The organism is Gemmobacter sp. 24YEA27 (assembly GCF_030052995.1).
GTDB lineage: Bacteria > Pseudomonadota > Alphaproteobacteria > Rhodobacterales > Rhodobacteraceae > Pseudogemmobacter.
Map to the genome: position 1 here is coordinate 2,106,238 of NZ_JASJPW010000001.1, position 114,810 is coordinate 2,221,047.

Below are 114,810 nucleotides of genomic sequence, written 5' to 3' on the forward strand. Positions count from 1 at the left end.
ACCTCCGGAAGGGCCTGTTGTGCCCCTGGGGGAACTGGCGGGTGAACTTTCGGTAGCGGATTTATCCGTTCTGCCGATGGAGCCTGCACGTGTAAAATGGTTCGATAAGGCCAAAGGATTTGGCTTCGCCAATGCTTTCGGGCGGGCGGAAGACATATTCATCCATATCGAGGTCTTGCGGGTCTCTGGTTTTGCGGATCTGATGTCAGGCGAGGCGGTGGCGCTCAAGGTAATTGAGGGCCGGCGCGGCAGAATGGCAGTGCAGGTGCTGAGTTGGGAACGTGCAATCGTCGCCCAGGCGGGCGAAGCCGGATGACGGCGGGGGCGGTGGCGGTGCTGCCGCCCTGCTGGACAGTCTTGTCGCAATCCACGAATATCCCCCTGAAAAATTCGGACAACAATCTGGCTGCAGCGCCGGGGTGCGACGCGTCTGGTCACAGGCGTCGCTGGATCTCCCGTACTGTGCTTTCGGCCATCCTGGCCGGGGTGATTTTGAGCGGTCTGGCTGTGCCTGGCCTGCCTTTTGCCGGCGCAGCCCAGGCGGCGCAGAGCTGTTCCCTGTCGCGCATCGACCTGCGCCCGCCTGCGAAAGAAGGGCAGGGGGAACGCCAGAGTTTTTCCGTTGAAATCGCCGACACGGCCGCCAGCCGCGCTCAGGGTCTGATGTATCGCGAAAGCCTCGCGCCCGAGGCCGGGATGCTCTTCATCTATGAGACACCGCGTCGCGCCGAGTTCTGGATGAAGAACACGCTGATCCCGCTGGACATCATTTTCGCAGATGCTCAGGGGCGGGTGACGGTGGTGCATGAAAACGCCGTCCCGGGCGATGAGACGCCGATTCCGGGCGGTGACAATGTTCTCTATGTGCTCGAGATCAATGGTGGTCTGGCAAAGAAGGCCGGAATCGTTCCGGGCAGCGAGATGCGCCATCCGCTGATCCGCGCCGGTGCCTGGCCCTGCCGCTGACCGTGTCGCAGCCTCAGACCCGTCTTTCCCGCGCGCCCCGTCTTTCCCGCACGCACCGTCTTTCCCGCACGCGTAGCAGAGTTATCTGCGAGGCCTGCCTTAAAATCTGAGTGACGTTGCCGGCTTGCATGCGGCATCAGACCGATCCGGGCGGCGGTGTATTGAAGATCCTGATCCGCCCCGAGCCGCCTGCGGCGGGCGCGTCGAAGCGGAGGCGATGAGGGCGCTGTTCTGTCAGTGCCGTGTAGCCGCGACCGGCGCGGGCTTTTCGCAGCGGATCTGAAAAGCGAAGGCGCCTTCTGTTCGGGTCCGGTGGCGAAGGCAATTGTCAGACCGCAGCGAAATCCTGCGCCCGACGCGGCCAAAGGGGGCGGCATGGTTGATCAGGATGTGTTCCACCTGGCCGTGAGCTGTCACTGCCTTGCCAGCCCTTGCCCTTCCAAACCTCATTTCCATGGGCGCCAGAGGCGTACGCCAGTCGCCATGCAGCTCGACGGTCCGGACCACTTCGCGCAGGCTGAACCGATAGGCCGGGTAAGCCGCGATCCACTGCCAGGGCCCCGGCGGAACCGTGTTCTCGCCCGAAACGGACAGCTCGTCCCACCTTTGCACTTCGACATAGCGCCCGACCAAGCAATCCGCGCCGCTCCGATCCTCAGGGCGGGGCTTGCACGGAAACGTGCCCAGAGCAGGCCTGCCCGTTTCAGGCCAGTGCATTGCCGCCTCCAATGGACCGGCGGCCCCAGATCCACCCCAGGGATGCAGGGGCCAAGGTGCTCGTGCAGAGTGTCGGGCGTGACCTTGGCACTCGTCAGTTCGCCGGCGGTATGCACCACCGAACTGTTCTCCATGCTCATCCGGCGCAAGGGCTACGCCCTCTCCCTCAGGCACAGCAAACGGATCGTAAAGGCTTTCGGCAAGGCAAAAGCCATTGCAGGTGCTGCTCAACTGCCTTTCTCGGCGTCTAATGCGCAAGAGCTCGCATCTGCATGCCGCTGGCCGCAGGAAATATGGCCAGACTGCAGCAACTGCTCGCAGCATAAACGGAAGGTAGCGTTTCGTGCAGGCCAAACCCGGCAGCCGGGGCACATGAGCGGTCGGAGGTTCTGATACAGTATAAAACAACCTGCTCAGCGCCGGACTGAAACAGCTGCCTGTCAGGTCGCCTGTAACATGAAGAAGACCCCACGCGGAGGATATTATATCATATATTCAGTGCCTTATATGTCTATCTCGTCTGGTGGCGCGGGAAACCGAGGTTTACGCTTATTGCTGTATGAACAGGCTTCCAACCGGTGCATGCAGAGCTTCCTGTGCGCATTGTTTCGGCTAAAGAGGTGCGGCCGTCAGCCTTCCTGTGCCATGACTTGCGCCACAGATCCGAAGCTGATGGTGCAAAACGCATTTTTATCGCAATCGGGGCTTTCCCTGCCGGTGGGAAACCGCTATCTGACTGCCAGTTCGGGGCGTAGCGCAGTCTGGTAGCGCGACGGTTTTGGGTACCGTAGGTCGGGAGTTCGAATCTCTCCGCCCCGACCAGCATTCAACGGATTTCAGGATAGTCCGTTTTGCAGTTCATTTTGCAAAACTGTTCTCTATCTTTTCCATGCGGCCCCCGGCTACTTCTCGATTGCGTCTGCATTTCGGGCAATAGAGCTGCATATCTGGCGATGACTTCGGCCGCTTGCTTGATAGAGCCGCGAGGTATTCTGGCGGCCCCTCTGAATAAACCATTCGGTCATTCCAGAACGGGGTAGCGCCGCGCCCTCTCGAAGCAGAGTGGTATTCGCGAACCTTCCCGTCTGCCAGCTTGGCTCGGGTTCGGTTAATGCCTTTCAACGTGATTTTGGAGATTTTCGCCGAACCAGTCATCTACTGCGGTTTCTGCTGGTACAATGTGGGTGATCAAGGCGGGAGCGACAAACGCAATTACGATGTGGGTCTGTACCGCTATCTTGCCATGCTTATCCGCCAGCTTCACACTGCGTGGCAGTTGCGCTTCCGTGAAGGTTCTTAGTTTCCCCACGGTGACGGGCTGGGGTGCCGATGTGCCCGGCGCTGCCCGCGCGCAAGCCCTGATCGCGGTCTGGCAGCCGCCGGAAGACCCGGAAACCATCCTGATATCCTTTTCTGGACCAGACCGCATCGATGCGGTGATCGAAGATGATCCACGGGCCGCACCCTCGGTGCCTGGGCTGACCCTCGCCCCCCCCTGACGCGCAGGAGGCGCCTTTGACTGATCTACCCCCTCCCGATCGCGGCCTGATCGCCACCATTTACCAGCTCATGGGCGGGGCGGCGACTGCGCTTCTGGCGCCATGTTCGAGCCGGGGCATGCACCATGCCTGTTTGGGAAGGATGCCTCGCTGACCAAGGCCGATGCGATCTGGCCGCCGACCAGGCCGAGTGGGTCATTAACGTCGATGTCATGCACGAGCCGGCGCTGGTCGCGCGCGCGCCATCGCTGTCTCCCCGGCCCATCCCCGGATGTCCGGGCCGGGGGCAGACGTCCTGAGACCACGGTCTCAGAAGTCCCAGTCTTCGTCTTCGGTCGCAACCGCCTTGCCGATCACATAGCTCGAACCAGAGCCCGAGAAGAAGTCATGGTTTTCACTGTCAGGCGACAGCGCCGCAAGGATCGCCGGATTGACCTCGCAGACCGAGGGCGGGAACAAGGCCTCATAGCCAAGGTTCTGCAGCGCTTTATTGGCGTTGTAATGCAGGAAGGCCTTCACGTCCTCGGTCAGACCGATGCCGTCATAAAGCTCTTCGGTATAACGTTGCTCGATCTCGTAAAGGTCGAACATCAGGGCAAAGGCGAAATCCTTCAGCTCTTCGCGCTTGGCCTCGGTCAGCTTCTCCAGACCGCGCTGATACTTATAGCCAATGTAATAGCCATGCACCGCCTCGTCGCGGATGATCAGGCGGATGAGATCGGCAGTATTCGTGAGCTTTGCACGGCTCGACCAGTACATCGGCAGATAAAAGCCGGAATAGAACAGGAAGCTCTCGAGAAAGACGCTCGCGATCTTGCGCTTCAGCGGATCTTCCCCGGCCTTGTATTTCTCAAGGATAATACGCGCCTTGGCCTGGAGATGCGGGTTCTCCTCCGACCAGCGGAAGGCATCGTCAATCTCCTTTGTCGAGCACAAGGTCGAAAAGATCGAGGAATAGGACCGCGCATGGACCGATTCCATAAACGCGATATTGGTCAGGCAGGCCTCTTCATGCTGCGTCACCACATCGGGCATCAGCGAGATCGCCCCTACTGACGACTGCACCGTATCCAGCAGCGTCAGCCCGGTGAACACCCGGATCGTCAGCTCGCGCTCTTCGGGGCGCAGAGTCGACCAGGACTGTATATCATTCGACAGCGGCACCTTCTCTGGCAGCCAGAAATTCACCGTCAGACGGTTCCAGACCTCCAGGTCCTTCTCATCCTGCAACCGGTTCCAGTTGATCGCTTTCAAAATGGTCTTCGGCATCACATGATCCTTCATCGCGGAAGAACCTTTCATCTGTCTGAAAATATCCCGGGGGTCCGGGGGCAGGGCCCCCGGGCAGCTCAACCAGTCCTTACAGTGTGCAGGAAACGCAGCCCTGCACTTCGGTCCCTTCCAGCGCGGTCTGGCGCAGCCGGATGTAATAGATCGTCTTGATGCCCTTCTTCCAGGCATAGATCTGCGCTTTGTTGATATCGCGCGTGGTGGCTTCAGATGGGAAGAACAGCGTCAGCGACAGGCCCTGATCGACATGTTCGGTCGCCGCCGCATAGGTGTCGATGATCGCTTCCGGCCCGATCTCATAGGCATCGCGGTAATATTCCAGGTTCTCATTCGACATGAAGGCGGCAGGGTAATAGACGCGCCCGATCTTGCCTTCCTTGCGGATCTCGATCTTCGCCACGATCGGGTGGATCGAGCTGGTCGAGTTGTTGATATAGGAAATCGACCCGGTCGGCGGCACGGCCTGGAGGTTGCGGTTGTAAAGCCCGCCCGCCATGACATCGGCTTTCAGCGCTTCCCAATCCGCGCGGGTCGGCAGCGTCACACCCTCAAACAGCGCGGTGACCTTCTCCGAAACCGGCAGCCAGTCGCGCCCGGTATATTTGTCAAAGAACGAGCCATCGGCATATTTCGACTTGTCGAAGTCTTTGAAACTCTGCCCATGCTCACGCGCCAGCAGGTTCGAGGTGCGGATCGCGTGATAGGCGACAGCAGCGAAATAGACGCTGGTGAATTCGACACCTTCGGGCGAGCCGTAATGCACATGCTCGCGCGCCAGATAGCCATGCAGGTTCATCTGGCCCAGCCCGATGGCATGGCTTTCATCATTGCCGCGGCGGATCGACGGGACCGAGTCAATCGCCGACATTTCCGACACGGCGGTCAGGGCGCGCACGGCCGCTTCGACGGTCTTGCCCAGGTCCGGGCCGTCCATCGCCGCCGCGATGTTCAGCGAGCCGAGGTTGCAGGAAATATCCGTGCCAAGATGGTCGTAGCTCAGATCCTCGTGGAAGGTCGACGCCTCGTTGACCTGCAGGATTTCCGAGCAGAGGTTCGACATGGTGATGCGCCCGTGGATCGGGTTCGCCTTGTTCACCGTGTCTTCGAACATGATGTAAGGGTAGCCGCTCTCGAACTGGATCTCGGCGATGGTCTGGAAGAATTCCCGCGCGTTGATCTTCTTCTTCTTGATCCGCTTATCGTCGACCATCTCGTCATATTTTTCGGTGACCGAGATTTCCGAGAAGGGGACGCCGTAAACCTTCTGCACGTCATGCGGCGAGAAGAGATACATATCTTCGTTGTTCTTCGCGAGTTCGAATGTCACATCCGGGATCACCACGCCAAGAGACAGCGTCTTGATGCGGATCTTCTCATCGGCATTCTCGCGCTTGGTATCAAGGAAGCGCAGAATATCGGGGTGGTGGGCGTTGAGGTAAACCGCGCCGGCCCCCTGACGTGCGCCAAGCTGGTTCGCGTAGGAGAAGCTGTCTTCCAGAAGTTTCATCACCGGGATGACGCCGGAGGACTGGTTTTCGATCCCTTTGATCGGGGCGCCGGCCTCACGCAGGTTCGTCAGCATCAGCGCCACGCCACCGCCGCGTTTCGACAGCTGCAGCGCCGAATTGATCGACCGCCCGATCGATTCCATATTGTCTTCAAGCCGCAGCAGGAAGCACGAGATCAGCTCGCCGCGCGACATTTTTCCTGCGTTCAGGAAGGTCGGCGTCGCGGGCTGGAAGCGGCCCGAAAGGATCTCGTCCATGAAGGACATCGCCAGCGCCTCATCGCCACGCGCGAGCGCGAGCGCGACCATGACCACGCGGTCCTCGTAACGCTCAAGGAAGCGCTGACCGTCGCGGGTCTTCAGCGTGTAGCTGGTGTAATATTTGAACGCGCCAAGGAAGGTCGGGAAGCGGAACTTCTTCTCATAGGCGGCATCCCAGATCTGGCGCTGGAAGTTGCGCGAATACTGATCCAGCACATCGGGCTCGTAATAGCCTTCATCAACCAGATAGCGCAGCTTCTCATCCAGATTGTGGAAGAAAACCGTGTTCTGGTTCACATGTTGCAGGAAATATTGCTTCGCCGCCATGCGGTCGGCGTCGAAGCGGATTTTGCCTTCTCCGTCATAGAGGTTCAGCATCGCGTTCAGCGCATGGTAGTCCAGCGCCGGCTTCACGCCATTGTCGAGCATTCCATCCCCCAGAATAGATCAAGCCCGCGCCGGACGCGGGCGATGTCGGTTTCCGTGCCGGCCAGCTCGAAGCTGTAGAGAACCGGCACACTGCATTTACTGGCGATAACCCGGCCCGCAAGAGCGTAGGTCTGGCCGAAATTTCGGTTGCCCCCGGCGATCACACCGCGCAGACCGGCGCGCCGGTCGGGGTCATTGAGAAAGCGGATCACCTGTTTCGGGACCGCGCCGCGCCCCTCGCCATCGGCGAATGTCGGGCAGATCAGAACGAAATCCCCGCCCGGATCCGGCATAGGATCCTGCGGGGATATTGGGATACGCAGCGCCGTGCCATAGCGGCCGGCGCTGATCTCTTCTAAGCGCATGACGAAACGCAGGGTATTGCCCGAGGCAGATGAGAAAAAGACGAGCCCGGGCACGGACAAACCCCTCAGCTGGCGAGGCGGCCGATCATATCGGGACGAAAGCCCGCCCAATGCGCGTCACCGGCGATGACGACAGGGGCCTGGCGATAGCCGAGCGCCACAACGCGGTTCATCGCATCGGCATCTTCGGTCAGATCGATAATGGAATAGGACAAGCCTTTGGCATCGAGCGCACGGGTGGTTGCGGTGCACTGAACGCATGCGGGTTTGGAGTAAACGGTGATGGTCATTGCCTGATCCTTCTACTGTCCCATGTGGCTGCGGTTCGCTGAGAAACGGCCAGCGGAAAGCCTCCGCCGGGTGATGTCCTCGCGCCCGTCGCACGGTTTTGTTGCCTTCACTTTGCCCTGGGATCCTGCCGCGGCTATGGTCTTCCCGGAGGTTTCCCCCCGGAGTTTCCCCTGGCCGTTCCTGCCGCTGGCTGCGCCCGGAAATGCCCGGTTTTCCCCGGATTTCGGACGCGTCGCAGGCTGCAGGTTTGCTCCCGGAACATCTGCATATTGATCCCTGATTTGCTCTGCTGTCAACATCTTGTGTTATTGAAATGCTACCCGTGACGGGAACGACTCAGAGTTGAAAAGCCGCTGAAATCAGAGGAAATCGTTGCTTTGCCGGGCGCGCGGGGGGAAATGTGTGCCTCTAAACCCACAGACTCGGGCTGCACAAAATTTCGCCTTGCACAATATCCAGGAGCAGGGGCGGCCCCTGATCGTGCCGCGTCGTGGACAGAATGGTGCACATCTCTGGGGATAAGCCGGTTGACCCAGGGGAAGGCAATGCAGGCGCCGGTCGCGCCCGCCGGGTCGTCACCAGATTGATTCGAAGGCGGCAGGGCCGGGGGCAGGAGCCGGGGGGCAGTTCCTGGTTCGCGGTGTTTCAGGCAGCCGGAGCGGCCGGGGGTGCGGACGCGGGGGCGGGCGGGATGGAATAGGTCATATTCGCCCGCGCCACCGGATCCTCGACCCCGTCCGAGAAGATCAGCGCATCCGCCACCGCCAGCACGCGCCCAAGTTTCAAAAGCCGCACATCGCAGTAAAGCCCGCGCCCGGCGGCCGGCTTGCGCATGAAATCGATGGAACATCCCGTGGTGACCGCCAGCGCCACCGGCCCGATCCTCGACAGGATGGCAAGGTAGACCGCCACATCGGCAAGAGCGAACATCGTGGGGCCGGATACAGTGCCACCCGGGCGCAGATGGCGCTCGGCCACTTGCAGCCGCAACCGGATGCCCTGATCGGTTACGGCATCGACGGTGAAATCCGCTGCCACCTGGCCGAAATCGCGGGTGACAAAGTCGTTCAGCGCGGCTCTGTCCATCAGGATCGGTTTCGCCATCGGTGTTCTCCCATATCTGCGCGCGGTGACCGGCGGGGAGAGTACCCGTCTCAGACGCACCGGCAAGGCTGCCGATGCGTTATTTTCTGTGAGGCCGCGCGGCTCTCAGACCTCGACCGAGATCCTGCCCATCGGGTTCGAGCAACAGGCGAGGATCCAGCCCTCGGCAATCTCGTCATCCGAAATGCCGCCATTATGGACCATATGCACATCGCCTGCGGTCTTTTTCACCTTGCAGGTGCCGCAAAGGCCGAAGGTACAGCCCGAGGGGATGTTCAGCCCGGCGCGTTTCGCCACCGCGAGCACGGTATCGGTCTCGGAACAGGGCGCGGTCACGTTTGAGGCGGCGAAGGTGATCTGCGCACCGGCCTCGGAATCGGGGATCACATCGTCGATCACCGGGGCGTCGGCTTCCGTCGACACCGGCGCGCCGAAGCTTTCCTGATGGTAATGTTCCATATCGAAGCCGAGCGAGACCAGCATGTCGCGCACCGCCTGCATGAACGGCTCCGGCCCGCAGCAAAACACCTCGCGCTCCAGATAATCCGGCGCCATCAGCCCAAGCATGATCTGGCTCAGCCGGCCCTGATAGCCGGTCCAGGTCTGGAACGGGTCGCTTTCCTCGACGGTAAAGCGCAGCTTCAGCCCCGGCACACGGTCTGCAAACCCTTCGAGCCGCTTGCGCAACAGGATTTCGGATGGCCGCTTTGCCGCATGGACGAAGACGATATCGGGCATCTCGCCCGAATCCCAGGCCCAGGTGGTCATCGACATCATCGGCGTGATGCCCGATCCGGCCGAGATAAAGAGATGCTTCTTTGCCGGATGCCGGTGCGAGCTGAAGATCCCCGCCGGGCCATAAGCCTTGATCTTCATCCCCGGCTTCAGGTGATCAAGCATCCAGCGCGTGCCGACAGACGTCGCCTGGGCTTTCACCGTGACCGAGATCGACAGTGGCCGCGATGGCGAAGACGAGATCGTATAGGTGCGCTGGACATTGCCCCTGGCGCCTTTTTTCGGATCAACCGGCAGGTCGAGCGTCACGAACTGGCCCGGCTGATAGTCGAACCAGGCCCCCGAGGGCGCGCGGAAGGTGAAGGTGGCGGTATCCGGCGTCTCGGGCACGACCATGGCGCATTCAAGATGCTCTGCATCATCCCAGGGCTTCACAGACCAGTTAAGTTGTTGCTTTCCCATTTTTATTCCGCCGCCAGTGCCGGGCCGGTGCCGGAAACGGGGCCAAGGCGTTCCGTCATGATGCCGGCATACCAGTCGATGAATTGCATCACCCCTTCTTCCTGGATCGGGGAATAGGGCCCGGGCTCATAGGCGGGAGAGAGAATGCCCTTCTGGTTTTCCTCGACCACCTGGCGGTCTTCGTCATTGGTGTTGAGCCAGACGCGGGTGAGGGTTTCGAGATCATAGTCGACGCCCTCGACCGCATCCTTATGGACCAGCCAGTTCGTGGTCACTTGCGTCTCGGTCGGGCTGATCGGCAGGATGCGGAAGACGATGGCGTGATCGCCGAGGAAATGGTTCCAGCTGTTCGGGTAGTGGAAGAACAGAAGGCTGCCGGCATCGTTGAAGGGCATGGTGCCCATGCGTTTCGCCACCGCCGCCTTAGTCGACATCGTATAGCTTTCGGCGCCGTTCAGCAGGGGGATGCGGGCGAGCCGCCATTGCATCTGCGGGTGGTTGGTGAAGCGCGAGGGCAGGCCGGCCGCCTCGCAGCGCTTCCAGTGTTCGATAATGTCGGGCGAGGCCGAATCAGGCCCCTCCATCGCCGTCATACGCGGGTTGTCGGAATAGGTCCGGCACAAAGACGGGTGCGCGCCGCCGCAATGATAACATTCGCGGTTGTTCTCGATCACCAGTTTCCAGTTGCCGTTTTCGACGATGGTCGAGCTGAAAGCGACCTTTGCATCGGCAAGGCCCGAGGGGGCCAGATACGACATCAGCTTCGGCGCGAGGTCGGAAATGGGAGGGGGCACTTCGGCGAGACAGATGAAAACCATGCCGCCAAGATCGACACAGTGCACCTTCTTCAGCCCGAACTTCGAAGGGTCGAAATCCTCGCCCATATCGCGGGCGAAAATAAGCTTGCCCTCGAGGTCATAGGTCCATTGGTGATAGGGGCAGACAAGGTTCGTCGTCGCGCCATTGGTCTTCGCGCAAAGCCGCTGACCGCGATGGCGGCAGACATTGTGGAACGCGCGGATGCGATTGTCTTTGCCCTTGATGATCACCACCGGATAGGCGCCGATCTGCAGCGTGGCAAAGGCGCCGGGTTTCTCCAGCTCGCAGCCCGGAATGGCAAAGAGCCATTCACGATACAAAATATGTTGAAGATCGGCCTCCAACACCCCGGGATCACAATATAAATCGCGCTCTAAGGCATAGCCGCTCCGGCGTGCCAGCAGGCGGGAAAGGGTTTCGGACTGGCTCAGCATTTGCTGTCCTTCGCGTTAGCCCGGGCGGGTCGCACGGGCAGGTTTGACGTGCGATGGACAACAGGCGGCGAAGGGCCCGCGCGGGGATGGACCCGCGAGCCGGTTGCCGCTTCGCCGCCCACCGCGGCTCGACATCTCGTGCAAGGCTGGTTTCCGGGCTTGGCGAGCGGTCTTTTCAACCCTGGTCGCGACACCTTCCCGGGCTCCTCCGCCCAGTGGTCCTTGTCGCGCCTCTCAGCCTCTACCGTTGCGGGGGCAGCGCCGGCTTTGGCCCCTTGCGGGACCGCACCGGCTTCCCAATTCTCCGCTGTCGCCAGCGGCACCTTGCGAGGCTGAATTGATCACAGTGCGGCGGGCGGGATTGTCTGTTTGCGACATGTCGCAAAGCGGAACAGACAGCGGCCCCGTAAGCAGCCTCATTCGCGCAGAAAGCGGGATTTTGCCGGTTGCCAAACGAAAATGCTCCGCTTAACGATTGGGCAACTTACTCGTTGGGGTGTCCCGGGAAACCGGGGCTGAGAGGCCGCAAGGCTAACCCATCGAACCTGATCCGGTTCATACCGGCGGAGGGAACGGGTGGTCTGATCGTGTCTCTGGCGGCCCGTTGTGGCCTGCCCGGGCATCAGTGTCCCCAAATCTTTTCGCCGGTCATTGGGGGCATGATGACGGCGATAGCTTTGACCATAGCGGGGTCCGATTCCGGCGGCGGCGCGGGGATTCAGGCCGATCTTAAAAGTTTCGCGGCAATGCGCGTCTATGGCGCCAGCGTGATCACTGCGATCACGGCCCAGAACACAAGGGCGGTGACCGCGGTGATGGCCCTGCCGGCGCGGCTGGTTCGGGCGCAGCTGGAGGCGGTGTTCGATGATCTTGCCGTGGGTGCGGTGAAGATCGGGATGCTGGGCGATCCGGAACTGGTCGCGACCGTGGCGGCGGCGCTGAAAGGGCGCGATCTGGCCCTGGTGGTTGATCCGGTGATGGTGGCGAAATCCGGTGACCGGTTGCTCGCGGCCGAGGCTGTCGCAGCACTGCGCGAGGCGCTTTTGCCGCTCGCGACGGTTTTGACCCCGAACCTGCCCGAAGCGGCAGATCTACTGGGCGAGGCCCCGGCCAGCAGCCATGAGGCGCAGGAAGCGCAGGGGCGCGCGCTCCTGTCGCTCGGGCCGGCCTGGGTGTTGATGAAAGGCGGTCATGCCGGGGGGGAAGAGTGTCGCGATCTGCTGATCGGCCCTGTATCCCATGTGTTCACGGCAGAACGCCAGCAGACCAAAAATACGCATGGCACAGGATGCAGCTATGCCGCAGCGATTGCGGCCGGGCTGGCGCAGGGGATGGCTGTCCCCGATGCGGTGGCGCGGGCGCATCGCTGGCTCCAGGGGGCGATCCGGGCGGCGGATGCGCTGCAAATCGGTTCCGGCCATGGGCCGGTGCATCATTTCCACGCGCTCTGGCCGCAATCATGAGCCGCGTCCATATTCTCGGGGCCGGTGTCATGGGCCTTGTGATGGCCAGCGAACTTACGGCGCGCGGTCATGAGGTCACGATTTCTGACCCGGCCGGCGGCCCCGGGCCGCAGGCCTGTTCCTGGTGGGCCGGTGGTATGCTGGCGCCATATTGCGAGGCGGAATCGGCAGAGGAGCCGGTTGAACGGCTTGGGGCCGGCGCGGCCGCCTGGTGGCAATCCCATACCGGGCTGGTTACCGGGGCCGGGACGCTGGTTCTGGCCGATCCGCGTGACCGGGGCGATCTGGCGCGTTTTGCGCGGCTGACCAAAGGGCACCAGGCCATTGGCGGGGACGGGATCGCGCAGCTTGAGTCCGATCTGGGAGGCCGTTTCCGCGAGGGGCTCTTCTTCAGAACCGAAGCGCATCTGGCCCCGCGCGCGGCGCTTGGCGAACTGGCCCGCCGGCTCGCGGCCCGGGGGATCATGGTAACACCCGAGCCGGCAGAGGCGCCGCTGACCATCGACTGCCGGGGGCTCGCGGCGCGCGACAGTCTCAGCGATCTGCGCGGTGTGCGCGGTGAGATGCTGCTGATCCGCTGCGAGGGCGTGAGCCTCTCGCGCCCGGTCCGCCTGCTGCATCCGCGTATCCCGCTTTACATCGTGCCGCGCGGCGACGGGCATTTCATGCTTGGCGCCACGATGATCGAAAGCGGATGGCGCGGGCCGGTCACGCTGCGGTCGATGATGGAGCTGATGGCGGCGGCCTGGACGATCCATCCCGGTTTTGGCGAGGCCGAGCTGATCGCGACCGGTTCTGACGCGCGCCCCGCTTTCCCCGACAATCTGCCCAGGATCCGGCGCCGGGGGGATATGATCTTTGCCAATGGTCTCTACCGCCACGGATTCCTGCTCTCGCCCGCCTGCGCGCGGATGGTAGCGGAACATCTCGAGACCGGCGCGCAGCCCGAGTTCATGGATGAGGTGAGGATATGAGAGTTTTCGTGAATGGAGAGGCAAGGCGGACCGGGGCGACAACCCTGGCCGCTTTGCTTGAGGAACAGGGCTTTGGCCCGGCCGTGGCGACTGCGGTGAATGAGGTCTTCATCGCCAAAGCCGCGCGGCTGGAAACAGAAATACAAGAGGGCGACCGGGTCGAGGTTCTCGCCGCCATGCAGGGGGGCTGAGATGCCGGTATTCTACGGGACTGCTGTTGAAAGCTCGCTGATGCTGGGCACGGCGCAATATCCATCGCCGAAGATCCTGGAAGAGGCGTTTCGCAGCTCTGAGGCCGGGATCGCTACGGTCTCATTGCGCCGCGAGCAGGGAGGTGGCGGTGACTTCCGCGCGCTTGTGGCAGATCTTGGCGCGAAGATCCTGCCCAATACCGCCGGCTGCCATACGGTGAAGGAGGCCGTGACCACGGCCCATATGGCGCGCGAGCTGTTTGCGACAGACTGGATCAAGCTCGAGGTGATCGGCCATACCGATACGCTGCAGCCTGATGTCTTCGGCCTTGTTGAAGCCGCCCGCATCCTGATTGCCGACGGGTTCAAGGTCTTTCCATATACGACCGAGGATATTGGCGTCTGTGCGCGCCTGGTCGAGGCCGGTTGTGAGGTGCTGATGCCCTGGGGGGCGCCGATCGGCTCGGGGCGGGGGCTGATGAACGAATATGGGCTGCGCGTGCTGCGGGCAGAGTTTCCCGATCAGGTTCTGGTGGTCGATGCCGGGATCGGGCTGCCCTCCCATGCGGCGCGGGCGATGGAGCTGGGTTTTGATGCGGTGCTCCTGAATACGGCGGTGGCGAAGGCCGGCGATTCGGCGCGGATGGCCGGGGCCATGGCCGGGGCGATCCGGGCGGGCAGGATGGCCTATCTCGCGCAGCCGATGGAGCCACGCGATATGGCCGCGCCCTCGACACCCGTGCTGGGGAGGGCGTTTCTCGCATGACCCTGCCGCGTTTCTATCCGATTTTCGACTCTGCTGCCTGGGTGGGGCGGATGCTGCCGCTTGGGGTTCGGCTGGTGCAGCTGCGGGTCAAGGATCGCAGCGAGGACGAGACGCGTCTTGAGATCCGCGCAGCGCAGGCTTTGTGCCGCGCGCATCAGGCGATCCTTGTGGTCAATGATCACTGGCAGCTCGCAATCGAGGAAGGCTGTGACTGGATCCATCTCGGACAGGAGGATCTTGATGCCGCCGATCTTGAAGCGATCCGGCGCGGCGGGCTGCGGCTCGGTATCTCGACCCATGATGAAGAAGAACTGGCGCGCGCGCTGGCGCTGGGCCCGGATTACATCGCGCTGGGTCCGGTCTGGCCGACGATCCTGAAACAGATGAAATGGCATCAGCAGGGGGTGGAAAAGCTCGCCGTCTGGAAAGCGCGGATCGGGGATATCCCGCTGGTGGCGATCGGCGGGATGACGCCTGCGCGCGCGGCAGAGGCCTTTGCCGCCGGGGCGGATCTGGTTTCGGTGGTGACCGATATCACGCTGAACCCCGACCCTGAGGCACAGGTGCGGCACTGGCTTGAGGTGACGGCATGAGCCGCTATGCGCGCCAGACCCTGCTGCCCGGGATCGGGGCCGGGGGGCAGGCGGCTTTCGCCCAGGCGCATCTGCTGGTCGTGGGGGCCGGGGGCTGGGCGTGCCGGCGCTGCAATATCTGGCCGGCGCCGGAATCGGGCGTATCACCGTGATCGACCCGGACCGCGCCGAGGAAAGCAACCTGCACCGCCAGCCGCTTTATGCAGGCGGGATCGGCGCGCCGAAGGCCGCACTTGTCGCAAATGCACTGCGGCTGCTGAACCCTGACTGTCAGGTGACGGCGCTGGTCGCGCGTTGCGATCCTGAAAATGCGCCCGACCTGGTGGCAGAGGCCAATCTGATCCTCGATTGCGCTGACAGTTTCGCCGCGAGCTATCTGCTCTCCGACCTGTGCCACCGCGCCGGGAAGCCGCTGGTATCGGCCTCGGCGCTGGGGTTTTCGGGCTATGTCGGAGGGTTTTGCGGCGGTGCGCCTTCGCTCAGGGCGGTGTTCCCCGACCTGCCGGAAACCCTTGCGACCTGCGCCAGTGCCGGCGTGCTTGGTCCGGTGGTGGGGATGCTCGGCACGCTCATGGCGCAGATGGCGCTGGCGCATCTGGCGGGGATCACGCCATCGCCGCTTGGCCAGCTGATCCGCTTTGACATGGCGGGCTGGCGGTTCAGCAGCTTTCGCTTTGACACCGCACCCGAGCCGGAGACGGCTTTCCCTTTCATCGCCAGGTCTGCGATCCGCCCCGGCGATTACGTGATCGAGCTGCGCGACCGCGCCGAGGCACCGCTTGGCGTCACCCCGGATGCCCATCGCTTCGCGCCTGACCAGATCACGGGGGCCACGCCCGCGCCACATGAGCGCATCGTTCTGGGCTGCCGCTCCGGCCTCCGGGCCTGGCGCGCGGCGGCGCAGCTCCACCCGATTTTCCCAAATGAGATCGCGCTGATCGCCGATCCGCCCCTGACGGAGACCGAGATATGACCCGTTTCGCCCTGGCCCTGCTGGCCGCTGTCGCGCTGACCGGACCCGCAATTACCGGCCCCGCCCGGGCAGAGGACCGTATGACCCTGATCCTTGACTGGTATGTGAACCCGGACCATGGGCCGGTGATCATTGCCCGGGAAAAGGGTTTTTTCAAAGAGCAGGGTCTTGAGGTCGAGATCATCGCGCCTGCCGACCCGACGGAGCCTCCGAAACTGGTCGCGGCGGGCCAGGCCGATCTGGCGGTCTCCTATCAGCCGCAGCTGCATCTCCAGGTCCATGAAGGGCTGCCGCTGGTTCGTGTCGGCACTCTGATTGCCACCCCGCTCAATTGCCTGATGGTGGCGGCAGACGGGCCAGTGCAGAGCCTTGGCGATCTGAAGGGAAAGCGAATCGGCTATTCGGTTTCGGGCGTCGAATCGGCTTTGCTGTCGGGGATGCTGGCCAGCGCCGGGCTGACGGCGGGGGATGTCGAACTGGTCAATGTGAACTGGTCGCTGACGCCCGCGCTTCTGACCGGCCAGGTTGATGCGGTCATCGGGGCGTTTCGCAATTTCGAACTGACGCAGATGCGGCTGGCGGGCGGCGACGGGCGCTGTTTCTACCCCGAAGAGGCCGGGATCCCCGCTTATGATGAGCTGATCTTTGTGGCCCGTACCGGGTTTGACCAGGATCGCGTGACCCGCTTCCTGACCGCGATCGAGCGCGCGACGGCCTATATGATCAACCACCCCGAGGCCGCATTCGAGGCTTTTGCCGCCACCGCGCCGGATCTGTCCGACCCGCTCAACACCAAAGCTTGGGCCGACACATTGCCGCGTTTCGCCCATTCACCGGCGGCGCTGGATCATGGGCGCTATGCGAGATTCGAAGCGTTTTTGCAGCAATCGGGTCTGACAGACAGCATCCTGCCGGTCTCGCGCCTGGCGATTGACCCGGGGGCAGCAGAATGAGCCTTCCTGATTACGGATCCGGATTTGCCGCCCTGCGTGCCGCCTGTCCCGAGGACTGGAACGCCTATACGCGGCACGCCTTTCTCGACGCGCTGCAGGATGGCTCGCTGCCACGCGCGGATTTTCTCAGCTATATGCGCCAGGACTATGTTTTCCTGATCCATTTCGCCCGTGCCTGGTCGCTTGCCGTGGTCAAGGCCGGCAATCTGGCCGAGATGCAGGCGGCCAGCGCGACGGTCCACGGCCTTCTTCATCACGAGATGGCGCTGCATATCCGGCTCTGCGCGGCAGCCGGGATATCGGCGGCAGATCTTGCCGCCACCGAAGAGGCGACCGGCAATCTGGCCTATACCCGCTATGTGCTGGATGCCGGGCTGAGCGGCGATTTCCTCGATCTGCTGGCCGCGCTGCTGCCCTGCGTGCTGGGCTATGGCGAGATCGGCGCGCGGCTGATCGCAACCGCTGGTGAAACGCCCTATCGCGACTGGATCGGGACCTATGGCGGCGAGACCTATCAGCAGATCTGCCGCGAGGCGGGGGCGCTTTTTGACATGGCCCTCCGCGACCGGCTGGGCGAGGCCGCGCAGACCCTGCCGCGCTGGCGCCAGCTAGAGCGTCATTTCCGTGTTGCGACGCGGCTTGAGGCGGGGTTCTGGCGCGCGGGCCTTACGTGATGCGGCTTTCGGGCGAGGCCTGGATCGGCCGCGAGCGCCTTTTCCCGCCCTTACGGCTGGAACTTGTGGCGGGCGAATGGCTGGTGCTGCTCGGCCCGTCGGGCGTGGGCAAGACCACGCTTATGCGGCTGATCGGCGGGCTGCCGGTCGCGGCGGAGTTCCGTGGTCAGATCACCGGTCATATGCCGGTCGCGCTGATGGCGCAGGATCCGGGGCTGATGCCCTGGGCCACGGTGGCGGCGAATATCACGCTGGGCGCAACACTGCGCCGCGAGACGCCGGATCGCGCGCGGCTCGCTTCGGTGCTGGAACAGACCGGCCTTGCCCCCCATGCGGCAAAGCGCCCGGCCGAGCTCTCGGGCGGGCAGCGGCAGCGGGTGGCACTGGCACGGGTTTTGATGGAGGACCGGCCGCTGGTGTTGCTGGATGAGCCGTTTTCGGCGCTGGATATCGGGCTGAGGCTCCGGATGCAGGATCTTGCGGCGCGCCTGTTGCGCGACCGGACCGTGATGATGATCAGCCATGATCCGATCGAGGCCGCGCGGCTCGCGGACCGGATCCTGCTGATGACGCCGGCGGGTCTTGAGGAAATCACAGCCCCCGCCGGCAAGGCACCGCGCGCTGGCGACGCGCCAGAGGTACCGAATGCCGCTGCTGCGATCACGCGGCGGCTGGTGGCGCTGGCATGATACGGATTTCTGTTACCGTTCTGGTTCTGCTGGCGCTCTGGCAGGGGGTGATCCTTGCCACCGGCCTGCCGCCCTTTCTGCTGCCGTCGCCGGGGGAGGTGGCGAAGGCGCTCTGGACCCATCAGGGGGTGCTTGCGACAGCTTTCCTGAAGACCCTGACCGAGACGGTTGCGGGTTTCGCTCTGGGCGCGGTCATCGGGTGCGGGCTCGCGCTGCAAATGGCGGCCTCGGCGCGACTGCGGCGCTGGCTTGGCCCGGTGGTGGTGGTGTCGCAGACCATCCCGATTTTCGCGCTGGCGCCGATCCTGACGCTCTGGCTGGGATATGGCATGGCGCCGAAACTGGCGGTGGTGGCACTGGTGACATTTTTCCCGGTCGCAAGCGCCTTTCATGACGGGCTGACCCGCGTGCCCCAGGCGCGGCTGGATCTGGCGCGGGTGATGGGGGCGGGGCGATGGGCGATGCTGATCCGGATCCGGATGCCGTCGGCGCTGCCGGACCTGGCCACGGGGCTGCGGCTTGCCGCTGTGCTGGCGCCGGTGGGGGCGGTGATCGGCGAATGGGTCGGCGGATCAGAGGGGCTGGGCGCGGTCATGCTGCACGCGAATGGACGGATGCGGATCGACCTTGTCTTTGCAAGCCTCGCGCTGGTCGTCGCCTTGTCGCTGGGCTTCCAGCGCCTGGTCGCCGGGCAGCTTGCCGCCCGGCTGGAGCGCTATGCCGGCTGAATGCTCCGGCGCTTACTCGACCGTCACCGATTTCGCGAGGTTCCTCGGCTGGTCCACATCGGTGCCTTTCGCAATCGCGGTATGATAGGCCAGCAGCTGTGCCGGCACCGCATAGAGGATCGGCGCCCAGACCGGGTCGACTTCGGGCAGCGTCAGCTGCGCCCAGGTGCCCTGTCCGGCATGGGCAATGCCCGCCGCATCCGACAGCAAAAGCACCTTGCCATGCCGCGCCATCACCTCTTGCATATTCGACACCGTCTTGTCGAAGAGCGGGTCCGAGGGCGCCATCACGATCACCGGCACATTGGCATCAATCAGTGCGATGGGGCCGTGTTTCAGTTCGCCTGACGCATAACCTTCGGCGTGTATATAGCTGATTTCTTTCAGTTTAAGCGCACCTTCCAGTGCCATCGGATACATCGGCCCGCGCCCGAGGAAGAGAATGTCGCGGGCCTCTGCCAGCTCGTTCGACACTGTCGCGATCTGGTCTGACAGCGCCAGTGCCGCATTCAGCAGCCCCGGCAGATTGCGCAGGCTGACGATGCGCGCGGTCAGCTCCTCGCCCGTGATCCTGCCCCGGTCAGAGGCGGCCTTCAGCGCCATCAGCGCCAGCACCATCAGCTGGCAGGAAAACGCTTTCGTCGAGGCGACGCCGATCTCGGCGCCCGCAAGGATCGGCAGCACCAGATCGCTTTCGCGCGCGATGGACGAGGTCGGCACATTCACGACCGAGACCACCTGCGCCACCTTTTCCTTCACATAGCGCAAGGCGGCCAGGGTATCGGCGGTCTCGCCCGACTGGCTGACAAACAGCGCCATCGAGCGGTCGGAAAGCACCGGCTCGCGGTAGCGGAATTCAGACGCCACGTCGATTTCCGCCGGGATGCCGGCGATCTGCTCAAACCAGTATTTCGCGACATGGGTGGCGTAGCTTGCCGTGCCACAGGCCACCATCACCACCCGGTCGATATTGGTGAAATCGAGGCCCTCGGGCAGGTTCAGCGCCGGGCTGGCACTTGATCCGGTGTAATGGCGCAAAGCATCGGCCAGCACGACCGGCTGTTCGGCGATTTCCTTGGCCATGAAATGCTTGTAGCCGCCCTTTTCCACGCGCGTGGCGCCCAGCTGGATGCGGGTTTCCGCCCGGTTGGCACGCCGGCCTGCGGAGTCGAAAATCTCGGCACCTTTGCGGGTCAGCACCGCCCAGTCGCCCTCTTCGAGATAGGTGATGCGGTCGGTCATCGGCGCCAGCGCTATCGCATCTGATCCGACAAACATCTCGCCCTCGCCGCGCCCGATGGCGAGCGGGCTGCCCTTGCGGGCGCAGATGATCAGATCATCCTCGCCCTCAAACAGCATACAAAGCGCGAAGGCGCCCTCCAGCCGGGGCAGGGTCTCACGCGCGGCCTCGACGGGGGTTGCGCCCTTGTCCATGCTGCGTTTCAGCAGCAGCGCAACCGTCTCGGTATCGGTCTCGGATTCCTGGACATAGCTATCCGCCGCCAGCTCGCTGCGCAGCGCACGGAAATTCTCGATAATGCCGTTATGGACCACCGCCACACCGCCCGCACGGTGGGGATGCGCATTCACCACCGTCGCGGCGCCATGCGTCGCCCAGCGGGTATGGCCGATGCCGGATTTCCCCGCCAGCGGCTCATGCACCAGCAGATCCGAAAGATTGACCAGCTTGCCCACCGCGCGGCGGCGGTCCAGCCGCCCGCTGTTCACCGTGGCGATCCCGGCGGAATCGTAGCCGCGATATTCCAGCCGCTTCAGCCCCTCGACCAGCAGCGGCGCCACTTCGTTATTGCCCAGAACACCAACAATGCCACACATGGGATTATCCTCTGCTCTTCGCGGCTTTGATCGCGCGAAGTTTTTCCATCAGTTTCAGGCGAGACCGGGCTTGCTGACCTGTTTCGCGCGGCCCAGAGCCACGGCGCCGGCGGGCACATCTTCGGTGATCACCGAGCCCGATCCCGTCAGCGCGTCATCGCCCACCGTAACCGGTGCGACCAGCATCGTGTCTGATCCGATAAAGGCGCGTTTGCCGATCCGGGTGCGATGTTTCATCACGCCATCATAATTGCAGGTGACGGTGCCCGCACCGATATTGGTGAACTCGCCCACATCGGCATCGCCGATATAGGTCAGGTGGCCTACCTTGACGCCTTCATCGAGGATGGCGTTTTTGATCTCGACGAAATTGCCAACATGAACATCTTCCGCCAGCTCCGCACCCGGGCGCAGGCGCGCAAACGGCCCGACATCGGCCCCGCGCGAGACATGGCAGCCCTCGAGATGGCAAAAGCCTTTGATTTCCGCGCCGGATTCGATGGTGACACCGGGGCCGAACAGAACATTCGGGCCGATGATCGCGTCGCGGCCAATGATGGTGTCCAGCGCGAAGAACACGGTCTCGGGCGCGGTGAGCGTAACGCCGGTCTCCAGCGCCTCTGCCCTTGCACGGGCCTGGAAGGCGGCTTCGGCTGCGGCCAGTTGCGCGCGGGTATTGACGCCCAGCGTCTCGGCCTCGTCACAGACAACCACGGTGGCGGTGAGGCCTTTCGAGCGCGCGATCCCCACCACATCGGTGAGGTAATATTCGCCGCTGGCATTCGCATTGCCGATTTCCGCGATCAGCGCGAAGAGGTCTTTCGCCGAGGCGCAGATCACGCCCGAATTGCACAGGGTGACCGCGCGTTCGGCCTCGTTCGCGTCCTTATATTCGACGATGCGCTCGAGGCTGTCGCCTTCGGTGATCAGGCGGCCATAGCGGCCGGGATCTGCGGCCTGGAAGCCGAGCACCACCACGGCATTCCTTGCCCGCGCCTCAAGCATCGCCGCGAGCGTCTCCGCGCGGATGAAGGGGGTGTCGCCGTAAAGCACGATCACATCGCCCGGCTGGCCTTCAAGTGCTGCCCGGGCCTGGTCGACCGCATGGCCGGTGCCGTTCTGTTCCTCCTGGCGGGTGATCACCACATCAGGGTCGAATTTCAGTGCCGATGCCGCGACCTCATCGCCGCCATGTCCCACCACAACGATGGTCGCGACCGGAGACAGCGTGGCCCCGGCGGCCATCGCATGATGCAAAAGAGGTGCCGCCGCGACCTTATGCAGGACCTTCGGAAGATCCGAATTCATGCGCGAGCCCTGGCCTGCCGCCAGGATGATGAGCGAGACCTGCATTCTGCCCCTTCCTTTTGTTTAAGGGCCGTTCTACCGAAGCCGGGCAGGCCCGCCAAGGGGGGCGGCGGTCACAGAGGATTGCGGCATGTTGCAAGATCGGCTTTCACTCGGGAAAGCGCCGGAAGGCGCCCGCCGGCATGGAACGCGTGACGATGGCGCCTGCGTGGTCTTTGACCTGGACGGAACCCTCGCCGATACCAGCGCCGATCTGCTGGCAGCGGCCAATGCCTGTTTCACCGAAATGGGGGAAGGTGCGCCGCTGACATCAGCCGACAGTCTGACCGCGTTTCATGGCGGGCGGGCGATGCTGCGGCTTGGGTTCGGGCGGCTGGGGCGGGAGGTGCCGGAAGACGCGGCGATGGAGCGGCTCTATCCCGAGCTCTTGCGCCATTACCGTGCCGCGATTGCGGTGCAGACGCGGATGTATCCCGGCGCGGTCGAGACGGTGGAGGCGTTGCGCATGGCCGGCTATAAGGTTTCGGTTTGCACCAACAAGCCCTTCGCGCTGGCAGAAGAACTTTTGCGCCAGCTTGGAGTGCGCGATCTGTTCGGCGCGCTGGTGGGGGCGGATACACTCCCGGTGCGAAAGCCCGATCCGGCACCTTATCATCTGGCGGTGGAACAGGCGGGCGGGGTGGTGGCGCGCTCGCTTTTGATCGGGGATACCGAGACCGATCTGAGAACCTCGCGCGCGGTGGGGGTGCCTTCGGTTCTGGTGACATTCGGACCTGAGGGCGCGGGGATCGCGCGGCTGGCACCGGATGCGCTGCTTGATCGCTATGAGGATCTGCCGGGGATCGTGGCGCGGCTGATCGGGTAGAGGGGGCCAGCCCCCTCGCGGCTTTGCCGCTCACCCCCGGGATATTTAGGGACAGATGAAAGGCGGGAGGCGGGGCCGGCTTTTATGTTGCCGGAATGGGGGCGGGCTGTGGAAGATTGCCGACGAGCGCAGTCTTTTGGCAGGGGCGATCCTGGAGGGCTGCGTTTCAGGCAGAAAAAAGCCCGGCGCGGGGGCCGGGCCTTTGCTCAGTGCAAGGCCAGAGGTCAGGCGGGGATCGCCATGCCTTTGCCGCGGGCGAGATCGCGCATTTTCGCCTGCAGTTTCTCGAAGGCGCGGACCTCGATCTGGCGGATGCGTTCGCGCGAGACGCCGTAGCTTTCCGACAATTCCTCAAGCGTGACCGGCTCATCGGCGAGGCGGCGCTGCATCAGGATGTCTTTCTCGCGGTCATTCAGAACCGACATTGCCTCAGACAGCATCTCGCGGCGGGTGTCGAGCTCATCCTTTTCGGCATAGTCGCCGGCCTGATCGCTGTCTTCATCCTCGAGCCAGTCCTGCCACTGCGTGGCACCTTCGCCATCGCCGCCGATCTGAGCATTCAGCGAGGCGTCCGACCCCGAGAGGCGGCGGTTCATCTGAACCACTTCATCTTCGCTGACAGAGAGATCCTTTGCGATCTGGGCGAGGTTTTCGGGGCGCAGATCGCCTTCTTCCAGCGCGCCGACCTTGGCCTTGGCCTTGCGCAGGTTGAAGAACAGTTTTTTCTGTGCCGAGGTGGTGCCCATTTTCACAAGGCTCCAGGACCGCAGGATATATTCCTGGATCGAGGCGCGGATCCACCACATTGCATAGGTTGCCAGCCGGAAGCCTTTTTCCGGGTCGAACCGTTTGACCGCCTGCATCAGGCCGACATTGGCCTCGGAGATCACTTCGGCCTGCGGCAGGCCATAGCCGCGATAGCCCATGGCGATCTTGGCGGCGAGCCGCAGATGCGAGGTCACCAGCTGATGCGCCGATTTGCTGTCCTGGCGTTCCGTCCAGGCCTTGGCCAGCATATATTCCTGCTCGGGTTCGAGGAGCGGGAATTTGCGGATTTCCTGGAGATAGCGGTTCAGACCCTGTTCCGGGCTCGGTGCGGGAAGGTTGGTATAGGTGCTCATGCATTTGCCCCCTGTTTTCTCTTCCGGTGCCATCAGCCCCCGGAGGATGATTTGACTTATGATCCAGGGACCCTCCTTACAAGGGAGCGATCTGTGGAAGATGAACGTGAGATGGGGCGTTTGGATCCCGATAAAAAGAATTGTGTCGATCGGTTCACGGGAATGTCAGGGTGCGGGCGGGGGATGGTGTCGCGCGGCGCGCCGGGCCAGAACCAGGGTCAGAAAATCCCGGCAAAAGAGGAGGAGCCGTCAGAGTGGAAAAACCGCGCATGTCAAAGGTGATGCTGCCGGCAGGCGAGCCGGGGGTGGCGCTGGAGGTCGTTGTGGCACGGCCAACGCGGCCAGGGCCGTATCCGGTGATGGTGTTCAACCATGGCTCGACCGGCAGCGGGCAGAGCCCGGTCCTGTTCAGGCGCACGGTCAGCCCGGCGGTGATCAGCGGCTATTTCACCGCCCGGGGCTGGATGGTGGCCTTCCCACAGCGGCGCGGCCGTGGGAAATCGGGAGGGTGCTACGCGGAGGGGCTTGCCGCCGATGGCTCGGGCTATTCCTGTGAGGCAGAGGTTGCGCTAGCCGGGTTTGAGCGGGCGGTGGAGGACCTTGATGCGGTGATGCGCGGGCTGTCACAGTGGCCGGATATCGACCCCGGGCGGATGGTGACGGGCGGCGTATCGCGCGGCGGTATCCTCGCGATTGCATTTGCCGGGATGCGGCCAGGCCTGTTTCGTGGTGCGGTCAATTTCAATGGCGGCTGGCTGGGGCGGGCCTGTCCGGCGCTGGAACAGGTCAACCCGATGCTGTTCGCGCGCGGGGCCGGCGGGGCGCATGAGACGCTCTGGCTGCATGGCACTCAGGACCAGTATTACCGCATCACCCATTGCCGCAGCAATTTCGAGGCCTTTCGCGCCGCAGGCGGGCAGGGGCGGTTTTTCGCCCTGAAGGCCGGACATGCGGCTCTGTTCAAACCCGCGCTGTGGCAGCCGCATATGGATCACTATCTTGAGACGGTGGTGCCGGAGTGATCCTCTCGCCGCGTCTGACCACCATATGGCGCCGGTCAGGGGGCGGGCGTGACCTCGATCTCCTGGCGCAGGCTGCCATCCTGGTTGAAGATCAGGATGCGGCCCGCGCCTGTGACAACGCCGATCCAGTCCGGGCCGGGCACCACCGAGGCCGCGACCTCGCCCGCAGGCAGCTGCAAGGCGGCGGGCAGGGGCGCTGTTACCGCAGGCGTATCGGATAAAGGCGCGCGCAGGCGCGTGACAAGCAGCAGGGTCACGGTTATGACACCCGCGATCATGCTCAGCATCAGCACGATCACCAGCGCCTTCAGGAAACGCAGCGAGGGCGGCAGCGCAATTTCTTCCGCATTCTCCTTCGGGGCCTGAGCCATGACTGAACCTTTCACACCTGAATCTTTCCTCGACGACGACGATCATGCCGGTATGGCCCCGGAAGGCCCGGCTCAGGGCGGGCTGATTACCGTCACCCTCGGCCCGGATGCCGCGCCGCGCCTTGATAAGGCGCTCAGCGCCGCTGTGCCAGAGGAAGCGGCATTGTCGCGCTCAAGGCTCTCGCGTCTGATCGAGGCCGGCGCGGTGAGCCGCGCCGGGGTGGTGGTCACCGATCAGAAGGCGAAGACGGCATCAGGCGAGATCTGGGAGATCCGTATCGGCCCGGCCGAGCCCGTGGAAACCCTTGCCGAAGCGATTCCGCTGACGGTGATCTGGGAAGATGACGATCTGATCGTGATCGACAAGCCGGCAGGGATGGTGGTGCATCCGGCGCCGGGCACGCCCTCGGGCACCCTGGTCAATGCGCTTTTGCATTATTGCGGCGACCGCATTTCGGGGATCGGCGGCGAACGCCGCCCCGGCATCGTGCACCGGATCGACAAAGAAACCTCGGGGCTGATTGTCGCGGCGAAATCCGACCGGGCGCATCACGGGCTCGCGGCGCAGTTCGAGGCTCATACGGTCACGCGCCATTACCTCGCGATCTGCAACGGCGTACCGGAAGGGTCGGATCCGCGGCTGCGCGGCACGCGCGGTGTCAGTTTTGAACCCGGCGGCGTGATCCGGATCGCGACGAACCTCGCCCGACACCGCACCGACCGTCAGAAACAGGCGGTGACCTGGCCGCCCGAGGGCCGCCATGCCGTGACGCGCGCAAGGGTGGTCGAGGGGTTTTCAGGCCAGGCGGCCCTTGTCGAATGCTGGCTGGAGACCGGGCGCACGCATCAGATCCGCGTGCATCTGACCTGGGCGGGCCATGGGCTGATCGGCGATCCGACCTATGGCGGGCGGCGTAAACTGTCGGAGAAACTGCTGGGCGAGGCCGCGCAGGCCGCCGCCGCCTTTCCGCGCCAGGCGCTGCATGCGGCAAGCCTTGGCTTCAGCCATCCAGTGACGGGCGAGCGGCTGGAGTTCCGGTCAGAGCTGCCCGAAGATATGTCGGCATTGCTCGGGGCGCTGCGTGTGGCGGGCGCGCGCGGCTGAGGGCGGCTCCACGCCCCGAAAAAACCGGCGGTGGGGGGCGATGCTATTCCTCTTTCCAATCAGGTTTGCGACGATTAGAAAAAGGAAATTCCGGTTTCTTTCAGGTTTTGCGCCTGAGGCCTTCTCCCGGCCAGAGACTGACGCTTTGGCGCAGCATATGCGGCAAGAGCAGACTGACCGGGGCAAGTGGAACGCGGATCGAACTTCTGCGGCCGGACCCGTTCCTGTCATCAGATCACCGGCGGGACGCCCCCGCAAACGCGAGGACAGATGCGCACCATTACCACGACCGAAGAGCTTGCGTCATTTTGCGCAGCGGCCAAATCAGCCCCCTATGTCACCATCGACACAGAATTCCTGCGCGAGCGTACCTATTGGTCAAAGCTCTGCCTGATTCAGATGGCGCTACCGGGCAAGGACGGAGACGCGGTCCTCGTTGACCCGATCATCGGCGAAGAGATGTCGATGGAGCCGCTTTATGACCTCTTCCGCCATGAGGCGACGGTGAAGGTCTTCCATGCGGCGCGCCAGGATCTGGAGATCTTTTTCGTCGAAGGCGGTGTCTTCCCGGTGCCGCTGTTCGATACGCAAATCGCTGCCATGGTCTGCGGTTTCGGCGAGCAGGTCGGCTATGAAACGCTGGTCAGGAAAATCGCGCGGGCCAATCTCGACAAGACCTCGCGGTTCACCGACTGGTCGCGCCGGCCTTTGTCCGAGGCACAGAAGGAATATGCCCTGGCCGATGTCACCCATCTGAGGGTGATTTATGAATGGCTGGCGGCACAATTGCAAAAAAACGGCCGCGCCCCCTGGGTCGAGGAAGAGCTGGCTGTGCTGACCGATCCGGCCACCTATACGGTGCATCCGGATGAGGCCTGGAAGCGGATCAAGACCCGCACCTCATCCGGGCGGTTCCTGGCCATTGTGCGCGAACTGGCGAAATTCCGCGAGAGCTGGTCGCAGGGCCAGAACGTGCCGCGCTCGCGGGTGATGAAGGATGATGCGCTGCTGGAACTCGCCTCGACCCGTCCGACTTCGATGGAGGAACTCGGTCGCTCGCGGCTCCTGCTGCGCGAGGGCAGAAAGCCTGAGATTGCCGAGGGAATCCTCGCAGCGATCCAGGCCGGGATGGAAGCGCGGACCGAAGATCTGCCCAGGGTGGTGCAGCAACCCGATCAGCCGCAGACCAACGGCGCGCTGGCTGATCTGTTGCGGGTGCTGCTGAAAGCGAAATCCGAACAGCTGGGGGTAGCGCCCCGGCTTATCGCGGCCGCGTCGGATCTGGATGCAATTGCCGCAGGCAAGCGCGATGTCGAAGCGCTGAAAGGCTGGCGCGGCGAGGTTTTCGGTGACGAGGCACTGCGCCTGTGCAAAGGCGAGATCGCCCTGACCGCCAGAGGCACGGAAATCCGTACGATCCGGATCTGAGCAATCTTCTTCAAGCTTTGTTAGCTGGCTGACGAAGAAGGGGGGCTGTCTGCCCCCCGGTCCGCTGCGCGGCCCTCCCCCCGAGGATATTTAAGGACAGAAAATCAATGCTCTCTTCGCGGGAGGGGGCTATTTTCTGTCTCTAAATATCCCCGGGGGAGGCCGAAGGCCGTGGGGGCAGGCAGCCCCCATCCTCCATTCAGCGACCAGCGGAACGGGCGTCATTCGCGCCCTGGACAACGATCTTACGCACATTGGCAAGTTTGATATTCGACAGATGCAGCGCGACCGTCACCTCGCGCGAGCGTTGCGTATTGGCGGGCTGCGCCTTGAACGGGGGCGAGATGCGGAAATCCAGCACCAGGACACCTTCCGGCGTTACCGGTTGCGGCACCAGCGACGCCTCCCACCAGCCCTGGGTCGGCGTCAGCCCGGTCGCCCGGACGATTGCGCCCGAAGAGACCTGCTCGATTTTCATATCAAGCACCGTCTGGACCCGTTCGCGCTGGTCCTGAGGCGTCTCTTCGATCACCACCTTTTCCGCAGGCTCTGATGTCCCGAACCAGTTAAACGGGTTCAGCCGGCTGTCTCTCATTCCGCCACAGGCGGCTAGCGTCAGCAAAAGGCAAACAGCGGTCGCTTTGCGGATCATCCGTCACTCTCCATCATCCATCCCTTCGGTATCGCGAAAGTCGCGCTTTGAAAAGCCGCCGCAGCAGAACCTTGCCCGCATCGTTGTCCAATGAGCGCTCTGGACCTTGCCCGCGCACGCGGCTAGGCCAGTCGGGCAGAAGGAGAACCGCCATGGCCACGCCCGCATTCGAGGAAATTGCCGAGACCCTGGAATTCCTGGACGACTGGGAAGAGCGCTATCGCCATGTCATTGAGCTGGGCAAGGCGATGCCGGCACTGGATGCCAGTTTCCACGTTCCCGCCTATAAGGTCGAGGGCTGCGCGAGCCAGGTCTGGCTGCGCCCGCAGATCACCCCGGAGCGGTTCGATTTCCAGGGCGACTCGGATGCGATGATCGTCCGCGGGCTGATCGCCATCCTGCACGCGCTTTACGCGGGCCTCACGCCGGCCGAGGTGCTCAAAGTCGATGCGCTCGCGGAATTCGCGCGGATCGGGCTGAAGGAAAACCTCTCGGCGCAGCGCTCTAACGGGCTGCGCGCCATGGTGGAACGGATCCGCCTGCTTGCCGGCAGCTGATCAGCGCCGCGTATCAGAGCGGCGCACAGGCGGCTTTGAGCCATTCGCGGGTCGGTTCGGTGACGCGCGGCCCGATCAGCGCCAGCACCCTTGCGTGATAGTGGTCGAGCCAGGCGCGCTCCTCTGCTGACATCTGTGCCGCATGGATCAGCCTCCGGTCAAAGGGCGCCCAGGTCAGCGTGTCGAAACAAAGCTGGTCACGGTTGTCGCCAAGGGCAGGGGCCTCTGTCACCACGATCAGGTTTTCAAGCCGGATGCCGAAAGCCCCCTCGCGGTAATAGCCCGGCTCGTTCGAGAGGATCATCCCCGGCTCGAGCGGAACTTCCGAGATCCGCGAGATCCGCTGCGGCCCCTCATGCACCGAAAGAAACGCGCCGACCCCATGCCCGGTGCCGTGATTGTAATCGAGACCGCGCGTCCAGAGGAATTGCCGCGCCAGCGGGTCGAGGTCGCGTCCCGAAAGCCCGCGCGGCCAGCGCGCGGTCGAGACCGCGATCATGCCGCGCAGCACTGCTGTATAGCAATTGCGCGCCTCATTACCCGGATCGCCAATCGCGATGGTGCGGGTGATATCGGTGGTGCCATCCTTGTACTGCGCGCCGGAATCCACCAGCAGCAACTCGCCATGGCTCAAAGCGCGGTCGGTATCTTCCGTCACCCGGTAATGGATGATCGCGCCATCGGGGCCGGCGCCGCAGATCGTATCAAAACTGATATCATGCAGAAGATTGGTCGCACGGCGAAAGCTTTCCAGCGCTCCGACCACCGAGATCTCGGTAAGATCGCCGGGGGCATTGGCATCGAGCCAGCACAGAAACTCGCAAACCGCCGCACCGTCGCGCAGATGCGCTTCGGCGGTGGCCGCAATTTCGATCGCGTTCTTGCGCGCCTTCGGCAGAAGACAGGGGTCGGGACCTGCGCTGACCGCAATGCCAGCCTCCTCCAGCTCAGACCAGACCGCCAGCGGTGCAGATCCCGGATCAAGCCGCACCGGGCCGGAAAGCAGGCGCAGCGCCGGCGCGAAAGCGGCGGGTGGGCGCAACGTGACCTCTGGGCCCAGAATCGCCCGCAGCTCCGGATCAAACTTCGCGGGTTCCGCAAAGAGGCTGAGGCGGCCATCGGCAAAGATCACGGCGAAAGCCTGCACCACCGGATTGCGCGGCACATCGCCGCCCCGGATGTTCAGAAGCCAACAGATCGAATCGGGCAGGGTGATCACAGCCGCCGCCTCACCGCGCGCGGCCAGCGCCGCCCCGATCCGGTGGCGCTTGTCGGCGGCGCTTTCGCCGGCAAGCGCTTCAGGATGCGCGAAGGCTGCCACGCAGGGCGCGCCCGGCCGGTCGGCCCAGATCCGGTCGATCAGATTGTCACAGGGCCTGAGCGTCACAGCGCTGCCCTCAAGCGCGCGTTTCAGCCGGTGGATCTCATCGCGCGTATGCAGCCAGGGGTCAAAGCCAATCACGCCAGCAACAGCGGCGCCCCGGATCCACTCCCCGGCCTGGATTTCCGGCCAGGGAACCGGCGTGAAATGCCCCTGATCGACCTGATCCTTCACCTGGGTCCGATACCGCCCGTCGATGAAGACCCCGGCCCGATCCGTCAGCGCCACACAGAACCCGGCCGATCCGGTGAACCCCGTCAGCCAGGCCAGCCGCGCATCGCAATCGGCGACATATTCCCCCTGATGCGCATCGGCGCGCGGCACGATGAAGCCCGAAAGCCCCTCCGCCACCATCGCTTTGCGCAAAGCCGCCAGCCGCCCCGGCCCCTCTTCCGGCGAGGCCGGATTGTCGAAGCTCTGAAACATCGCGGAAGCCCTTTTCATCTGTCTCTAAATATCCCGGGGGAGTCCCGGAACGGGACGGGGGCAGCGCCCCCTTACCCGGTTTTCCGCATCCCCGCCCGTTTGGCAGCGCGCGGATCCTTGTCAAACAGCCCCGCCAGCTGCTCGGTCATCGCGCCCGCCAGCTGCTCGACATCGGTGATGGTGACCGCGCGCTGATAATAGCGCGTCACATCATGGCCGATCCCGATCGCGATCAGCTCCACCGCACGGCGTTTTTCCACCATCGCGATCACATCGCGCAGATGTTTCTCGAGGAAACTCGCCGGGTTCACCGACAGGGTCGAATCGTCAACCGGCGCGCCATCCGAGATCACCATCAGGATCCGCCGTGCCTCGGGCCGCGCCAGCATCCGGCGATGCGCCCATTCCAGCGCCTCGCCGTCGATGTTTTCCTTAAGCAAGCCCTCTTTCATCATCAGGCCGAGGTTCGGGCGTACCCGACGCCAGGGCGCATCGGCACTTTTATAGATGATATGGCGCAAATCATTAAGCCGGCCCGGCTGCTGCGGACGACCCTCGGCGAGCCATTTCTCACGGCTCTGGCCACCTTTCCAGGCGCGGGTGGTGAAACCGAGGATCTCGGTCTTGACCTGGCAGCGCTCCAGCGTGCGGGCAAGAACATCGGCGCAGATCGCCGCGATCGAGATCGGCCGGCCGCGCATCGATCCCGAATTGTCGATCAGCAGCGTCACCACCGTGTCGCGGAACTCGGTATCTTTTTCCCATTTGAACGAAAGCGGCGTGGTCGGGTTCGCGACAACCCGTGCAAGCCGCCCGGCATCCAGCACGCCTTCTTCGAGATCAAAGAGCCAGGAGCGGTTCTGCTGCGCCTGCAGACGCCGCTGCAATTTGTTCGCCAGCCGCCCCACCGCGCCTTTCAGCGGGTCAAGCTGCTGATCGAGATAGGCCCGGAGGCGCTCCAGCTCTGCTGGTTCCGCCAGTTCTTCGGCGCGGATCTCTTCGTCAAACTGGGTCGTGTAGACGGTGTAATTCGGATCGGCATCGGAATGAGGGGCGGGAAGCGGCGGCTCCAGCGGCGCCTCGCCCTCGGGCATCTCGGTCTCATCGCCAAGCTCCATCTCGGCATTGTCGTCCATCTGGACCTGAGCCTGAGATTCGTCCTGCTGTTCTTCCTGGGACCGCTCGGGCGAGGCCTCTGCCTCTTCACCCTGCTCCTCTTCACCGTCCTGTTGATCGGGGCTGTCCTGATCCTCTTCGGCCTCGTCGCCGGCCTCGTCGTCATCGGGGCGATCCGGGTCATCGCCCAGCTGATCGCCATAGCCGAGATCCTGGATCACCTGGCGCGCCAGCCGCGCGAAGGCCGACTGATCCGAGAGCACCTCATCGAGGCTCCCCAGCGTACCGCCGGCCTGTTCCTCGATAAAGCCGCGCCAGAGATTCATCACGTTATCGGCGCCGCCCGGCAATTTCCGCCCGGTGGCAAGCGCGCGGACCAGGTAGCCCGCCGCGACCGGCAAAGGTGCATCCTGGGCCGAAGCGATCTGCGAATAGCCCTTGCGATCCGCTTCCTGACCGATCTTCGCATCGATATTGGTGGCCGTGCCCGGCATCACCCGGGCGCCCATCGCCTCGCAGCGCGCTGTCTCCATCGCCTCGTAAATATCGCGGGCCAGCTGTCCGACCGGCGCATATTTCGACGCGGTCTTCTCATCATGAAACTTGCGCCGCATCGCGAAAGCATCCGCCGTGCCACGGGCGAGCATTACCTCATCCCGCGTCATACGCCGCGAAACCTGCGGCAGCCGGACGCCATCGCGGTTCATGCCGGGCGGGTCGACCGAATAAGAGACGGTCATCTCCGGATCGTCGGCCAGCACTTTCGTGGCCTCGGCAAGGGCTTTTTTAAACGGATCGGCGGGATTATCGGCGGGTTTGCTCATGGATGGACCCTGTCACCGGCGCGGGTGGAGATGCAAGGAAAATACCGCAGACCGGGGAGGGGGGCTGTCTGCCCCCCGGTCCGCTGCACGGCCCTCCCCCGAGGATATTTAAGGACAGATGAAAGAGGCTTTCTTTTCACTTGTCTTGAAATATCCCCGGGGGAGGCCGAAGGCCGCGGGGGCAGGCAGCCCCCCGTCTTTTCTTACTTCATCGCCATAGAGGCAGCGGATTCCGGCAGCTCTTCATTGAAGCAGCGCTGGTAGAATTCGGCAACGGTCTGGCGCTCCAGCTCATCGCATTTGTTCAGGAAGGAAAGCCGGAATGCATAGCCCACATTGCGGAAGATCTGCGCGTTCTGGGCCCAGTTCAGCACGGTACGCGGCGACATCACGGTCGAGAGATCACCGTTCATGAAGGCAGTACGGGTGAGGTCGGCCACTGTCACCATCTGGCTCATGGTTTTACGGCCCTCGGCCGTGTTGTAATGCGGGTTTTTCGCCAGGACGATGGCGGTTTCCGCATCATGTGACAGGTAATTCAGCGTGGCGACCAGCGACCAGCGGTCCATCTGGGCCTGGTTGATCTGCTGCACCCCGTGATAGAGGCCGGTGGTATCGCCAAGGCCCACCGTATTCGCGGTTGCGAACAGGCGGAAGGACGGATGCGGCGTGATGATCTCATTCTGATCGAGCAGCGTCAGCTTGCCGTCATGCTCCAAAACACGCTGGATCACGAACATCACATCGGCGCGGCCGGCATCATATTCGTCGAACACAATCGCCACCGGGTTGCGCAGGGCCCAGGGCAGGATGCCCTCCTGGAATTTCGTGACCTGACGTCCGTCTTCCAGCTTGATCGCATCCTTACCGATCAGGTCGATCCGGCTGATATGGCTGTCGAGGTTGACGCGCACACAGGGCCAGTTCAGCCGCGCGGCGACCTGTTCGATATGGGTCGATTTCCCGGTGCCGTGATAGCCTTGGATCATCACCCGGCGATTATAGGCAAAGCCTGCCAGAATCGCGAGCGTGGTATCGGGGTCGAATTTATAGGTGCTGTCGATCTCGGGCACGCGATCTGTACGATCGGCGAAGCCTTTGACCCGCATATCGGTATCGATGCCGAACACCTCGCGGACAGAGATTTCTTCGGTCGGCTTGATCGCATTCTCGGGCATGGTTACGTCCAGATTTCGGGCAAATTTCAGGCGGTCCCGAGTTCATGGAACATTACGCACAGACGTGCAAGAGCGGCTTTGGTCGGGAGACTTGTAACCGGCATTGGGGCAAGCGTCAGCGGTGATGGCCCAGGCGTCAGCTCTGCAAACCCCGCCAGCGGAGGATGGAAGATGGGCGCCGGCCTTTTCTCAGCCTGGCGTAGCGCGGTTTCTGTCTGCCGGGCACCACTCACAGATCGCAACGGCGGCAATCAGCACGAGCAGCGACAGGCTTTCATAGTACAGGAGCGACGCCGCCGCCTTCGGCAACGCAATCAGCAGTTCAATCATGGCGGTGGGCAGCGATGGCGCAAGTTTCGCGCCAATCTGGCCCATCCCGCTCAGCGGCGCGGTAAGATGATCGAAGCTCAGCCCCGCGATCATGGCGCTGACGCCGTAAACCGGGACAATGAGCGTCGAAGCGATCTTCGGCCACCAGCCGGACCGCCGCCAGAGTGGGGTGAAAAGCGCCGCGGCAACTGCCGCGAAGCCAATCAGAAACCAGGGCGTCGAGGTGAGGCCAAGCAAGTGCATAGTCCGCGCTGGTTCTTCCGAAAAGGCGACGCCAATCGCCAGCGCAAGCAAGGTCGCCAGCGCCATGACCGCAGCATTCTGCTTTCGGCTCATTCTGTCTGCCCGTCCTTGTTTGGCTTGCGGCCGCAAAAGCCTGTGGCGATGGCTTTCAACTCTGCCTCAGTCGCGGAAATGCCGGCTGTCCTTGATCTGATCCCAGGCCCAGACCACCTCTTGCAGCATCTCTTCCTGGCTGCGGTCTCCGCCATTCATATCCGGGTGAAGAACCTTGATCAGGCCTTTGTATTGCTTGCGGATTTCCGTTTTGGTCATGGTGTCGCGGCTGTCGAGGATCTCCAGTGCCTTCCTCTCGGTCGGCGGCAATTTGCGCGTGGCGCCGGTCGAGGCGGTCGAGGGCGCCGAACGGGTGCCCTTCTCGCCAAGGATCTCCAGCGGGTCATTCACCCCCATCCGGGCCCAGGCATTGCCGTCATCCTTTTTGGAAAACGGTTTGGTCTCACGTTCCCAGAGCCGGTCTTTCTCGACGATGCGTCTGAATTCCTCATCCGAGGTGCCGTCAAAGAAATTCCACTTCAGGTTGTATTCGCGAATATGGTCCTTACAGAACCAGAAAAATTCGTCGAGCTGCTCACGCGATTTCGGGGCACGGAACTCGCCGCCTCTGTCGCAATCAGGGTAGTCACAGCGATGCGTCGAGGTTGCAGCCGCAGAGACACCGGCGCGGCGACCGGCGGATTTACGCTTCTTATCCGTGGAAACACGGAGATCGAATTCGAATGGGTTCTTACTGACCATTGGATAGAGGGCCTTATGCTGCCTTTCCGACTCGGGCGGCCAAGTTTAGGTGATTTAGCGGCGGATTGAAGAGGGGGTGGGCGAAAATGCCTGTGATTGACGAAATCGAGTCAAAGCTGCGCGCGGCTTTCGCGCCGGATGAGCTGGAGGTGCTGAATGAAAGCCATCGCCATGCCGGGCATTCCGGCGATGATGGCACCGGCGAGACGCATTTCGCGGTGCGCATCCGCGCCGGTGTTTTCGCGCCGATGAGCCGGATCGCCAGGCATCGCGCGGTGCTGGCGGCGCTTGACGATATTCCGGGGCGTATCCACGCGCTGGCGCTGGATATCGGCTGAAACCGGCTTACCGGCCGGGGACCACTGCTGCCCCGGCTGCGAATATGCGAGGCTTTTTCCACACAGATTTGCAGGGAGGATACCATGCAGTTCAATCCCGGGACCGATCTGCGGATCGAGCGCCGCTTTCAGGCCGCGCCCGACCGCATCTGGCGCTGTCTGACCGAGCCCGCCCTGATCGAGGCCTGGTTCGCCCCACGCCCCGTTGTCACCCGCGATGTCAGCCTGGATCTGCGGCCGGGCGGTTCTTTCCGTTCGGTGATGGATGTGCCGGGGCAGGGCGAGATGCCGGGTCATGGCTGCGTGCTTGAGGTGGTTCCCGGACGACGTCTCGTCTGGACCGATCTGATGCGCGGCGGCTGGCATCCGAATGATGGCAGCTTTGGCTTTACCGCAGTGATGGAGGTGCTGCCCGACGGTGCGGGCTCGCTTTACCGCGCCAATGCGCTGCACCGCACAGCGGCGCAAAAGGCAGAGCATGAGAAAATGGGCTTTCACGACGGCTGGGGCGCGGCCGCCGATCAGCTGGGAGCGCTTGCGCTGACGCTTTGATCCCCGGCGGTGACAGCCCGGGGATGACAGGGAGACAACAGGGGCTGGCCGCGTCTGACCTGACGTCTGGCATGGCGCGCGGGGCGCGGATCGCCACAAGCACCGCATCCCCTGCCGCCACAGCGCCGCAGCCTTATCGGCTGCCATCATAACGTTCGTTACAACGGCCCGCGTCAGCAGATCGCGGTATCGCGGTTTTCGCGCGGCTCTGCCATGGACTTCCCCCCTGATTCTGCCGCCATTCTGCCAGGCCGGGCAGCGTCTGGCAGGGGTGCAGCTGAAGGAGCGTTTCACCATGACCCGGATCCAGCCTCCCGCTTCAACCCCGCGCCTGGCCGCGCTGGCCGTGGTGGTGCATGAGGGCAGGGTGCTGCTGGTGCGGCGCCGGAACCCGCCTGACCAGGGGCTCTGGGGCTATCCCGGCGGCAAGGTGGAGTTCGGCGAGCGCGTCTGCGACGCGGCCCTGCGCGAGCTGGCCGAGGAAACCGGGATCATCGCGGCGGTCACCCGCCAGCTGCCCGGGCTTGATATCATCGGGCCGGTCCGCGCGGGCGCAGAGGCGCCGGTGCCCGCGCGCGCAGAGGCGGCAGAGGACGCCGCATGGCATTATTTCCTCGTCCCGGTGATCTGCCGCTACCTCTCGGGCGAGGTGCTGGCGGCGGATGATGCCGAAGAGGCCGCCTGGTTCCCCTGTGATACCGTGCTCGCCCGCGCCCTTCCGATGAGCGCTGATGTCGATGCGGTTCTGCGGGCAGCGCTTCACAAGGCAGAGATCGTCGCCCCCTGAGCCGCTGCCAGAGCGGAACCCTGGCCTGAACTCCGCGCCGCCCCCTTGTAACCGCCGGGGCGCGGGTCCAGGTATTCATCTATAAGGAAAGGGAAATCGCCATGACCGCCGATCATTCCAGCCCCGACGAAGCCCCCGTCGCCGGGACCTCCCCGCAGGTGCCGTTTCGGGCAGGGCCCATGACCCGCGCACCGTCTGGCTGGCCGATTACCGCCCCTTCAGCCATCTGATCGACCGGGTCGGGCTGACCTTCCAGCTTGCGCCGAAATCCACGAAAGTTGCAGCAAAGCTGCATCTGCGCCCCAATCCCGAGGCGAAGGGCCGCCATGTGCTGCGGCTTGACGGCGAAGATCTGCGGCTGATCTCGCTGCGCCTTGACGGCGCGCTGCTGGATCTGACCCCGGACGAGACCGGGCTGACCATTCCCGCCGACCTTCTGCCCGATGGCCCTTCACGCTGGAAACGCTGGTCGAGATCGATCCGGCCTCGAATACCGCGCTTGAGGGGCTTTACATGTCGAACGGCATGTATTGCACGCAATGCGAGGCCCAGGGCTTTCGCAAGATCACCTTCTACCCCGACCGTCCCGATGTGATGGCGCGGTTCCATGTCCGCATCGAAAGCGATCTGCCGGTGCTTTTGTCCAACGGCAATCCGGCGGGGCGCGGCGGGTCCTGGGCGGAGTGGGATGACCCCTGGCCCAAACCCGCCTATCTTTTTGCGCTGGTGGCCGGTGATCTCGTGGCGCATCACGACAGCTTCACAACGCGGTCAGGCCGCGCCATCGATCTGGAGATCTGGGTCCGTCCGGGCGATGAAAATCGCTGTGCCTGGGCGATGGACAGCCTGATCCGGTCGATGAAATGGGACGAAGAGGTTTACCGGCGCGAATATGATCTCGACGTTTTCAACATCGTTGCCGTCGATGATTTCAACATGGGCGCGATGGAAAATAAGGGGCTGAACATCTTCAACTCCAAATTCGTGCTGGCCAGCCCGAGACCGCCACCGATGACGATTTCGCCCGGATCGAGGCGATCATTGCGCATGAATATTTCCACAACTGGACCGGCAATCGTATCACCTGCCGCGACTGGTTCCAGCTTTGCCTGAAAGAGGGGCTGACGGTTTTCCGCGATCAGCAATTCTCGGGTGATATGCGGTCTCATGCGGTGAAACGGATCGAGGATGTGGCGCTGCTCCGCGCCCGGCAGTTCCGCGAGGATCAGGGGCCGCTGGCGCATCCGGTGCGGCCCGAAAGCTTTGTCGAGATCAACAATTTCTACACTGCCACCGTCTATGAAAAAGGCGCCGAGCTGATCGGAATGCTGAAAACCCTGGTCGGCGATGCCGCCTGGGATCAGGCGCTTGATCTTTATTTCACCCGCCATGACGGCGATGCCGCGACGATCGAGGATTGGCTGAAGGTTTTTGAGGATGTGACCGGCCGCGATCTGAGCCAGTTCGCCCGCTGGTATCACGAGGCGGGCACGCCACGCCTGAACCTCTGCGAAAGCTTTGAGAACGGGCGCTATACGCTGACCTTCCGCCAGCAAACTCCGGCGACGCCCGGCCAGGCACAGAAGACGTCAAAGGTGATCCGATTGCGGTCGGGCTCCTCGCGCCGGACGGGTCCGAGGTGGTGCCGACCCGGGTGCTCGAGATGACAGATGCCGGGCAATCCTTCACATTCGACGGGCTTGCGGCGCGCCCGGTGGCCTCTGTGTTGCGCGGGTTCTCGGCGCCCGTGGTTCTGGAGCGCGAGACCACTGCGTCCGAGCGCGCCTTCCTGCTCGCGCATGACAGTGACCTCTTCAACCGCTACGAGGCGGGCCGCTCGCTCGCACGCGAGATGCTGACTGATATGGTGCGCGGCAAAGATGATCTGCTGGCCGGCTGGATCCAGGCTCTGGTGCCGCTGATCCGCGATCAGGGGCTGGATCCTGCCTTCCGCGCGCTTTTGCTGCGCCTGCCGGGCGAGGATGATCTGGCCCAGGCGCTGCATGATCAGGGTATCGACCCCGATCCCGACGCGATCCGGGCCGCCCGCCGCGACGCCGTGAAGGCGCTGGCCGTGGCCCTCAAAGCTGACCTGCCCGGGCTGATCCGGGGGCTCGCCGATACCGGCCCCTTCATCCCCGACGCCGCCGGCGCGGGGCGGCGGGCGCTGACCAATGCGTTGCTTGCGTTTTTGTCGCGTATAGAGGACGGAGCGGCCGCGAGGTCGGCCTTTGCCGCCGCCAGCAATATGACCGCAAGCATCGGCGCGCTGGCGGCGCTTCTGGACATTGGCGCGGGCCAGGCGGAACTGGCGGCCTTCGCGACCCGCTGGTCCGACGACCGCAATGTCATGGACAAATGGTTCTCGCTGCAGATCAGCTGCGCCGCACCGGAGCGGGTGGCGGCGCTGGTTGATGAGCTGACACAGCGACCGGATTTCGACCTGAAGAACCCCAATCGCTTCCGCGCGGTGTTCGGCGCCTTTGCGGCCAATCACGCGGGCTTCCACCGCGCCGATGGCGCGGGCTACCGGCTACTGGCGGACTGGCTTTTGCAGCTGGACCCGCTGAACCCGCAGACGGCGGCCCGCATGTCGACCGCTTTCGAGACCTGGCCGCGCTATGACGCGACGCGCCAGGGCCTGATCCGCGCTGCGCTGAGCCGCATCCTCGCCACGCCCGGCCTCAGCCGCGATCTGTCGGAAATGGCCGGTCGGATGCTTGCTGCCGGGTAAGGGCTGGCGTTCAGAGTGCTGATACGCAAAACGGCAAGGGGCCGCTTTCATTTCCGCGCCAGCACGGCCCGGGTTTCAGCGCCAGCACGGCCCGGGTCAGAGTTTCGCCGACCCCGAGCACCAGGGCTGAGCCGAGGTCCAGGCAGCCATCTCGGCGCGTTTTTCGGATTTGCGGAACGGGCCCCAGTCGCGGCCAATGCCCTGATTGCCTGCACCGGCAACAACCCCGTCCCGCGCCACGGCTTTCGAGAAGATCTCGACCGCACAGCTCAGGTTCTCGCCACCATCTTTAAGCGCCGAAACCGATTGCGCGTCACAGCCATGCGAGGCGGCCGTGCGCGGCGAGATCTGCATCAGCCCGATATAGCGCCCGCCACCGCCCGAAGCTTTCGGGTTCCAGGTGCTTTCATGTTTCGCAACCGCATGCATCAGCCCGACCCAGAAGGCGCGGCGTTGTTCGACCGATGCCGATTTATAGGCCGGGCACCAGGTTGCGATATCAGAGGGCACGCGCGCCGAAAGCTCGGAATCCTTCTGGGACACGGCCGCCAGGGCCTCATAGGTCCATTCCTTTGATCCGGAATAGCGCTCCCAGCCCATTTGCGAGGTGGCGATGAAACTCTCGGAGGGAACTGCTTTGGTTCTGCCACCGGCCTGAACGCAGGCGCTCAGAGACAGGGCAACCGTTACTGCCGCAAGGGCACGCAGACCCAGCCTGGAGATTTTCATACTTCTTGCCTTTTATGGCCTCGGGACAATGCCGAAAGGGCGAGCCGGATAACAGGCAAACCGCAGGAATCGACGGTGCGGCAATAAGCGGCTAAGCCCGGAAACGCAAAGTTCTGTGCGAAAAACCGGCGGGATCCCGCCACTCCGCCTGGCGGGATCCCGCCCGAAGCCGCGTTCTGCTGCCCTTTTTCCCCTCATTTGGCCCGGGATCTCAGCCTGGCTTTGCTGCGCGAGAGCCGATCCGCTCGGGGCCAGCCGGGTCTTGCCCCCGGCCCGCGCGCGCCCTAAACACCATCGGGACCGCTCAACGGGGTGCTTTCCGGCCTCCCGCAGCGCGTGATTCTGTCAACTGACCCGATCCCGACCTGCCGCAGAGGTGGACTATGCTCGATCTGACCTATACGCCCCCCGTTCCGAAAGTCATCGCCGGTGCGAAACATGACTGGGAACTGGTGATCGGGATGGAGATCCATGCCCAGGTCGCCTCGAATTCCAAGCTGTTCTCGGGCGCCTCAACCACTTTCGGTGCCGAGCCGAACACCAATGTCAGCTTTGTTGACTGCGCGATGCCGGGCATGCTGCCGGTGATCAATGAATTCTGCGTCGAACAGGCGGTCCGCACCGGGCTGGGCCTCAAGGCCGAAATCAACCTGCGCTCGGCCTTTGACCGCAAGAACTACTTCTACCCCGACCTGCCGCAGGGCTATCAGATCAGCCAGCTCTATCATCCGATCGTGGGCGAGGGCGAAGTTCTGGTCGAAATGGGCCCGGGCGTGGCCCGCCTGGTGCGGATTGAACGCATCCATCTTGAACAGGATGCCGGCAAGTCGATCCATGACATCGACCCGAACCTGAGCTTTGTCGATTTCAACCGCACCGGTGTCGCGCTGATGGAGATCGTCTCGCGCCCGGATATCCGCGGGCCGGAGGAAGCCGCAGCCTATGTCGCAAAGATGCGCCAGATCCTGCGCTATCTCGGCACCTGTGACGGCAATATGCAAAACGGCAATCTGCGGGCCGATGTCAACGTCTCGGTCTGCCGCCCCGGCCAGTATGAGAAATACCAGGCGAGCCAGGATTTCAGCCATCTCGGCACGCGCTGCGAGCTGAAGAACATGAACTCCATGCGCTTCATCCAGGCTGCGATTGATTTCGAGGCCCGCCGCCAGATCGCCATTCTCGAGGATGGTGGCGAGGTGGTGCAGGAAACCCGGCTCTACGATCCGGACAAGAACGAGACCCGCTCGATGCGCTCGAAAGAAGAGGCGCATGATTACCGCTATTTCCCATGCCCCGACCTTCTGCCGCTGGAGATCGAACAGGCCTGGGTCGACGGGATCGCGGAATCGATGCCGGAACTTCCCGATGCCAAAAAGGCGCGGTTCATGTCGGATTACGGGCTGACCGATTACGACGCGAGCGTCCTGACGGCGGAGCTGGAAAATGCCAGCTATTTCGACGCGGTCGCCAAGGGCAGGGATGGCAAGCTCTCGGCCAATTGGGTGATCAATGAGCTGTTTGGCCGGCTGAAAAAGGAAGGCCAGGAGATCGGCGAAAGCCCGGTCTCGGCGGCGCAGCTTGGCGGTATTGTCGATCTGATTTCCGCGAATGTGATTTCGGGCAAGATCGCCAAGGATCTGTTCGAGATCGTCTGGACCGAGGGCGGCGACCCGGCGGTTCTGGTCGAGGACCGCGGCATGAAGCAGGTGACGGACACCGGCGCTATCGAGGCGGCGGTCGATCAGATCATCGCTGAAAACCCCGCCCAGGTTGAAAAAGCCAAACAGAACCCGAAACTTGCGGGCTGGTTCGTAGGCCAGGTTATGAAGGCCACCGGCGGCAAGGCGGCCCCCGGTGCGGTCAACGATCTGGTGATGAAAAAGCTCGGCCTCTGAGGCACGGCCAAAGGGTGGTTGCCTTCGGGCAACAGAAAACAGACAGGCTCCGGCATGGCTTGACCGCCCCGGGGCCTGTGTTAATTTTCAGCCCAGGGGTGTGAAACCGTCGCTCCGATGGCATGGGGACGACCCCGTTGCCTCAGGTTCTGCCCGGGACGGCCCGGCTCTTCTGGAGGCATGGCCGTAATGGCATGGATTTTTCTGATTGTTGCCGGGGTGCTCGAGGTTCTCTGGGCCTATAGCATGAAGCTCTCGGATGGGTTTACGAAGCTTTGGCCCAGCGTCATCACGCTGGTGGCGATGGTGTTCAGCTTCGGGCTTTTGTCACTGGCGATGCGGGTGCTGCCTCTGGGCACCGCCTATACGATCTGGACCGGGATCGGTGCGGTCGGGGCTTTTGTGGTCGGGATCATATTCCTGCACGAGCCGGCGACGGCGCTGCGTATTCTTGCCGCCTGTATGATCGTTGGGGGGCTGGTCCTGATGAAGCTGTCCTCCTGACCCCGGCAACGAGTTGACATTCTACCATCACCTGGGGGGCGCTGATGCGCGCCCCACAACATAGGCTGCCTGATGCGGTATTGGGGCAGGTTGCGGAAAAAACGTTTTGTGATTTGGACTTACCAGGGAAGATTCACTAAACTGCCTGCAAGAAACCAAAGCCGGAGAGCAGGATGCAACGGTTCGAATATAAGGTGGTTCCGGCGCCCCGCAGGGGTGAGAAGGCGCGTGGCGTAAAATCCACGGAGGAGCGTTTCGCGCTGGCCCTGAGCATCGTGATGAATGAACTGGGCGCCGAGGGCTGGGATTACGTGCGCGCCGACAGCCTGCCTTGTGATGAGCGTTCGGGTCTGACCGGCACGAAAACCAGCTTTCAGAACATGCTGGTCTTCCGGCGTGAAATTCTTGCCGAGGCGCCGCGCGCTCCGGTGTTCACGCGGGCTGCGGTGGCGCCTGCGGCATCGCCGGCAGAGCCTGCGCCCGCCATGCCTGTGGCCGCCGCGCCCTTTGCAGCACCCGAGGCTGCAGCCATCGTGGCTCCGGTCCTGCATGCCCAGCCCCGTGAGGTGAATTCTGCGCCTTCGCTTGGCCCGGCACGGCCGGAAGTGGCCGCGGAATAGGCCCTCAGGTTATGCCCCCTGCGCGGCGCGCAGGGCTTCGGGCAGGACTTCGGCGACCAGATCCATCATCGGCTCTGGCCCGAGGCTGATCCGGATACAGCGATCCAGAGGCGCTACACCAGGCATGCGGATGAACAACCCGCGTGCTTCGCATTCTGCCAGAACACGGCGCGAATAATCGCCATCGCGACCGCAATCCATCGTGACGAAATTGGTGGCCGAGGGCAGGGGCTCCAGCCCGTTTTCGCGGGCGATTGCGCCCATCCGGTCGCGGGCCGCGCTGATGCGGGCGCGGATGGTCGGGATCCAGTCCGGGTCCTGCAGCGAGGCCAGCGCGCCCGCGAGGCTGATCCGCCCCATGCCGAAATGATCGCGGATCCGGTCGAAACTTCCGGCAAGATCGGGCGCGGCAATCGCATAGCCGACCCGCGCCCCCGCCAGGCCCCAGGCCTTTGAAAAGCTTCGCAACCGGATCACCTGCGGATGGTCGGCGGGGATATCTGGGATGGCTTCATCCGGGGCGAGCTCTGCATAGGCCTCGTCCAGCACGAGGAGCGTTTCCGGCGGCAGCGCATCGGCAAGTGCGCGGATCGTGGTGCCGGGATGATGGCTGCCCATCGGATTGTCAGGATTGGCGAGATAGAGGAGCCTTGCGCGATGCGTCTTTGCCGCCGCCAGCAGCGCCTCGGGGTCTTCATGCGCGCCAAGATAGGGCACCCGGACCAGGTCGGCGCCGGCGCCCGCGACGTGGAAATTGAAGGTCGGATAGGCGCCAAGGCTTGTCACCACCGTCTCGCCGGGTTGCAGCACCATCCGGCACAAAAGACCCAAGAGCGTATCCACCCCCGCCGCAACAGTGATATGGCCGGGCGTGCAGCCGTGGCGGGCTGCAAGTGCCTGCTTCAGATCGTAATTCTCGGGGTCGGCATACATCCATGCCTCGGATGTCGCTTCCTGCATCGCGGCCAGCGCGCGGGGCGAGGGGCCAAAGCCGCTTTCATTGGCGCCCAGCCGGGCGCGGAAGGGGCGGCCGTTGCGGCGCTCCAGCGTCTCGGGGCCGGTAAAGGGCACGGTGGCGGGAAGGGCGGCAATGCGGGGCGTAAGGAAGCGGCTCATGATGGCGCGACAATGGCCGCTTCACCACGCCCCGGCAAGAGGCGGGATGCGCCTCTGCGGGGGGTATATGGCCCGGGTCGCGCGTCTCAGCCGCGCAGCAGGCCTGCGAGCTGGTTAAAGATCTGGTCATTGGCCGCGATGACCGACCCGCTGTCGAGCGGATCCTGGTTTTCGCGGATGCCTTCCACCAAACCGCCGGCCTCTTTGACCAGCAAAAGGCCCGCCGCCATATCCCAGGCCTTCAGTTCGCGCTGGAAACAGCCCTCATAGCGCCCGGCGGCGACCCAGGCGAGATCAAGCGCCGACGACCCGGACGAGCGCACACCGGCCGTGCCGGGGCTGACCAGCGAGAGGTCTTTCATCGTCGCGGGCAGTGTTTTTTGCGCGCCATGCGGGATGCCGGTGACAAACAGCGATTCATGCAGGCTGCGCCGCCCCGAGACCCGCAGGCGGCGATTGTCGTTCAGCCAGCAGCCCGACCCTTTTTCAGCGTAGAACATCTCGTCCTTCGGCGCGTCATAGACCACGGCCGAGACGATTTCGCCCTTATATTCCAGCGCGATGGAGATCGACCAGTGCGGGATCCCGTGCAGGAAGTTATTGGTTCCGTCCAGCGGATCGACGATCCAGCGCCGCGTCGGGTCCTGGCCCTCGGTGCCGCCGGTTTCCTCGCCCAGCCAGCCGTAAGACGGGCGCGCGCCCATCAGGTCTTCCTTGATGATCCGTTCGGCCTCGCGATCGGCCTTCGAGACGAAATCTCCCGGACCCTTGGCGGAAACCTGGAGGTTCTCGACCTCGCGGAAGTCCTTGACCAGCGAGCGCGCAGCCTTGCGGGCGGCCTTGATCATAAGGTTCAGGTTGGCGCTTCCCTGCATGGGCGGACTCCGGGTCAGGCATTGGCTGGAACGGATGGGCCTTACAGGGAAAGACGCGGGAAGGAAAGGGCCGGAAGCAGCGTGAAACTGCGGGTGGGGCCGGGAATTGCGACCTTTTGGGCCATGGCGATGTGGCTCTGTTGGCCCCAGAATGGGTCAGCGCCTGACGGCAGGGGAAAAGATGCAGCCAGAAATCGTGACACTTGCCGGGCGGGACAGGCTTTGGTTTTACGATTGCGCGCGGGCAGAACTGCCGGTGGCTCTGGGGGCGCTGGAGGCCTGGAACCTGATCATGTCTGAGCCGCAGCCGCTGATGCAGCTGGCGTTCCGGATCCGCGATGCGATTTCCGCGCGGTTCGGTGTGCGGCGGATCGGCGGTTTTTCCGGCACCCGCCATGCCAGGGTCGAGGTCGGGGATCGGCTGGATTTTTTCCTGGTGGAGCGCGCCGGGCCGCATCTGCTGGTCCTGACCGAACGCGACCGCCATCTCGATGTGATGACCTGCATTTCGACCGCGGGGAAGGAGGTGGCGATCACCTCATCGGTGATCACCCACAATCTCTATGGCAGGATCTATATGCTGGCGGTCGGCCCTGCGCATCGGCTTATCGTGCGCAATATGTTGCGGCGGTTGCGACGCCGGCTGATGCGGCGCTGAGCCCGCCGACTGTCCGGCGAGGGCGCGGCGGGGACACTGCGTGGACGCCGCGCCTGTGATCAGTCGAGGATCTCGACTTTCATCTTCGACTTGCCCTCTTGCCGCACCATCGCGAAGAGGATCTTCGCATTGGCGCGGCTGAGGCGTACGCAGCCCGCCGAGGCCGGGCGGCCAAGTTTTGATTCCTGATCGGTGCCATGGATCGCATAATTGCCGCTGTAGAAAATCGAATAGGGCATCGGCGCGTTGTTATAGAGCGAGGATTTATGGTTCTTCGACAGCCATTGCGGCTTGAAGCTGCCCTTGGGCGTCACCTTGCCCTTCCGCGCGGTCGAGACCGGCCATTCATGAAGGATCTCGCCGTTATACCGAACCTCCATCATCTGTCGTGAGATCGAGACGCGAACCTCAATGGTCTCGCGCTTGAGCTCTTCGACAATTGCCACCGCCCGGGTCACGCCGGAGGTCGCCGCCGACAGAAGGACATCTTCCGGTATGGCGGGGTCTTGCGGCAGGGAGGTCGTTGCAAACGGCTCTGACGCCAGGGGCTCAAGGGTCCCGGTCCAGGTCGTGCCGGTCACATCTGTTCCGGCTTCTGGCGTGAGAGTGCCGGGCGTTGGCGATATGCTCTGCCGTGCGGCGCTTTCCGGGGGCTCCGAAACCGGGGTTGCGTCATCGCCGGTATCGAGCGTCGCGGCGGAAAGAATTTCTTCTGCGAGGGTACCCGCCTGTTGCACCGGTTCCTCAGCGCCCGGATCCTGAGTGATGATTTCGGGCTTTATGAATTTGGCGCCGGGTGCCGTGGCGGCGCTGGCGGCGGCCGGCGTGCCGGTCGGCGTGCCAGTCTGGGTTTCCGCGCGCAGCGGAGCCGCAGCCAGGGCCAGGATAAGCGCCAGAGCGGGCAAAAAATCTGCGCGCATACTACTCTCCGTCAGCGTCAAATCGGCAAACAGGTGGTCGTGGCTCAGCTTTTGACGGGGCCGGAAAATAGTCAACGACGATTCGGTCAATGCCAGGTTATGAAAACCCGCCTTTTGCAGCGAAAAGCCGCTTAGAACAGCAAAGTTGCAGGTCAGCCACGCTGCAGCCGCACCGCCTCGATCCGCGCAAGCCGCAGGAAATGCGCCATATAGGGGCGGGTGCTGTCTTCTTCGCGCGTGGCGGCATACATGCGTTTCAGGACCGGTTCCGGCCCGAGCGGGCGGGTGACGTAGTCGCTGGAACTGCGCACTTCGCGCATCACCCAGTCGGGCAGCACTGCCACACCCCGGTTCGATCCGACCAGCATCAGGATCACCGCCGTCAGCTCGGCCGTGCGATGGCCACGGGGTTCCACCTTGGCAGGGGTCAGCACCTCGGAGAACAGATCCAGCCGGTCGCGGCTGACCGGATAGGTGATCACCACCTGGTCGCGGAAATCCTCGGCCTGGATGAACTCTTTCGCCGCAAGCGGGTTTTGTGACGAGGCCACAAAGGTCGGATGGTAGTCGAAGAGCGGGTTGAAGGTGACACCGTTCTGGCTGCCCGGATCGGAGGTGATCACCAGATCGATCTCTTCACGATTGAGCGCCGGCATGGCATCAAAGGCGAGGCCCGCACGGATATCAACATCCACCTCGGGCCAGGCGCGGCGGAACATTTCCAGCACCGGAAACAGCCAGTCATAACAGGCATGGCATTCCAGCGTGATATGCAGCCGTCCCGATTTCCCCGATCTCAGGGCAATGAATTCTTCTTCCAGCGCGTCGATCTCGGGCAGGATCCTTTCGGCGAGCTTCAGCATCCGGAACCCTGCCGCCGAAAGCCGCATCGGTTTCGAGCGCCGGACAAAGAGCTCCATCCCCGCCTGATCCTCCAGCCCCGCCACCTGATGCGACAGCGCCGACTGGGTCATGTTCATCATCTCGGCGGCGCGGGCGAGGCCGCCTGCGGTATGGATCGCGCGGATGGTGCGCAGGTGGCGGATCTCGATATACATGTGTCGTTTTCATAAAGATGCTGAGGATTATGAATTTGTCTCACATTAGAGAATCTGCGACAAGGGGCATGTTCACGGAGACCTGATCATGACGAAAACGCCGCGCATCTCGTTTGAGTTTTTCCCGCCGCAGGGGCTCGATGCCTCGTTCCGGCTTTGGGATACGGTGCAGGCCCTGGCGCCGATGCAGCCGGAATTCGTCTCGGTCACCTATGGGGCGGGCGGCACCACGCGCAAGCTGACCCATGAGGCGGTGGGGATCATCCATCGCAATTACGGGCTGAATGTCGCCGCGCATCTGACCTGTGTCGATGCATCGAAAGCCGAGACGATGGAGATTGTCGAGAGCTATTACGAGGCCGGCGTGCGCGAGATCGTGGCGCTGCGCGGTGATGCGCCGAAAGGCGCGGCCGCCTGGGAAAAGCATCCTGACGGTTTTGCGTCTTCGGTCGAGCTGGTCGAGGCGATTGCAAAGACGGGCAAGTTCAAAGTGCGGGTCGGCGCCTATCCGGAGCCGCATCCCGACAGCGCCTCGACGCAGGCAGATGTCGATTTCCTCAAGCGCAAGATCGATGCCGGTGCGACCTCGGCCATGACCCAGTTCTTCTTTGAGGCGGATACGTTTTTCCGCTTCCGCGATGCCTGTGTGAAGGCGGGGATCACGGCGCCGGTCATTCCGGGGATCCTGCCGGTCATTTCCTGGGAGGGGGCGAAGAAATTCGCGAAACGCTGCGGGACGGATGTGCCGGCCAGGCTCGATGAGGCGTTTACCCGCGCCGCACGCGACGGGCGTGAAGAGCTTTATGCCCTGGCGCAATGCACCCAGCTCTGCGACCGCCTGATCGAAGGCGGTGTCGAGGATCTGCATTTCTACACGCTGAACCGCCCGGAGCTGACCCGCGAAGTGGTGCGCGCGCTTGGCATCCAGCCTCAGCTGGTTCTGGAAAACGTCGCCTGAGGGCGACCGGAGGCAGTGCTGCACCCGGCCTCAGGCCACTTGCAGGCTGAAGCCATCTCCCTGGCGGTTCCGTTCTTTCGCTGCGGCGCGGAGGACGGGGCCGCATTTTTTATTGTCGCGAGGGGGGTGCCCCGGCTGCCCGGGCTCGGCTATCCTCATGCGGTGAGCGGGGCCTGAAGGGCCGATGACGGGGAAATGAGATGGCAAAACAGGTCATGCTTCTGAACGGGCCGAACCTGAACCTGCTGGGCAAGCGCCAGCCGGAGATCTACGGGCACGAGACACTCGCCGATATCGAGGCGATGGTGGCCCGGCTGGCGGAGGAGTTCGGGTTCGGGCTGGTGGCGCATCAGTCGAACCATGAGGGCGTGCTGGTGGATCATATCCATGAGGCGCGGGGCAGCTCGGCTGCGATTATCATCAATCCCGGTGCCTATTCGCATACTTCGGTGGCCATCCTTGATGCGCTGAACGCCTTCGAGGGGGTGGTCATCGAGGTGCATATCTCGAATATCCACAAACGCGAGGCCTTCCGCCATCATTCCTATGTCTCGTCGCGCGCCGATGGAGTCATCGCCGGCTGCGGCACCGAGGGCTATGCTTTCGCACTGCGCCGTATTGCGACGCTGATCGGCTGAAGCCGCACCGTCCGGCGCCGCGTTTCCTTTCCAAGGAAACGTGCCGATTTCTTGCAAGAAATCGTCTGCCTCTGGTCAGGCGCGTGACGGCAGTGACGCGGGGCGCGATTTGGCCAGCGAGGCCATGATCAGGCCCGCAAGCCCCGCTTCGACGAGGGTCTCCCGGCGGGAACACGACGCAATACAAAACCGCCTGCGCCAGCGAGATATGCGGCATCCAGGCCATGACCTGAGCAGCGAACAGGTAAAGCACCCAGATAACCCGATCAACTGGGTCGCACAGGGAAAACCAGCAATCCTGCAAATTCAAGCATCGGACAAACCAGTACCGCAAGTAAGCCATTGCATGCGCGAGGACCGTGCTGCAGGGCAGGATCTGTGCAAGCGGGCGCGTGAGCTGCTCAAACACAGCGAGCAGTTAGGAAAACCGCGTGGTCATCGTCACCTGATTCCCCGACGCCAGCCTGGGCAGCATCCGCAAAGCGATCAGCGGGCCATGGCCGGGCCGCCGGAGCCACCATCCGAACACCAGCAAAGCCGCGTGTTTCGCACGCGCCGGCTGCCAGTGCGAGGGCGTGTAAAAAGGCCCGGTCAGCGCCTCCATCCACATGCAGGCCTCGCGGCGTTTGATCTCTTGCCGGGGACGCGCGAAGGCCAGCTCTTCGGCGACGATTGGGAAGAGGATCCGATGGCCCGGGTTCAGAAAAAGGATGCCGATCGCCGAAAGTGCGGCGCGGCGGTTCTTAAACACTTCCTCGCCGTTGACGCTGACCGAACCGCTTTCTGCCGCGATCAGACCGACAATAGCCGCATGAAGCTGGTCTTGCCCGATCCGTCGCCGCCGATTCGGGCAATCAGAGCGGGCTGGGACGGCCGCGCTTTTGTGGCCGGTCTGGACGGCGGGCCCGCAGCTGCCGGGCCCAATGTCACGCCCGCGCAGCCTCTGCGGCGTGTCGATGCGTGCTGTTCAGACAGAAACGCCCCGGGGCCAGGTGGCTCCGGGGCGGTGCGGAAATACGGTGTCCGGCTTACCGAACCGCATCCGACGGGCGAATGCGGCATCGAAACCGGCAAATGCGCCTTGTGGTCAGCAGGCCTCAGGGTCAGCAGGCTGCGACGTAGCGCTGGCCGGCCGAGTTGCGGTAATAGCACTGACCCTTGGTCGAGGTCTGGCCGAGATAGGTGCCTGCGGCTGCTCCAAGAGCCGCGCCGATCAGCGCGCCTTTGCCCATATCGTCGCCCGAGGACAGAGCGGCGCCCGCTGCTGCGCCGGCAACGCCGCCGAGCACGGTGTTCTGGGTAGGCGTGGTTTCGACACAGGCGGAAAGCGCCAGGCCGGAGAGCGAGAGAGCAAGGACGATCGCTTTCATGACAACCTCATATGGTTCGCTCCGCAGAGCTTTGGAGAGCTTTGGTTTTGGGCCGCGTGGTAAACGCGGCCCGATGCCATAAGGTTCCCTGACTGCAAAGCCTCAGTCAATTATCGCTTTCTGACAGGGATCAACCCTGGCGGGCTGCCGCTACCGAGGCTTCTAGAATCCCGAGCGCTTCGGTGAAATGCGCCTCGGCGATGGTCAGCGGCGCAAGGAAACGCACCACATTGCCATAGACGCCACAGCTGAGCAGGATCAGCCCGCGCTTCAGCGCCTCGGCGATGACGCGTTTCACGATATCGCCATCGGGGTCGGTGGTGCCGGGCTTGCCGAATTCGGCCGCGATCATGAAACCGGGGCCGCGGATGTCGATGATCTCGGGCGTGGTGGCGCGGATCTCTTCCAGCTTCTGCTTCAGACGCGAGCCGAGCTCGGTTGCGCGGGCATTCAGGCCCTCTTCCTCAACCACATCGAGAACCGCATTGGCCGCTGCCACCGAAAGCGGATTGCCGGCATAGGTGCCGCCAAGGCCGCCGGGCTGGCTTGCATCCATCAGATCGGCACGTCCCGTTACAGCCGAGATCGGGAAACCGCCGCCAAGGCCCTTGGCCATGGTGGTCAGGTCTGCCGCCACGCCATGTGCTTCCATCGCAAACAGCGCGCCGGTGCGGCCGATGCCGGTCTGCACCTCATCGGCGATCAGCACGATGCCATGCTGGTCGCAAAGGGCACGCAGGGCTTTGATCAGATCGGTCGGCAGCGGGTAGAAGCCGCCTTCGCCCTGGACAGGTTCAAAGATGATGGCGGCGACGCGCTCGGGGTCGACATCGTTCTTGAAGAGCTTGGTGATGCCGTCCAGCGTGTCTTTGGTGGTGATGCCATGGATCTCCTGCGGGCAGGGAACATGGAAGACATCGGGCATCATCGCGCCGAAGCCCTTCTTATAGGGCTCGACCTTACCGGTCAGGGTCATGCCCATGAAGGTCCGGCCATGGAAGGCGCCACCAAGGGCGATCACCGCATTACGGCCGGTGGCACGGCGCGCAATCTTGATTGCGTTTTCAACGGCTTCGGCGCCGGTGGTGACGAAGATGGTTTTCTTCTTGAAATCACCCGGAACGGCCTCGTTCAGACGCTCGGCCAGACGGATGTAATTCTCATAGGGCAGGACCTGGTGGCAGGTATGGGTGAAACGGTCGAGCTGCGCCTTGACGGCCTCGATCACTTTCGGGTGGCGGTGCCCGGTATTGACGACCGCGATCCCGGCGGCAAAGTCGATATAGCGGTTGCCCTCGATATCCCAGACCTCGGCGTTTTCGGCGCGGTCGGCATAGATCTGCGTCGACATGCCGACGCCTCTGGAAATTGCATCTTCGCGGCGTTTGGCGACTTCGGCGTTTTTCATGGCAGGCTCCTCTGGGCACCGGGCGGCGCGCGCGCGGCAATGGCAGCGGCGGCTATACGCCCGCCGCTTTCTTGCGCGCATTCGACCAGATCGCCGGGCGCGGATCAATGAAAGCCATGAGGCCAGATCGGCGCATTCCTTCGCGCCAGTATGACCAGATCGGGGAGGGCGCCCGTGGTTGCAGCGCATTTTACGGCTTCTCTGCGAAAACGCCGGAAATTCGCGTTGGCGGGGGTAAATCTTCAGCTTTCGTTAACCAGGTGCCGCCAATGTCGGATCTGCGAATGAGGCGAGGTGACATGGCGGACGGTCAGCTTTCGAACCCCACACACCCCACCCCACCCGTACGGAGGAGGAACGTCTCAATGTTCTTCGTCTCATTCGTTCCCGCAGGGTCGGCGCGGTCACCTTTCACCGGCTGGTCCTGGAACATGGCTCCGCCGCCGCTGCACTGGCCGCTTTGCCGGCGATTGCCCGGTCCGCCGGGGTCCAGGACTATGAAAGCTGTTCCGAAAGCGTTGCCAGCGCAGAACTCGTGGCCGGACGCAGGATCGGGGCGCGACTGCTTTTCCATGGCGATCCGGATTACCCCGACATGCTGGCCGCGACCGAAGACGCGCCGCCCGTCCTCTGGTTGCAGGGCGATTCCACCCTGTTGCGGCGGCCGCTGGTGGCGATCATCGGCGCGCGCAATGCGTCTTCTCTGGGCGTCCGCATGGCGCGCAGACTGGCCAGGGACCTTGGCGAGGCAGGGTTCTGCACTGTCTCGGGCCTTGCGCGCGGCATTGATGCCGAAGCGCATCTCGCAACGCTTGCGACAGGCACCATCGCGGTGCAGGCCGGAGGTGTCGATATCATATACCCCCAGGAAAATGCCGGTCTCGCGGCGGATATCGCCCGCCAGGGGCTGCGGATCTCGGAACAGCCGCCGGGGCTGCAGCCGCATGCCCGGCATTTCCCGCTCCGAAACCGCATCGTGGCAGGGATGGCCCGGGCGGTGCTGGTGGTCGAGGCGGCGGCGCGGTCCGGCTCGCTGATCACGGCCCGGATGGCGCTTGATCTCGGGCGCGAGGTACTGGCGGTGCCCGGCCACCCGTTTGATGCGCGCTCCTCCGGCTGCAATCATCTGATCCGGGATGGTGCGGCTTTGCTGCGGGATGCGGGGGATGTGTTCGAGGCGCTTGGGACCGGCCGCGACAGGCTTGACCAGATCCGTAAACCTGCAGAACCTCTGGCCCGGATACCTGCAGCCAGGCCAGCCGTGTGCGCCCCGCAGACCGGGGCACCCACGCCCGAAAAACCGGCACGCGCCCCTGCTCTGAGCGAGACCGTGCGGCTGCATGGCATGATCCTCGACCGGCTCGGACCCAGCCCACTGGCCGAGGATCAGCTGATGCGCGATCTTTCGCTGTCCAGCGCGGCGCTGGTGCCGGAATTGCTGACACTCGAGCTTGAGGGGCGGATCCAGCGGCAGCCCGGCGGGCTTTTGTCGCGGCGCTGAACCGATGCAACAGTCCGGTACCCGTCAGACGATTGTCAGCGTCACAGTTGACAATTGCCCCTGTTACACCACATCTGGGACCGCCCATATTGCCTGTGTAGAATACGTTCCGGAAAGGGATTCATGCCTGTCGTCGTAGTAGAATCTCCTGCCAAGGCCAAGACAATCAACAAATATCTTGGGCCGGACTATATCGTTCTCGCCTCTTATGGTCATGTTCGCGACCTGCCGCCCAAAGATGGTTCGGTCGATACCGAACACGATTTCGCGATGAAATGGGAGGTGGCGCCCGAGAGCAAGAAGCATGTCCGGGCCATTGCCGAGGCGCTGAAAACCGATGATGCACTGATTCTCGCCACCGACCCTGATCGTGAGGGTGAGGCGATTTCCTGGCATCTGAAAGAGGCGCTCGCCTCTTCGCTGAAAAAGGGCAAGACCGTCAGCCGCGTGACCTTTAACGCCATCACCAAGGATGCGGTGACCAAGGCGATGAAGGAGCCGCGCGAGGTCGATGAGCCGCTGGTCCATGCCTATCTGGCGCGGCGCGCGCTGGATTATCTGGTTGGCTTCACCCTCTCGCCGGTACTGTGGCGCAAGCTTCCGGGCGCGAAATCGGCGGGCCGTGTGCAATCGGTCTGTCTGCGCCTCATCGTCGAGCGCGAGATGGAGATCGAGGCCTTCAAGGCGCGGGAATACTGGTCGGTCAAGGCGATCCTGACCACGCCGCGTGGCCAGGAATTCGAGGCAAATCTTGTCACGCTCGGCGGGGCAAAGCTGCAAAAATTCGACATCCCGACGCTGGCTGCGGCCGAAATGGCGGTGCATGCCGTCACCTCGCGCCAGTTCACCGTCGCGGGTGTCGAGAGCAAACCCGCGAGCCGCAATCCCTGGCCGCCCTTCATGACCTCGACCCTGCAGCAAGAGGCCAGCCGCAAATTCGGCATGGGCGCGAAGCAGTGCATGAACGCGGCGCAGCGCCTCTATGAGGCGGGCTATATTACCTATATGCGGACCGACGGCATCGATATGGCGCCCGAGGCGGTGATGGCCACGCGCGCCGAGATCGGAAGGCGGTTTGGTGACGCTTATGTCCCGAAAAGCCCGCGCATGTATAAGAACAAGGCGAAAAACGCCCAGGAGGCGCATGAATGTATCCGCCCGACCGATATGTCGGCGGATCCATCAAAGCTGCGTGTCGAGGAAGACCAGCGCCGCCTTTATGACCTGATCTGGAAGCGCACCATCGCGAGCCAGATGGAAGCCGCTCGGATGGAGCGGACCGTGGTCGAGATCACCTCGCCCGATGGCCAGGTGGGGCTGCGCGCCAATGGTCAGGTCGTGTTGTTCGACGGCTTTCTCAAGGTCTATGATCAGGGTCGTGACGAGGAAGAGGATGATGAGGGCCGCCTGCCGCAGATCATGCAGGGCGAGGCGGTCAAACCGGCGCCCGGCGCGCTGAAAGAGGCGTTTTCCAAAGCTGCCGCGCGGTCGGCGGGCGACCAGGAAGAGCGCATCGCCTCGGCGGTTCTGGGCGAGGGCGGCGCGGTTCTGGCCTCGCAAAGCTTCACCCAGCCGCCCGCCCGCTATACCGAGGCGACGCTGGTCAAGCGGATGGAGGAGCTCGGGATCGGGCGCCCCTCGACCTATGCCTCGATCCTGACGACGATTGTGGACCGCGAATATGTCCGCAAGGACAAGAACCGGTTGATCCCCGAGGATAAGGGGCGGCTGGTCACGGCCTTCCTGTCGAATTTCTTCCACCGCTATGTCGAATATGATTTCACCGCAGCGCTGGAAGGTGAGCTGGATGACGTCTCGGCGGGCGAGCGCGACTATAAGGATGTGCTGGCGCGATTCTGGCGCGATTTCTCGGCGGCGGTGGCGGAAACGGCTGATCTTCGGATCGGCGAGGTTCTGGATAAGCTTGATGAATTCCTTGCACCGCATCTCTACCCGCCGCGCGCAGACGGATCTGATCCGCGTATCTGCCCGACCTGCGGCACTGGCCGACTGCATCTGAAAACCGCGCGTTCGGGCGGGGCGTTTATTGGCTGCGGCAATTATCCGGAATGCCGTTACACGCGACCCATCGCGGGTGATGCGGAATCGGCGGCCTCGGATGGGCGGATCCTCGGCCAGGACGATCAGGGCAATGAGATTTCCCTGCGGGCAGGGCGCTTTGGCCCCTATGTCCAGCGCGGTGAGGCGACCGAGGCGCAGCCGAAACCCGACCGCTCCAGCCTGCCCAAGGGCTGGACGCCGGACAGCCTGACGCTGGAACGCGCGTTGCAGCTTCTGTCGCTGCCACGCCAGATCGGGGCGCATCCCGAAGATGGCGAGGCGGTGGAAACCAATCTCGGCCGGTTCGGGCCCTATGTGAAACACGGCAAGACCTATGCAAATCTCGCCGATGCGGAAGAGGTGTTCAGCCTTGGCATGAACCGCGCGGTGGAACTGCTGGCGCAGAAGAAACTGCGCGGGCCGGGCGCGCGGGGGGCTGCGGCGCAGCCGCTGAAATCGCTGGGCGAGCATCCCGATGGCGGCGAGATCCAGGTGATGCCGGGGCGCTACGGGCCTTATATCAAATGGGAAAAGGTCAATGCGACCCTGCCGAAAGACATCGCGCCTGAGGCGGTGACGCTGGAAGAGGCGCTGGCTCTGGTCGCGGAAAAGGCCGGGAAATCTCCGGCGAAGAAGGCGAAAAAGGCCCCGGCAAAACCGGCGGCGGCCAAACCTGCGGCAAAGAAAGCGCCCGCGAAAAAGGCTCCGGCAAAGAAAGCTGCGGCTGAGGGAGTGGCGGCACCTGCGGTTAAGAAAGCCGCGGCGAAAAAGCCAGCGGTGAAGAAGGCGGCTGCATCAGAGGCCTGACCGGCTCTCTATGCGGTTCCCGGCCCGACTGGCCGATCAAAATGGGCGGGGGATTTCCTCCGCCTTTTTCTTTGCGTGATCGGGTGGCGGGAGGCGGGGAGGAAACCGGAGGAACAAAGAAAAAGGGGCGGCCCGTAAGGCCGCCCCTTTTGTCATTCTGATTTGCTTTGCCAGTCGGTTCTGGCCGCTCAGAGCAGCGCTTTGACCTTTGCCACAGTTGCTTCGGCGGTGATGCCGAATTCTTTGTAAAGACGGTCATAGGGGGCCGAGGCGCCGAAGGAGGACATGCCGACGAAATCGGCCTTGGTTTCCTTGCCGCGCTCGCCGAGCAGCCAGCGATCCCAGCCCTGGCGCACGCCCGCCTCGATGGCCACGCGCACCGGGCCTGCCGGCAGCACCTTTTTGCGCCAGGCTTCGTCCTGCTGCGCGAAAAGCTCCATCGAGGGCATAGAGACCACGCGGGTGCCGATGCCTTCGGCCTGCAACAGGTCGCGGGCCTTCATCGCAATCTCGACCTCGGAGCCGGTGGCGATCAGGATGGCCTGACGCTTGCCCTCGGCTTCGGCCAGAATATAGCCGCCCTTGGCGGTCATATTCTGGTTGGTATGGGTCTTGCGCACGGCGATCAGGTTCTGCCGCGACAGCGCCATGACCGAAGGTGTGGTTTTCTGGGTGAAAGCGATTTCCCAGGCCTCGGCCACTTCGGTCAGATCAGCAGGGCGGAACACCAGGGTGTTCGGGGTCGAACGCGAGATCGCCAGATGCTCGACCGGCTGGTGGGTCGGGCCGTCTTCGCCAAGACCGATCGAATCGTGGGTCATGACATAAACGACCGGCAGGCCCATCAGCGCCGACAGGCGCATCGCGGGGCGGGCATAGTCGGTAAAGGCCATGAAGGTGCCCGAATAGGGCCGGACGCCGCCATGCAGCGCCATGCCGTTCATCGCCGAGGACATGCCGTGCTCGCGGATGCCCCAATACATGTAACGGCCCTTGCGGCTGTCGATGTCAAAGACGCCCAGATCGGCGGTTTTGGTATTGTTCGAACCGGTCAGGTCAGCCGAACCGCCGAAGGTCTCGGTCAGGATCGGGTTGATGACGTTCAGAACCTGCTCCGACGCCGAACGGGTCGCGAGCTTCGGCTGGGTCTCTGCGGCCTGTTTCTTAAGCGCACGGATGGCGCCTGCGAGTTTCGCCGGAGCATCCAGCGCGAAGCTGCGCTCGAATTCGGCTTTTTTGCCGGTGGGAAGGGCCGCAAGACGGGTTTCCCATTCTGCGCGGGCGCTCGCACCCGGCTTGCCCAGCGATTCCCACCAGGATTTGATCTCGGCCGGGATGGTGAAGGGGGCAGCGGTCCAGCCGTAACCGGCTTTTGCGGCTTCCAGCTGCGCCTTATCGGTCAGCGCACCATGGCCTTTCGAGGTGTCCTGCGCAGCATGTCCAAGCGCGATATGCGTTTTGCAGTCGATCAGCGCCGGGCCTGGGCTGGCTTTGGCTGCGGTAATCGCGCGGTCGATATCTTCCGGGTCATGGCCGTCGCAATGGAACACATCCCAGCCGCTTGCGGCAAAGCGCGCGCGCTGGTCGGTCACATCCGAGAGCGACACTTTGCCGTCGATGGTGATGTCGTTATTGTCCCAGAGCACGATCAGGCGCGACAGTTTCTGGCGGCCGGCAATGCCGATGGCCTCCTGGCTGACACCCTCCATCAGGCAGCCGTCGCCGGCGATGACATAGGTGAAATGGTCCTGGATTTTCGCGCCGTATTTGGCCCGCAGGTGCTCCTCGGCCATGGCGAAGCCGACCGAGTTCGCGATGCCCTGACCCAGCGGGCCGGTGGTGGTTTCGACGCCCGAGACATGGCCATATTCCGGGTGACCGGCGGTGATGGCGCCCCATTGGCGGAAGTTTTTGATCTGATCCAGCGTCACATCGGCATAGCCGGTGAGGTAAAGCAGCGAATAGATCAGCATCGAGCCGTGACCGGCCGACAGGATAAAGCGGTCGCGGTCGGCCCAGCGGGGCGCGGTCGGATCGAATTTCAGATGCTTTGAGAAGAGCACGGTTGCGACATCGGCCATGCCGATCGGCATGCCGGAATGGCCTGAATTGGCGGCTGCCACCGCGTCGAGCGTCAGCGTGCGGATGGCGGCGGCGCGCATCCAGTGATCGGGGTGACGGGCGCGAAGGGCTGCGATGTCCACTTGGGTGATCCTCTGCGATGATAGCGGAAACAGGAAGCGGCATAGTCCCGCCCAGGCCCAAGATCAAGCGGCGAGGCAGCTCTGATGGCAAGCCGCTGGCCGGAAAGGGGAAATAAGCGCGGCGATGCAACGCCCAAAACGCGCTAAACTGAGGCGAAGGGGTTTCGCCTGCGATTCGTGCAGGCTATCCTTAGGGCAAGACCAAAAGCCGATGAGGGCGGGTATGCAGGAAATTGTCGAGTTCGAGCGTCGTATTTCGTCGGCCTTGCGGCGGATAGAGGCCGGGTTTTCCGCCATCGACGCCGTGCGGGCAAACGGGGCGGAACAGCTGGCGCTGGCCGAAGAACGGATCAGAGAGGGCGAAGCAGCGCGGCTCCGGGCCGAAGCGGCACGCGACGCCCAGACGGCGCGGGCCGCCGGGGCGGTCGAGGCTGCGGAACGCGCCCGGCATCAGGCCGCGGATGAGATTCGCGCCGCCAGAGCCGAGGCACGGGCTGAATTCGAGGCCCAGGGCGGGCGCGAGGAGCCCACCCTTGTCAGGATGCGCGAGCGCCTCGCCGAGGCGCGTGAACGCGAGGCCGCGCTCAGGGCCGCTTATGAAGAGCAGCTGGCCGCGCTTACCGAACAGCTTGATGCCCAGGGCTTGGAGCTGGCGCGAATGACGCGCAGCGCGGCGACGCTGCGCGAGGAGCTGCGCCGGATCACCGAAGCCTCGGCAGCGGGGCTGGTGGATGCGGCGGCGGTGAACCGGGCGATGCTGACGGAGCTTGATGCGCTGCGGGCGAGCCGGCTGGCCGAGATGGCCGAACTTGACGGGATCGCCACCGCATTGAGCTTGCAGATCGGGGAGGCGGAACATGCCTGATATCGAGGTGATGATCGGCGGGCGCGGTTTTATGGTGTCCTGCCAGCCGGGAGAGGAACATTTCCTGCGCTCGGCTGCGGCGCAGCTGGATGTGGAGGCACAGCCGCTGGTGGCGTCTATGGGGCGGTTGCCGGAGACCAAGATGTTGCTGATGGCGGGGCTGATGCTCGCTGACCGGACGGCGGCGCAGGAAGAGGAAATGCGCGAGCTGCGGGCGAAGCTTTCGATGCTGGAGGACCGGCCGGAGCCGGAGGCCAGACGAATCGAGGTGCCGGTGATCCCCCCACAGGTACCGCTGACTTTCGCCGAGCTTGCGGCCCGGGCCGAAGCCCTGGCCGAGCGGATCGGTGAGAAAGCCACAGAGCTGCAGCGCAGCGCCGGCACCGGGGCAGGGCAGAGCGTGCAGAAAAAGGTGCCGGCCAAAGCGGGCGCAGTGCTGCTCGCAGATGATGCCCGCGCGAAGGCGATCCGGTCAGTGCCGGGGGCGAGGGTACCGACATGGCGTCTGTGCCGGACTATGACCCGGAAGGCCACCTTCCGGAAGACATTGCCCAGCCGGAAGCCGATCCGCATGAGTTTGCGCCCGGCGACCTGTCAGGGCCGTCAGATGACACCCCCTATGGCACGCCCCGGAGGACGGAAGAATGAAAAACGGATCTGTCGCAGCTGCGGCTGTTTTTGCCACGATCCTCACTGTCGGTATGGCTCGGGCCGAGGCGCAGGACAGCAGTTTCCAGACCACCCGCTACCTCTGTGAGCGCGGCGTGGAAGTGCCGGTCACCTATGTGAATGCGCCGGATCTGTCGCTGGCTGTGCTGAATGTCGAAGGGACGCAGATTACGCTGGAGATCGAAACCTCTGCCTCCGGCGCCCGCTATGGCTGGCCCTCGGACGGGGCGCATTACATCTGGTGGACAAAGGGCGAGACCGCTTTCCTGATGTGGTCGGAAGGCGGTGAGGAAAAGACCATCCTCGACGGATGTCAGCAGCAATAAAGCAAATCGCCCGGGCTGCTGCTCCGGGCGGTTGCCAAAAGCCGAAATCTTCAAAGATTTCGGCACGGTTCCTTTGAAAGGAACCGGCGCCGGTGGAAAACGCGCGCCTTCAGCCGTTGGCTTCGCGGATCTTGTCTGCGGCTTCCTTGTTAAAGCTGACGCCGTTCTTCTCGAAGAGCGCATCCAACTCGCCCGAAAGCGTCATCTCGGTCACGATATCGCAGCCGCCGACGAATTCGCCTTTGACGTAAAGCTGCGGGATGGTCGGCCAGTCGGAAAAATCCTTGATCCCCTGACGGATTTCCGCATCGGCCAGCACATTCACATCGGCAAAGTCGACGCCCATGTAATTCAGCACCCCCGCGACGCGGCTCGAAAACCCGCATTGCGGCATGGTCTTGGTGCCCTTCATGAACAGCACCACAGCGTTTTTCTCGACGGTTTCGCGGATCTGATCCTGCGCGCTCATTTCAGTTTCCTCTCGGCTCGCCAGTGCTCGGCCCGGCGTTTATGCGGCGTAGCTGCCGCCATGTTTCAGAAAGCCCTGCAATCGCCGCAGCATCCGGCAAGGGGACGCAGCGCGGAAAGCGCCGCCGGACCCTGCAGAGACGCTCCGGCATATATGCTCATTCCGGTGCCTTGGTGGTCAGTGCCAGGGCATGCAATTCTCCATGCGCCCCGTCCATCTTGCCCTTCAGGCTGGCATAGACGGCGCGCTGCTGCTGCACGCGGTTCATATCGCGGAAGCTCTCGTCGATCACTTCTGCCGCCCAGTGATTTCCGTCTCCCGCGAGATCGGTGATAGTGATCTTTGCCTCGGGGAAGGTCTCCCGGATCAGGGCCTCAATATCCTTGCCTTCCATTGGCATCGGGCTGCTCCTTGCTCATTCCCTGAAAGATGTAAGCTCTGGTTGCAGGGGCTGCAAGGGAGATGGTTCCGGGGGAAAGGGTTCCCGGAGGAGATGGCTCAGCCCGCCTCTTGCCAGTCACTGCGCAGCAGGCCGAAAAGATGCAGATCGACATTGCGCCCGACATCCGGGCGATACCAGTGTTCGCGCTGCACGCCCTCGCGCCGGAAGCCGAGCTTTTCATAAAGCGCCATCGCGCGCGGGTTCTCGCCCGAGGCATCAAGCCAGAGGCGGCGCGCCTGCAGCCTGTCGAACCCATAGCGGATCAGCTGTCCGACAAAGGCGCGCCCGCGCGCGCCGCCGGTCACGGCCAGCGCGAGGCGGCGCAGTTCTGTCCTTCCTGAAGGATCGCCGATCTCGCAAAAGAGAGCATAGCCGATCGCGGTGCCATTCTCTTCGGCGATCAGCAGACGGGAATCGGGTGCGGAGACATAGGCGGCCAAAGCGGCCTCGTCCTCGTCGGTGATGAAAGCGCGGTTTTCGGGACGCTGCGCGAGGGCGCGGATAAAGGCGAAATCGCTGACGGTGGCCAGTCTCAGATCGATTGGATGCAGATCCATCTCAGCCCCTTATCCTCTGCCATTCCGGCGCCAGCATCGAGAACGCATGACAATCGACCCAGATGCCGCCCCGCTTCCAGCATTGCCGCATATTGCCCTCGAAGGTGAAGCCCGCACGCCGCATCGCTGTCATGCCGGCAGCATTGTCGAACACCACGTCACACATCAGACGATGCGCGCCCAGCTCGTCAAACACCACTGCCAGCATGTCCCGGATCAGTTTTTGCCCCTGGCCCGGACCATCGACCGCGAAATTGTCGAGATACCAGACCTGGTCATAAAGCATATGCAATGTCGCAAAGCCCGCGAAACCCTGGTCCTCGCGGATCAGGATCTCGCAATCTTCGGCCTCCAGCATCTCGTGCAGCTGGTCGATGCCCTTATCCATCAGGGCAGAAGGGTGGGCCTTGATCAGGAGGTCCACCCGGGCAAGATCATCCGCTGTTGCGCGCCGGATCACAGACCCACAGCAGTGGCAAAGGCACTGCGATACAGTGCCGAAAGCCCGGCGAGGGAGGCGCTGTCCTCGCCGAACGTCACCTTGTCGCCGCCGAAAGCGCCGATCCGGGTGACGGCGACGCCCGCGGTGATGGCTGCGGCCTCGATCTCAGCCGCAGCGCTTTCGCGGACTGCGAGCAGATAGCGCGCCTGATCCTCGCCAAAGAGCGCCGAAGTGTCGCCCGGGATCAGGGTGATGCCGGTGCCGGCCGCTTCTGCCATTTCAAAAGCCGCCAGCGCCAGGCCGCCATCGCTGAGATCAGAGGCCGCGGTGATCGATTTGCGATGCGCGCGGACGAAATCGCCGTTTTTCTTTTCCAGGGCCAGATCGACCGGCGGCGCATCGCCGCGCTCATCGCCAAAGGCTTCCGCGATCAGGGCGGACTGGCCGAGATGGCCAAAGCTCTCGCCGATGAGCAGCGCCACGTCGCCGGCCTGGGGCCTGCCGTTGATCAGATCATCAAGCGAGGCGAGGATCCCCACCGCGCCAATCGTCGGTGTCGGCAGGATGCCGGAGCCATCGGTCTCGTTATACAAAGACACGTTGCCGGACACGATCGGCATGTCGAGCGCCGAGACCGCTTCGCCGATGCCTTTGATCGCGCCGACGAACTGGCCCATGATTTCAGGCTTTTCGGGGTTGCCGAAGTTCATATTGTCGGTCGTCGCCAGCGGCAGTGCGCCCATGGCAGTCAGGTTGCGATAGGCTTCCGCCACTGCCTGTTTGCCGCCCTCGAACGGGTTGGCTTTGACGTAGCGCGGCGTCACATCCGAGGTGAAGGCCAGTGCCTTGGTGGTGCCATGCACGCGCACGACGCCTGCGGGCAGGCCCGGGGTGACGACGGTATCGGCGCCGACCTGGCTGTCATATTGTTCGAACACCCAGCCCTTATGGGCGTAGTTCGGGCTCGACAGCAGCACTTTCAGGCCCTGGATCGCCCCGATCTGCGGCACTGCGCCCAGCGGTTCGGCTTTCGGCGTTTCGACCCAGGGGCGGTTATATTCCGGCGCGCTCGACGACAGCTTTGAGAGCTGGATATCGGCCTTGATCTCATTGCCGTGCAGGATCAGGAAGCGATCTTCCGGGATGGTCTCGCCCACGATGGCGAAATCGAGATCCCATTTCACGAAGATCGCGCGGGCGACATCTTCCAGCTCGGGATTGAGCACCATGAGCATCCGCTCCTGGCTTTCCGAGAGCATCATCTCATAGGCGGTCATATTGGTTTCGCGCTGCGGCACCTGATCAAGCTGCAGTTTGATCCCCAGACCGCCCTTGTCGCCCATCTCGACCGCCGAACAGGTCAGACCCGCGGCCCCCATATCCTGGATCGAGATCACCGCACCGGTCTGCATCAGTTCAAGGCAGGCTTCCAGCAGGCGCTTTTCGGTAAAGGGGTCGCCGACCTGAACGGTGGGGCGCTTTTCCTCGATGGTGTCGTCGAATTCTGCCGAGGCCATGGTCGCGCCACCAACGCCGTCGCGGCCGGTTTTCGCGCCCAGATAGACCACCGGCATGCCGACGCCGCTGGCCGCCGAGTAGAAGATCTTGTCGGTGTCAGCCAGGCCCGCCGCGAAAGCATTCACCAGGCAATTGCCGTTATAGGATTTGTGGAAGCGCACTTCGCCGCCCACGGTCGGCACGCCGAAGGCATTGCCGTAGGAGCCGACACCTTCGACCACACCTTTGACCAGATGCGCGGTTTTGTGATGCGAGGGCAGACCGAAGGAGAGCGCATTCATCGCAGCAATCGGGCGCGCGCCCATGGTGAAAACGTCGCGCAAAATGCCGCCGACGCCGGTCGCTGCGCCCTGATGCGGCTCGATATAGGAAGGGTGGTTGTGGCTTTCCATCTTGAAGATGACCGCCTGACCATCGCCGATATCGACCACGCCGGCGTTTTCGCCCGGGCCGCAGATCACCTGCGGGCCGGTCGTCGGCAGCGTGCGCAGCCAGACTTTCGACGATTTATAGGAACAATGCTCGTTCCACATCGCCGAGAAGATGCCGAGCTCGGTGAAAGAGGGCGCACGGCCGAGGATCTCCAGCAGGCGCTCATATTCGTCGGGTTTGATCCCATGCGAGGCGATGAGCTCCGGGGTGATTGCGGGGTCGCGTGCGGCGTCTGACATGATCGGGCCTCCGGGTCTGCAGCTCTGGTCTGGTCGGGCCTGCTGCGGCACTTCTGCGGCAATGCAGGAAATCTGCGCGCGTCTTATTGCATGACGCGCGCCTGGGGAAGGGCTCTGCCCGGTTTGCGGCAGGAATAGGCGTCGGGATAATGCGCAGATGCGACAGAGGCGCCTCCGCTGCGCGCAGCCTTGCTGCTGCTGTGATTCCCGGCGATTCTGCGCGTGCAGCAGCGCGCTGGCACAAAGCAAAAAAAAAGGCCGAGCAAAGCTCGGCCCAAGTCCAACAGGGAGGTATGAGGCCGATCAGGTTGCCCCGATCCGCGCCTCGTAGCCTGATTTATGGGCTGTTTGCGAATTATGCAAGTGCAGCAATGTCGCAGTCCGGGCAATGCTGCCATGCGCTCTCCGCATGGCTTCTTCTTGGCCGTGTTTGCGATAACGCCGCAACGCAATTTTCGCGCTCATCCGGAGGCCAGGAGGGACGGGCAGTGACCGACCCGCCCCGTCTGAATGGCCGTCGCAGGCCAGCCGGCAGCCCCTCAGGAATGAGGGCTGTGCTGCAAATGATATGGCAGAGGGAACGGTTACCGCCGCGGGGCAAAAGCGGTCAGGGCCTCAGACGGGCGTCTCAGCTGCCGTGACTGCGGCGGAAGGTGGAGATCTCTTCCGTCACGAAATCGCGGAAGGCGGCCACGCGTTTCGAGTGCCGCAGTTCTTCGGGATAGGCGAGGAAGACCGGCACTTCGCCCGATTCGATGTCTTCCAGCACCCGTACCAGATGCGGGTTTTCTTCGGTCGTGTAATCGGGCAGCACGCCGATCCCGAGATGGTTGATCACGCCCTGCTGCACGCCGAAATAGTTGTTCACATGCAGCGTCGAGGGGATGTCATACGCCATGATTTCCTGCACCAGCCGCGCTCCTGCCGCCACCTGGGGGGTGCCGGGATGCTGGCAGATCAGGCGGTGCTGGCTGAGATCGGCCATGGTTTTCGGCGTGCCGTTGCGGGCGAGATAGTCTGGCGTCGCATAAAGGCGCATGCGGATATTCATCAGCCGGCGACGGATCAGATCAGCCTGGCTCGGTTCTTTCATGCGGATCGCGACATCAGCCTCGCGCATCGGCAGGTCAAGCACACGCTCTTCGAGCATGAGGTCGATCTTCAGCGCCGGGAATTTGTCGTAAAGCCGCGCGAGGCGTGGCGCGAGCCAGAGCGTGCCGAAGCCCATCGTTGTGGTGACGCGCAACTCGCCAAAGACCTCATCCTCGCTGTCGCGGATGCGGGCTGCGGCGGCATCGAGCCGTTTTGCCATGGCCTGGGTGGCCTCGAACAGCAGTTCGCCCTGTTCGGTCAGGATGAGACCGCGCGCATGACGGTGGAACAGCGTCACATCGAGGCTTTCCTCAAGCGCGCGGATCTGCCGGCTGACGGCGGATTGCGACAGATGCAGCACCTCGCCCGCATGGGTGAGGCTGCCCTTGTCGGCCACCGCGTGAAAAATCCTCAGCTTATCCCAGTCCATCTGTCTGCCCTGTTCCTTCGGGTGGGACAGTAGCACAAGCTATGCGCCGGGGGAAAACCCGATCACGCATTTTTGCTGTGACGACAGGGATTTGGCAGGAAAGTCACGGATGCCCTGACGGCAGGCCCTTTCACGGTGTATCTGTTGCGCCTATGATTGCAGCATAAGGCGGTGAACCCGTCAGGTTTTCCACCCGGTGAGAGGGCAGGCAGATGGCAGTTGGCGTTTTTGATTCGGGTCTGGGCGGGCTGACGGTGCTGGATGCGGTCTCGCGCCGCCTGCCGGAAGTGCCCTTTGTCTATTTCGGCGACAATGCCCATGCGCCTTATGGCGTGCGCACCGCCGATGATATCTACAACCTGACCTGTGCGGCGGTGGAACGGCTCTGGGCCGAGGGCTGCGATCTTGTGATCCTCGCCTGTAACACGGCGTCAGCTGCGGCTTTGCGGCGGATGCAGGAAAGCTGGCTGCCGGCTGACAAGCGGGTGCTCGGTGTGTTTGTGCCGCTGATCGAGGCGCTGACCGAACGGCAATGGGGCGACAATTCGCCGCCGCGCGAGGTGGCGGTGAAACATGTGGCGCTGTTTGCGACGCCTGCAACGGTGTCCTCGCGCGCCTTCCAGCGGGAACTCGCGTTTCGCGCCATCGGGGTTGATGTCGAGGCGCAGCCCTGTGGTGGTGTGGTCGATGCGATCGAGCAGGGCGATGAGATCCTTGCCGAGGCGCTGGTACGCAGCCATGTCGAGGCGCTGAAGCGCCGGATGCCGCAGCCCGAGGCCGCGATCCTTGGCTGCACGCATTACCCTTTGATGGAAAAGACCTTTCAGGAGGCTCTGGGCGAGGGGGTCAGGGTTTACAGCCAGGCGAAGCTGGTGGCCGAAAGCCTGAGCGACTATCTGGAGCGGCGGCCGGAGATGCTCGGCTCCGGCACGGTGTCCAAATTCCTCACCACCGGCGATCCGGTCTCGGTTTCGGCCCATGCGACGCAATTCCTGCGTCGCGGGATCAAATTCGAAAAAGCCTGAAACTGAAAAGGCCTGAAACCGAAAAAGCCTGAGTTCTGAAGGATCAGATCGGCTCTGCCTTGCGGGCGTTCAGCCGGTGAGGTCGGGCCTTTCAGCCCAGCGGCGCGATCAGCGTTTTCAGCGCGGCGAGCGGGTCTTCTGCGCGCCAGATCTCTTCGCCAATCGCGAAATGATCGGTGACCGGAGCGAAGCGGGTGATCAGTGCGGGCGTCAGAGCGCCTTCGGCGATCACCGGCACTTCGATCACTTCCGACCACCATTCGAACAGCTCCCAGTCGACCTGGCTGCCATCGCCGAGACCGGTTTCACCGACCGGGCCAAAGGCCACGTAATCGGCGCCGGCTTCGGCGGCATTCATCCCCTCATGGCGGGTGATGCCGCAATGGGCGCCGATGATCGCGTCCTGGCCGAGATCCTTGCGCGCCTTTCTGACCGAACGCGCGCCATCGGTGAGATGCACGCCGTCCAGCCCATGACGCTCGACCAGCAGCAGGTGGTTGTCGATCACCACCGCCACGTCGCGCTGATGCGCGATATCGCGGCAGATATCGGCGGCCAGACCCTGGTCATCGATGTTTTTCGTGGCCAGCGAGATGCGCAGACAGGCGATTTCCACCGCATCCAGCACCCGTGCCAGCTGATCCGGAAACAGATCGGTCTGGAAGCTCGGGGGGTGATCAGATTGATCTGCGGGCGATCTTCTGCGGCCATAATCAAAGGCTCCGTAACTGTGTCGGGGGATTTAGCAGCGTTTGCGGGCTTTGGCTATGGGCGGAAGGGGGCGCCGCCCCCGTCTGCGCTTTGCGCAGCCTCCCCCGGGATATTTTTGGACAGATGAAAGGGCTTTGCTTGTTTGCGCCCGGCTGAGAGGCTATCTGGCGGGCGGTTTTCACATGGGGGCGCGCAGATGGCACAGGCTGATATGGTGGATCCGGTGATCGTGCTGGTGCGGCCGCAAATGGGCGAGAATATCGGCGCGGCGGCGCGGGCGATGCTGAATTTCGGGCTCGACCGGATGCGGATTGTCGCTCCGCGCGATGGCTGGCCGAACCCGAAGGCCAATGCGATGGCGAGCGGGGCGGGGCGGGTGCTGGATCAGGCCGGGGTGTTCCCGGATGTGGCGCGCGCGGTTGCGGATTGCGATTTCGTCTTTGCCACCACCGCGCGGTCGCGCGAGCTGGTGAAAGAGGTCGTCACGCCTGAGCGCGCCATGGCGATGGCGCGCGAGATGGGGGCGGCCGGCAAGAAGATCGGGATCCTGTTCGGGCCGGAGCGGGCAGGGCTGGAGAATGGCGATATCATCCATGCCAATGCGATTGTGACCGTGCCGGTCAATCCGAGTTCTTCTCGCTGAACCTTGGCCAGTCGGTTCTGCTTCTGGCCTATGAATGGGGACGCCAGGGCAGTGAGGTTCCGGCCTCGGCCATGGGCTTTGCGCGCACCGAACTCGCGAGCCGCGAAGAGGTGGAGCGGCTGGGTGATCATTACGAGACGCGGCTCGAAGAGGCCGGGTTCTTCTTTCCGCCGACCAAGGCGGCCGGCATGCGGCTGAATCTGAGGAATATGTGGGGGCGGCTCGCTCTGACCCGCGCTGAGGTGCAGACTTTGCACGGGATGCTGCGTCAGATCCTGTTTCGCAAGGGCCAGGAGACTGGCCAGGATGAGCCGCGCGGGTAATTTCCGGCGAACCCCTGCCGGTGGCCGTGAGAGGGCCCCGGCCCGGTCTTTGCCTGGCGGGACGGATCGGGTAAACTTGCGCCAAATCTAAAACAAAGGCAGGCAGGCGTTATGATTACCCGCAGATTTTTCACCGCGACCGCCGGTTTTGCGTTGCTTTCAGGCTGTGTCGGCGGCGCCTCCCGCATGGGCAGCGCGGCTCCTGGCAGCCGCGAGACGCCGGCGCCGCGCGCGGTGCCGGACAGAGGCTGGGACAGCTGGGTCGCGAATTACCGCAACCGCGCCGCGGGGCGGGGGATCTCGGCCAATACGCTCGATGCCGGGTTCCGCCATGCGGGGTTCCTGCCCGAGGTGATCGAAAGAGACCGCAACCAGACCGAATTCAAACGCTCGCTTGAGGATTACCTGTCGATCGCGGCTTCGGATGAGCGGGTCTCGCTCGGGCGTGAGATGTATGCGCGCTATGGATCGACGCTGGCCGCCATCGAACAGCGCTACGGGGTCGAGGGCAATGTTGTCGCGGCCTTCTGGGGGCTTGAGAGCTTTTTCGGCACAAGGCGCGGCAATGTGCCGGTGGTCTCGGCGCTGTCGACGCTGGCCTATGAGGGGCGGCGCGCGGCGTTTTTCGAGAGCCAGCTTGATGGCGCGCTGAGAATTCTTCAGGCCGGGGATGTTCCGGCTGACCGGATGGTCGGCAGCTGGGCCGGGGCGATGGGTCACACCCAGTTCATCCCGACTTCCTATCTGCAATATGCCGTTGATTTCACCGGCGACGGGCGGCGCGATATCTGGTCGGATGATCCGACCGACGCGCTGGCCTCGACCGCGAATTACGTGGCGCGCACCGGCTGGCAGCGCGGATTGCCCTGGGGGATGGAGGTCTCGCTGCCCCCGGGCTTCAACGCGGGCCTTCTGGGGCGCGGCAAGGGGAAATCGGCTGCGGAATGGGAGGCGCTTGGCGTCTCGCGCGCGGGCGGCGGCGGGCTTTCCGGGGGCTCGATCATCCAGCCGGGCGGGGCAGGGACGCCGGCCTTCCTGCTGACGCAGAATTTCAACGTGATCCTGCGCTATAACAATGCCGAGAATTACGCGATCGGCGTCGGGCATCTGGCCGACCGGATCAAAGGCGGCGGCCCGGTCAGGGCGGATTTCGGGCCGGACCGCACAGGTCTGACAAAAGCCGACCGTCAGGATCTGCAACGGCGCCTGACCGCACGCGGCTTTGACACCGGCGGCAGCGATGGCGTGATCGGTCCGAAATCGCGCGAGGCAATCTCGGCCTGGCAGTCCCGCAATGGTATGGCGGTGACGGGTGAGCCTTCAGCCGCACTGCTCGCGTCTTTGCGCTGAAGCGCGGAGTTTGGTGATCAGTCTTTGGTGATGCGGGGGCGGGCGGTTGCGGTGGCGAACTGCTTCAGCACCGGCCCTGCGCCGTGCTCCTCGGCCAAGCGCAACAGCCCGAAGCGGATCGCGGCCATCTCGCGGTAATAGCGCAGGAAAGCGGCATTGATCGCAGCGCCCGAAACCGCCCCCATGACTGGCACCGCCTGGGCCATGAGCTTCTGTCCAAGGGTCGCGGCAAGCTTCGGCGCGACGGAGGCGATCAGCTGGTTCAGCGCCGGCCCGGTCAGGGCCGCGCGGGCCGAGAAGAACGCCGTATTGATCCCGTCATCCGCCGCAATCGGGCTGCCCGAGCCGAAAGTGCGCAGCGCCTCGGACATGATCCAGGGATCGTCGGGGTCGTAACCCAGCTTTTCGGCCTCACGCCGGATCGCATGCAGCAGCACGGTGATTGTGAACGGAAGTTCGGCAAGCGCGCCCATGATCCCACCGGCGCCTCCGGCAATCCCTGCACCAATCGCCGCGGCAAGCGTGCCACGATCCCCGGTGCCGGGAAGCCTGCCGCCCTGGCGCGCCACCATCCAGGCCCGCTCCAGCGCGGCCGCAGTCACCCCTTCGGCCCGCTCGCGAAAGCCTGCGGGAAGGATCGACATCTGGTCTTCCAGCCTGCCGCCAAACCGGGTCAGAAGCGCCATCACCGGCCCATTGGCCTTCTTCCAGCGCAGCGCGAGGGCATCGACGCCGGCCCGGCATTCGGCGGGCAGCGGCAGATGGGGCAGAGTTATGTCTTCATGGCTCATATCCCGCATATGGGGAGGGCGCGGCGTCGCACAAGACTACGCCCCGCAGGAAGCGAGACCGCGTGGCCGGCCGGCATCAGGTGGCGCGCGAAACCACGCCGGCAACCCCTGTCCAGGCGCCCGCTTTCAGCTCCAGCCCCAGCACCCGGTCGGGGTTGGTCGGGGCGGCATCACGACATCTGCAAGTTTTTCAAAGCCAAAGCGGCTGTAATAGGGCGCATCGCCCACCAGAAGCACCCGCTCCCAGCCCAGCTTGCGCGCCTCGGCGAGGCTTTCAGAGATCAGCAGCCCGCCCAGACCCTCGCCCTGACGCGTCGGGTGGACCGCGACCGGGCCGAGAAGCAGCAGATCAGCCGAGCCGATCTTTGCCGGCCAGTAGCGGATCGCCCCGGCGAGAATTCCGTCGCCATCCCGCAGACAAAGGCACAAAGGCGCTATGGTCGGGACGCCGTCCCGCAGCCTATAGGACGACAACGCTGTCCGCCCCGGCGCAAAACAGAGGTCGTAAAGCGCCTCGACCTCCCACCAGTCTGCCTCGCTCTCTTCTTCAAGCCTGTAGACCACAGCGCCCGTCCTCTTCCCTGTGCCGCGTCCGGGCGTGGCAGCGCCTTGCCTGCCATGCCAATAGGAGTGTGATTATGACAATGCCGCGCGCGCCGAAGGGCCGCATCTTCCTCTTGAGAAAAATACTCCTGCTGGAGGCAATCCCTCTGGCCAGAGCTGCGCTCAGCGGGTCAGAGCGCGCGCCAGCCGATATCGCGTCGGCAAAAACCTTCGGCCCAGTCGATGCCATCAACCATTCGATAGGCGGCATCGCGCGCGGCTTTCAGCGTATCCGCGCGGCCCGTCACATTCAGCACCCGCCCGCCACTGGCCAGCACATCGCCATCACGCGCCACGGTGCCGGCATGGAACACCATATGGCCGCTGTCTTCGGGCAGCGCGTCCAGGCCCTGGATCCGGCTCCCCTTCACATAGGCGCCCGGATAGCCCGCAGCCGCCATCACCACGGTCAGCGCATGGTCATCGGCCCAGTTCACTTTGGCCTGCGAAAGCCGCTGATCTGCGGTTGCAATCAGATGATCCAGCACCTGGGCGCCCAGCCGCATCATCAGGACTTGGGCTTCCGGGTCGCCAAAGCGGCAGTTATATTCCACCAGCCGCGCGCGGCGTTCGCCGTCAGGGCCGTCATCGATCATCAGCCCGGCATAAAGCACCCCCTGATAGGGCGTGCCGCGCCGCGCCATCTCACGGATGGTTGGCAGCACGATCTGTTCCATCGCCTGGGTCTGGAGCGCCTCGGTCAGCACCGGCGCCGGGGAATAGGCGCCCATGCCGCCGGTATTCGGGCCGGTATCACCATCGCCGACCCGCTTATGGTCCTGGGCCGTGCCATAGGGGGTCGCGGTCACGCCATCGGTCAGGATGAAGAAGCTTGCCTCTTCGCCCTGCATGAATTCCTCGATCACCACCTCGGCGCCGGCCTCGCCGAATTCGCCGCCGAACATATCGTCGATCCCGGCCAGCGCCTCGGCCTCGGTCATTGCGACAATCACACCTTTGCCGGCCGCCAGCCCATCGGCCTTGACCACAATCGGCGCGCCCTGGGCACGGATATAGTCTTTTGCCGGCGCCGCTTCGGTAAAGCGCGCCCAGGCCGCGGTCGGCGCGGCACAGGCGTCGCAAACCTCTTTGGTAAAGCGCTTTGACGCTTCAAGCTGTGCCGCCTCGCGGCTCGGGCCGAAGGTCAGGATCCCGGCGGCACGGGTCGCATCCGCCACGCCTGCGGCAAGGGGGCTTCGGGGCCGACGATCACGAAATCAATGGCGTTCTCTTCGCAAAACGTCACCACGCGCGCCTGGTCCAGAATATCGAGGCTCGCGCATTCTGCGATCTGTGCGATGCCGGCATTGCCAGGCGCCACGATCAGCCGGTCGCATTTCGGGTTCTGCTTTACCGCCCAGGCCAGCGCATGTTCACGCCCGCCGCCGCCAAGGATCAGGATATTCATCTGGTGCGCGCCCCGTTCCGGTCTGATGGTTCTGGCGCCTGATAGTCGCCACAGCCGCTGGTGGCAAGCGCCCGAAACGCCCTGCGAAGCAGCTCCGGCCGGATGCTTTGCCACCTTGAAGCCAGGGGACGCCCGGCCTAGTCTCGCGCCCGTCACGAAGGAAGGCACCATGGCCGGAAAACGCAGCATTTTCGAAGAGGTCGGCGAGACCTCGAATACCCCGAAACATCCGGGCAAGTCCGGCGTTGCAGGCGGGATGATCGATCAGGGCCACAGGGGCGCGCGCGGCGCGATCCGGGTCTGGCTGATTGTGCTTTTCCTGCTGGTCGTCGCGATGATCGTGGTCGGAGGGCTGACGCGCCTTACCGGCTCGGGCCTCTCGATCACCGAATGGCGCCCGGTCACCGGGGCGATCCCGCCGATGGATCTTGCAGCCTGGACGGCGGAATTTGATAAATACCGCCAGACGCCGCAATACGAGCTGGCAAATACCGGCATGACGCTGGATCAGTTCAAGACGATCTATTGGTGGGAATGGGCACATCGCCAGCTTGGCCGCCTGGTCGGCCTGATCTGGGCCATTGGTTTCCTTGGCTTTTTGATCACGAAATCCATCCCTCCCCGCTGGTCAAAGCGGCTTTTGCTGATCGGGGCGCTTGGCGGGCTGCAGGGCGCGATCGGCTGGTGGATGGTGTCTTCGGGCCTCTCGGGCAGCATGATCCGCGTCGCCTCTTACCGGCTGGCGGTGCATCTGGGGCTGGCCTTCATCATCCTTGGTTTCATCGGCTGGTATGTCTTCCTGCTGTCGCGCAGCGAATCCGCCCTGATGACGGCCAGACGGGGCAGGGAGGCGAAGCTCTTCTCGATGTCCACCGGTCTGATGCATTTCGCCTTTCTGCAGATCCTTCTGGGGGCGCTGGTTGCAGGAATTGACGCCGGGCGTGCCTTTCCGACCTGGCCCCTGATGGGCGACAGCTTCTTCCCGGCGGATGCGTTTTACGCGACCGATATGCAGGGCAATGTCCTGCCGGTTTGGCATGCCTTCTTTGAAAATCCGGGCCTGGTGCAATTCATGCACCGGATGGCGGGGTATCTTCTGTTCATCTTCGGGGTGGTCGTCTGGCTGCGCGGCCGCAAATCCGCGCATCGTGATACCAGGTTTGCGTTCAACATGGTTATGCTGATGCTGGTGGCTCAGGCCGGGCTTGGCATCATGGCGGTTCTCACCTCGGCGCATCTGCATGTGGCGATCACCCATCAGATCGGCGCGGTGATCCTCTGGGTGCTGATCCTGCGCGCGCGCTACCTGTCGCAATACCCGGTTGCGGGCTCGATCCGGAAAGGAACCGCCTGATGGCTGATGTTTATGACGCGCTGATGGCCCATGCCCGCGAGACCGCGGCGCTGGAACAGGTGGCGGGGCGGTTGTCCTGGGATCAGGAGACGATGATGCCGCGCGACGCCGCCGAACAGCGCGGCGAGGAAATGGCGGCGATGGAGGGTGTCTTGCATGCCCGCCGCTCTGACCCGCGTGTCGGAGACTGGCTGTCAAAGGTCGAGCCGGTTGAGCTGGTCGCCAAAGCCCAGGTTGCAAAAATCCGCCGCTCTTACGAGCGCGCGCTGAAAGTGCCGGCGCGGCTTTCGCAGGAGATCGCGCGGGTGACCTCGCTTTCCCAGGGCATCTGGGCCGAGGCGCGGGCGAATGAGGCGGTCCCGTCTTTCCTGCCGACGCTGGAGAAGGTCGTCGCGCTGAAACGCGAGGAGGGCCAGGCGCTGGCCTCCGGTGGCGACAGCTATGACGCGATGCTGGATGATTACGAGCCGGGGATGACCGGCGCCGAATGCGCCGCGATGTTCGACGCGCTGCGCCCGCGCCTCGTGGCATTGCGCGAAAAAATCCTTGCCTCACCGCGCAAACCTGCTGCGCTGACCGGCAGTTTCGGGGCAGATGCCCAGATCCGGCTGTCGCGCCGCCTTGCGACGGTCTTTGGCTATGACATGCAACGGGGCCGCATCGACACCGCCGTGCATCCCTTCTGCTCGGGCTCGGGCGATGATGTGCGCATCACCACCCGCGTGGCCGAAGGCGACCCCTTCAACTGCCTCTATTCCACCATCCACGAGACCGGCCATGCGGCCTATGAGCAGGGCGTCGATTCGGATTTCCTGCTGACCCCGATTGGTGGCGGCGTCTCGATGGGCGTCCATGAAAGCCAGAGCCGGATCTGCGAGAACCAGCTTGGCCGCTCGCGCCCCTTTACCGAATGGTTGTTCGGTGAGATGCGCGACCGTTTCGGCGAATTCGGTATCACCGACCCCGAAGAGTTCTTCGCCACCGTGAACCGCGTTGCGCCGGGCTATATCCGCACGGAATCGGACGAGGTGCATTACAACCTCCATGTCATGCTGCGCTTTGATCTCGAACGCGCGCTGATGGGCGGTGATCTGGCGGTTGCGGATCTGGAATCTGCCTGGAATGACCGCTTCCTGAAAGATTTCGGCGTGGCGGTCGACAAGCCCTCGAATGGGATGCTCCAGGACGTGCATTGGTCGGTTGGTCTGTTCGGCTATTTCCCGACCTATACGCTTGGCAATCTCTATGCCGGCTGCCTTTTCGAGGCGTTGCGCGCCGATCTGCCGGGGCTCCACCAGGATCTGGCCGCAGGCGAGATCGGTGCAGCAAATGACTGGCTCAGGGAAAACCTCCGCCGTCACGGAGCCCTTTACAGCCCGCGCGAGACCATTGCCCGCGCCTGTGGCGAAGAGCCATCCGCAGGCCCGCTTCTGGATTATCTCGAAGCGAAATTCGGCGCGATTTACGGGTTCTGAGGCGCAGTCCGGGGCCGCAGCGCCACGAGACCCATCGCCAGAACCGAGATGCCCGCGCCGATCAGAAACGGCGCGGAGGATCCCCAGCTGACCCAGGCCCAGCCGGCGGCGGTATTGCCGACCAGCATCACCACACCGCTTGCAAGGTTAAAGGCGCCGAACGCGCTGCCCCGGATCGCGGGCGGCGCAGTCGCCGCAATCATCGCACCCAAAAGCCCCTGGCTGAACCCCATATGCAGCCCCCAAAGCGCCACACCGGCCAGAAAGACCGGTGCGCTTTGCGCAGAACCCAGCACCAGATGCGCGCCCGCCAGAAGCCCGAGCCCGATCAGCAGCGGCACCTTCACCGGATCGCGCCCGGAGGCTGCCAGCCGGTCAGAGAAGATCCCCACCGGCCAGGCCGCCAGGGCATAAACCGCATGCAGCGCCACGATGATCAGCGGCACCCAGACCGGTGAGAACCCGGCCTCAAGTGCTTTCAACAGAAGGAATGCCTCGGAAAACCGCGCCAGCATGATCAGCCCCGCCAGCGCAATGACGCCCCTGACCGGAGCGGTCAGCCGCAGCGCATCGCGAAACCGGAAGCCGGAGCCCTTGCCAGCCTGTGCCGGCACCGGCTCTTTGACCCGAAAGATCAGCAGAAAAATCGCGAAAGCCGCCGGCAGCGCCGCAAGCCAGAACACGATCCGGAAATCCCCGGCAAAGACCAGCATGGCGGCAATCGCGAGGAGCGGCCCGAGAAAGCCGCCCAGACTGTCGAGCGATTTCCTGAGGCCAAAGGCCGCGCCCCGTATCGCGGCCGGCGTGGCGGCGGCAATCATTGCATCGCGTGGCGCAGACCGGATCCCCTTGCCAACCCGGTCCATCGCCTTGGCCAGCACGACCTGATCAAGGCTTATCGCGAGCGGAAAGATCAGCCGCGACAGCGCGCCAAGCCCGTAACCCAGCACGGCCAGTGGTTTTGCCCGCCCGGACCAGTCTGCCAGAACCCCGGAAAGCGCTTTGGTCACCGTGGCCACCGCCACCGCCAGCCCCTCGATAAAGCCGATAACCAGCGCTGATGCTCCGAGCCCACTTGCCAGAAACACCGGCAAAAGCGTGTTCACCATCTCGGACGACACATCCATCAGCAGGCTGACAAATCCCAGCATCCAGACCATGCGCGGAATCGGCAGAACTGTCATTCAGAGTTTCTCACGACACAGATAGTCCTCGGCCTGATGCACAGCCCCGGCGGCGGCTGACAGGCCCAGCCGCCATCCTCACAAGCGGCGAAAGCGGTAGACCCGTGCCGGCGGCAGATTGGCCCAGACTTTGTGGCCCCTGTCCACCGCCAGCCCCAGATCGCTGATGATCTCGGGCGGCACCGGCGGGCGCGGGCCATAGGTGAATTGCACATATTCTCCATCGGGTTTCAGCACATCGAAGGCCGCACCGACAATCGCGCGGCGCACCGGGTCGAGCATCGACAGAAGCGGCAGGCCCGAGATGACCGTCGACACGCCGCTGCCGACAATTGCCCCCACCTCCTGCGCGCCGGTCTTATGCACGGCGACGCGCGGAAATTTCCGCCGCAGGAAATCGACAAATTCATCATCCAGCTCGAAAAGCGTCAGGTTCTCGGGCGGCAGGCCGCGCGCAAGAATTGCTTCGGTAAACCTTCCGGTGCCGGGGCCGAATTCCACCACTTTGCCGCTGTTGGGGCCGATCGTCGCGGTCATCGCACGGGCCAGCACCCGCGACGAAGGCGCGATGGCCGAGATCTGCCGGGGATTGCGCATAAGGCGCCTCCGGAACAATGCGAGATCACTTTCCATCGCTTATCCTGTCTTCATGCGGGATTGCTCCCGGGTCATGTCCCAGGCCCATCCGCCGGATGAGCCGGTGTTTCGCAGCATCTCTTGCGGCACCATCGTTTCCGACACGATCATGCCGCGCTCAGCGCGCCGCCGACCGGAAGGATGGCCACAGATGCCGCCTCTGACGCCCGTCCCGGGCCGTAAAAGCCCAGGCCGTACCCGTCGCAGCCTGGCGGGTCATGCCTACAGACGGATGACACGCTCGGGGGGAGATATCCGGCTCGGGTCTCCGGATCAGGGCCTTGGGCTCAGGTCTTGCGGAACTGATCAAGGCTGACCACTTCAGCCTCCTGGCGCGGCGGGGGGCGGCATCCTCTGCCTCTTCCTCGCGCTCATCCGCCTCGTCTTCCTCATCGTCATCATCATGCTGGCTTTCAAAGCGAAGCCCGAATTCGACCGAGGGATCGACAAAGGTCAGCACGGAATCAAAGGGGATCACCAGCGGCTCGGGCGAATTGCCGAAGTTAAGCGTTACGGTGAATCCCTCATCCGTGACCTCAAGCCCCGAGAACCAGTGCTGCAGCACCACCGTCATCTCGGTCGGGTAGCGCTCTTTCAGCCAATCGGCGATGGCAACATCGGGATGAGTGGTGTCAAAGGTGATAAAGAAGTGATGCGCTCCGGGCAGGCCATGTGCCGCCACGTCGTCCAGCACCGAGCGGATCAGGCCGCGCATAGCCTGATGCATCAGGTTTCCATAGTCGATACTGCGCGTCATCCGGTTCCCCTGCCATTTCGCGCCACCATAAAACATCTGGCCGTCAAGGAAAGGGGCGAGCGCGCGCCTCTGGCCTAAAACTCGCGGCCTGCGGACAGGGCACCAGTGAAACTGACCCGATTTGAGGCAGTCACAAATGCGAGAGCAGCAGGGCGGCGCCGGCCGCCAGCGCCAGAACAAGCGGCATCGGAAGGCGCAGGCGCCAGAGCGCGACGCCGCTCGCCAAAGCAATGGCAAGCGAGAAGGGCTTCAGCGTCGCGAGGTCAGGCAGCAGCATCTGCACCGGTCCCGAGCCGATCTCGCGATGGCCGGTGAAGAGCACATGCAGGGCGAACCAGAGCGAGAGATTGGCAATCACCCCGACGACAGCAGGCGTGATCCGCGCCATGGCTCCGGCAAGCACCGGCACCGCCAGCAGCCTGTCGATAAAAGGGCTCGCGGTGAAGATGAACAGAAATGACGGCAGGAAGGTCATCCAGAGCGCGACGCCCGCGCCACCGAGCGCCATAAGGGGGCCGCCGTCCTGAAACCCCGCGATCCAGCCGGTGAATGAGGTCACAAGGATCAGCGGCCCCGGCGTCGATTCCGCCAGTGCCAGCCCGTCGATCATCTGCCCGGTCGTCAGCCAGCCGCGCAGATCGACCATTTCCTGCGCCATCCAGGCCATCAGCGCGTAAGCGCCGCCAAAGGCCAGCGCCGCCAGTTTCGCGAAAAAGACCCCGATCTCTGCCAGCCGTTCCGGCCCGAAGACCACCAGCACGGCCAGCGGCACAAGCCAGAGGCCCAGCCAGAGCGCCCCTTGCCAGACGGCCTCCCGCCAGATGTCACCGGCAGCCCGGGCGGGCGGGGGCAGTTCCGTGGCCGAGGGGCTGGCCGCGCGCAACGCTGGCCTGGATGCTGATCGGAGCGCCTGCATCCCGCCCCAAAGCGCAGCCGCCAGCAGGATCAGCGGGAAGGGCAGGGCAAAGACAAACAGGCCGAGAAAGGACAAAAGCGCGATGATCCGCGCCTCCCGCGTTTGCAGCGCCCTTTGCCCAAGCCGGATCAGGGCCGCCGCGACAATCGCCAGCACCGCCGCCTGGATGCCGGTAAACAGCACCGGAATCAGGGGGATGGTGCCAAACCCGGTATAGAGCGCCGCGAGAACTGTGATCAGCACCGCGCCCGGAGCCACAAAAAGCCCGCCCGCGATCAGCCCGCCTTTAACGCCGCGCAGCCGCCAGCCGATCCAGGTTGCAAGCTGCATCGCTTCGGGGCCGGGAAGCAGCATGCAAAAGGACAGCGCGCGCGCATAATCCTCCTCGCTGATCCAGGATTTTTCCTCCAGCGCCACCCGGTGCAGCAAAGCAATCTGCGCCGCCGGGCCGCCAAAGGACCAAAGGCCGATCCGCCAGAACGCGGCCGACACTTCAGCCAGCGACGGGCCGGGGCGCGCGCGGGAAAGGGCGCCTCGCGGCTGTCTGAGGGGGGGCTGGCTTTTGTCGGGCTGGCTGAGGTCATGACTGCCTGGACGCTAGCGGGGTTTTGTGACGGGGGGAAGACGTGCCCTGAATGCGCCCTGGACCGATTACGCCTCTCAGGCCGCAGTCTGGCGGCTCCCGTTGCCCGGCAGAGGGCACGGCTCCCGCCTCCCTTGCGCAGACATCACGATCTGACCCCATCCCGCCGCCCCGCATTGCGCCGTGACCAGCTGGCGGGTGACAAATGGCTCAGCCCCGCCATCACGGGGTACACACGAGGCCACTCGGCCCGGACGCAGGTGCAGGTAAAGCGGCCCGCCAGATCCGTCCCGCGATGGGATTGACCGCTATTCCGGCTATCGGGCATGGCGGGGCCTGGAGCCTGATCACGCGTTCCGCCCGCCAGCGGCATCAGGCGATGGCTTTGCACAGATCGCGGGGGATATGTTCGGATCCGGAGGGATTTCATGAACGCCAAAGCCCGGTGAGCCATACTGATCGTCTGAGGGAGCAGGTTCGGGAAAATGGTGTTGCCGGTGAGTTCCGGCCCAGACAGCGGATACTGCGCGATGTCTTTTCTGACGGCACTGACGCATTCGCCGGGGCGAGTGCTGACCAGGCTGAAAGGGCGGGCGATGCAGGGATTTCGCGACAGCTGATGAGATCAAAGCGACGATCCGCAGTCGTGCACTGCCCCGCAGAAGGTAGGCTGGCGTGATGAGATTTCGCAGTCGATGATGATCAGCATTGGGTCCTAAGGCCAGAAGCTGCGACCGGTCGGACCGGATTAGCCGGAGCAAAGGGCGCAGCTGGGTTCACGCGACAGGAAAGGCCGCCCGCTGCTATCGCGGTGCCGGGCGTGGGCGTTGCCGTATCGCGCGGAACAGGTTGCATATCGCGCCGGGGATCACGCCGATCCTGCCAGGTCTGGCCCTGCGGGGCCGGTCGGAACACGGCTGGACAGCGTGGCCTCGGTGAGCGGGGTTTGCGCATCGGGATGAGCGCTGCCTGTTGCTGCCGCTGAAACCACATGCCGGCCATGCGCCGCATCAAGGTGGGCACTTGCCGTCGCCTCTGTAGCGCGGCAGAGTTGGCCGCGCCGACCCTGTCGCATCAGCGTTACCGGAGCCGGCGATATGGTCCCTGGCCCCGCCACCCTTGCCGCCCTCGCCGGCGGCCAGGGTTGTTCAACATGCAATTCAACCGGAGCAGACATGGTCCGCCAATCCGCCTTCACCGCCCCTGGCCGCTTCTGGCGCGGAAATCTCCACAGCCATTCGGACCGCTCCGACGGCGCGCTGCCGCCTCAGGAAGTTTGCCGCCGTTATCAGGCGGAAGGCTATGATTTTCTTGCCCTGACCGATCACTATGTCGGGCATTACGACTATCCGCTGGTTGATACCCGTCCGTTCCGGGCCGAAGGATTCACGACCATTCTGGGGGCAGAGCTGCATTCCGGCGCGATGGAAAACGGCGAGCTCTGGCATATCCTTGCCGTTGGCCTGCCGCTGGACTTTCCGAAAGTGGGCAGCGCTGATTTCCATGCCCATCCGGGCCAGGAAACCGGCCCCGCGATCGCGGCTCGTGCCGCCGCCGCCGGTGCTTTCGTGACCATCGCGCATCCGCACTGGTCGGGGATGACCCTTGACGATGCGCGTTCGATCACCGCCGCCCATGCGGTCGAGATCTATAATCACGGCTCGGCTGTCGGCGCGGATCGCGGCGATGGCGGCACGATTGCCGATCTGCTGATCTCGGAAGGGCGCGACATTACCCTGATCGCGACCGACGATTCCCATCTGGCGGTTCCCGACGCCTTTGGCGGCTGGACCATGGTGAAGGCTGAGGAAAACACCCCCGAAGCCCTGCTGGCAGCCCTGAAGCGCGGCGATTTCTATTCCAGCCAGGGCCCTGAAATCCATGACTTCCGTATCGAAGGCGACCGGGTCATCGTCGAATCGAGCGCCGTGGAATGGGTGATCGCCATCGGCCATGGGTCAAGCTCGAACGTCACACACGGATCCTCCATGACCCGCGCCGAAGTGCCGCTGAACTGGCAGGGCAACACGCCCTGGATCCGGGTTGTGGTGATAGATGCCGCCGGCCGGCGGGCCTGGACCAACCCGATCCGGCGTGACCAGGTTTCCGCCTGATCTAAATTCTCCCGCCGGAGGCAGTCGACAGCCGTCATGCCTCCGGCTGCGTCTGAAACGCACCATGCCCGCCAAGCTTGCGGCTGACGATCCGGCTGAGCTTTCGGTGCAGTGGCGTGATCCGGTGCCTGATATGCATTGCCGCATAGACCGGCTGGCGCAGAACCGGCGCATCGGTCACCGCCATGACCTTGCCAGCGGCGATCATCTCCCGGGCGGTCGCCTCCAGCACATAGCCGGTGCCGCCCATTCCCATCAGAAGCGATGTGACCGAACCGCTTTGCCCGACAGAGATCGGTGAATTCACCAGGTCAGGCGTGACCTGGCGGTGCATTTCCTGAAAGGCGGGCGAGAAATGCGAAAAGATGAAGCGCTCCGGTCGCACCCCGGAAAGCGCAGTCACTTCGGTCGAGACCATTTGATAGCCAGCATCGCCAAGGCTTTCGAAATGCAGATCGGGGTGGGGTTTTGGTGAAAACATCACCGCGAAATCAAGGATCCCTGTGAGCAGATCCGCGCACATCTGATTGGAATAATCGGGCTCGATATGAAGCGCGATATCGGGGAATTGCCGCCGGATCCCGACAACCCATTCACCCAGATAAATCGCCGAGAGGTCATTCTGGATCCCGAGCCGCAGAAGATGCCCGGCGCCGGTCGGCACCTGGATATGGCGGCGCGCCTCGTTCCATTCATGGCGCAGCATCCGGGCATGGGGCTCAAACCGTTTGCCTTCGGTTGTCAGCATGGTGCCGGCGCGGGAACGGTCAAAGAGCCGCGCGCCGAGCGCAGTTTCCAGCACCTGGAGGCGGGCCGAAATGGTGGATTGCGTGACACCGAGACGCTCGGCCGTGCGGTGGAAGCTGCGGCTTTCGGCAAGATCGAGGAAGGTCTCGATAAGTTCGATTTGCATGGCTGCGTTCTTTCTGAAGCCGCCGGGGGCAGGCCCCGGACCCCCGGACTATTGCCGCTATGAGGATGGCCAGGTGAGCGGTTCTGATCGGATAGGCCGATCAATAGCCACCTCTGCGCCGAATTGAAAGGGGCGGGAAGCTGGCGGATATTGGCGGCAATCAGGGAGAATAAAATGACGGAACTGGCCAGCGCGCGGGTCGCGATCATCGGGGGGGCGTGGTGGGCGTCTCGGCCCTTTACCACCTTGCGAAAGCAGGCTGGAAAGATGTGATCCTGCTGGAGAAAAACGAGCTGACCGCCGGCTCGACATGGCATGCGGCGGGGAATGTGCCGACATTTTCCGCCTCCTGGTCGATCATGAATATGCAGCGCTATTCGGCGGGGCTTTATCGCGGGCTTGGCGATGAGGTCGGCTATCCGATGAATTACCATGTCACCGGATCTGTCCGGCTGGGGCACAGCGAGGAGCGGCTGCTGGAATTTAAGCGTGTCGCCGGCATGGGGCGCTACCAGGGTATGGATCTGGAAGTGCTGGGGCCGGATGAGATCCGGGGGCGCTATCCTTTCCTTGAGACCCATGATCTGACCGGGGCGCTTTATGATCCCTATGACGGCGATATTGATCCGGCGCAGCTGACCCAGGCGCTGGCCACAGGGGCGCGCCAGATGGGGGCGCGCATCGAGCGGTTCTGCCCGGTGACAGCGGCGAAATGGACCGGCTCTGAATGGGTGCTTTCGACGCCGAAGGGCGAGGTGCGGGCGGAATATGTCGTCAATGCCGCAGGCTACTATGCGGCCGAGGTCGGCAGGCTCTTCAACCGCCGGGTGCCGATGATGGTGATGAGCCATCAGTATCTTTTGTTCGACACCATCCCGGAGCTGGAGGCCTGGTCGAAAGAAAGCGGCGCCAAGCTGCCCCTGCTGCGCGATGTCGATTCGAGCTATTACCTGCGTCAGGAGAAGATGGGCTTCAACCTCGGCCCTTATGAGAATCCCTGCCGTGCGCATTGGGCGACACCCGATGACCCGATGCCAGAGGATTTCAGCTTTCAGCTCTTCCCCGATGATCTGGAGCGGCTGGAATGGCATATTGCTGACGCGATGGCCCGGGTGCCGCTGCTGGAGAAGGCGGCGCTGCAAAAGGTCATCAACGGGCCGATCCCCTACACGCCGGATGGCAATCCGCTGATCGGGCCGATGCCTGGTGTGCCGAATGCCTTTGAAGCCTGTGTCTTCACCTTTGGCATCTGCCAGGGTGGCGGGGCCGGCAAGGTGCTGGCCGAATGGATCACCGAGGGCGCGACCGAATGGGATATGTGGTCCTGCGATCCGCGCCGGTTTACCGGGTTTGAGGATCACGATTACTGCGTCGCCAAGGGCAAGGAAGTCTATGGCAACGAATATGCGATGCATTTCCCGCATCACGCCTGGGGCGAGGGGCGCGGCAAGAAGCTGTCACCGGTGCATGACCAGGTGGCGGCACTCGGCGCGCAATTCGGGCCCTTTAATGGCTGGGAGCGCGCGCTCTGGTATGCGCGGCCCGGCGATGACGTGACTGAGGCGGCGCAGCGCACCTGGAAGCGCGAAGGGCCGTGGTTCGGGGCGGTGAAGGCCGAATGTGATGCGGTGCGCGATGCCTGCGGTATCCTCGATCTGCCGGGCTTCTCGCGGTACTGGCTGTCGGGTGAAGGGGCGGCGGCCTGGTTGCTGGCGCAAACCACCGGCAAGTTGCCATCGGTCGGGCGGCTGGGCCTGGCCTATTTCGCCGATGACAAGGGCCGGATCGTCACAGAAATGTCGGTCGCCCGCTTTGCGGAAGATGAGATCCTGCTGATCACGGCGGCAACGGCGCAGTCGCATGACCGGGCCTGGCTGGAACGGCATCTTGCGCAAGGGCTGACGCTGACCGAGGTCACCAATGACTGGTCCTGCCAGATCCTGACCGGGCCGCAGGCGCGGGCGGTGCTGGAGGCGGCGGGGACGGAGGCTGATCTTGCGAAGGGCTGGCTCTCGCATCAGACCGGGCGGATTGCCGGGCGCGAGGTCTGGCTGGCGCGGGTGAGTTTTGCCGGGGAGCTTGGCTGGGAGATCCATTCCCGCCTGGCCGATACGCCCGTGGTCTGGGATGCGATCCTGGCGGCAGGCGCGCCTTTGGGGCTGAAACCCTTCGGGATGTTTGCGCTGAATTCGCTGCGGATCGAGAAAGGTTATCGCGGATGGAAGGGCGATCTTTCGACCGATTACACTGTCTTGCAGGGCGGTCTTGAGAGATTTGTCGATTGGGGCAAAACCGACTTCCGCGGTCGCGCAGCCCTGAAGGCCGAGAAGCAGGCCGGTGTTGCGAAGCGCTTTGCGACCCTGGTGATCGAGGCAGGTGCCTTTGATCCGCCCTATATGTCAACGATCTGGAAAGGCGATCAGGTCGTGGGCGAACTGACCTCGGGCTATTTCGGGCATCGGGTTGGAAAATGCATTGGTCTCGGGATGTTGCGGGCTGATCTGAATGTGCCGGGTGAGGCGCTGGAGGTTGAGATCTTCGGCGAGCGCTTTGCTGCGGTGGTGCAGGCGGATGAGCCGCTCTGGGATGCGAAGAACGCGCGGATCCGCGCCTGACCTGAATGCGGGACCGGGGCGCTGCCCCATGCCACCGGATCGCCTGATCCGGTGGCGCTGATCCGGGGCATACCCGGGATATTTACAGACAGATGAAAGGGTAACATCGTGGTCGATGTTCCGAAAACGGCGCGGGCAGTGGTGATCGGGGGCGGCATTTCTGGCTGTTCGGTGGCCTATCACCTCGCGAAAGCGGGCTGGACGGATGTGGTGTTGCTGGAGCGTCGCAAGCTGACCTCGGGCACCACCTGGCACGCGGCGGGCCTGATCGGGCAGCTGCGCGCCAATCAGAATATGACGCGGCTCGCGAAATATTCGGCGGATCTTTACGGCAGGCTCGAAGAAGAGACCGGCGTTGCGACGGGCCTGAAACGGGTCGGCTCGATGACCGTTGCCCTGACCGAAGACCGGCTGCAGGAGATCTTGCGCCAGGCGACGGTGGCGCGGATCTTCGGTGTGGATGTGACCGAGATTTCTCCGTCTGAAATCAAGGCGATGTATCCGCATCTTAACACCGGTGGCGTGATCGGCGGCGTGCATCTGCCGGGCGATGGTCAATGTGATCCGGCCAATATCGCGATGGCACTGGCCAAAGGCGCGCGGATGCGCGGCGCGAAGATTGTCGAGGGCGTCAAGGTCACTGGTGTGACAGAGGGGCAGGCTGCGGGCGGCAAGCGCCAGGTCACGGGCGTCGACTATGAGGGGCCGGAGGGCCCGGGCCATATCGCCGCCGATGTCGTGATCAATTGCGGCGGCATGTGGGGGCGTGACCTTGCGGCGCAGTCTGGGGTCACGCTGCCGCTGCATGCCTGCGAGCATTTCTACCTGCTGACCGAGCCGGTGGCGGGCCTCACCGATATGCCGGTTCTGCGGGTGCCGGATGAATGCGCCTATTACAAGACCGATGCCGGCAAGATGATGGTCGGCGCCTTCGAGCCGGTGGCGAAACCCTGGGGAATGGCGGGGATCCGCGAGGATTTCGAATTTGATACCCTCCCCGAAGACTGGGATCATTTCGCGCCCATTCTGGAGGATGCGGCGAACCGGATGCCGATGTTCCAGACCGCCGGCATCCACACTTTCTTTAATGGTCCTGAAAGCTTTACCCCCGATGATCGCTATTACCTTGGCCCCGCGCCGGAGTTGGGCGGCTATTGGGTGGCGGCAGGCTATAATTCGGTCGGGATCGTGTCTTCGGGCGGCGCAGGCATGGCGCTGGCGGAGTGGATCACGACCGGAGAGGCTCCGTTCGATCTCTGGGATGTGGATATTCGCCGGGCACAGCCGTTCCAGAAGAACCGCCGCTATCTGAAGGATCGGGTGACCGAGACCCTGGGGCTGCTTTATGCCGATCACTATCCCTACCGCCAGGTGGTCACCGCGCGGGGCGTGCGGCGGACGCCTTTGCATGAGCATCTGAAGGCGCGCGGTGCGGTCTTTGGCGAGGTTGCGGGCTGGGAGCGGGCGAACTGGTTCGCGCGGGACGGCCAGGAACGGGAATATCGCTACGCCTGGGGGCGGCAGAACTGGTTTGAGAACCAGAAGGCCGAGCATATGGCGGTGCGCGAGAATGTCGGGCTCTTCGACATGTCGAGCTTTGGCAAGATCCGGGTCGAGGGGCGCGATGCGGTCACCTTCCTGAACCGGATCTGTGCGGGTCAGATGGATGTGGCGCCAGGTCGCATCGTCTATACCCAGATGCTGAACCAGAAGGGCGGCATCGAGAGCGATCTGACCGTGACGCGGCTGTCGGAGCGGGCCTTCATGCTGGTGGTGCCGGGTGCCACTTTGCAGCGTGATCTGGCCTGGCTGCGCCGCCATCTCGGCGATGAATTCGTGGTGATCACCGATGTGACGGCGGCGGAATCGGTGCTTTGTGTCATGGGGCCGAAATCGCGCGAGCTGCTGCAAAAGATCAGCCCGAATGATTTCTCGAATACGGCGCATCCTTTCGCGACCATGCGCGAGATCGAGGTCGGATACGGGCTCGCCCGGGCGCATCGGGTGACCTATGTCGGCGAGCTTGGCTGGGAGCTTTATGTGTCAAGCGACCAGACTGCGCATGTGTTTGAGGCGCTGGAGGCGGCAGGGGCGGATCTGGGGCTGAAGCTTTGCGGGCTGCATGCGCTGGACAGCTGTCGGATCGAAAAGGGCTACCGCCACTGGGGCCATGACATCACCGATGAGGATCACGTGCTGGAGGCCGGACTTGGCTTTGCCGTGCGCACCAAAAAGCCGGAGTTCATCGGGCGTGACGCTGTGCTGCGGGTCGAAGCCGAAGGCGTGGCGCGGCGGATGGTGCAGTTCAGGCTGGAGGATCCCTCCGTTTCGCTCTTCCACAATGAGGCGATCGTGCGCGACGGCGAGATCGTCGGCCCGGTGACATCTGCAAATTACGGTCATGCTTTGGGCGGCGCCATCGGCATGGGCTATGTGCCCTGCAAGGGGCAGAGCGAGGCGGAGGTGCTGGGATCTGCCTATGAGATTGAAGTGGCAGGCGTGCGGCACAGGGCTGTCGCGAGCCTTGCGCCGATGTATGATCCGAAATCGGAGCGTATTCGTATGTGACAGGCCGTGCCGGGGGGCTTTCTGCCCCCGCACCCCCGAGGATATTTGAGGACTGATGAATGAAGCTGGCGGCGCGGCATCAGGTTTTTGCGGATCTTCACCATTCGGGCTGTTTTGTGATTCCCAATCCCTGGGACCGGGGATCGGCACGGATGATGGCGGCTTTGGGCGCAAAGGCGCTGGCGACGTCGTCGGCGGCGCATGCCTTCACGCTCGGGCGGCCGGATATGGGGGGCGTCAGCCGGGATGAGGCGCTGGCCCATGCGGCGGATCTGATCTCTGCCACCGATCTGCCGGTTTCGGGCGATTTCGAAAACGGTTTCGGCGATGCGCCGGAGGAGGTGGCCAGGACCGTGCGGCTGGCCGCAGAGGTCGGGCTTTCGGGGATTTCGGTTGAGGATACCCGGATGGTTGCGGGCAGCCCGGCTTATGAGTTCGGGCTTGCAGTGGAGCGGGTGAGGGCAGGGGTTGCCGCATCCCGCGCCCTTGGCCGGCCTTTCGTGTTCTGCGCGCGCGCCGACGGGGTGATGAACGGGGCCTACGATCTGGCCGAGGGGATCCGCCGTTTGCAGGCCTTTGAACTGGCGGGCGCGGATCTTTTATATCTGCCGGTGCCACCGGGGCGGGCAGAACTTGCGCAGGTTCTTGCGTCGGTCAGGGCGCCGGTCAATGCGCTGGCGGCGGGACCGTTGAAGGCGATGACGGTGGCAGAGCTTGCCGCCATGGGGGTGCGGCGGATCTCGACCGGCAGCCAGATCGCGCGACTGACCCATGCTGCGATCCGGGACGCGACGGCTGCGATGCTGGGTGAGGGCAGCTTCGCGCCGCTCAGTGCCTCGGCCCCGGGGGATGAGATTGACAGACTGCTTTTGCGCGGTGCAGCGCAGGCATGACATCCGGCCCGCGCGGAGCGCCGGCCGGGGGCAGGAACAGACCGCAGCGCGCATCACGATTAACGTAAGGGGGCTACACGGGATCATGCGTGCGCTCAGGGTAACGGGCGTGGACGCCGGTTGCGGTTCAGTGCGCTCTGGCGGAAGCGCTGCGGGTGAGGGCGGCGCCTTTGCCGGAAGGTTATGCGCCCGATCCCGTCCGGGCGGTGTGTGACACGGCGCGGCGGGGCGCTGGTCCCGACAGTCTTGATTTCTGGCCGCGCGGCATGGAGTGCTGTTACGGAGGTGTGCATCCGGCGCGACACGCGGGTGCTTTTGCTGGCAGCGGGACAGGCTTTGCCGGGACGCTCCCCGTACTGACTGCCCCGGACTGACCGCCAGCCGCATCGCTGTTCCCGGGCCGCAGGCTCTCCGATATGCAGACGGATTGGGAGACGGCGATCCCCGGTTCTCTGGCCGGGCTTTCCAGGGCGAAATTCCCTGTCCGAATACCGGCGACCAGCTGCTGCCCGACCGGGCAATAGCGAAGATGGACGGGTGTTTTGCCAAAGCCGGTTGCCGGATAGATCCGCAGAGCGACACCCCCTGGGGGCGCGGGTCAAATTGGTGTGCCGCTGAGCTTGCGCGTTGGGGTAATCCACCGCAATCTGCGCCAAAAGGCGGCGCTGCCAGGGCACCGCCGTTGCAATGACAGGAGGATGATATGGCGAACTCAAAGCATCTGGGGCAATTCTACATCAGTGGCGGCTGGGTCGATCCGCTGCCCGGGGGCACGAAAGCCGGGGTCGAAAACCCGGCGACCGAGGAAATCGTCGGGGATATCGCGCTTGGCACCGAGGCGGATGCGGATCGGGCGATTCTGGCGGCGCGGGCGGCTTTTGACGACTGGACTGTGGTGCCGGTGGAAGAGCGCATCGCGCTCGTGAAGAAAATCCTCGAGGTCTATAATTCCCGCTATGAGGACTTTGCCCAGGCGATGTCGACCGAGATGGGCGCGCCGATCGAATGGGCGCGCGGCGCGCAGGCCTGGGCGGGGCAGGTTCATATCGAATCGACCATCAAAGCCGCCGAAGAGATGGTCTGGGAATATATGCGCGGCGATACCCGCATCGTGATGGAGGGGATCGGCGTCTGCGCCCTGATCACGCCCTGGAACTGGCCGATGAACCAGATTGCCTGCAAGGTGGCACCGGCGCTGATCGCAGGCTGCACCATGGTGCTGAAACCCTCGGAAATCGCGCCGCTTTCGGGGCTTTTGTTCGCGGAGGTCTGCCATGAGGCCGGGGTACCGGCGGGGGTCTTCAACCTGGTGAATGGCGTGGGGCCGGTCGTGGGCGCGCGGATGTCGTCGCATCCCGAGGTGGATATGGTGAGCTTCACCGGATCGACCCGGGCGGGCACCGCGATTGCCGCCGCTGCCGCGCCGACGGTCAAACGTGTCGCACAGGAACTGGGCGGCAAAAGTCCGAATATCATCCTGCCTTCGGCCGATATTCATGAGGCGGTGAAGGCGGGTGTGGCGGGCTGTTTCGCCAATACCGGGCAAAGCTGCGATGCACCGACGCGGATGTTCGTGCCGCGCGCCGCGACAGCAGCTGCCTATGCCGCCGCGAAAGAGGCCGCTGATGAAGTGGTGATCGGGGCGACGACCGATGCCGCGACCACGATGGGGCCGCTGATCTCGAAACTGCAATTTGACAAGGTTCAGGGCATGATCCAGGCCGGCATTGACGAGGGCGCGACGCTGATCAGCGGAGGCACCGGCCGGCCCCAGGGCGTCAATCGCGGCTGGTATGTACAGCCGACCATCTTCGGCGATGTCACCAATGAGATGACCATCTCGCGCGAGGAAATCTTCGGGCCGGTGCTGGCGATCCTGCCCTATGACAGCATCGACGATGCGGTCCGGATGGCGAATGACACGCCCTATGGCCTTGCCGCCTATATCGCCGGCCCCGTTGAAGAGGCCAAACCGATTGCCCGGCGGTTGCGGGCCGGGACGGTGAACCTCAACTACCCGGACTGGGACACCTTCGCGCCCTTTGGGGGCTATAAGCAATCCGGCAACGGGCGCGAATATGCCGATTGGGGCATCCATGATTTCTGTGAAATCAAGGGCGTGGTCGGCTGGGGCGCCTGAACGAGGCGTCGCGCCTGCCCCCGGACGCAACTCTTCCGGGGGCGCATAGCAGATGTGCAGCGGAGAGCCCTTGAATGTCCCGGGGCAGAGGCGTTGACTGTGGACTGGCGGGGGGCGTTTCCCCCGCCTTTTCAACATCCGGAGGAGCGGCCATGCGCTATGGCTATGTTGGTCTGGGCAATCTCGGCGGTCACCTGGCGGCAAGCCTGCTCAGGGCTGGGTTCGATGTCACGGTCTGGGACCGCGATCCGGCAGCCGTTGACCGGCTTTGCGGCAAAGGCGGCGACCGTGTCGGCTCGCTGGAGGACCTCGCACAACAGGTTGACCATGTTTTCACCTGTCTGCCCTCGCCCCAGGCTTCGGAAACCGTGCTGGCGCAGATGCTGCCTTTCATGAAACCCGGATCGAGCTGGATCGAGAATTCGACGCTCGGGCGCGATGATGTGCTGCGGCTTGCGGGGCTTGCGCGCAGTGCGGGCGTTCGGATGATGGAGGCGCCGGTGACCGGTGGTGTCCATCTGGCGGCGAAAGGCGAGATCACCGTCCTCGCCGGGGGGGACCGTGATCTTTACGATCTGCATTTCCCGGCGCTTGAGGTGATCGGCGGCAAGATTTTCCATATGGGGCCGCTTGGCACTGCGGCGGTGATCAAGGTGATCACCAATATGCTGGCCTTCATCCATCTCGTCGCCGATGGCGAGGCATTGATGCTCGCGAAACGCGGCGGGCTTGACCTGAAAACCGCCTGGGAGGCGATTGCGGCCTCATCGGGCAGCTCTTTCGTGCATGAGACCGAGGGCCAGCTGATCCTGAATGGCAGTTACGATGTCGGTTTCTCGATGGATCTGGCGCTGAAGGATCTGGGTTTCGCCATCGGATTTGGCCGCGAATTCGGGGTGCCGCTGGACCTGGCCTCGCAGGTCAACCAGACCTTCCTGCGCGGGCGCGCGGCCTTTGGCGGGCAGGCGCAATCGACCCAGATCGTGAAACTGCTCGAGGAACTGCTTGCCACGGATTTGCGCGCCGAAGGTTTTCCGGACCGGCTGGAATGAGCGGGCGGCAAAGCCGGCATTTGCCAGAGCCCAATCCGGTGCTAGACATGGCATTGTCGGGCCGATAGAAGGCTGGCATCGTAACGTTAGCGCTAACGGTCCTGCGAAGCCGTGATGGCAACCGCACCGGACCGTGATCAATAAAGACAGGGATTCCATGGCTTCGCGCGTCATTCCGGTCGAGATTTTCGATCTTGTGATCTTCGGTGGTACGGGTGACCTTGCCCGCAGGAAGATCCTTCCTGGCCTTTACCTGCGCTGGCTGGCGGGGCAGATCCTGCCCGAGGCCCGCGTGATCGGTGCCGCGCGCGCCGATCTGACCGAGGCAGAGTTTCGAGATTTCGTAGCAGGTGCCATTGCCGAATTCGTCCCAGAGGCGAAACGCGACGAGGCGGCGATCAGGGGGTTTCTGGACCGGCTTGGCTATGTCGCGATCGATGCGACGGGCGAACGCGGCTGGAAGGATCTCAAGGCGCTGATCCGCCCCGATGTGGTTCAGGCCTTCTATTTCTCGGTGGCGCCCTCGCTCTTTGGCGCGATTGCCGAACGTCTGACCAGCAACGATATTGCCGGCCCCGATGCGCGGATCGTGGTCGAAAAACCCTTTGGCCGCGATCTCGCCTCGGCCAAAGCGCTGAACGCCGTTTTGGCGCAGCATTTCGAGGAACGCCAGATCTACCGGATCGATCATTACCTCGGCAAAGAAACCGTGCAGAATCTGATGGCGGTGCGCTTTGCCAATATCCTGTTCGAACCCCTGTGGAAGTCGGAATATGTCGACCATGTGCAGATCACGGTGGCGGAAACCGTCAGCGTGGACGGGCGCGGCGCCTATTACGACACATCCGGCGCGATGCGCGATATGGTGCAAAACCATATCATGCAGCTTCTGTGCCTGATCGCGATGGAGCCGCCTTATCATTTCGACCCCGATGCTGTCCGCGATGAAAAGCTCAAGGTGATCCGGGCGCTTGATCCCGTGCTGCCCGAAGATATCGTGCGCGGCCAGTATCTCGCCGGTGGCGGCGAGGCGGGCTATCTGGAACATGCGGAAAACCCGGCAAGCCGCACCGAAAGCTATATCGCGCTTAAGGTGAATATCTCGAACTGGCGCTGGAAGGGCACGCCCTTTTACCTGCGCACCGGCAAGCGCCTGCGGGCGCGCGAAAGTGAGATTGCCATCACCTTCAAAGAGCCGCCGCATTCGATCTTCGACGATCACGCCGGCTGGCGCGACAATGTGCTGGTGATCCGGCTGCAGCCCGATGAGGGAATGAACCTCAAGGTGATGATCAAAGAGCCGGGGCCGGGTGGTATGCGCCTGACCCAGGTGCCGTTAGACATGTCTTTCGCCGAGGCGCTGAAAGACAGCCTGGAAGACGTGCCTGACGCCTATGAACGGCTGATCATGGATGTGATCCGCGGCAATCAGACCCTCTTCATGCGCGGCGATGAGGTCGAGGCAGCCTGGGCCTGGACCGACCCGATCATCCAGGACTGGGAGGCGCGCGGTGACCGGCCCCAGACCTATGATCCCGGCACCTCTGGTCCGGAGGATGCGCTGATGCTGATGCATCGGGACGGGCGGCGCTGGCGGGGGATGGGGGCATGAATTTCAACACCTATCCCGACCGCGATTTCCTGCATCTGCAACTCGCGGACCGTATCGCCTCGCAGCTGGGGGAATTCATCCGGCGCGACGGCCGCGCGACATTTTCGGTGCCGGGCGGCACCACGCCGGGGCCGGTCTTTGACATCCTCTCGGGCGTCGATCTTGACTGGGGGCTGATCTCGGTCGTGCTGAATGACGAACGCTGGGTGCCGGAGCATTCCGACCGCTCGAATACAAGGCTCCTGCGCGAGCGCCTGCTGCAGGGCCGCGCCGCCAGGGCGAAACTGATCCCGCTTTACACCGCGACCGACACGCCGGAAGAGGGTATCCCCGCGCTGGAGGCCGGCCTCGCGCCGGCATTGCCGATCTCGGTGCTGCTTCTGGGCATGGGGGGCGATATGCATACCGCATCACTCTTCCCCGGTGCCGACCGTCTGACAGAGGCACTGGCCCCGGATGCGCCCTTGCTGATGCCGATGCGCTCGGATGCGGCGGTAGAACCCCGCGTTACCCTGACCGCGCCGGTCCTGCGCGCAGCCATGCATATCCATGTGCTGATCACCGGCGAGGCAAAACGGGAAGCGATTGAAAAGGCGGCAGGACTGCCCGCAACCGAGGCGCCGATCCGCGCCGTCCTGGATCACGCCGAAGTGCATTGGGCCGAATGACGCAAAAGACCGGAAGGGCAGAAAATGGATAAGTGGCAGGCGCTGAAAGCGCATCACGCGAAAGTGGCAGAGCGCCGGATCCTCTCGTTGTTCAATGCGGATCCGGCACGGGCGGCGGGCTTTTCTGCAGAGGCCGACGGGCTTTTGTTCGACTGGTCAAAGACCAATATCGACATTGAGGGCCGCGATCTTCTGCTGGGGCTGGCCACGGCGTCGGGCGTTGCGGACAAGCGCGCCGCGATGTTTTCCGGCAAGAAGATCAATGAGACCGAAGGCAGGGCGGTGCTGCATATCGCTTTGCGCGCGGGCGAAGAGCACCGCATTCTGGTCGATGGCCAGGACGTGATCCCTGACATTACCGCGACCCGCAGGAGGATGGCGGCGTTTGCCGATCAGGTGCGTTCGGGCGCGTTTCAGGGCCAGGGCGGCAAGATCACCGATGTGGTCAATATCGGCATTGGCGGCTCGGATCTTGGGCCGGCCATGGCCGCGCTGGCGCTGGCGCCTTATGCTGACGGGCCGCGCGCGCATTTCGTCTCGAATGTGGACGGCGCCCATATCCATGACATCCTGTCCGGGCTGAACCCGGAAACCACGCTGGTGATCGTCGCCTCCAAGACCTTCACCACCATTGAGACCATGACCAATGCGGATACCGCAAGGGCCTGGATGGCGAAATCGGTCAAAGACCCGGCCGCGCAATTTGCTGCCGTCTCGACCGCTGGTGACAAAACCGCCGCTTATGGCATCGCACCTGAACGCGTGTTCGGTTTCGAGGACTGGGTCGGCGGGCGCTATTCGATGTGGGGGCCGATTGGCCTCGCATTGTTGCTGGCAATCGGGCCCGAGGATTTCGACCAGTTCCTCGCCGGCGGCCGCGCGATGGACAATCACTTCCTCGAAACCCCCTTCGCCGACAACATTCCGGTGCTGCTGGCGCTGGTGGGCATCTGGCACAACCAGCTCTGCGACTATGCCACCCGCGCCGTGCTGCCCTATGAACAACGCCTCTCGCGGCTGCCCGCCTATCTCCAGCAACTCGAGATGGAATCAAATGGAAAATCGGTGGCGCTGGATGGTTCTTCGCTGAGCATCAACTCCGGCCCGGTGGTCTGGGGCGAGCCCGGCACCAATGGCCAGCACGCCTTTTACCAGCTGATCCATCAGGGCACCCGCGTCATACCCTGCGAATTCCTCGTCGGCCGCCACGGCCATGAGCCGGACCTCGCGCATCAGCACCTGCTGCTCGTCGCCAATTGCCTCGCGCAATCCGAGGCGCTGCTGCGCGGCCGCTCCCTCGATGAGGCCCGCACCATCATGGCGAAAAAAGGCCTCACCGGAGAGGAGCTGGAACGCCAGGCCCGCCACCGTGTCTTCCCCGGCAACCGCCCGACGACAACGCTCGCCTATGACAGGCTCACCCCTTTCGTCCTCGGCCAGATCATCGCGCTCTATGAACATCGCGTCTTTGTCGAAGGCGTGATCCTCGGGATCAATTCCTATGATCAATGGGGGGTCGAGCTTGGCAAGGAACTCGCCCTCGCGCTGCAACCGGTGCTCGAAGGCAAAGAAGGCACAGACGGTAAGGACGGCTCCACCGCCAGCCTCGTGGCCTTCCTGAAAACCTGAGCCAATTCATCTGTCCCCAAATATCCTCGGGGGGTGAAGGGGGGCAGACAGCCCCCCTTCTTCTTTTGCTTACTTCAGCGCAGCGGTCACGATGACCTCGACGCGGTAATCCGGCGTCGCGAGCTTCGCCTCGCCGGTGGCACGCGCCGGGGTATTGCCCTGCGGCACCCAGGCATCCCAGACCGCATTCATCTCGGCGAAATCCGCCATATCGGCGAGCCAGATCTGGGTCGACAGGATGCGGGTCTTGTCGGTGCCGGCTGCCGCGAGGATCCGGTCCACTTCGGCAAGGCAGGTGCGGGTCTGATCCGCAACCGAGTCGCCGGGGTTCCCGACCTGACCCGCGAGCCAGATGATGCCATTGTAAGACACGCCCTCGGACATACGCGCGCCCACGCCATAGCGTTTGATTTCCGAACTCATCTTGCACTCCCTGCTTTGGTCGGTTCCCTGCAAGGAATAGCGGTGCCGCGCGGGGAAGAAAAGCGCTCCTCAGGCGAATGCGGCGCGGCGCCTTTGTGCCGCCCGATCCGGGAGGCGCGCTAACGTGTTCGGCGGCACAGAAAGCTGTCGCCGCTGACCGGGGAAAACCAGGTCATGGTCCCATCGGGGTTCATCGCCAGCGAGAGCTGGTAATTATCCTCGAAGGTCAGGGTGAATGTATCGCCCTCGGGGGCGATATCGACGATGGGCATCGGCGCTTCACCGCTGTCATAGTCGCTGCCGGTAAAGGTGAAGGTCCCGACCTCGCAATCCCAGACTCCTTCGAAAGGCCAGGGCGCGGCGGCAACCGATGGTCCGGCCGCGATCACTGCGAGTACCCAGAGAAGTGCCGCCCCGACTGAGCGGCCCAGGACGCCAGAGCGGTGGGCGGAAGGATTTCCGCAGTGAGATGCACCATCAAAGCCCGGATCAGGAATACCAAAGCTGAGGTCCTGGAGGCGGCTCGCCGCCCGGCCCCCGGATCTGACCCTGGATTGCCCCACTTGCCTCATCGCGCTCCACTTTCCCTCTGTCAGGGGTTGCAAATGTATGTCAGGCGCTCCCCCGGAGTAAAGGGGGGCGCTGTCTCAGATCTGGCGCTGCAGGTGTCGCCCCGGTCAAGCCTGCGGCTGGCTCGCAACATGGCACCGGCACCCGATTGCCGATCGCTCGCTTTGACCGGGCAAGAGATTGCCGGGCCTGGCCGGGCGGGTCCGCTCAGAGGCTGAGCTCAGGGGCTGATCAGTGTGACGCCGGGCATGTTGCGGATCACTTCGATATCTTCGAGATAGGTCCGGGTCAGCCGGTCGACCGTTTCCTGCGTCCAGCCGGGCAGGGCGAAGTCCATAGTGATCCGTTCCGCCACCGCGAATTTGTCGAGAAAAGCCGAAACCACCCGGCGGCGCTGGCTGACTGAAGCCGGCGGGTGGCTTGCAAGGTAATTGCGCAGCCGCGTCAGACCGTCCCCTGCCATGATCAGCGACAAAAGCTCGTCAGTCTCCTCCAGCCGGGTGTCATCGCTGTAGCCGCCCACCGCCTGCAACACCTCCGGCCAGATCAGCGGCGTGTCTTCGTCGCACCAGATCGTCAGAGGCGCCCCGGGGTTTTCGGCAATAATCTGGCTGACCACATCCGACCAGCGCAGCTGGCTGATATCGGTACCCTCGATGAATTCCTCATAGCTGCGGCTGTTCCTTTGCTTCTCGTAAAGCGCCGGCAGCCAGGTGGCGGGATTGCGGATCGCGAGAAAGAACTCGGCCTCGATATGAGGGAAGATCTGGGTAAAGGCCCTAATGCGTTCCCCGGCAAAACCGTAAAGCCGGCCCCGCAGCGCCCATTGCGGAAAGGCAAGGAAACTGTCCCAGCTGAGGATCAGCCGCCCGGCCGTGTCATCATCCATGATCTGTTCGATCACCAGCGCCTGGGTATCGACACTGGCCGGCGCGCCGCGCAGCTGGACCGCCGTATCGCGCAGGAGCCGCCGGTAGCGGGTCGGAGCCGGCACATGGATCCCCTGTTCTGCCAGAACCGAACGATTCTTCAGCAGGCAACGGATAAGCCGCTCCTCATCGGTGCAATGGGCACCCAGGTGGTAGACAATGCGCATGATTCGGATCGGGGCTCCCGCTGCCATCCTCGCCGCCCGCGCCAGTCGGACAGCCTGCTTTCCTCCCATATAGAGCACGATGGCTTGTGGCAAATGCGTTTGTCTTAAGGCGTTTGTGAGAAGTTGCACGAATGAGGTCCGGGGCGGGCCTGCCGATCCATCACCACATGCACCGCCATCCAAAGCCCGCAACCCGGCCCGGGCGGCCGGAACCCGGGGCAGTATTACAGGGGGCCGCAACAGGGGCGGCCGGGACAGGGGAGCTGAACAGCTTCCAGCCGGTATTTGCGCTGCCAGGACGTCGCCGCAAAGTTGCCTGCCCGGAGTGATTCTGACCCATGCCGCATCCCCGCCTTGCTCACGCCGGTCATTGCAACCAATCGGGGTTGCGGCACCTGCGGAAAACCACAAAACGCCAGCCAGATCCGGCTTAAAGCACCGGTTCGCAGACAGCGCTCCGGCTTGCACCTGCGGGCGGGAGTTGCTACATCATCTCTCCGTGGCCCCTATAGCACAGCGGTAGTGCAGCGGTTTTGTAAACCGAAGGTCGGGAGTTCAAATCTCTCTGGGGGCACCATTACTACATTGAAAATTGTTTTATATCATAGCCTTAGATGGTGATGACTCGTTGTAGTCCACCCTTCGGCTTGCGCTTAATTGATACACCCTGAAGCCGAAATAACCCGATTGTGATCGACTAGCCCCGACCGAAGCCGGGGCTAGGGCAGGGGGCGAGTCACCCCAGAACGCGGTAGACGTGGCTGGTACTGCGGTTGAGATACCGTCCGATCTCCTGGAAGCTCGCGCCGCAGTCCCGCAGTTCGGCCATCTGCAAGCGCTCCTTCGCGGTGAGCAGGCGCCCGCGCCGGACAGCCCAACTCATGCCCAGGGATCGATGTCTGCTGCGATCACCCCGGGCGGGATGATCTGGACGGGGCAGCGCACCGGGACGCCATCGCGGGCGGCGACCTCGGCCCGGACCTTGTCTGAATAGGTCATGCTTCACCCCTCCTGCGCCGTTCATTGAGAACTGCGCTTCGGATGGTCTATGGTCACGGCCAAGAGCCATGCCGATCCTAGGATAGCTCATGCCGTGGCGACGGGCGATGTAGCAGACCAAGGCGCGCAGCCTGAAATTCCTGATAATCCTCCCCGTTTTAACGGGGTGCAGAAGTAGACTTCAGGCAGCCATCTTCAGTTGTCTCGGGCGGGTGTAATGCCGCCGATGCCCATGTTGGGGCGCTCATTTTTGTAAGTCCATAGCCAGTCGGTTGCGATCTGTTGCGCCTCCTCGATGGTTTCAAAGATGTGAAGGTCCAGCCATTCATGCCGGACCGTTCTGTTGTATCGTTCTACAAAGGCGTTCTGTTGGGTATGAGGAGGGTCAGAAAACAGTCCAGTGGACTGTTTTCCCGACGAATGTCCGGGCTGGATGTGGTTGAGGGCAATGCCCTGCTTTTCGGCCCAGATCATCAGCGTGGAACTGATGTATTCCGGACCATTGTCGACCCTTATTGCCAGAGGTTTGCCGCGCCACTCGATGATCTGGTTCAGGGACCGGACCACCCGCTCAGCCGGGAGCGAGAAGTCGACCTCGATGCCCAGGCCCTCGCGGTTGAAGTCGTCCAGCACATTTAGCAGTCGGAATTGACGGCCATCAGCCAATCGATCAGCCATGAACCGAAGGTCCTCGCAGCGAATTCCATTGACCAGACCGTGTTCGGCGCCTCAGGGACGCTGAGTTCTTCAGGCTTGTCGCGTTTGATCCGCGTGCGCAGCTTGATCCGCAGGTTCAGTTCCAGCTCGCAGTAGATCCTATGGACGCGCTTATGGCTCCACGGGTGCCCCTGGACATTGCGCATGTGCAGAAAGCATAGCCCAAAGCCCCAGGTCCGGTGCGCCTTGGTCAGCCCTTCCAACAGGTCTGCGATGAACTCGTTCTCGGCATCGCGCTTTGGGCTGTAGCGAAAACAGGTCTCGGCTCGACCCAAATGCCCGACAGGCCAGCGCGATGCTGCCCGCCTTTGTCGCCACAGCCTTCTCGGCCAGCTCCTGGCGTTGAGCTGGCCGTGTCATTTTTTTCCAAAGGCTTCCCTGAGCAGTTCAGCCTGCATGCCGAAGGCTCGGCGAACATGCGCTTCAGCCGCCGGTTCTCGTCCTCAAGGGACTTCATCTGGCTCATCATCGACGCATCCATGCCGCCATACTTCGAGCGCCACTTGTAGAAGCTCGCCGTACTGATCCCATGCTCACGGCAAAGCTCGGGCACGGCCATACCGCTCTCGGCCTGACGAAGCACGGCCATGATCTGCGGTTCCGTGAAACGGCTCTTTCTCATTCGAATTTCCTCAGCTCACGGCTCACGAGAAATTTCTACTTATTCAGCCCCTTGACCATCGAGAGGATTACCAGAGGATTGCGGCGATCAGGGTCGCCCAAATAGCGGCCCCGCCGAGGATCGACGGGACCAGCCACCAGCAGGGGTCACTTAGACGAACACTGTCGGCACACCGCCGTTTGCATCCCGAGCCATATTGTACCGGTCCAGCACCCGTTGAAGGTCACGGTTGGCCAGCTGCAAGACGCTGTGTTCTCCCGGCGCTTTTAGATCCGCCATCCAGCCGCGATACAGGCGCTCTTTTGCTGCCTGGCGCTGCGCCGTTGACATGGGGGCGCCGTTCCAGGCCTGCGGGATCCCCCACTGGGCCTGAGCGCCCAAAAAATTGACTGCGATCCCAGCCCCGACCGCCCCAGTTGCCACAACGGCAAAGCTCAGATCTATTGCCGGCCTGACGCTGGCACCAGCGGAGCCATTCGAAAGCCGGTTCCGTCCGCATTTTGCCAGTAGAGCATCTGGCTGACCTTGCCATAGTGTTGAGCATCCGGGGTTACCACGAGGGAAACGGCAGCGCCCAAAGACGTCTGCCGCGCACCCCACAGATTTCCGCTGATCTGCGCGATGGTCAGCGGATCGGGCGCAGACACATATCCGTTGTCGGCAGATGAGGACGCGAACATACCGTGGCACGCGGAACCGGCGTTCCAATTCGCAGCTTCCGGCATTCGCCAGTAGCCACAGACCGCGAAAAAGTCGTTTGCAGCACCATAGATTGTCGCCCACGGCGCGGCCGACGCCCTGACCCCCGCATCGTTGAAGTTATGGGCGAGAAGTCGAAGCCCCCGCCTGCATTAAGCTGGCCCGGCGCCCGCGCCGGGAACCCGGGTCTGCAAATGGTCCGACCGGAGCAGGTTGCGCACTTCCTGCGCATTAACCGGCGCGCCGCCCGGATAAGACCAGTCAAAGTCGAGATCGAAAACGGTCAGTATCCGTCCGCCGCCGTCCTCAATGAGTTTATCCAGGCTGGGCAGGGCTTTTGCCGGGCCGCTGCTGACAGTGGGCAATTGAATGGCGGTGGTGGAGTAATTCGTCCTGTGAGCCTCACAGACCAGGGGAAAGCAGGTGGGTGACAGCATCCGCAAGGGCGAAGCCGCCGAACAACGGCGCGGGGTGAATGCCGTCAGAACGCATACAGGGGCGAGCAGAATTGCCGCTTGCATAATAGGAAGGCGCCGCCCCCCAGAAATACTGGTGATCGAGGTGAGCGGCGCCGATTGCCACGGCAACCTCAAGAGCGGCGCGCGTGTACTGAGCCATGGGGTAGGCATTTGCCGGCTTCTGATCTTCCGGCGGCGAGGTAATCAGGAGGTCAACGAGAGGCACGGCGGCCCTCGCTCGCGTAAGGATCGTGGTGAGATTTCCGGCAAATGTGGAGGGGGTGAAAGCTGCGCCCTGATCGTTTACTGATCGCCGGCGATCAGCAGGCCAGGAGCGAAAGTCGCGAGAGACGTCTGCCAGCGCGCCGCGTTGACGCTGGACCAGGTGTTTGTCGTCGAGCCACTGGAGCCCAGCTTGTGAAAGCAGACACCCCGTGCGGCCGACTGGAAGTCGACCCCGGCTAGGATTACGATTACTATTGCATAGCGGGGCCGCGATGAAGGCGAAGGGGATCTGCGCTGGCCGTCGGGGTTTTCAGCGGCGTTTACCACCTTGACGCGCGGTTTTGTTGCCGCGCGGGCCGGTCAGAACCGGGGTGTTCGAGAGGTTCTCTTCATGCAGCTTGTGCCAGCGATCGAGGCGGGCAGGGTCGAGCGTTCCGCCCTTGACGGCGGCCAGCACCGCACAGCCCGGCTCATGGCCGTGGGTGCAGTCGCGAAAGCGGCATTCGGGGGTGAGTTCTGCGATTTCGGCAAACAGCTGATCCAGCCCGATGGACAGATCGCTGACATAGAGCGACCGGATGCCGGGAGTATCGATCACCATCGCCCCGCCGGCAATCGCATGCAGCGAGCGCGAGGTCGTGGTGTGCCGCCCCTTTGCGTCATCCTCGCGGATGCTGCCGGTCAGCTGCGCATCCTCGCCGGTCTTTTCCGCAAGCGTGTTCAGCAAAGACGACTTTCCCACCCCTGACGATCCGACCAGGGCCACCGTCTGACCGGCACCCAGCCATGGCGCCAGCACCCGGGCCGCATCAGGCGATGTGGCATCCAGCCAGACCGCCTGCAATCCGCGCTGCAATGCGACAGCCTGATCGCGAAAGGCGCCCGGATCCGCGATCTGATCGGCCTTGGACAGCACGATAACCGGCGTGGTTCCGGCCTCATTCGCGACGGCAAGATAGCGTTCCAGACGCGCCGGGCTGAAATCATCATTGCAGGAGGTGACGATGAACAGCGTATCGACATTCGCGGCGATCAGCTGTGGCGCCCCGCCGCCATCGCTGCGCCGTTGCAGCAGGGTCTGCCGGTCAAGCCTGCGCACCAGCATCGTGGTTGCGGCCTCTGTCAGGATCCAGTCGCCCACCGCATAATCTGCGGTATTGGCGCGGGGCGGCAGAGTAAGCCGAACCGGGCCTGCGACAGATTGCGCCGTCATCCTGGCGCGGTGGACGCTCGCCACCCGCATTGGCACCAGCCCTGCGTCTTCCTCGCCGAGCTGATCAGCAAAGAAGGCAGACCAGCCAAGAGCGGCCAGTGCCGGATCGCTCAGGGCAGGGCCGCTCAGGGCTGGGCCGATTTGGGCGGGCGGGATCTGATCGGAGACATGTTTCACACCTGCCTGCATGTCTGTCACCCGGGACCAATGCAAGCCTGGCGTTGCAGAGCCGGCAGGTTTTTTCCACCCGACCCGGCTCTGCCATGTGTTTGCAGCACATCGCCTGATCAAACGCGCCCGCATGCCGTCAAACCGCGGTCCGGGTGGACGCGGACCGCCTGAACGCGCTACACAGGCGTCTCGCGATGACATGGGGGTACAGATCATGCTTTGGGATATCCGGGCACTTATGAAACCTGCCCTTTCGGTGATCGACCTGATCCCGAATATCCATCGCACACCGGCGCTGGCGATGCTGCGCCGGGCGGTGCTAGACGGGCGGCCCCTGTCAACGCGTCTCTCTGCGGATGACAAAGAGCTGGCCTTTCTTGATGCCCATGTTGCGATGACTTCGCCTGTCGGGGCAAAAGTCCTGAAGGCGCTTTATACCGGTGGCCATCTCAGGCTGAAGAAACCTGCGCAGAAATCGCTTCCGGCGCTGGATGCCTATATCGCCACCGAGGCCGCCTTTCGCAGCGAAGTTGCACGGATCATCGCCAGCGAGGATGCGAAACGCGATCGGCTGGCCGAGATCATCGCCAATCCGGATTGCGCGGATGAAAGCGAGCTGACCCCCTGGCTGATCGACCGCGTTATCTCGGCGCATCTTGGGCATGGTGCGACCGGTGCCATGCTGATCGCCGGGCTGACCTGTGAGCGGGCGGAACGTATGTCCGCCGGGCCCGGTGACGGCCCAGACCGCGCGCCGTCCGAGATGATGTGCTGGTGGTTCGATCATGCGGGACAGCGCCAGGGCGATGCCGGGCCTGGTCTCGCTGATAAAACCGCATCCACTGGTTGATCCGGGGCGTCACAATCAAACGACATCCGGAAATGCCTCAGGCGCAATCATCGTTTTCGCAGGGCCGGCTTCCTGCCTGAGATCACAGCACCGTCGTCAGGGAGCCGCGCCGTGGCCTCGTGCCGGCTCTTAACCAGCTTTATATGTTGCCGTGTTTGCTGAGATGCCGGCACTTTCAGAAATTCAGAAATTCAGAAATTCAGAAATTCAGTGATTCAGAAAGGTCGAAATGGATCTTCTGCGAGAACATCGTCATTTCAGACCTCTGAGACAGGCTTGTGCCCTGTCTCCTGCCAGGATGGGGCGACGACCTCTCCCATTTCCCTTGCGGCGCGCTCTGCCTCGTCAGAGCTGTCCTGAGCTTTCTGTGCCTGATACCTTCGGCGGGGCCTGTCGCCCTGATCTCGCGCAAGATTGACGCTCGGACTGGAGCTGCAGGTACCCGTCACAAGCTCTCTGAGCCATGACGGTATGTGCAATCCTGCGATGTCAGAAGGCGCCCCATACTGCCAGCTCCGCCGTCAATCGCGAGGTTTGCCCAGCGATTGACGGCGAAAGATGCCTGAACGAAAACTTTTTATTTTCAGCGCTTTAATATGGGGTATCGGCGGTCATCGGCGGTGTTTGGACAGGCCCGAATCATTCCCACTCAATTGTCCGCCCTATGGGCTAACCAGTTGAAAAACAAAGCGAAAAAATATTTTTGGGAGGTCGTATGCCGCCGCATCCACCGTCATAAAGCTATCCCTCTTGAAATCATTGGGTTTTTTCGACTGATTGGCTCGAAAAAAAATTCGCCATCTATCGCCGGTGACGCTCGCCGCTTCAGTTCGCAGAACAGACAGCGAATGTCCTCGCAAGAGCTACATCGTACCGGCTTGCGGTTCTATTTTCCATCTCACTCGGAAGATTCCATCGTGAGTCCAGCCAGACTTCGCCTTCATCGGGGTGAGCGCAGAGCCAGTACACGCTTACGACCATCACTGGGCCTCGCCGACCCAGTAGCCGCTCCATCAATAACATTCGGATTGCACACTAACACTATCAATGTTAGCGTTCGCCACCATGTTATCAAAAGACCTCTCACGCTCGGACGGTCCCTTTCCTGATGCGCTAGAACGCTACCTGGGAGAGCTTCTTCATGAACGCATTGATGTCCGCCCATTCGAAGCCACGCGCAGCTTGCCGGCATTTATCGGACGCATCTACGCGCTCTACGAGGCTCGCATTCTTGGACGCCAATGCGTCATCGTTGCCAAGCTCGACGGCACAGGCACTCCCGCCGACATCGCTAAGCATATCGACATAGTCCGCAATGCCGCCCATGCGACGGTGGCGTTTGCCACCATGACCATCAGTGCGCACAACCGGTCGCGCCTCATCGGTCAAGGTGTTCCTTTTATAGTTCCCGGCAACCAGCTCTATATACCGGATCTGGCGATCGATCTGCGCGAGCATTTCCGTGCACCGCGCAACCGACAGGCGGACGGCCTGTCTCCTGCCGCCCAAACCGTCCTTTTCCATCACATCCTGCACCTCGACCGGAGCATGACAACGCCATCCCTCCTGGCTGACCGCCTGCATTACTCGGCGATGTCGATCGGCCGAGCGTTCGACGATCTGGTTGCCACCGGCCTCGCCGAAACCGTCCGGCACGGAAAAGAGAGGCGGATTCATTTCAAGGCAGAAGGGCGGCAGCTCCTGGAGGATGCAACGCCACATCTCCGCAGTCCGGTTCGATCCCAGAAATTCGTGCGCGGAAGCGCCTTCGGCGCGCACCTGAAGCTGGCCGGGGAAACGGCACTTTCCCGCCTAACGGAACTGGCTGGCCCCCGTATCGACACGTTCGCCGTCGCCGCCAGCGACTGGAAAGCGATTTCGCAAACTGCGGACCTCGCCGAAACCGACCGTGACGACGCCAACTACATCATCGAGACATGGTCCTACGATCCGGCCGCCTTGTCCGACACCGACACCGTGGACGTCCTGTCCCTGTACGCACAATTCCGGGATCATCGCGACGAGCGCGTCGCCATGGCCGCGGAACGGCTTTTGGAGAACCTGCCTTGGTAGCTGGCATCGATAAATTTCAGAAATACTTCGCTGGCCATGAGGACCACTACGCCATCATCGGCGGCGCGGCATGCGACCTCCTGTTCGATGAAGCCGGTCTCGATTTCAGGGCCACCAAGGACATTGATATGGTGCTCTGCGTTGAGGTGGTCGATGCCGCCTTCGGCACCGCTTTCAAAGCGTTTCTGGATGCCGGCGGCTATCAGGCACGCGAACGCAGCACCGGCGAAAAGGAATTCTACCGCTTCCACAAGCCGTCGGACCAGAGCGTCCCCTTCATGATCGAGCTGTTTTCCCGCAAGCCGGGCACCCTCGACCTTCCGGAAAATGCGGAACTCACACCCATCCCGGTTGAGGAAGACATCGTCAGCCTCTCAGCCATTCTGCTCGACGACGGATATTATGAAGCGTTGCAGTCCGCGAAGCGGAAGATCGAGGGCGTAACCGTCATCGATGAAACACTTCTCATCCCTTTCAAAGCGCGGGCATTCCTGGATCTGTCCGCACGGGCCGAAGCCGGGGAAAAGATCGACAGCAAAAACATCAAGAAGCACCGCAATGATGTGCTTCGCCTGACCCAGCTTCTGCCCGGCGATGCCTCGATCACCTTGCCCGATCAAATTCTCGACGACATGCGACGCTTCCTTGATCTGGCAGCGGCTGACGACACTCTCGATCCAAAAGCGCTCAACGTGCCGTTTACCCGCGATGAGGCGATTGCCCTTCTCAGGTCAGCTTACAAGCTGGCCGATGCATGAGCCGAACCTTCATCTACAGCTTTACTCCGTCATCGCTGGACCCAGCCCCCGGCGCGACCATTGCGTTGGACGTCTCGGAGATCGAGGACGCCGGCATTCGCGAGGTGCTTCAAACGCCGGGCGCCGCTTACGGCGCCTGGTCGATCCTCGATGCGCTGCTGTCGCCGACCGGCATAGGCACGCCTTTCATCTTCAAACAGCCGCTTGGGCAAGCTCGTGAAGTAAAGGTCGCGTTGTCGGGTCTGTTCGGCAGGTTCGTCGCTCGGGCCTATCTCGAACGCTACTTCGACCTGTCCATCTTCGCGCATCTCGGTAATCGAGTGGTCGATCTCGAACGTCGTAAACGCGCCAAGATCGTGCGCCTCGCACGAGGCGACCTCCCCGACTGGATCGCATGCAAATCCGATCTGACTTCGCTTACGATCGCAGAGGCCAAGGGTTGCCACGACCCAGGCGGAACAGCGAAGACGCGCGGCTTCAAACCCTCATTACCGATCTCGCTGGCGATCCCGCCCGGACCGTCCGTCAACTCCAGACTCAGGAAACCCGCATCAATGCAGTGATCGAACAGATCGGCAAGTTGACCGCCGCCGCCTCTGAGCAGAACCGGACCGCGCTCCGTGAGGCTCATGGGCGTCTTGCAACTGCGCGAGCGGCGGCATTGGCTGCATCCGACGATCTTTTCGCCGCGGAACCTCTGCCGGACATCGGCTCGGATATCCGCATCCGGTGGAGCTTTCCGAGGAAGACGCCACGGCCTACGACGCCGCGCAGGACGAGCTTGAGCGCCTGAACGCGGAGTGGGAGGACGCCGACACCGACCTTCCGGACGAGGTGGATGCGCGCCTTGCGGAGCTTGAAGGCGAGATTGAGCGGATCGACGCCAAGCGCCACGCCTTCGATCCCGATGACATCGCGCGCGGCGGCGTGTTCGTCGTCGTCGCCCATAATGGCGATGTTCGGATCGAGCGCGGTTTCATCCGCGCCGAGGACGAGGCCCCGGAGCCGGAACCGGAGGAAACCAAGGGCGGCGAAACCGTCATCGACGGCGTGCGCGTCAACGGTGACGGCGAAATCCTCGACAGCGAGGACGGCGAAGGCGACGACCTTCCCGAAACCGAGCAGGAGCCGGAAGAGGACGCCGGGGATGCGGGCAAGCCGCTGCCCGACTCGCTCATTCGCGACCTGACCGCGCATCGCACCCTTGGCCTGCGTCTCGCCCTTGGCGAGCAACCAGACATGGCGTTGATCGCCGTGGTCCATGCGCTCGCCGCGCAGACCTACTATCGGGGCGGCAGCACGGCCCATTGCCTCGAAATCAGCCCGACCAGCAATTACCTCGCCGCCCACGCCGACGGCATCGAGGACACGGCGGCGGCGAAGATGCTGGCAGATCGCCATGCCGGATGGGCGGCGGACATGCCGCGCGACATGGCGGACCTCTGGGACTTCGTTGCCGGTCTGGACCATGCGAGCCTCATGGCCTTGCTCGCGCATTGCGCCTCGCTGACCGTCAATGCGGTGAAGCTGCCTTGGGAGAGCAGCAAGCGCCGCGCCCATGAGACGGCGGATAAGCTGGCGACGGCGGTGGCGCTCGACATGGCGGCGCACTGGACCGCGACCGCGCGCAGCTATCTCGGGCGTGTCACCATAGCCCACATCCTCGCCGCCGTGCGCGATGCCCTTGGCGACGAGGCAGCGGAGCGGATCGCGGACAAGAAGAAGGTGGAGATGGCTACCGCTGCCGCGCAGCTTCTGGCCGGAACCGGCTGGCTCCCGCCCGTGCTGCGCACCGCGCGCCCCGCATGGCTCGACCAGCAGGCCGAGAGCTTCGCCCTCGATACCGTCGAGCCCGCCCCCTCGCAGGAAGCCCATGATGACCATTTCGCTATCGCAGCGGAATGAGGAAGGCAGGCCGGGGGCGCGCAAGCGGCCCCGGCTTTCCTCGCGTCCGAAAAAATCGCGGGCCGCGCAGTCGCGCGGCCCGATCACCTCGACCGTCGCCATGGTCGCCATCACCGTGAAGGAGGAGAACCATGGTTGCCGTGATGCTGATGAGCGTCGTGCTGATCGCCGGGCTTTGCGTCCTGGCCTATACGCTCGCCGTCTATGCCTTGCCGTTCATGCTCGGCGTCACCGCCGCGCAGTTCGCCTATCATACCGGCGCGGGCTTCATCGGGGCGGGCCTTGTCGGCTTCGTCGCCGCCGTCGCCGCCTTCGGCGTTCTCGCGCTGTTGTTCGACACGCTGCGCTCACCGATCCTGTCCGCGCAGAATGCCGGCCAGCCGGTCGTCTCGCCCGTGGTGCCGACACCCGGCGTCGACGAGGCCGAGCAGCGCCGCCGCGCAGAGGAGGAAGCCGCACGCCTCAGCACCGTGTTCTTCCAATCGAGGCAGGGATCGACTGCGGCTACACCGGGCGCCATGCCCGGCCTTACAGGCTTCGATCCCGCCAGCGCCGCCACAGGGCAACCGACCGCGCAGGACCGGCAGCTTGCCTTCCTCAACGTCGCGGCCGACCGGCGCACGGTCACGCCGGATCGCGTGACGCCGCCAGCTTCGCCTTTCGTGCTTCAGGCAGGCGCAGTCATCTCGGCGGCGCTCATCACGGGCATTCGCTCCGATCTTCCCGGCCAGATCACCGCGCAGGTCACGGAGAACATCTATGATAGCCCGACGGGCAGCATTCTGCTCGTGCCGCAGGGGACGCGGATCATCGGCCAGTATGACAACAACGTGCAGTTCGGCCAGCGCCGCGTGCTGCTCGGCTGGAGCCGGCTCATCATGCCGAACGGACGCTCGATCGTTCTCGAGCGCCAGCCGGGCGCCGATACGCAGGGCTATGCCGGTCTGGAGGATGGCGTTGATTACCACTGGTGGGATCTCGCCAAGGCCGCCGCGCTGTCGACCTTGCTCGGCGTCGGCGCGGAACTCGCCACCGACGACAATGATCGCCTGATCCGCGCCATCCGCGACGGTGCTCAGGACCCGGTCAATCAGGCCGGTCAACAGATCGTCCAGCGCCAGTTACAGGTTGCCCCGACACTGACCATCCGGCCGGGTTTCCCGGTGCGCGTCATCGTCACCAAGGATTTGGTGCTCGAACCCTACAGGAGCTGACCATGACCAAGCTGAAACTCGGCCCCATCGCGGACGACAAGCCCGTCAAGATCACGGTGGAACTGCCGGCGCAGCTCCATCGCGACCTCATAGACTACGGCCGCCTGCTCGCGGCGGGCGCTACGCCGATCGAGCCTGCCAAGCTGATCGTGCCGATGCTCGAACGCTTCATCAGCACCGACCGCGGCTTCGCCAAGGCCCGGCGCACGACGGCCTGACCGCGCCGATCGGCAGAAGGTATCGACGATGCCTTCCAAGCCAATCCGCAGTCGGTCTAATCACCGCATCTCAAGCGTGGAGTCAGCTTTGCCGGGGTGCCGCGCGCGAGCTAGCGCGAATGCGGCACGCTACCGGCCCCCGATCTTTCGCCATGGTTCGCCAGATGCCGGTAATACAGCCAAGTCGCTGATCTGGCCGCGTTAAGAAACGAGGTTTGGCATGAACACATTGAATGTCGAGATCGCAGGCGGCGGGGGTCAATCATGAGCCAATCGCCGTCCCCTCTCAGCAAGCGCACCATCCGCAGGCATCAGCTTCGCGAGATTGTCCCCCTGGCCGACACCACCATCTACGACATGGAGCAGCGCGGCGAGTTTCCTCAGCGCTTCTACCTGACCTCTCGGACCGTGGTGTGGGATCTCGGCGAAGTGGAGGCTTGGCTCGAAGAACGGCGCCGAGCCTCCAAGGCGAAAACCGCCAAGCGTGCGCCGTCACCCGACGTCACGCTCAGGAAAGCCCGTCCGGTCAAAGGCTAGGTTCTGGGGCCAGAAGATCCATGGAGGCCGGATAGAGCGTCGGGGTATATTTCTGACCGCCGACCCATGCGTCGATCAGATTCCCCCATTCCTGCATCATGTGGCGGCGTTGGTGCTCATACTCGGCCTTGTTATAGACGCCGCGCGAAGAACGCCCGTCCTCGTGCGCCAGACACTTCTCAATCCAGTCGCTGTTGAAGCCCAGCTCGTTGAGCAGCGTCGAGCCCGTGCGGCGAAGATCATGCACAGTGAACGGCTCCAGCGGCAATCCCGCCTTCTTGGCCTGCACGACGACCGCCGTGGTGACGCGGTTGAAGGTCGCACGCGACATAGGCGCATCCGCGTCGTAGCGCGATGGCAGCAGGTAGCGCGAATTGCCGGCGCAGGTCTTGAGCGCGACGAGGATGTCGAGCGACTGTTCGCACAGATAGACGTTGTGCGGCTTGGAGCGCTTCATGCGCTCCTTCGGGATCGACCACACGGCATTCTCGAAGTCGACCTCATCCCACACCGCGTCCTGCAGCTCGCTCTTGCGGACCATGGTGAGCAGGATCAGCTTCAGGCCGAGCCGGATCGTCGGCAGCGTCGCCACATGCTCAAGCTGGCCGAGCATGACCCGGATTTCGGCGGGCGAGAGCGAACGGTCCTTCGGAACGAACGTCGCGATCGAGGCAGGCCCGACCTCTTCGGCGGGGTTCGACACCTTCTCGCCGTGCAACTTGGCGAATGCGAACACCAGCTTCACGATGTCACGGACATGGACGGCCGTGGCCGGCGCTCCCCGCTTTTTCACCTTATCGCACATCGCCCGGAGATCCTCGGGCGTGATTTCCGTCAGCAGCCGGTTGCGGAACGTCGGCAGGATGTCGCGCTCGTAGATCGAGCGCCGCATTGCGCGGGTGCTCTCCGCCATACGGTGCTCTTGGAGCCAGCGTTCGCCGAACTCGCCGAAGCTCTTCGCTTCCTTAATGCGGCGCTTCTCGCGCTGCTTCTCCTGGGCGGGCGACCGCCCTTCCTGAATCGAGCGCTGCGCGTCGATCAACTTCTCCCGCGCACGGGCCAGAGAAAGGCCCGCCGGCCCGTATCGGCCGAGGGTCTAGGTCTCGCGTCGACCGTGCATACGGTAGTCATAGCGGAATACCACGGCACCCGACGGGTTCACCACGACATACATACCGTCACGGTCAGAGACCTTGTATAATTTGTCCTTTGGTTTCAGCGACTTGATCGCGGCATCAGTAAGCATCGGACCCTCCGATTTCGTTCAAGAAACGTCAGAGAGCCCCTAAAAATACCGTCAGGCCAAAATGGACCAATCCTGACGGCGAATTTTCCTTTATTCTCAATGGAATAAGGTCAAAAAAATACCGTCACAAGCTCTCTAGGCCATGACGGTATATGCAATTCCGCGATGTCACAAGATGCCCCATATCGTCAGCTCCGCCGTCGATCGCGAGGCTTTCTCGGCGATTGATGGCGAAAGGTGCCGGGAGGAAAATTATTTATTTTCAGTGTGTTATGGAGAGGTGTCGGCGGCAATCGGCGGCGTTTGGGTAGGTCCGAATTATTCCAGCTCGATGGTGCCCGGCGGTTTAGAGGTCAGGTCGTAGAACACCCGGTTCACGCCTTTCACCTCATTGATGATCCGCGTCATGGTTTCGCCGAGGAATTCATGGGTGAAGGGGTATGTGTCGGCTGTCATGCCATCGACAGAGGTCACCGCGCGGATCGAGACCGCGAAATCATAGGTGCGCCCGTCGCCCATCACGCCGACGGTTTTCATCGGCAGGATCGCCGCGAAAGCCTGCCAGATCTCGTCATAGAGGCCGTGTTTGCGGATCTGGTCGATATAGACCGCATCTGCCTCGCGCAGGATGGCGAGTTTCTCACGGGTGATCTCGCCGGGGCAGCGGATCGCGAGGCCCGGCCCGGGGAAGGGGTGACGCCCGATGAAAGACGCTGGCAGGCCAAGCTCGCGGCCAAGGGCACGGACCTCGTCCTTGAAGAGCTCGCGCAGCGGCTCCACCAGTTTCAGGCCCATCTTTTCCGGCAGGCCACCGACATTATGGTGCGATTTGATCGTGACCGAAGGCCCGCCGCTGAAGGAGACAGATTCAATCACATCGGGGTAAAGCGTGCCCTGGGCGAGGAATTCGGCACCCTCGATCTGGTTCGCGTATTTCTGGAACACGTCGATGAAGAGCTTGCCGATGGTCTTGCGTTTGACTTCCGGGTCCGAGACGCCTTCGAGGGCACCGAGGAAGAGATCCGATTCATCGGCCGCGATCAGTTTGATCTTGTAATTGTCGCGGAACATTTTGACGACTTCCGCCGCCTCGTTCTTCCTGAGAAGCCCGTGATCAACAAAGACGCAGGTCAGCTGGTCACCGATCGCCTCATGGATCAGGATGGCGGCGACAGAGCTGTCAACGCCGCCCGACAACCCGCAGATGACCTGTTTGTCGCCGACCTGTTCGCGGATCTTCGCGATGGCTTCCTCGCGGTAGCCGGCCATGGTCCAGTCGCCGGTGAAGCCCGCAAGCCGCACGAAATTCTCGTAAAGCTTTGCACCCTTGGGGGTGTGATGCACCTCGGGATGGAACTGCACGGCATAGAATTGGCGCGACGGATCGGCGGTGATCGCAAAAGGCGCATTGGGCGAGGTGCCATAGACCTCAAAGCCCGGAGCGATCTTTGACACATGGTCGCCATGGCTCATCCAGACCTGTTCGTCACCGGCCTGGAACCAGCCGTCGAGGATCTCGAGATCGGCGCCTTTGCGGGTCACAAAGGCACGGCCGAATTCGGCGGTGCCATGACCCGATTCAACCAGCCCGCCCAGCTGCTGCATCATGGTCTGCTGGCCGTAGCAGATGCCAAGAACCGGCACGCCGGCGGTCCACAGGCTTTCCGGCGCGCGGGGGCTGCCCTCACGGGTGACCGAATCCGGCCCGCCCGACAGGATCACGGCCTGGGGCGCGAATTCTGCCAGAAAAGCGTCTGAGACGCGCTGATAGGGGTGGATTTCGCAATAGACATTCAGCTCGCGCAGGCGCCGCGCGATCAGCTGGGTGACTTGCGAACCGAAATCAATGATGAGGAGGCGTTGGGGCTGGGTCATGGTTTTGCCATAGGTCCGGGGCTGGAGAATCGCAAGCGGGGAATGGGGGCAGGGTGGTCTTGCTACCGGAACTGTTTCGCCAGTTTCAGGCCCTGGCCCTGGTAGTTCGATTTCAGATCGGCGCCGTAGATCCGGCCGGGCGGCGACGACATCCGCTCATAGACCAGACGCCCCACCACCTGGCCATGTTCCAGAACAAAGGGGGCCTCGTGGCAGCGCACCTCCAGCACGCCACGCGAGCCCTGGCCCCCGGCGGCGTCATGGCCGAAACCGGGGTCGAAAAAGCCCGCATAATGCACGCGGAACTCGCCCACCATCGCCAG

Annotated in this window: 98 protein-coding genes, 2 tRNA genes, 11 pseudogenes and 2 riboswitches (2 of these 113 cut by a window edge); of the genes and pseudogenes, 58 read left to right on the forward strand and 53 right to left on the reverse strand. The window is 63.4% G+C overall.

Annotation, left to right across the window (positions count from 1 at the left end):
* Both QNO18_RS10535 and QNO18_RS10540 read left to right on the forward strand, forming a co-directional pair.
* Positions 1-316 carry the 3' portion of a cold shock domain-containing protein gene (locus QNO18_RS10535; RefSeq protein ID WP_283177634.1) on the forward strand. 230 nt of this gene lie to the left of the window's left edge, so the window shows 316 of its 546 coding nt (coding positions 231-546); the start codon falls outside the window, past its left edge; the stop codon is at positions 314-316.
* Positions 317-558: 242 nt separating this feature from the next.
* The gene (locus tag QNO18_RS10540; RefSeq protein ID WP_283178779.1) at positions 559-966 is read left to right on the forward strand and encodes a DUF192 domain-containing protein; all 408 of its coding nucleotides are present in this window, start codon (positions 559-561) and stop codon (positions 964-966) included.
* 234 nt (positions 967-1,200) lie between these two features.
* Here the strand turns inward: QNO18_RS10540 and QNO18_RS10545 are convergent, their stop codons facing one another.
* Complete coding sequence (locus tag QNO18_RS10545) at positions 1,201-1,599, reverse strand: hypothetical protein (protein WP_283177635.1); 399 nt, start codon at positions 1,597-1,599, stop codon at positions 1,201-1,203.
* 829 nt (positions 1,600-2,428) lie between these two features.
* Here QNO18_RS10545 and QNO18_RS10550 point away from each other — a divergent pair.
* Positions 2,429-2,505: transfer RNA gene (locus tag QNO18_RS10550), tRNA-Pro, on the forward strand.
* Positions 2,506-2,969: 464 nt separating this feature from the next.
* Complete coding sequence (locus QNO18_RS10555) at positions 2,970-3,182, forward strand: hypothetical protein (protein WP_283177636.1); 213 nt, start codon at positions 2,970-2,972, stop codon at positions 3,180-3,182.
* Between the two features lie 309 nt (positions 3,183-3,491).
* Here the strand turns inward: QNO18_RS10555 and nrdF are convergent, their stop codons facing one another.
* The 7 genes from nrdF to QNO18_RS10590 all read right to left on the reverse strand — a co-directional run bounded on the left by nrdF (position 3,492) and on the right by QNO18_RS10590 (position 10,879).
* Complete coding sequence (gene nrdF, locus QNO18_RS10560) at positions 3,492-4,466, reverse strand: class 1b ribonucleoside-diphosphate reductase subunit beta (protein WP_283178780.1); 975 nt, start codon at positions 4,464-4,466, stop codon at positions 3,492-3,494.
* Positions 4,467-4,542: 76 nt separating this feature from the next.
* On the reverse strand, positions 4,543-6,669 hold the full coding sequence (gene nrdE / locus QNO18_RS10565; RefSeq protein WP_283177637.1) for a class 1b ribonucleoside-diphosphate reductase subunit alpha: 2,127 nt from the start codon (positions 6,667-6,669) through the stop codon (positions 4,543-4,545).
* Complete coding sequence (nrdI, locus tag QNO18_RS10570) at positions 6,651-7,088, reverse strand: class Ib ribonucleoside-diphosphate reductase assembly flavoprotein NrdI (protein ID WP_283177638.1); 438 nt, start codon at positions 7,086-7,088, stop codon at positions 6,651-6,653. Before nrdI ends, nrdE begins: the two co-directional genes overlap by 19 nt.
* 11 nt (positions 7,089-7,099) lie before the next feature.
* The gene (gene nrdH / locus QNO18_RS10575; RefSeq protein ID WP_092896774.1) at positions 7,100-7,324 is read right to left on the reverse strand and encodes a glutaredoxin-like protein NrdH; all 225 of its coding nucleotides are present in this window, start codon (positions 7,322-7,324) and stop codon (positions 7,100-7,102) included.
* Between the two features lie 646 nt (positions 7,325-7,970).
* A complete protein-coding gene (locus QNO18_RS10580) occupies positions 7,971-8,429 on the reverse strand; it encodes a PaaI family thioesterase (RefSeq protein ID WP_283177639.1) in 459 nt (152 codons plus the stop codon).
* 105 nt (positions 8,430-8,534) lie between these two features.
* Complete coding sequence (locus QNO18_RS10585; RefSeq protein ID WP_283177640.1) at positions 8,535-9,626, reverse strand: hybrid-cluster NAD(P)-dependent oxidoreductase; 1,092 nt, start codon at positions 9,624-9,626, stop codon at positions 8,535-8,537.
* A gap of 2 nt (positions 9,627-9,628) precedes the next feature.
* Complete coding sequence (locus QNO18_RS10590; protein ID WP_283177641.1) at positions 9,629-10,879, reverse strand: aromatic ring-hydroxylating dioxygenase subunit alpha; 1,251 nt, start codon at positions 10,877-10,879, stop codon at positions 9,629-9,631.
* Between the two features lie 126 nt (positions 10,880-11,005).
* Positions 11,006-11,221: riboswitch (cobalamin riboswitch) on the reverse strand.
* 140 nt (positions 11,222-11,361) lie between these two features.
* A riboswitch (TPP riboswitch) is annotated at positions 11,362-11,468 on the forward strand.
* 73 nt (positions 11,469-11,541) lie between these two features.
* Between QNO18_RS10590 and thiD the strand changes: the two genes are divergently transcribed.
* The 11 genes from thiD to QNO18_RS10640 are packed head-to-tail and all read left to right on the forward strand — an operon-like array spanning position 11,542 to position 18,883.
* The gene (thiD, locus tag QNO18_RS10595) at positions 11,542-12,342 is read left to right on the forward strand and encodes a bifunctional hydroxymethylpyrimidine kinase/phosphomethylpyrimidine kinase (RefSeq protein WP_283177642.1); all 801 of its coding nucleotides are present in this window, start codon (positions 11,542-11,544) and stop codon (positions 12,340-12,342) included.
* Positions 12,339-13,316 (forward strand): FAD-dependent oxidoreductase, encoded by a 978-nt coding sequence (locus QNO18_RS10600; RefSeq protein ID WP_283177643.1) that lies wholly within the window; start codon positions 12,339-12,341, stop codon positions 13,314-13,316. Before thiD ends, QNO18_RS10600 begins: the two co-directional genes overlap by 4 nt.
* Positions 13,313-13,507, forward strand: a complete 195-nt coding sequence (thiS, locus tag QNO18_RS10605) for a sulfur carrier protein ThiS (RefSeq protein WP_283177644.1) — start codon at positions 13,313-13,315, stop codon at positions 13,505-13,507. The genes QNO18_RS10600 and thiS overlap by 4 nt, the downstream gene beginning before the upstream one ends.
* Position 13,508: 1 nt before the next feature.
* Positions 13,509-14,273 (forward strand): thiazole synthase, encoded by a 765-nt coding sequence (locus QNO18_RS10610; RefSeq protein WP_283177645.1) that lies wholly within the window; start codon positions 13,509-13,511, stop codon positions 14,271-14,273.
* Positions 14,270-14,866: a thiamine phosphate synthase gene (locus QNO18_RS10615; protein WP_283177646.1), complete on the forward strand. Its 597-nt coding sequence runs from the start codon at positions 14,270-14,272 to the stop codon at positions 14,864-14,866. The genes QNO18_RS10610 and QNO18_RS10615 overlap by 4 nt, the downstream gene beginning before the upstream one ends.
* Entirely contained in the window at positions 14,863-15,018 is a 156-nt protein-coding gene (locus tag QNO18_RS25670; RefSeq protein ID WP_349293853.1) for a hypothetical protein, read from the forward strand. The genes QNO18_RS10615 and QNO18_RS25670 overlap by 4 nt, the downstream gene beginning before the upstream one ends.
* Positions 14,967-15,839 (forward strand): ThiF family adenylyltransferase, encoded by an 873-nt coding sequence (locus QNO18_RS10620; RefSeq protein WP_349293855.1) that lies wholly within the window; start codon positions 14,967-14,969, stop codon positions 15,837-15,839. Before QNO18_RS25670 ends, QNO18_RS10620 begins: the two co-directional genes overlap by 52 nt.
* The gene (locus tag QNO18_RS10625) at positions 15,836-16,792 is read left to right on the forward strand and encodes an ABC transporter substrate-binding protein (protein WP_283177647.1); all 957 of its coding nucleotides are present in this window, start codon (positions 15,836-15,838) and stop codon (positions 16,790-16,792) included. The genes QNO18_RS10620 and QNO18_RS10625 overlap by 4 nt, the downstream gene beginning before the upstream one ends.
* Positions 16,789-17,466, forward strand: a complete 678-nt coding sequence (locus tag QNO18_RS10630; RefSeq protein ID WP_283177648.1) for a TenA family protein — start codon at positions 16,789-16,791, stop codon at positions 17,464-17,466. Before QNO18_RS10625 ends, QNO18_RS10630 begins: the two co-directional genes overlap by 4 nt.
* On the forward strand, positions 17,466-18,155 hold the full coding sequence (locus QNO18_RS10635; protein WP_283177649.1) for an ATP-binding cassette domain-containing protein: 690 nt from the start codon (positions 17,466-17,468) through the stop codon (positions 18,153-18,155). The genes QNO18_RS10630 and QNO18_RS10635 overlap by 1 nt, the downstream gene beginning before the upstream one ends.
* Positions 18,155-18,883 (forward strand): ABC transporter permease, encoded by a 729-nt coding sequence (locus QNO18_RS10640; protein WP_283178781.1) that lies wholly within the window; start codon positions 18,155-18,157, stop codon positions 18,881-18,883. Before QNO18_RS10635 ends, QNO18_RS10640 begins: the two co-directional genes overlap by 1 nt.
* Positions 18,884-18,895: 12 nt before the next feature.
* Here QNO18_RS10640 and glmS read toward each other — a convergent pair whose 3' ends face one another.
* Positions 18,896-20,719: a glutamine--fructose-6-phosphate transaminase (isomerizing) gene (gene glmS, locus QNO18_RS10645; RefSeq protein ID WP_283177650.1), complete on the reverse strand. Its 1,824-nt coding sequence runs from the start codon at positions 20,717-20,719 to the stop codon at positions 18,896-18,898.
* Positions 20,720-20,773: 54 nt separating this feature from the next.
* Positions 20,774-22,072: a bifunctional UDP-N-acetylglucosamine diphosphorylase/glucosamine-1-phosphate N-acetyltransferase GlmU gene (gene glmU / locus QNO18_RS10650; protein ID WP_349293856.1), complete on the reverse strand. Its 1,299-nt coding sequence runs from the start codon at positions 22,070-22,072 to the stop codon at positions 20,774-20,776.
* 85 nt (positions 22,073-22,157) lie between these two features.
* Here glmU and QNO18_RS10655 point away from each other — a divergent pair, with 85 nt between their 5' ends.
* Positions 22,158-22,892 carry an HAD-IA family hydrolase gene (locus QNO18_RS10655; protein WP_283177651.1) on the forward strand — a complete coding sequence of 245 codons (735 nt, stop codon included), beginning with the start codon at positions 22,158-22,160 and terminating at the stop codon, positions 22,890-22,892.
* Between the two features lie 224 nt (positions 22,893-23,116).
* Here QNO18_RS10655 and rpoH read toward each other — a convergent pair whose 3' ends face one another.
* Positions 23,117-24,013 (reverse strand): RNA polymerase sigma factor RpoH, encoded by an 897-nt coding sequence (gene rpoH, locus QNO18_RS10660; protein ID WP_198837472.1) that lies wholly within the window; start codon positions 24,011-24,013, stop codon positions 23,117-23,119.
* A gap of 254 nt (positions 24,014-24,267) precedes the next feature.
* Between rpoH and QNO18_RS10665 the strand changes: the two genes are divergently transcribed.
* Positions 24,268-25,035 carry a CocE/NonD family hydrolase gene (locus QNO18_RS10665; RefSeq protein WP_283177652.1) on the forward strand — a complete coding sequence of 256 codons (768 nt, stop codon included), beginning with the start codon at positions 24,268-24,270 and terminating at the stop codon, positions 25,033-25,035.
* Positions 25,036-25,070: 35 nt separating this feature from the next.
* On the opposite strand, the gene QNO18_RS10670 is transcribed toward QNO18_RS10665, so the two are convergent.
* Positions 25,071-25,406 carry a DUF6476 family protein gene (locus tag QNO18_RS10670; protein ID WP_283177653.1) on the reverse strand — a complete coding sequence of 112 codons (336 nt, stop codon included), beginning with the start codon at positions 25,404-25,406 and terminating at the stop codon, positions 25,071-25,073.
* A 52-nt stretch (positions 25,407-25,458) separates the two neighbouring features.
* On the opposite strand from QNO18_RS10670, the gene QNO18_RS10675 reads away from it, so the two are divergent.
* Both QNO18_RS10675 and rnd read left to right on the forward strand, forming a co-directional pair.
* A complete protein-coding gene (locus QNO18_RS10675) occupies positions 25,459-26,511 on the forward strand; it encodes an RluA family pseudouridine synthase (RefSeq protein ID WP_283178782.1) in 1,053 nt (350 codons plus the stop codon).
* 270 nt (positions 26,512-26,781) lie between these two features.
* Complete coding sequence (gene rnd, locus QNO18_RS10680; RefSeq protein ID WP_283177654.1) at positions 26,782-27,939, forward strand: ribonuclease D; 1,158 nt, start codon at positions 26,782-26,784, stop codon at positions 27,937-27,939.
* Positions 27,940-28,138: 199 nt separating this feature from the next.
* Here rnd and QNO18_RS10685 read toward each other — a convergent pair whose 3' ends face one another.
* A complete protein-coding gene (locus QNO18_RS10685; RefSeq protein ID WP_283177655.1) occupies positions 28,139-28,591 on the reverse strand; it encodes a hypothetical protein in 453 nt (150 codons plus the stop codon).
* 152 nt (positions 28,592-28,743) lie between these two features.
* Here QNO18_RS10685 and QNO18_RS10690 point away from each other — a divergent pair, with 152 nt between their 5' ends.
* Positions 28,744-29,148 (forward strand): SufE family protein, encoded by a 405-nt coding sequence (locus QNO18_RS10690; protein ID WP_283177656.1) that lies wholly within the window; start codon positions 28,744-28,746, stop codon positions 29,146-29,148.
* Between the two features lie 13 nt (positions 29,149-29,161).
* Here QNO18_RS10690 and QNO18_RS10695 read toward each other — a convergent pair whose 3' ends face one another.
* From QNO18_RS10695 to QNO18_RS10715, 5 genes are all read right to left on the reverse strand, one after another.
* On the reverse strand, positions 29,162-30,955 hold the full coding sequence (locus QNO18_RS10695) for an aminopeptidase P family protein (protein WP_283178783.1): 1,794 nt from the start codon (positions 30,953-30,955) through the stop codon (positions 29,162-29,164).
* 71 nt (positions 30,956-31,026) lie between these two features.
* Positions 31,027-32,895 carry a cobaltochelatase subunit CobT gene (gene cobT, locus QNO18_RS10700; RefSeq protein ID WP_283177657.1) on the reverse strand — a complete coding sequence of 623 codons (1,869 nt, stop codon included), beginning with the start codon at positions 32,893-32,895 and terminating at the stop codon, positions 31,027-31,029.
* A 203-nt stretch (positions 32,896-33,098) separates the two neighbouring features.
* Positions 33,099-34,073 carry a cobaltochelatase subunit CobS gene (cobS, locus tag QNO18_RS10705; protein WP_283177658.1) on the reverse strand — a complete coding sequence of 325 codons (975 nt, stop codon included), beginning with the start codon at positions 34,071-34,073 and terminating at the stop codon, positions 33,099-33,101.
* Positions 34,074-34,262: 189 nt separating this feature from the next.
* Positions 34,263-34,712, reverse strand: a complete 450-nt coding sequence (locus QNO18_RS10710) for a hypothetical protein (RefSeq protein WP_283177659.1) — start codon at positions 34,710-34,712, stop codon at positions 34,263-34,265.
* 93 nt (positions 34,713-34,805) lie between these two features.
* Positions 34,806-35,441, reverse strand: a complete 636-nt coding sequence (locus QNO18_RS10715) for a J domain-containing protein (RefSeq protein WP_198837482.1) — start codon at positions 35,439-35,441, stop codon at positions 34,806-34,808.
* Between the two features lie 86 nt (positions 35,442-35,527).
* On the opposite strand from QNO18_RS10715, the gene QNO18_RS10720 reads away from it, so the two are divergent.
* The 4 genes and pseudogenes from QNO18_RS10720 (at position 35,528) to pepN (ending at position 39,852) form a co-directional block, all read left to right on the forward strand.
* Positions 35,528-35,779: a BolA family protein gene (locus QNO18_RS10720; RefSeq protein WP_283177660.1), complete on the forward strand. Its 252-nt coding sequence runs from the start codon at positions 35,528-35,530 to the stop codon at positions 35,777-35,779.
* Between the two features lie 84 nt (positions 35,780-35,863).
* Complete coding sequence (locus QNO18_RS10725; RefSeq protein WP_283177661.1) at positions 35,864-36,331, forward strand: SRPBCC family protein; 468 nt, start codon at positions 35,864-35,866, stop codon at positions 36,329-36,331.
* A gap of 295 nt (positions 36,332-36,626) precedes the next feature.
* Positions 36,627-37,118, forward strand: coding sequence for an NUDIX hydrolase (locus tag QNO18_RS10730; protein ID WP_283177662.1), 492 nt, complete (start codon positions 36,627-36,629; stop codon positions 37,116-37,118).
* Between the two features lie 199 nt (positions 37,119-37,317).
* Positions 37,318-39,852: pseudogene (gene pepN, locus QNO18_RS10735) on the forward strand (aminopeptidase N).
* Positions 39,853-39,948: 96 nt separating this feature from the next.
* Here the strand turns inward: pepN and QNO18_RS10740 are convergent.
* Complete coding sequence (locus QNO18_RS10740; protein WP_283177663.1) at positions 39,949-40,581, reverse strand: transglycosylase SLT domain-containing protein; 633 nt, start codon at positions 40,579-40,581, stop codon at positions 39,949-39,951.
* A gap of 383 nt (positions 40,582-40,964) precedes the next feature.
* Here QNO18_RS10740 and gatB point away from each other — a divergent pair, with 383 nt between their 5' ends.
* The 3 genes from gatB to QNO18_RS10755 all read left to right on the forward strand — a co-directional run bounded on the left by gatB (position 40,965) and on the right by QNO18_RS10755 (position 43,600).
* On the forward strand, positions 40,965-42,476 hold the full coding sequence (gene gatB, locus QNO18_RS10745) for an Asp-tRNA(Asn)/Glu-tRNA(Gln) amidotransferase subunit GatB (protein WP_198837489.1): 1,512 nt from the start codon (positions 40,965-40,967) through the stop codon (positions 42,474-42,476).
* A 189-nt stretch (positions 42,477-42,665) separates the two neighbouring features.
* Positions 42,666-42,980, forward strand: coding sequence for a multidrug efflux SMR transporter (locus QNO18_RS10750; protein WP_283177664.1), 315 nt, complete (start codon positions 42,666-42,668; stop codon positions 42,978-42,980).
* 173 nt (positions 42,981-43,153) lie between these two features.
* A complete protein-coding gene (locus QNO18_RS10755; RefSeq protein ID WP_283177665.1) occupies positions 43,154-43,600 on the forward strand; it encodes a DUF4177 domain-containing protein in 447 nt (148 codons plus the stop codon).
* A 9-nt stretch (positions 43,601-43,609) separates the two neighbouring features.
* On the opposite strand, the gene QNO18_RS10760 is transcribed toward QNO18_RS10755, so the two are convergent.
* Positions 43,610-44,716, reverse strand: coding sequence for a pyridoxal phosphate-dependent aminotransferase (locus tag QNO18_RS10760; RefSeq protein WP_283177666.1), 1,107 nt, complete (start codon positions 44,714-44,716; stop codon positions 43,610-43,612).
* An 86-nt stretch (positions 44,717-44,802) separates the two neighbouring features.
* Positions 44,803-45,591, reverse strand: a complete 789-nt coding sequence (locus tag QNO18_RS10765) for an inositol monophosphatase family protein (protein WP_283177667.1) — start codon at positions 45,589-45,591, stop codon at positions 44,803-44,805.
* Between the two features lie 181 nt (positions 45,592-45,772).
* Here QNO18_RS10765 and QNO18_RS10770 point away from each other — a divergent pair, with 181 nt between their 5' ends.
* The gene (locus QNO18_RS10770) at positions 45,773-46,249 is read left to right on the forward strand and encodes a DUF2867 domain-containing protein (RefSeq protein ID WP_283177668.1); all 477 of its coding nucleotides are present in this window, start codon (positions 45,773-45,775) and stop codon (positions 46,247-46,249) included.
* 59 nt (positions 46,250-46,308) lie between these two features.
* Here QNO18_RS10770 and QNO18_RS10775 read toward each other — a convergent pair whose 3' ends face one another.
* Both QNO18_RS10775 and QNO18_RS10780 read right to left on the reverse strand, forming a co-directional pair.
* A complete protein-coding gene (locus tag QNO18_RS10775) occupies positions 46,309-47,169 on the reverse strand; it encodes a L,D-transpeptidase (protein ID WP_283177669.1) in 861 nt (286 codons plus the stop codon).
* A 152-nt stretch (positions 47,170-47,321) separates the two neighbouring features.
* Complete coding sequence (locus QNO18_RS10780) at positions 47,322-48,227, reverse strand: LysR family transcriptional regulator (protein WP_283177670.1); 906 nt, start codon at positions 48,225-48,227, stop codon at positions 47,322-47,324.
* A gap of 88 nt (positions 48,228-48,315) precedes the next feature.
* Here QNO18_RS10780 and metF point away from each other — a divergent pair, with 88 nt between their 5' ends.
* The gene (gene metF, locus QNO18_RS10785) at positions 48,316-49,185 is read left to right on the forward strand and encodes a methylenetetrahydrofolate reductase [NAD(P)H] (protein WP_283177671.1); all 870 of its coding nucleotides are present in this window, start codon (positions 48,316-48,318) and stop codon (positions 49,183-49,185) included.
* 200 nt (positions 49,186-49,385) lie between these two features.
* The gene (aroQ, locus tag QNO18_RS10790; RefSeq protein WP_283177672.1) at positions 49,386-49,823 is read left to right on the forward strand and encodes a type II 3-dehydroquinate dehydratase; all 438 of its coding nucleotides are present in this window, start codon (positions 49,386-49,388) and stop codon (positions 49,821-49,823) included.
* A gap of 418 nt (positions 49,824-50,241) precedes the next feature.
* Here the strand turns inward: aroQ and QNO18_RS10795 are convergent, their stop codons facing one another.
* The 3 genes from QNO18_RS10795 to QNO18_RS10805 all read right to left on the reverse strand — a co-directional run bounded on the left by QNO18_RS10795 (position 50,242) and on the right by QNO18_RS10805 (position 52,601).
* Positions 50,242-50,574, reverse strand: coding sequence for a hypothetical protein (locus QNO18_RS10795; protein WP_283177673.1), 333 nt, complete (start codon positions 50,572-50,574; stop codon positions 50,242-50,244).
* Between the two features lie 352 nt (positions 50,575-50,926).
* Positions 50,927-51,193, reverse strand: coding sequence for a glycine zipper 2TM domain-containing protein (locus tag QNO18_RS10800; RefSeq protein WP_092896870.1), 267 nt, complete (start codon positions 51,191-51,193; stop codon positions 50,927-50,929).
* A gap of 130 nt (positions 51,194-51,323) precedes the next feature.
* Positions 51,324-52,601: a 4-aminobutyrate--2-oxoglutarate transaminase gene (locus QNO18_RS10805; protein WP_283177674.1), complete on the reverse strand. Its 1,278-nt coding sequence runs from the start codon at positions 52,599-52,601 to the stop codon at positions 51,324-51,326.
* Positions 52,602-52,950: 349 nt separating this feature from the next.
* Here QNO18_RS10805 and dprA point away from each other — a divergent pair.
* Positions 52,951-54,102, forward strand: a pseudogene (gene dprA / locus QNO18_RS10810) (DNA-processing protein DprA); the annotation flags it as partial.
* 123 nt (positions 54,103-54,225) lie between these two features.
* Positions 54,226-56,970, forward strand: a complete 2,745-nt coding sequence (topA, locus tag QNO18_RS10815; protein WP_283177675.1) for a type I DNA topoisomerase — start codon at positions 54,226-54,228, stop codon at positions 56,968-56,970.
* Positions 56,971-57,158: 188 nt separating this feature from the next.
* Here topA and tkt read toward each other — a convergent pair whose 3' ends face one another.
* Positions 57,159-59,174, reverse strand: coding sequence for a transketolase (gene tkt, locus QNO18_RS10820; RefSeq protein ID WP_283177676.1), 2,016 nt, complete (start codon positions 59,172-59,174; stop codon positions 57,159-57,161).
* A 223-nt stretch (positions 59,175-59,397) separates the two neighbouring features.
* On the opposite strand from tkt, the gene QNO18_RS10825 reads away from it, so the two are divergent.
* The 3 genes and pseudogenes from QNO18_RS10825 (at position 59,398) to QNO18_RS10835 (ending at position 61,034) form a co-directional block, all read left to right on the forward strand.
* Positions 59,398-60,039, forward strand: coding sequence for a hypothetical protein (locus tag QNO18_RS10825; protein ID WP_283177677.1), 642 nt, complete (start codon positions 59,398-59,400; stop codon positions 60,037-60,039).
* Positions 60,032-60,397, forward strand: a pseudogene (locus tag QNO18_RS10830) (cell division protein ZapA); the annotation flags it as partial. The gene QNO18_RS10825 and the pseudogene QNO18_RS10830, both read left to right, overlap by 8 nt.
* Before the next feature lie 406 nt (positions 60,398-60,803).
* Complete coding sequence (locus tag QNO18_RS10835) at positions 60,804-61,034, forward strand: MliC family protein (RefSeq protein WP_283177678.1); 231 nt, start codon at positions 60,804-60,806, stop codon at positions 61,032-61,034.
* A gap of 109 nt (positions 61,035-61,143) precedes the next feature.
* Here QNO18_RS10835 and grxD read toward each other — a convergent pair whose 3' ends face one another.
* The 6 genes from grxD to QNO18_RS10865 all read right to left on the reverse strand — a co-directional run bounded on the left by grxD (position 61,144) and on the right by QNO18_RS10865 (position 66,655).
* Positions 61,144-61,503 carry a Grx4 family monothiol glutaredoxin gene (gene grxD, locus QNO18_RS10840; RefSeq protein ID WP_092896892.1) on the reverse strand — a complete coding sequence of 120 codons (360 nt, stop codon included), beginning with the start codon at positions 61,501-61,503 and terminating at the stop codon, positions 61,144-61,146.
* 157 nt (positions 61,504-61,660) lie between these two features.
* A complete protein-coding gene (locus QNO18_RS10845) occupies positions 61,661-61,903 on the reverse strand; it encodes a BolA/IbaG family iron-sulfur metabolism protein (RefSeq protein ID WP_092896895.1) in 243 nt (80 codons plus the stop codon).
* Positions 61,904-62,001: 98 nt separating this feature from the next.
* The gene (locus QNO18_RS10850) at positions 62,002-62,502 is read right to left on the reverse strand and encodes a GNAT family protein (RefSeq protein WP_283177679.1); all 501 of its coding nucleotides are present in this window, start codon (positions 62,500-62,502) and stop codon (positions 62,002-62,004) included.
* 1 nt (position 62,503) lies between these two features.
* Entirely contained in the window at positions 62,504-62,926 is a 423-nt protein-coding gene (locus QNO18_RS10855) for a GNAT family protein (RefSeq protein ID WP_283177680.1), read from the reverse strand.
* A 32-nt stretch (positions 62,927-62,958) separates the two neighbouring features.
* Entirely contained in the window at positions 62,959-65,133 is a 2,175-nt protein-coding gene (gene purL, locus QNO18_RS10860) for a phosphoribosylformylglycinamidine synthase subunit PurL (protein ID WP_283177681.1), read from the reverse strand.
* Between the two features lie 628 nt (positions 65,134-65,761).
* Entirely contained in the window at positions 65,762-66,655 is an 894-nt protein-coding gene (locus QNO18_RS10865; RefSeq protein WP_092901534.1) for a LysR family transcriptional regulator, read from the reverse strand.
* 212 nt (positions 66,656-66,867) lie between these two features.
* Between QNO18_RS10865 and murI the strand changes: the two genes are divergently transcribed.
* A complete protein-coding gene (gene murI / locus QNO18_RS10870) occupies positions 66,868-67,680 on the forward strand; it encodes a glutamate racemase (protein ID WP_283177682.1) in 813 nt (270 codons plus the stop codon).
* A 91-nt stretch (positions 67,681-67,771) separates the two neighbouring features.
* Here the strand turns inward: murI and QNO18_RS10875 are convergent.
* Positions 67,772-68,391 (reverse strand): annotated as a pseudogene (locus QNO18_RS10875) (thiamine phosphate synthase).
* A 211-nt stretch (positions 68,392-68,602) separates the two neighbouring features.
* Between QNO18_RS10875 and QNO18_RS10880 the strand changes: the two are divergent.
* A pseudogene (locus QNO18_RS10880) lies at positions 68,603-69,357 on the forward strand (RNA methyltransferase).
* 186 nt (positions 69,358-69,543) lie between these two features.
* Positions 69,544-70,707, forward strand: coding sequence for a lytic murein transglycosylase (locus tag QNO18_RS10885; RefSeq protein ID WP_283178785.1), 1,164 nt, complete (start codon positions 69,544-69,546; stop codon positions 70,705-70,707).
* Positions 70,708-70,724: 17 nt separating this feature from the next.
* Here QNO18_RS10885 and QNO18_RS10890 read toward each other — a convergent pair whose 3' ends face one another.
* From QNO18_RS10890 to purD, 3 genes and pseudogenes are all read right to left on the reverse strand, one after another.
* Positions 70,725-71,498 carry an EcsC family protein gene (locus QNO18_RS10890; RefSeq protein ID WP_283177683.1) on the reverse strand — a complete coding sequence of 258 codons (774 nt, stop codon included), beginning with the start codon at positions 71,496-71,498 and terminating at the stop codon, positions 70,725-70,727.
* A gap of 76 nt (positions 71,499-71,574) precedes the next feature.
* Positions 71,575-72,062 (reverse strand): annotated as a pseudogene (locus QNO18_RS10895) (N-acetyltransferase).
* A 170-nt stretch (positions 72,063-72,232) separates the two neighbouring features.
* A pseudogene (gene purD / locus QNO18_RS10900) lies at positions 72,233-73,509 on the reverse strand (phosphoribosylamine--glycine ligase).
* Positions 73,510-73,678: 169 nt separating this feature from the next.
* On the opposite strand from purD, the gene ctaA reads away from it, so the two are divergent.
* Positions 73,679-74,863 carry a heme A synthase gene (gene ctaA, locus QNO18_RS10905; RefSeq protein ID WP_283177684.1) on the forward strand — a complete coding sequence of 395 codons (1,185 nt, stop codon included), beginning with the start codon at positions 73,679-73,681 and terminating at the stop codon, positions 74,861-74,863.
* Positions 74,863-76,338, forward strand: a complete 1,476-nt coding sequence (locus QNO18_RS10910) for a carboxypeptidase M32 (protein WP_283177685.1) — start codon at positions 74,863-74,865, stop codon at positions 76,336-76,338. Before ctaA ends, QNO18_RS10910 begins: the two co-directional genes overlap by 1 nt.
* Here QNO18_RS10910 and QNO18_RS10915 read toward each other — a convergent pair.
* The 4 genes and pseudogenes from QNO18_RS10915 to chrA form a co-directional block, all read right to left on the reverse strand.
* Positions 76,326-77,522 (reverse strand): MFS transporter, encoded by a 1,197-nt coding sequence (locus QNO18_RS10915; protein WP_283177686.1) that lies wholly within the window; start codon positions 77,520-77,522, stop codon positions 76,326-76,328. The genes QNO18_RS10910 and QNO18_RS10915 overlap by 13 nt on opposite strands.
* A gap of 78 nt (positions 77,523-77,600) precedes the next feature.
* Entirely contained in the window at positions 77,601-78,119 is a 519-nt protein-coding gene (locus QNO18_RS10920; protein WP_283177687.1) for a methyltransferase domain-containing protein, read from the reverse strand.
* 326 nt (positions 78,120-78,445) lie between these two features.
* A pseudogene (locus tag QNO18_RS10925) lies at positions 78,446-78,915 on the reverse strand (ClpXP protease specificity-enhancing factor SspB).
* 130 nt (positions 78,916-79,045) lie between these two features.
* Positions 79,046-80,323 (reverse strand): chromate efflux transporter, encoded by a 1,278-nt coding sequence (gene chrA, locus QNO18_RS10930; RefSeq protein WP_283177688.1) that lies wholly within the window; start codon positions 80,321-80,323, stop codon positions 79,046-79,048.
* Between the two features lie 1,266 nt (positions 80,324-81,589).
* Here chrA and QNO18_RS10935 point away from each other — a divergent pair.
* Positions 81,590-82,528 (forward strand): CehA/McbA family metallohydrolase, encoded by a 939-nt coding sequence (locus tag QNO18_RS10935; protein WP_283177689.1) that lies wholly within the window; start codon positions 81,590-81,592, stop codon positions 82,526-82,528.
* Positions 82,529-82,562: 34 nt separating this feature from the next.
* Here QNO18_RS10935 and QNO18_RS10940 read toward each other — a convergent pair whose 3' ends face one another.
* Entirely contained in the window at positions 82,563-83,441 is an 879-nt protein-coding gene (locus QNO18_RS10940) for a LysR family transcriptional regulator (RefSeq protein ID WP_283177690.1), read from the reverse strand.
* A 174-nt stretch (positions 83,442-83,615) separates the two neighbouring features.
* On the opposite strand from QNO18_RS10940, the pseudogene QNO18_RS10945 reads away from it, so the two are divergent.
* From QNO18_RS10945 to pgi, 8 genes and pseudogenes are all read left to right on the forward strand, one after another.
* Positions 83,616-86,056: pseudogene (locus tag QNO18_RS10945) on the forward strand (FAD-dependent oxidoreductase).
* A 108-nt stretch (positions 86,057-86,164) separates the two neighbouring features.
* The gene (locus tag QNO18_RS10950; protein WP_283177691.1) at positions 86,165-88,624 is read left to right on the forward strand and encodes an FAD-dependent oxidoreductase; all 2,460 of its coding nucleotides are present in this window, start codon (positions 86,165-86,167) and stop codon (positions 88,622-88,624) included.
* A 59-nt stretch (positions 88,625-88,683) separates the two neighbouring features.
* Positions 88,684-89,517, forward strand: a complete 834-nt coding sequence (locus QNO18_RS10955) for an isocitrate lyase/phosphoenolpyruvate mutase family protein (RefSeq protein WP_283177692.1) — start codon at positions 88,684-88,686, stop codon at positions 89,515-89,517.
* A gap of 703 nt (positions 89,518-90,220) precedes the next feature.
* Positions 90,221-91,657 carry an aldehyde dehydrogenase family protein gene (locus QNO18_RS10960; RefSeq protein WP_283177693.1) on the forward strand — a complete coding sequence of 479 codons (1,437 nt, stop codon included), beginning with the start codon at positions 90,221-90,223 and terminating at the stop codon, positions 91,655-91,657.
* A 152-nt stretch (positions 91,658-91,809) separates the two neighbouring features.
* Positions 91,810-92,709, forward strand: a complete 900-nt coding sequence (locus tag QNO18_RS10965; protein WP_283177694.1) for an NAD(P)-dependent oxidoreductase — start codon at positions 91,810-91,812, stop codon at positions 92,707-92,709.
* Positions 92,710-92,866: 157 nt separating this feature from the next.
* On the forward strand, positions 92,867-94,321 hold the full coding sequence (gene zwf, locus QNO18_RS10970) for a glucose-6-phosphate dehydrogenase (protein WP_283177695.1): 1,455 nt from the start codon (positions 92,867-92,869) through the stop codon (positions 94,319-94,321).
* Positions 94,318-94,989 carry a 6-phosphogluconolactonase gene (pgl, locus tag QNO18_RS10975; protein WP_283177696.1) on the forward strand — a complete coding sequence of 224 codons (672 nt, stop codon included), beginning with the start codon at positions 94,318-94,320 and terminating at the stop codon, positions 94,987-94,989. The genes zwf and pgl overlap by 4 nt, the downstream gene beginning before the upstream one ends.
* A gap of 24 nt (positions 94,990-95,013) precedes the next feature.
* The gene (gene pgi, locus QNO18_RS10980; protein ID WP_283177697.1) at positions 95,014-96,618 is read left to right on the forward strand and encodes a glucose-6-phosphate isomerase; all 1,605 of its coding nucleotides are present in this window, start codon (positions 95,014-95,016) and stop codon (positions 96,616-96,618) included.
* Positions 96,619-96,687: 69 nt separating this feature from the next.
* On the opposite strand, the gene QNO18_RS10985 is transcribed toward pgi, so the two are convergent.
* The 3 genes from QNO18_RS10985 to QNO18_RS10995 form a co-directional block, all read right to left on the reverse strand.
* Positions 96,688-97,041, reverse strand: coding sequence for a RidA family protein (locus tag QNO18_RS10985; RefSeq protein WP_283177698.1), 354 nt, complete (start codon positions 97,039-97,041; stop codon positions 96,688-96,690).
* 119 nt (positions 97,042-97,160) lie between these two features.
* On the reverse strand, positions 97,161-97,430 hold the full coding sequence (locus QNO18_RS10990; RefSeq protein WP_283177699.1) for a hypothetical protein: 270 nt from the start codon (positions 97,428-97,430) through the stop codon (positions 97,161-97,163).
* Between the two features lie 401 nt (positions 97,431-97,831).
* Positions 97,832-98,707, reverse strand: a complete 876-nt coding sequence (locus QNO18_RS10995; RefSeq protein WP_283177700.1) for a hypothetical protein — start codon at positions 98,705-98,707, stop codon at positions 97,832-97,834.
* 502 nt (positions 98,708-99,209) lie between these two features.
* Here QNO18_RS10995 and QNO18_RS11000 point away from each other — a divergent pair.
* A tRNA-Thr gene (locus QNO18_RS11000) sits at positions 99,210-99,284 on the forward strand.
* A 603-nt stretch (positions 99,285-99,887) separates the two neighbouring features.
* Here the strand turns inward: QNO18_RS11000 and QNO18_RS11005 are convergent.
* The 5 genes and pseudogenes from QNO18_RS11005 to rsgA form a co-directional block, all read right to left on the reverse strand.
* A pseudogene (locus tag QNO18_RS11005) lies at positions 99,888-101,045 on the reverse strand (IS3 family transposase).
* Positions 101,046-101,195: 150 nt separating this feature from the next.
* The gene (locus QNO18_RS11010) at positions 101,196-101,375 is read right to left on the reverse strand and encodes a hypothetical protein (protein ID WP_283177701.1); all 180 of its coding nucleotides are present in this window, start codon (positions 101,373-101,375) and stop codon (positions 101,196-101,198) included.
* Positions 101,376-101,896: 521 nt separating this feature from the next.
* Positions 101,897-102,181: a hypothetical protein gene (locus QNO18_RS11015; RefSeq protein ID WP_283177702.1), complete on the reverse strand. Its 285-nt coding sequence runs from the start codon at positions 102,179-102,181 to the stop codon at positions 101,897-101,899.
* Positions 102,147-102,428, reverse strand: a complete 282-nt coding sequence (locus tag QNO18_RS11020; RefSeq protein ID WP_283177703.1) for a hypothetical protein — start codon at positions 102,426-102,428, stop codon at positions 102,147-102,149. Before QNO18_RS11020 ends, QNO18_RS11015 begins: the two co-directional genes overlap by 35 nt.
* Positions 102,429-102,737: 309 nt before the next feature.
* Entirely contained in the window at positions 102,738-103,829 is a 1,092-nt protein-coding gene (rsgA, locus tag QNO18_RS11025; RefSeq protein WP_283177704.1) for a ribosome small subunit-dependent GTPase A, read from the reverse strand.
* Positions 103,830-104,049: 220 nt separating this feature from the next.
* On the opposite strand from rsgA, the gene QNO18_RS11030 reads away from it, so the two are divergent.
* From QNO18_RS11030 to QNO18_RS11065, 8 genes are all read left to right on the forward strand, one after another.
* Entirely contained in the window at positions 104,050-104,661 is a 612-nt protein-coding gene (locus QNO18_RS11030; RefSeq protein WP_283177705.1) for a hypothetical protein, read from the forward strand.
* A 1,047-nt stretch (positions 104,662-105,708) separates the two neighbouring features.
* Positions 105,709-106,734: a hypothetical protein gene (locus QNO18_RS11035; RefSeq protein WP_283177706.1), complete on the forward strand. Its 1,026-nt coding sequence runs from the start codon at positions 105,709-105,711 to the stop codon at positions 106,732-106,734.
* A complete protein-coding gene (locus QNO18_RS11040) occupies positions 106,728-107,492 on the forward strand; it encodes a hypothetical protein (RefSeq protein WP_283177707.1) in 765 nt (254 codons plus the stop codon). The genes QNO18_RS11035 and QNO18_RS11040 overlap by 7 nt, the downstream gene beginning before the upstream one ends.
* On the forward strand, positions 107,489-108,055 hold the full coding sequence (locus QNO18_RS11045; RefSeq protein ID WP_283177708.1) for a hypothetical protein: 567 nt from the start codon (positions 107,489-107,491) through the stop codon (positions 108,053-108,055). The genes QNO18_RS11040 and QNO18_RS11045 overlap by 4 nt, the downstream gene beginning before the upstream one ends.
* A 166-nt stretch (positions 108,056-108,221) precedes the next feature.
* Entirely contained in the window at positions 108,222-109,397 is a 1,176-nt protein-coding gene (locus tag QNO18_RS11050) for a hypothetical protein (protein WP_283177709.1), read from the forward strand.
* 131 nt (positions 109,398-109,528) lie between these two features.
* Entirely contained in the window at positions 109,529-110,611 is a 1,083-nt protein-coding gene (locus QNO18_RS11055; protein ID WP_283177710.1) for a TrbI/VirB10 family protein, read from the forward strand.
* A 2-nt stretch (positions 110,612-110,613) separates the two neighbouring features.
* Entirely contained in the window at positions 110,614-110,829 is a 216-nt protein-coding gene (locus QNO18_RS11060) for a DUF2274 domain-containing protein (protein WP_283177711.1), read from the forward strand.
* A gap of 264 nt (positions 110,830-111,093) precedes the next feature.
* A complete protein-coding gene (locus tag QNO18_RS11065) occupies positions 111,094-111,366 on the forward strand; it encodes an AlpA family phage regulatory protein (RefSeq protein WP_283177712.1) in 273 nt (90 codons plus the stop codon).
* Here QNO18_RS11065 and QNO18_RS11070 read toward each other — a convergent pair.
* The 3 genes and pseudogenes from QNO18_RS11070 to QNO18_RS11080 all read right to left on the reverse strand — a co-directional run.
* A pseudogene (locus tag QNO18_RS11070) lies at positions 111,356-112,612 on the reverse strand (tyrosine-type recombinase/integrase). The gene QNO18_RS11065 and the pseudogene QNO18_RS11070 sit on opposite strands and share 11 nt — an antisense overlap.
* A 318-nt stretch (positions 112,613-112,930) precedes the next feature.
* Entirely contained in the window at positions 112,931-114,487 is a 1,557-nt protein-coding gene (guaA, locus tag QNO18_RS11075) for a glutamine-hydrolyzing GMP synthase (RefSeq protein WP_283177713.1), read from the reverse strand.
* A 62-nt stretch (positions 114,488-114,549) separates the two neighbouring features.
* A protein-coding gene (locus tag QNO18_RS11080) for a 2'-deoxycytidine 5'-triphosphate deaminase (RefSeq protein ID WP_283177714.1) crosses the window boundary here: on the reverse strand, positions 114,550-114,810 show its 3' portion. Its footprint extends 816 nt past the window's final position; the window shows 261 of its 1,077 coding nt (coding positions 817-1,077); its start codon lies off the right edge, out of view; its stop codon occupies positions 114,550-114,552.

Bases quoted from the DNA above. Each gene is read 5' to 3' on its own strand.
- nrdF (WP_283178780.1), bottom strand. From the start codon at position 4,466: ATGAAGGATCATGTGATGCCGAAGACCATTTTGAAAGCGATCAACTGG.
- nrdE (WP_283177637.1), bottom strand. From the start codon at position 6,669: ATGCTCGACAATGGCGTGAAGCCGGCGCTGGACTACCATGCGCTGAAC.
- nrdH (WP_092896774.1), bottom strand. From the start codon at position 7,324: ATGACCATCACCGTTTACTCCAAACCCGCATGCGTTCAGTGCACCGCA.
- QNO18_RS10580 (WP_283177639.1), bottom strand. From the start codon at position 8,429: ATGGCGAAACCGATCCTGATGGACAGAGCCGCGCTGAACGACTTTGTC.
- QNO18_RS10585 (WP_283177640.1), bottom strand. From the start codon at position 9,626: ATGGGAAAGCAACAACTTAACTGGTCTGTGAAGCCCTGGGATGATGCA.
- QNO18_RS10590 (WP_283177641.1), bottom strand. From the start codon at position 10,879: ATGCTGAGCCAGTCCGAAACCCTTTCCCGCCTGCTGGCACGCCGGAGC.
- thiD (WP_283177642.1), top strand. From the start codon at position 11,542: ATGACGGCGATAGCTTTGACCATAGCGGGGTCCGATTCCGGCGGCGGC.
- QNO18_RS10600 (WP_283177643.1), top strand. From the start codon at position 12,339: ATGAGCCGCGTCCATATTCTCGGGGCCGGTGTCATGGGCCTTGTGATG.
- thiS (WP_283177644.1), top strand. From the start codon at position 13,313: ATGAGAGTTTTCGTGAATGGAGAGGCAAGGCGGACCGGGGCGACAACC.
- QNO18_RS10610 (WP_283177645.1), top strand. From the start codon at position 13,509: ATGCCGGTATTCTACGGGACTGCTGTTGAAAGCTCGCTGATGCTGGGC.
- QNO18_RS10615 (WP_283177646.1), top strand. From the start codon at position 14,270: ATGACCCTGCCGCGTTTCTATCCGATTTTCGACTCTGCTGCCTGGGTG.
- QNO18_RS25670 (WP_349293853.1), top strand. From the start codon at position 14,863: ATGAGCCGCTATGCGCGCCAGACCCTGCTGCCCGGGATCGGGGCCGGG.
- QNO18_RS10625 (WP_283177647.1), top strand. From the start codon at position 15,836: ATGACCCGTTTCGCCCTGGCCCTGCTGGCCGCTGTCGCGCTGACCGGA.
- QNO18_RS10630 (WP_283177648.1), top strand. From the start codon at position 16,789: ATGAGCCTTCCTGATTACGGATCCGGATTTGCCGCCCTGCGTGCCGCC.
- QNO18_RS10635 (WP_283177649.1), top strand. From the start codon at position 17,466: ATGCGGCTTTCGGGCGAGGCCTGGATCGGCCGCGAGCGCCTTTTCCCG.
- glmS (WP_283177650.1), bottom strand. From the start codon at position 20,719: ATGTGTGGCATTGTTGGTGTTCTGGGCAATAACGAAGTGGCGCCGCTG.
- glmU (WP_349293856.1), bottom strand. From the start codon at position 22,072: ATGCAGGTCTCGCTCATCATCCTGGCGGCAGGCCAGGGCTCGCGCATG.
- QNO18_RS10655 (WP_283177651.1), top strand. From the start codon at position 22,158: ATGTTGCAAGATCGGCTTTCACTCGGGAAAGCGCCGGAAGGCGCCCGC.
- rpoH (WP_198837472.1), bottom strand. From the start codon at position 24,013: ATGAGCACCTATACCAACCTTCCCGCACCGAGCCCGGAACAGGGTCTG.
- QNO18_RS10670 (WP_283177653.1), bottom strand. From the start codon at position 25,406: ATGGCTCAGGCCCCGAAGGAGAATGCGGAAGAAATTGCGCTGCCGCCC.
- QNO18_RS10675 (WP_283178782.1), top strand. From the start codon at position 25,459: ATGGCCCCGGAAGGCCCGGCTCAGGGCGGGCTGATTACCGTCACCCTC.
- rnd (WP_283177654.1), top strand. From the start codon at position 26,782: ATGCGCACCATTACCACGACCGAAGAGCTTGCGTCATTTTGCGCAGCG.
- QNO18_RS10685 (WP_283177655.1), bottom strand. From the start codon at position 28,591: ATGATCCGCAAAGCGACCGCTGTTTGCCTTTTGCTGACGCTAGCCGCC.
- QNO18_RS10690 (WP_283177656.1), top strand. From the start codon at position 28,744: ATGGCCACGCCCGCATTCGAGGAAATTGCCGAGACCCTGGAATTCCTG.
- QNO18_RS10695 (WP_283178783.1), bottom strand. From the start codon at position 30,955: ATGTTTCAGAGCTTCGACAATCCGGCCTCGCCGGAAGAGGGGCCGGGG.
- cobT (WP_283177657.1), bottom strand. From the start codon at position 32,895: ATGAGCAAACCCGCCGATAATCCCGCCGATCCGTTTAAAAAAGCCCTT.
- cobS (WP_283177658.1), bottom strand. From the start codon at position 34,073: ATGCCCGAGAATGCGATCAAGCCGACCGAAGAAATCTCTGTCCGCGAG.
- QNO18_RS10710 (WP_283177659.1), bottom strand. From the start codon at position 34,712: ATGGCGCTGGCGACCTTGCTTGCGCTGGCGATTGGCGTCGCCTTTTCG.
- QNO18_RS10715 (WP_198837482.1), bottom strand. From the start codon at position 35,441: ATGGTCAGTAAGAACCCATTCGAATTCGATCTCCGTGTTTCCACGGAT.
- QNO18_RS10720 (WP_283177660.1), top strand. From the start codon at position 35,528: ATGCCTGTGATTGACGAAATCGAGTCAAAGCTGCGCGCGGCTTTCGCG.
- QNO18_RS10725 (WP_283177661.1), top strand. From the start codon at position 35,864: ATGCAGTTCAATCCCGGGACCGATCTGCGGATCGAGCGCCGCTTTCAG.
- QNO18_RS10730 (WP_283177662.1), top strand. From the start codon at position 36,627: ATGACCCGGATCCAGCCTCCCGCTTCAACCCCGCGCCTGGCCGCGCTG.
- QNO18_RS10740 (WP_283177663.1), bottom strand. From the start codon at position 40,581: ATGAAAATCTCCAGGCTGGGTCTGCGTGCCCTTGCGGCAGTAACGGTT.
- gatB (WP_198837489.1), top strand. From the start codon at position 40,965: ATGCTCGATCTGACCTATACGCCCCCCGTTCCGAAAGTCATCGCCGGT.
- QNO18_RS10750 (WP_283177664.1), top strand. From the start codon at position 42,666: ATGGCATGGATTTTTCTGATTGTTGCCGGGGTGCTCGAGGTTCTCTGG.
- QNO18_RS10755 (WP_283177665.1), top strand. From the start codon at position 43,154: ATGCAACGGTTCGAATATAAGGTGGTTCCGGCGCCCCGCAGGGGTGAG.
- QNO18_RS10760 (WP_283177666.1), bottom strand. From the start codon at position 44,716: ATGAGCCGCTTCCTTACGCCCCGCATTGCCGCCCTTCCCGCCACCGTG.
- QNO18_RS10765 (WP_283177667.1), bottom strand. From the start codon at position 45,591: ATGCAGGGAAGCGCCAACCTGAACCTTATGATCAAGGCCGCCCGCAAG.
- QNO18_RS10770 (WP_283177668.1), top strand. From the start codon at position 45,773: ATGCAGCCAGAAATCGTGACACTTGCCGGGCGGGACAGGCTTTGGTTT.
- QNO18_RS10775 (WP_283177669.1), bottom strand. From the start codon at position 47,169: ATGCGCGCAGATTTTTTGCCCGCTCTGGCGCTTATCCTGGCCCTGGCT.
- QNO18_RS10780 (WP_283177670.1), bottom strand. From the start codon at position 48,227: ATGTATATCGAGATCCGCCACCTGCGCACCATCCGCGCGATCCATACC.
- metF (WP_283177671.1), top strand. From the start codon at position 48,316: ATGACGAAAACGCCGCGCATCTCGTTTGAGTTTTTCCCGCCGCAGGGG.
- aroQ (WP_283177672.1), top strand. From the start codon at position 49,386: ATGGCAAAACAGGTCATGCTTCTGAACGGGCCGAACCTGAACCTGCTG.
- QNO18_RS10800 (WP_092896870.1), bottom strand. From the start codon at position 51,193: ATGAAAGCGATCGTCCTTGCTCTCTCGCTCTCCGGCCTGGCGCTTTCC.
- QNO18_RS10805 (WP_283177674.1), bottom strand. From the start codon at position 52,601: ATGAAAAACGCCGAAGTCGCCAAACGCCGCGAAGATGCAATTTCCAGA.
- topA (WP_283177675.1), top strand. From the start codon at position 54,226: ATGCCTGTCGTCGTAGTAGAATCTCCTGCCAAGGCCAAGACAATCAAC.
- QNO18_RS10825 (WP_283177677.1), top strand. From the start codon at position 59,398: ATGCAGGAAATTGTCGAGTTCGAGCGTCGTATTTCGTCGGCCTTGCGG.
- grxD (WP_092896892.1), bottom strand. From the start codon at position 61,503: ATGAGCGCGCAGGATCAGATCCGCGAAACCGTCGAGAAAAACGCTGTG.
- QNO18_RS10845 (WP_092896895.1), bottom strand. From the start codon at position 61,903: ATGCCAATGGAAGGCAAGGATATTGAGGCCCTGATCCGGGAGACCTTC.
- QNO18_RS10850 (WP_283177679.1), bottom strand. From the start codon at position 62,502: ATGGATCTGCATCCAATCGATCTGAGACTGGCCACCGTCAGCGATTTC.
- purL (WP_283177681.1), bottom strand. From the start codon at position 65,133: ATGTCAGACGCCGCACGCGACCCCGCAATCACCCCGGAGCTCATCGCC.
- QNO18_RS10865 (WP_092901534.1), bottom strand. From the start codon at position 66,655: ATGGACTGGGATAAGCTGAGGATTTTTCACGCGGTGGCCGACAAGGGC.
- murI (WP_283177682.1), top strand. From the start codon at position 66,868: ATGGCAGTTGGCGTTTTTGATTCGGGTCTGGGCGGGCTGACGGTGCTG.
- QNO18_RS10885 (WP_283178785.1), top strand. From the start codon at position 69,544: ATGGGCAGCGCGGCTCCTGGCAGCCGCGAGACGCCGGCGCCGCGCGCG.
- QNO18_RS10890 (WP_283177683.1), bottom strand. From the start codon at position 71,498: ATGAGCCATGAAGACATAACTCTGCCCCATCTGCCGCTGCCCGCCGAA.
- ctaA (WP_283177684.1), top strand. From the start codon at position 73,679: ATGGCCGGAAAACGCAGCATTTTCGAAGAGGTCGGCGAGACCTCGAAT.
- QNO18_RS10910 (WP_283177685.1), top strand. From the start codon at position 74,863: ATGGCTGATGTTTATGACGCGCTGATGGCCCATGCCCGCGAGACCGCG.
- QNO18_RS10915 (WP_283177686.1), bottom strand. From the start codon at position 77,522: ATGACAGTTCTGCCGATTCCGCGCATGGTCTGGATGCTGGGATTTGTC.
- QNO18_RS10920 (WP_283177687.1), bottom strand. From the start codon at position 78,119: ATGCGCAATCCCCGGCAGATCTCGGCCATCGCGCCTTCGTCGCGGGTG.
- QNO18_RS10935 (WP_283177689.1), top strand. From the start codon at position 81,590: ATGGTCCGCCAATCCGCCTTCACCGCCCCTGGCCGCTTCTGGCGCGGA.
- QNO18_RS10940 (WP_283177690.1), bottom strand. From the start codon at position 83,441: ATGCAAATCGAACTTATCGAGACCTTCCTCGATCTTGCCGAAAGCCGC.
- QNO18_RS10955 (WP_283177692.1), top strand. From the start codon at position 88,684: ATGAAGCTGGCGGCGCGGCATCAGGTTTTTGCGGATCTTCACCATTCG.
- QNO18_RS10960 (WP_283177693.1), top strand. From the start codon at position 90,221: ATGGCGAACTCAAAGCATCTGGGGCAATTCTACATCAGTGGCGGCTGG.
- QNO18_RS10965 (WP_283177694.1), top strand. From the start codon at position 91,810: ATGCGCTATGGCTATGTTGGTCTGGGCAATCTCGGCGGTCACCTGGCG.
- zwf (WP_283177695.1), top strand. From the start codon at position 92,867: ATGGCTTCGCGCGTCATTCCGGTCGAGATTTTCGATCTTGTGATCTTC.
- pgl (WP_283177696.1), top strand. From the start codon at position 94,318: ATGAATTTCAACACCTATCCCGACCGCGATTTCCTGCATCTGCAACTC.
- pgi (WP_283177697.1), top strand. From the start codon at position 95,014: ATGGATAAGTGGCAGGCGCTGAAAGCGCATCACGCGAAAGTGGCAGAG.
- QNO18_RS10985 (WP_283177698.1), bottom strand. From the start codon at position 97,041: ATGAGTTCGGAAATCAAACGCTATGGCGTGGGCGCGCGTATGTCCGAG.
- QNO18_RS10995 (WP_283177700.1), bottom strand. From the start codon at position 98,707: ATGCGCATTGTCTACCACCTGGGTGCCCATTGCACCGATGAGGAGCGG.
- QNO18_RS11010 (WP_283177701.1), bottom strand. From the start codon at position 101,375: ATGTCAACGGCGCAGCGCCAGGCAGCAAAAGAGCGCCTGTATCGCGGC.
- QNO18_RS11015 (WP_283177702.1), bottom strand. From the start codon at position 102,181: ATGCTGTCACCCACCTGCTTTCCCCTGGTCTGTGAGGCTCACAGGACG.
- rsgA (WP_283177704.1), bottom strand. From the start codon at position 103,829: ATGCAGGCAGGTGTGAAACATGTCTCCGATCAGATCCCGCCCGCCCAA.
- QNO18_RS11030 (WP_283177705.1), top strand. From the start codon at position 104,050: ATGAAACCTGCCCTTTCGGTGATCGACCTGATCCCGAATATCCATCGC.
- QNO18_RS11035 (WP_283177706.1), top strand. From the start codon at position 105,709: ATGTTAGCGTTCGCCACCATGTTATCAAAAGACCTCTCACGCTCGGAC.
- QNO18_RS11045 (WP_283177708.1), top strand. From the start codon at position 107,489: ATGAGCCGAACCTTCATCTACAGCTTTACTCCGTCATCGCTGGACCCA.
- QNO18_RS11055 (WP_283177710.1), top strand. From the start codon at position 109,529: ATGGTTGCCGTGATGCTGATGAGCGTCGTGCTGATCGCCGGGCTTTGC.
- QNO18_RS11060 (WP_283177711.1), top strand. From the start codon at position 110,614: ATGACCAAGCTGAAACTCGGCCCCATCGCGGACGACAAGCCCGTCAAG.
- QNO18_RS11065 (WP_283177712.1), top strand. From the start codon at position 111,094: ATGAGCCAATCGCCGTCCCCTCTCAGCAAGCGCACCATCCGCAGGCAT.
- guaA (WP_283177713.1), bottom strand. From the start codon at position 114,487: ATGACCCAGCCCCAACGCCTCCTCATCATTGATTTCGGTTCGCAAGTC.